This window comes from Caldimonas thermodepolymerans, from assembly GCF_015476235.1.
Taxonomy (GTDB): Bacteria; Pseudomonadota; Gammaproteobacteria; order Burkholderiales; family Burkholderiaceae_C; genus Caldimonas; species Caldimonas thermodepolymerans.
In genome coordinates, this window is the sequence record NZ_CP064338.1 from 3,359,032 (window position 1) to 3,472,192 (window position 113,161).

104 protein-coding genes and 4 tRNA genes (2 of these 108 running past the window's edge) are annotated in these 113,161 nt (G+C 69.5%); 31 read left to right on the forward strand and 77 right to left on the reverse strand.

From position 1 onward, the window contains the following. The 7 genes from rplD to rpsL form a co-directional block, all read right to left on the reverse strand. Positions 1-51, reverse strand: the 5' end (the start) of a protein-coding gene (gene rplD, locus IS481_RS15895; protein WP_104357072.1) for a 50S ribosomal protein L4. Its footprint begins 570 nt before the window's first position; the window shows 51 of its 621 coding nt (coding positions 1-51); it begins with the start codon at positions 49-51; its stop codon lies beyond the left edge, outside the window. Beyond that, on the reverse strand, positions 51-722 hold the full coding sequence (gene rplC, locus IS481_RS15900) for a 50S ribosomal protein L3 (protein WP_104357073.1): 672 nt from the start codon (positions 720-722) through the stop codon (positions 51-53). Before rplC ends, rplD begins: the two co-directional genes overlap by 1 nt. 182 nt (positions 723-904) lie before the next feature. Continuing rightward, positions 905-1,216 (reverse strand): 30S ribosomal protein S10, encoded by a 312-nt coding sequence (rpsJ, locus tag IS481_RS15905; protein WP_104357074.1) that lies wholly within the window; start codon positions 1,214-1,216, stop codon positions 905-907. A gap of 93 nt (positions 1,217-1,309) precedes the next feature. Beyond that, the gene (gene tuf / locus IS481_RS15910; protein ID WP_104357075.1) at positions 1,310-2,500 is read right to left on the reverse strand and encodes an elongation factor Tu; all 1,191 of its coding nucleotides are present in this window, start codon (positions 2,498-2,500) and stop codon (positions 1,310-1,312) included. 166 nt (positions 2,501-2,666) lie between these two features. Further along, a complete protein-coding gene (fusA, locus tag IS481_RS15915; protein ID WP_104359038.1) occupies positions 2,667-4,772 on the reverse strand; it encodes an elongation factor G in 2,106 nt (701 codons plus the stop codon). 78 nt (positions 4,773-4,850) lie between these two features. Continuing rightward, a complete protein-coding gene (gene rpsG, locus IS481_RS15920; RefSeq protein ID WP_104359039.1) occupies positions 4,851-5,321 on the reverse strand; it encodes a 30S ribosomal protein S7 in 471 nt (156 codons plus the stop codon). Between the two features lie 153 nt (positions 5,322-5,474). Further along, positions 5,475-5,852 carry a 30S ribosomal protein S12 gene (gene rpsL, locus IS481_RS15925; protein ID WP_104359040.1) on the reverse strand — a complete coding sequence of 126 codons (378 nt, stop codon included), beginning with the start codon at positions 5,850-5,852 and terminating at the stop codon, positions 5,475-5,477. A 266-nt stretch (positions 5,853-6,118) separates the two neighbouring features. On the opposite strand from rpsL, the gene IS481_RS15930 reads away from it, so the two are divergent. Continuing rightward, positions 6,119-6,577: a putative toxin-antitoxin system toxin component, PIN family gene (locus IS481_RS15930; RefSeq protein ID WP_170067493.1), complete on the forward strand. Its 459-nt coding sequence runs from the start codon at positions 6,119-6,121 to the stop codon at positions 6,575-6,577. Here IS481_RS15930 and IS481_RS15935 read toward each other — a convergent pair. The 35 genes from IS481_RS15935 to IS481_RS16105 form a co-directional block, all read right to left on the reverse strand. Next, a complete protein-coding gene (locus IS481_RS15935) occupies positions 6,551-6,931 on the reverse strand; it encodes a methylglyoxal synthase (protein WP_104359042.1) in 381 nt (126 codons plus the stop codon). The genes IS481_RS15930 and IS481_RS15935 overlap by 27 nt on opposite strands. Before the next feature lie 183 nt (positions 6,932-7,114). Further along, entirely contained in the window at positions 7,115-11,344 is a 4,230-nt protein-coding gene (gene rpoC, locus IS481_RS15940; RefSeq protein ID WP_104359043.1) for a DNA-directed RNA polymerase subunit beta', read from the reverse strand. 11 nt (positions 11,345-11,355) lie between these two features. After that, on the reverse strand, positions 11,356-15,465 hold the full coding sequence (rpoB, locus tag IS481_RS15945; RefSeq protein WP_104359044.1) for a DNA-directed RNA polymerase subunit beta: 4,110 nt from the start codon (positions 15,463-15,465) through the stop codon (positions 11,356-11,358). 323 nt (positions 15,466-15,788) lie between these two features. Continuing rightward, positions 15,789-16,166: a 50S ribosomal protein L7/L12 gene (gene rplL, locus IS481_RS15950; protein ID WP_104359045.1), complete on the reverse strand. Its 378-nt coding sequence runs from the start codon at positions 16,164-16,166 to the stop codon at positions 15,789-15,791. A gap of 37 nt (positions 16,167-16,203) precedes the next feature. Continuing rightward, positions 16,204-16,707 (reverse strand): 50S ribosomal protein L10, encoded by a 504-nt coding sequence (gene rplJ, locus IS481_RS15955; protein ID WP_104359046.1) that lies wholly within the window; start codon positions 16,705-16,707, stop codon positions 16,204-16,206. Positions 16,708-16,995: 288 nt separating this feature from the next. Continuing rightward, complete coding sequence (gene rplA / locus IS481_RS15960; protein WP_104359047.1) at positions 16,996-17,703, reverse strand: 50S ribosomal protein L1; 708 nt, start codon at positions 17,701-17,703, stop codon at positions 16,996-16,998. A 1-nt stretch (position 17,704) separates the two neighbouring features. Continuing rightward, complete coding sequence (gene rplK, locus IS481_RS15965; RefSeq protein ID WP_104359048.1) at positions 17,705-18,136, reverse strand: 50S ribosomal protein L11; 432 nt, start codon at positions 18,134-18,136, stop codon at positions 17,705-17,707. 182 nt (positions 18,137-18,318) lie between these two features. Next, positions 18,319-18,888 carry a transcription termination/antitermination protein NusG gene (gene nusG / locus IS481_RS15970; protein WP_104359049.1) on the reverse strand — a complete coding sequence of 190 codons (570 nt, stop codon included), beginning with the start codon at positions 18,886-18,888 and terminating at the stop codon, positions 18,319-18,321. Between the two features lie 16 nt (positions 18,889-18,904). Beyond that, the gene (gene secE, locus IS481_RS15975; protein ID WP_104359050.1) at positions 18,905-19,285 is read right to left on the reverse strand and encodes a preprotein translocase subunit SecE; all 381 of its coding nucleotides are present in this window, start codon (positions 19,283-19,285) and stop codon (positions 18,905-18,907) included. Between the two features lie 150 nt (positions 19,286-19,435). Beyond that, a tRNA-Trp gene (locus tag IS481_RS15980) sits at positions 19,436-19,511 on the reverse strand. A 14-nt stretch (positions 19,512-19,525) separates the two neighbouring features. Further along, positions 19,526-20,716, reverse strand: coding sequence for an elongation factor Tu (gene tuf, locus IS481_RS15985; RefSeq protein WP_104357075.1), 1,191 nt, complete (start codon positions 20,714-20,716; stop codon positions 19,526-19,528). Between the two features lie 52 nt (positions 20,717-20,768). Next, positions 20,769-20,843: transfer RNA gene (locus tag IS481_RS15990), tRNA-Thr, on the reverse strand. A gap of 255 nt (positions 20,844-21,098) precedes the next feature. Then, positions 21,099-21,172 (reverse strand) — tRNA-Gly (locus IS481_RS15995). A gap of 80 nt (positions 21,173-21,252) precedes the next feature. Further along, positions 21,253-21,338: transfer RNA gene (locus IS481_RS16000), tRNA-Tyr, on the reverse strand. Between the two features lie 69 nt (positions 21,339-21,407). Further along, positions 21,408-22,148 (reverse strand): uracil-DNA glycosylase, encoded by a 741-nt coding sequence (locus IS481_RS16005; RefSeq protein WP_104359023.1) that lies wholly within the window; start codon positions 22,146-22,148, stop codon positions 21,408-21,410. Further along, entirely contained in the window at positions 22,145-22,936 is a 792-nt protein-coding gene (gene trpC, locus IS481_RS16010) for an indole-3-glycerol phosphate synthase TrpC (protein ID WP_104359022.1), read from the reverse strand. The genes IS481_RS16005 and trpC overlap by 4 nt, the downstream gene beginning before the upstream one ends. Next, positions 22,933-23,970 (reverse strand): anthranilate phosphoribosyltransferase, encoded by a 1,038-nt coding sequence (gene trpD, locus IS481_RS16015; RefSeq protein ID WP_104359021.1) that lies wholly within the window; start codon positions 23,968-23,970, stop codon positions 22,933-22,935. The genes trpC and trpD overlap by 4 nt, the downstream gene beginning before the upstream one ends. A gap of 20 nt (positions 23,971-23,990) precedes the next feature. Then, the gene (locus tag IS481_RS16020; protein WP_104359020.1) at positions 23,991-24,563 is read right to left on the reverse strand and encodes an anthranilate synthase component II; all 573 of its coding nucleotides are present in this window, start codon (positions 24,561-24,563) and stop codon (positions 23,991-23,993) included. A 499-nt stretch (positions 24,564-25,062) separates the two neighbouring features. Continuing rightward, positions 25,063-25,716, reverse strand: a complete 654-nt coding sequence (gene maiA / locus IS481_RS16025; protein ID WP_104359019.1) for a maleylacetoacetate isomerase — start codon at positions 25,714-25,716, stop codon at positions 25,063-25,065. Next, positions 25,713-26,414, reverse strand: a complete 702-nt coding sequence (locus IS481_RS16030) for a fumarylacetoacetate hydrolase family protein (protein ID WP_104359018.1) — start codon at positions 26,412-26,414, stop codon at positions 25,713-25,715. Before IS481_RS16030 ends, maiA begins: the two co-directional genes overlap by 4 nt. A 21-nt stretch (positions 26,415-26,435) precedes the next feature. After that, entirely contained in the window at positions 26,436-27,506 is a 1,071-nt protein-coding gene (locus IS481_RS16035) for a cupin domain-containing protein (protein WP_104359017.1), read from the reverse strand. A gap of 21 nt (positions 27,507-27,527) precedes the next feature. After that, entirely contained in the window at positions 27,528-28,730 is a 1,203-nt protein-coding gene (locus IS481_RS16040; protein WP_104359016.1) for a 3-hydroxybenzoate 6-monooxygenase, read from the reverse strand. A gap of 137 nt (positions 28,731-28,867) precedes the next feature. Next, on the reverse strand, positions 28,868-29,761 hold the full coding sequence (locus tag IS481_RS16045; RefSeq protein ID WP_104359015.1) for a LysR family transcriptional regulator: 894 nt from the start codon (positions 29,759-29,761) through the stop codon (positions 28,868-28,870). 130 nt (positions 29,762-29,891) lie between these two features. Continuing rightward, positions 29,892-30,521 (reverse strand): glutathione S-transferase family protein, encoded by a 630-nt coding sequence (locus tag IS481_RS16050; protein WP_104359014.1) that lies wholly within the window; start codon positions 30,519-30,521, stop codon positions 29,892-29,894. Between the two features lie 83 nt (positions 30,522-30,604). Next, positions 30,605-31,798: a porin gene (locus tag IS481_RS16055; protein WP_104359013.1), complete on the reverse strand. Its 1,194-nt coding sequence runs from the start codon at positions 31,796-31,798 to the stop codon at positions 30,605-30,607. Positions 31,799-32,260: 462 nt separating this feature from the next. After that, a complete protein-coding gene (locus IS481_RS16060; protein WP_104359012.1) occupies positions 32,261-33,250 on the reverse strand; it encodes a tripartite tricarboxylate transporter substrate-binding protein in 990 nt (329 codons plus the stop codon). 17 nt (positions 33,251-33,267) lie between these two features. Continuing rightward, positions 33,268-34,263 (reverse strand): Bug family tripartite tricarboxylate transporter substrate binding protein, encoded by a 996-nt coding sequence (locus IS481_RS16065; protein WP_104359011.1) that lies wholly within the window; start codon positions 34,261-34,263, stop codon positions 33,268-33,270. Positions 34,264-34,415: 152 nt separating this feature from the next. Beyond that, the gene (locus IS481_RS16070; RefSeq protein WP_104359010.1) at positions 34,416-35,276 is read right to left on the reverse strand and encodes a fumarylacetoacetate hydrolase family protein; all 861 of its coding nucleotides are present in this window, start codon (positions 35,274-35,276) and stop codon (positions 34,416-34,418) included. A gap of 28 nt (positions 35,277-35,304) precedes the next feature. Continuing rightward, complete coding sequence (locus tag IS481_RS16075; protein WP_165908739.1) at positions 35,305-37,281, reverse strand: oxidoreductase; 1,977 nt, start codon at positions 37,279-37,281, stop codon at positions 35,305-35,307. Positions 37,282-37,337: 56 nt separating this feature from the next. Further along, complete coding sequence (locus tag IS481_RS16080; RefSeq protein WP_104359008.1) at positions 37,338-38,348, reverse strand: cupin domain-containing protein; 1,011 nt, start codon at positions 38,346-38,348, stop codon at positions 37,338-37,340. Positions 38,349-38,361: 13 nt separating this feature from the next. Then, positions 38,362-39,348, reverse strand: a complete 987-nt coding sequence (locus IS481_RS16085) for an ABC transporter substrate-binding protein (protein WP_194963310.1) — start codon at positions 39,346-39,348, stop codon at positions 38,362-38,364. A 15-nt stretch (positions 39,349-39,363) separates the two neighbouring features. After that, complete coding sequence (locus IS481_RS16090; protein ID WP_165908664.1) at positions 39,364-40,206, reverse strand: phytanoyl-CoA dioxygenase family protein; 843 nt, start codon at positions 40,204-40,206, stop codon at positions 39,364-39,366. 79 nt (positions 40,207-40,285) lie between these two features. After that, positions 40,286-41,041, reverse strand: a complete 756-nt coding sequence (locus tag IS481_RS16095; protein WP_104359079.1) for an SDR family NAD(P)-dependent oxidoreductase — start codon at positions 41,039-41,041, stop codon at positions 40,286-40,288. 10 nt (positions 41,042-41,051) lie between these two features. Further along, positions 41,052-42,311: a flavin-dependent oxidoreductase gene (locus tag IS481_RS16100; RefSeq protein WP_104359078.1), complete on the reverse strand. Its 1,260-nt coding sequence runs from the start codon at positions 42,309-42,311 to the stop codon at positions 41,052-41,054. Between the two features lie 285 nt (positions 42,312-42,596). Further along, positions 42,597-43,223 carry a MarR family winged helix-turn-helix transcriptional regulator gene (locus tag IS481_RS16105; RefSeq protein ID WP_104359077.1) on the reverse strand — a complete coding sequence of 209 codons (627 nt, stop codon included), beginning with the start codon at positions 43,221-43,223 and terminating at the stop codon, positions 42,597-42,599. 271 nt (positions 43,224-43,494) lie between these two features. On the opposite strand from IS481_RS16105, the gene IS481_RS16110 reads away from it, so the two are divergent. After that, positions 43,495-45,156, forward strand: a complete 1,662-nt coding sequence (locus tag IS481_RS16110) for an MFS transporter (protein WP_232529331.1) — start codon at positions 43,495-43,497, stop codon at positions 45,154-45,156. 54 nt (positions 45,157-45,210) lie between these two features. Here the strand turns inward: IS481_RS16110 and IS481_RS16115 are convergent, their stop codons facing one another. The 4 genes from IS481_RS16115 to trpE all read right to left on the reverse strand — a co-directional run bounded on the left by IS481_RS16115 (position 45,211) and on the right by trpE (position 50,184). Next, positions 45,211-45,645, reverse strand: coding sequence for a bacteriohemerythrin (locus tag IS481_RS16115; RefSeq protein ID WP_132764604.1), 435 nt, complete (start codon positions 45,643-45,645; stop codon positions 45,211-45,213). A gap of 165 nt (positions 45,646-45,810) precedes the next feature. After that, positions 45,811-47,010 carry a Rieske 2Fe-2S domain-containing protein gene (locus IS481_RS16120; protein WP_114699323.1) on the reverse strand — a complete coding sequence of 400 codons (1,200 nt, stop codon included), beginning with the start codon at positions 47,008-47,010 and terminating at the stop codon, positions 45,811-45,813. Positions 47,011-47,531: 521 nt separating this feature from the next. Next, positions 47,532-48,503: a Bug family tripartite tricarboxylate transporter substrate binding protein gene (locus tag IS481_RS16125; RefSeq protein WP_104359074.1), complete on the reverse strand. Its 972-nt coding sequence runs from the start codon at positions 48,501-48,503 to the stop codon at positions 47,532-47,534. Between the two features lie 178 nt (positions 48,504-48,681). Then, entirely contained in the window at positions 48,682-50,184 is a 1,503-nt protein-coding gene (trpE, locus tag IS481_RS16130; protein WP_104359073.1) for an anthranilate synthase component I, read from the reverse strand. Between the two features lie 410 nt (positions 50,185-50,594). Between trpE and IS481_RS16135 the strand changes: the two genes are divergently transcribed. Then, complete coding sequence (locus IS481_RS16135) at positions 50,595-51,203, forward strand: chalcone isomerase family protein (RefSeq protein ID WP_104359072.1); 609 nt, start codon at positions 50,595-50,597, stop codon at positions 51,201-51,203. Here IS481_RS16135 and gph read toward each other — a convergent pair whose 3' ends face one another. Together gph and rpe are read right to left on the reverse strand one after the other, a co-directional pair. Next, positions 51,204-51,875 (reverse strand): phosphoglycolate phosphatase, encoded by a 672-nt coding sequence (gene gph, locus IS481_RS16140; RefSeq protein WP_104359071.1) that lies wholly within the window; start codon positions 51,873-51,875, stop codon positions 51,204-51,206. Beyond that, the gene (gene rpe / locus IS481_RS16145) at positions 51,872-52,552 is read right to left on the reverse strand and encodes a ribulose-phosphate 3-epimerase (protein WP_104359070.1); all 681 of its coding nucleotides are present in this window, start codon (positions 52,550-52,552) and stop codon (positions 51,872-51,874) included. Before rpe ends, gph begins: the two co-directional genes overlap by 4 nt. A 93-nt stretch (positions 52,553-52,645) precedes the next feature. Between rpe and apaG the strand changes: the two genes are divergently transcribed. Together apaG and IS481_RS16155 are read left to right on the forward strand one after the other, a co-directional pair. Continuing rightward, positions 52,646-53,023 (forward strand): Co2+/Mg2+ efflux protein ApaG, encoded by a 378-nt coding sequence (gene apaG / locus IS481_RS16150; RefSeq protein ID WP_104359069.1) that lies wholly within the window; start codon positions 52,646-52,648, stop codon positions 53,021-53,023. Then, positions 53,023-55,086, forward strand: coding sequence for a site-specific recombinase (locus IS481_RS16155; RefSeq protein WP_104359068.1), 2,064 nt, complete (start codon positions 53,023-53,025; stop codon positions 55,084-55,086). The genes apaG and IS481_RS16155 overlap by 1 nt, the downstream gene beginning before the upstream one ends. 31 nt (positions 55,087-55,117) lie before the next feature. On the opposite strand, the gene IS481_RS16160 is transcribed toward IS481_RS16155, so the two are convergent. After that, positions 55,118-55,255 (reverse strand): hypothetical protein, encoded by a 138-nt coding sequence (locus IS481_RS16160; protein WP_165908663.1) that lies wholly within the window; start codon positions 55,253-55,255, stop codon positions 55,118-55,120. On the opposite strand from IS481_RS16160, the gene mltA reads away from it, so the two are divergent. After that, positions 55,254-56,417, forward strand: a complete 1,164-nt coding sequence (gene mltA / locus IS481_RS16165) for a murein transglycosylase A (protein ID WP_232529333.1) — start codon at positions 55,254-55,256, stop codon at positions 56,415-56,417. The two genes, IS481_RS16160 and mltA, sit on opposite strands and share 2 nt — an antisense overlap. Before the next feature lie 12 nt (positions 56,418-56,429). Here mltA and IS481_RS16170 read toward each other — a convergent pair whose 3' ends face one another. After that, a complete protein-coding gene (locus IS481_RS16170; RefSeq protein WP_132764613.1) occupies positions 56,430-57,101 on the reverse strand; it encodes a hypothetical protein in 672 nt (223 codons plus the stop codon). Positions 57,102-57,248: 147 nt separating this feature from the next. Here IS481_RS16170 and IS481_RS16175 point away from each other — a divergent pair, with 147 nt between their 5' ends. Together IS481_RS16175 and IS481_RS16180 are read left to right on the forward strand one after the other, a co-directional pair. Next, on the forward strand, positions 57,249-57,830 hold the full coding sequence (locus IS481_RS16175; RefSeq protein WP_104359065.1) for a glycine zipper 2TM domain-containing protein: 582 nt from the start codon (positions 57,249-57,251) through the stop codon (positions 57,828-57,830). A gap of 24 nt (positions 57,831-57,854) precedes the next feature. After that, the gene (locus IS481_RS16180; protein ID WP_114699322.1) at positions 57,855-58,754 is read left to right on the forward strand and encodes a DUF6515 family protein; all 900 of its coding nucleotides are present in this window, start codon (positions 57,855-57,857) and stop codon (positions 58,752-58,754) included. A gap of 177 nt (positions 58,755-58,931) precedes the next feature. Here IS481_RS16180 and IS481_RS16185 read toward each other — a convergent pair whose 3' ends face one another. Continuing rightward, a complete protein-coding gene (locus IS481_RS16185; protein WP_232529335.1) occupies positions 58,932-59,492 on the reverse strand; it encodes an Lrp/AsnC family transcriptional regulator in 561 nt (186 codons plus the stop codon). Between the two features lie 73 nt (positions 59,493-59,565). Then, positions 59,566-60,918 carry a tetratricopeptide repeat protein gene (locus tag IS481_RS16190; RefSeq protein ID WP_194963311.1) on the reverse strand — a complete coding sequence of 451 codons (1,353 nt, stop codon included), beginning with the start codon at positions 60,916-60,918 and terminating at the stop codon, positions 59,566-59,568. A 131-nt stretch (positions 60,919-61,049) separates the two neighbouring features. Between IS481_RS16190 and IS481_RS16195 the strand changes: the two genes are divergently transcribed. Next, positions 61,050-62,120 (forward strand): AraC family transcriptional regulator, encoded by a 1,071-nt coding sequence (locus IS481_RS16195; protein ID WP_104359033.1) that lies wholly within the window; start codon positions 61,050-61,052, stop codon positions 62,118-62,120. A 144-nt stretch (positions 62,121-62,264) separates the two neighbouring features. Next, positions 62,265-65,849 (forward strand): indolepyruvate ferredoxin oxidoreductase family protein, encoded by a 3,585-nt coding sequence (locus IS481_RS16200; protein ID WP_104359032.1) that lies wholly within the window; start codon positions 62,265-62,267, stop codon positions 65,847-65,849. 54 nt (positions 65,850-65,903) lie between these two features. On the opposite strand, the gene IS481_RS16205 is transcribed toward IS481_RS16200, so the two are convergent. The 6 genes from IS481_RS16205 to IS481_RS16230 all read right to left on the reverse strand — a co-directional run bounded on the left by IS481_RS16205 (position 65,904) and on the right by IS481_RS16230 (position 71,553). Continuing rightward, positions 65,904-66,860 (reverse strand): branched-chain amino acid ABC transporter permease, encoded by a 957-nt coding sequence (locus IS481_RS16205; RefSeq protein WP_194963312.1) that lies wholly within the window; start codon positions 66,858-66,860, stop codon positions 65,904-65,906. 1 nt (position 66,861) lies between these two features. Further along, complete coding sequence (locus IS481_RS16210) at positions 66,862-67,749, reverse strand: branched-chain amino acid ABC transporter permease (RefSeq protein ID WP_104359031.1); 888 nt, start codon at positions 67,747-67,749, stop codon at positions 66,862-66,864. 139 nt (positions 67,750-67,888) lie between these two features. Continuing rightward, positions 67,889-69,100: an ABC transporter substrate-binding protein gene (locus IS481_RS16215; protein ID WP_104359030.1), complete on the reverse strand. Its 1,212-nt coding sequence runs from the start codon at positions 69,098-69,100 to the stop codon at positions 67,889-67,891. A gap of 43 nt (positions 69,101-69,143) precedes the next feature. Beyond that, the gene (locus IS481_RS16220; RefSeq protein ID WP_104359029.1) at positions 69,144-69,854 is read right to left on the reverse strand and encodes an ABC transporter ATP-binding protein; all 711 of its coding nucleotides are present in this window, start codon (positions 69,852-69,854) and stop codon (positions 69,144-69,146) included. Between the two features lie 46 nt (positions 69,855-69,900). Next, positions 69,901-70,668 carry an ABC transporter ATP-binding protein gene (locus tag IS481_RS16225; protein WP_104359028.1) on the reverse strand — a complete coding sequence of 256 codons (768 nt, stop codon included), beginning with the start codon at positions 70,666-70,668 and terminating at the stop codon, positions 69,901-69,903. Positions 70,669-70,683: 15 nt separating this feature from the next. After that, entirely contained in the window at positions 70,684-71,553 is an 870-nt protein-coding gene (locus tag IS481_RS16230; RefSeq protein ID WP_232529337.1) for an IclR family transcriptional regulator, read from the reverse strand. Positions 71,554-71,827: 274 nt separating this feature from the next. Here IS481_RS16230 and IS481_RS16235 point away from each other — a divergent pair, with 274 nt between their 5' ends. The 3 genes from IS481_RS16235 (at position 71,828) to IS481_RS16245 (ending at position 74,646) form a co-directional block, all read left to right on the forward strand. Continuing rightward, positions 71,828-72,814 (forward strand): hypothetical protein, encoded by a 987-nt coding sequence (locus IS481_RS16235; RefSeq protein ID WP_104359027.1) that lies wholly within the window; start codon positions 71,828-71,830, stop codon positions 72,812-72,814. A 207-nt stretch (positions 72,815-73,021) separates the two neighbouring features. After that, complete coding sequence (locus IS481_RS16240) at positions 73,022-73,783, forward strand: DUF4397 domain-containing protein (RefSeq protein WP_104359026.1); 762 nt, start codon at positions 73,022-73,024, stop codon at positions 73,781-73,783. Between the two features lie 38 nt (positions 73,784-73,821). After that, the gene (locus IS481_RS16245) at positions 73,822-74,646 is read left to right on the forward strand and encodes an NUDIX hydrolase (RefSeq protein WP_104359025.1); all 825 of its coding nucleotides are present in this window, start codon (positions 73,822-73,824) and stop codon (positions 74,644-74,646) included. Between the two features lie 9 nt (positions 74,647-74,655). Here the strand turns inward: IS481_RS16245 and IS481_RS16250 are convergent, their stop codons facing one another. After that, positions 74,656-75,762, reverse strand: a complete 1,107-nt coding sequence (locus tag IS481_RS16250) for a phospholipase A (RefSeq protein ID WP_232529338.1) — start codon at positions 75,760-75,762, stop codon at positions 74,656-74,658. 247 nt (positions 75,763-76,009) lie between these two features. Here IS481_RS16250 and IS481_RS16255 point away from each other — a divergent pair, with 247 nt between their 5' ends. The 7 genes from IS481_RS16255 to IS481_RS16285 all read left to right on the forward strand — a co-directional run bounded on the left by IS481_RS16255 (position 76,010) and on the right by IS481_RS16285 (position 82,631). After that, the gene (locus IS481_RS16255; protein WP_104356214.1) at positions 76,010-76,567 is read left to right on the forward strand and encodes a cytochrome b; all 558 of its coding nucleotides are present in this window, start codon (positions 76,010-76,012) and stop codon (positions 76,565-76,567) included. Between the two features lie 46 nt (positions 76,568-76,613). Further along, complete coding sequence (locus IS481_RS16260; RefSeq protein WP_104356215.1) at positions 76,614-77,174, forward strand: YceI family protein; 561 nt, start codon at positions 76,614-76,616, stop codon at positions 77,172-77,174. 50 nt (positions 77,175-77,224) lie between these two features. Continuing rightward, positions 77,225-77,794 (forward strand): YceI family protein, encoded by a 570-nt coding sequence (locus IS481_RS16265; protein ID WP_104356216.1) that lies wholly within the window; start codon positions 77,225-77,227, stop codon positions 77,792-77,794. A gap of 152 nt (positions 77,795-77,946) precedes the next feature. Further along, positions 77,947-78,279, forward strand: coding sequence for a hypothetical protein (locus IS481_RS16270; protein WP_104356217.1), 333 nt, complete (start codon positions 77,947-77,949; stop codon positions 78,277-78,279). Positions 78,280-78,319: 40 nt separating this feature from the next. Beyond that, positions 78,320-79,033 carry a CRISPR-associated endonuclease Cas3'' gene (locus tag IS481_RS16275; protein WP_104356218.1) on the forward strand — a complete coding sequence of 238 codons (714 nt, stop codon included), beginning with the start codon at positions 78,320-78,322 and terminating at the stop codon, positions 79,031-79,033. 582 nt (positions 79,034-79,615) lie between these two features. Further along, positions 79,616-81,166, forward strand: a complete 1,551-nt coding sequence (locus IS481_RS16280; protein WP_232529340.1) for a DUF1800 domain-containing protein — start codon at positions 79,616-79,618, stop codon at positions 81,164-81,166. 10 nt (positions 81,167-81,176) lie between these two features. Beyond that, positions 81,177-82,631: a DUF1501 domain-containing protein gene (locus tag IS481_RS16285; RefSeq protein WP_232529342.1), complete on the forward strand. Its 1,455-nt coding sequence runs from the start codon at positions 81,177-81,179 to the stop codon at positions 82,629-82,631. A 12-nt stretch (positions 82,632-82,643) separates the two neighbouring features. Here IS481_RS16285 and IS481_RS16290 read toward each other — a convergent pair whose 3' ends face one another. Together IS481_RS16290 and IS481_RS16295 are read right to left on the reverse strand one after the other, a co-directional pair. After that, entirely contained in the window at positions 82,644-83,330 is a 687-nt protein-coding gene (locus IS481_RS16290; RefSeq protein ID WP_170067436.1) for a lysoplasmalogenase, read from the reverse strand. A gap of 90 nt (positions 83,331-83,420) precedes the next feature. Further along, a complete protein-coding gene (locus IS481_RS16295) occupies positions 83,421-85,472 on the reverse strand; it encodes an ATP-dependent helicase (RefSeq protein ID WP_104356222.1) in 2,052 nt (683 codons plus the stop codon). A gap of 266 nt (positions 85,473-85,738) precedes the next feature. On the opposite strand from IS481_RS16295, the gene IS481_RS16300 reads away from it, so the two are divergent. The 4 genes from IS481_RS16300 (at position 85,739) to IS481_RS16315 (ending at position 91,784) form a co-directional block, all read left to right on the forward strand. Further along, positions 85,739-86,698 (forward strand): AEC family transporter, encoded by a 960-nt coding sequence (locus IS481_RS16300; RefSeq protein WP_104356223.1) that lies wholly within the window; start codon positions 85,739-85,741, stop codon positions 86,696-86,698. Between the two features lie 250 nt (positions 86,699-86,948). Continuing rightward, positions 86,949-89,174: a catalase/peroxidase HPI gene (gene katG / locus IS481_RS16305; protein WP_104356224.1), complete on the forward strand. Its 2,226-nt coding sequence runs from the start codon at positions 86,949-86,951 to the stop codon at positions 89,172-89,174. 457 nt (positions 89,175-89,631) lie between these two features. After that, complete coding sequence (gene leuA, locus IS481_RS16310; RefSeq protein ID WP_104356225.1) at positions 89,632-91,338, forward strand: 2-isopropylmalate synthase; 1,707 nt, start codon at positions 89,632-89,634, stop codon at positions 91,336-91,338. Between the two features lie 11 nt (positions 91,339-91,349). After that, a complete protein-coding gene (locus tag IS481_RS16315) occupies positions 91,350-91,784 on the forward strand; it encodes a transposase family protein (RefSeq protein ID WP_165908666.1) in 435 nt (144 codons plus the stop codon). Positions 91,785-91,815: 31 nt separating this feature from the next. Here the strand turns inward: IS481_RS16315 and IS481_RS16320 are convergent, their stop codons facing one another. From IS481_RS16320 to hemE, 3 genes are all read right to left on the reverse strand, one after another. Next, on the reverse strand, positions 91,816-93,078 hold the full coding sequence (locus IS481_RS16320; protein ID WP_132764674.1) for a zinc ribbon domain-containing protein: 1,263 nt from the start codon (positions 93,076-93,078) through the stop codon (positions 91,816-91,818). 81 nt (positions 93,079-93,159) lie between these two features. Further along, positions 93,160-95,190: a primosomal protein N' gene (locus IS481_RS16325; RefSeq protein ID WP_104356228.1), complete on the reverse strand. Its 2,031-nt coding sequence runs from the start codon at positions 95,188-95,190 to the stop codon at positions 93,160-93,162. Between the two features lie 445 nt (positions 95,191-95,635). Continuing rightward, on the reverse strand, positions 95,636-96,724 hold the full coding sequence (gene hemE / locus IS481_RS16330; RefSeq protein WP_104356229.1) for a uroporphyrinogen decarboxylase: 1,089 nt from the start codon (positions 96,722-96,724) through the stop codon (positions 95,636-95,638). Positions 96,725-96,764: 40 nt separating this feature from the next. Here hemE and creB point away from each other — a divergent pair, with 40 nt between their 5' ends. From creB to IS481_RS16365, 7 genes are all read left to right on the forward strand, one after another. Beyond that, complete coding sequence (gene creB, locus IS481_RS16335; RefSeq protein WP_132764679.1) at positions 96,765-97,484, forward strand: two-component system response regulator CreB; 720 nt, start codon at positions 96,765-96,767, stop codon at positions 97,482-97,484. Further along, positions 97,481-98,914: a two-component system sensor histidine kinase CreC gene (gene creC, locus IS481_RS16340; protein ID WP_104356230.1), complete on the forward strand. Its 1,434-nt coding sequence runs from the start codon at positions 97,481-97,483 to the stop codon at positions 98,912-98,914. Before creB ends, creC begins: the two co-directional genes overlap by 4 nt. Positions 98,915-99,045: 131 nt before the next feature. Beyond that, the gene (locus IS481_RS16345; protein WP_104356231.1) at positions 99,046-99,267 is read left to right on the forward strand and encodes a hypothetical protein; all 222 of its coding nucleotides are present in this window, start codon (positions 99,046-99,048) and stop codon (positions 99,265-99,267) included. Further along, on the forward strand, positions 99,264-100,559 hold the full coding sequence (locus tag IS481_RS16350) for a biosynthetic peptidoglycan transglycosylase (protein ID WP_104356232.1): 1,296 nt from the start codon (positions 99,264-99,266) through the stop codon (positions 100,557-100,559). The genes IS481_RS16345 and IS481_RS16350 overlap by 4 nt, the downstream gene beginning before the upstream one ends. A gap of 126 nt (positions 100,560-100,685) precedes the next feature. Further along, positions 100,686-101,291, forward strand: a complete 606-nt coding sequence (locus IS481_RS16355; protein ID WP_104356422.1) for a LemA family protein — start codon at positions 100,686-100,688, stop codon at positions 101,289-101,291. A gap of 10 nt (positions 101,292-101,301) precedes the next feature. Then, on the forward strand, positions 101,302-102,225 hold the full coding sequence (locus IS481_RS16360; RefSeq protein WP_104356233.1) for a TPM domain-containing protein: 924 nt from the start codon (positions 101,302-101,304) through the stop codon (positions 102,223-102,225). 4 nt (positions 102,226-102,229) lie between these two features. Then, positions 102,230-102,736, forward strand: coding sequence for a TPM domain-containing protein (locus tag IS481_RS16365; protein ID WP_104356234.1), 507 nt, complete (start codon positions 102,230-102,232; stop codon positions 102,734-102,736). Between the two features lie 126 nt (positions 102,737-102,862). Here IS481_RS16365 and IS481_RS16370 read toward each other — a convergent pair whose 3' ends face one another. The 13 genes from IS481_RS16370 to IS481_RS16430 form a co-directional block, all read right to left on the reverse strand. Next, the gene (locus IS481_RS16370) at positions 102,863-103,282 is read right to left on the reverse strand and encodes a F0F1 ATP synthase subunit epsilon (RefSeq protein ID WP_104356235.1); all 420 of its coding nucleotides are present in this window, start codon (positions 103,280-103,282) and stop codon (positions 102,863-102,865) included. Positions 103,283-103,407: 125 nt separating this feature from the next. Then, positions 103,408-104,808 (reverse strand): F0F1 ATP synthase subunit beta, encoded by a 1,401-nt coding sequence (atpD, locus tag IS481_RS16375; RefSeq protein WP_104356236.1) that lies wholly within the window; start codon positions 104,806-104,808, stop codon positions 103,408-103,410. Between the two features lie 51 nt (positions 104,809-104,859). Continuing rightward, positions 104,860-105,729 (reverse strand): F0F1 ATP synthase subunit gamma, encoded by an 870-nt coding sequence (gene atpG, locus IS481_RS16380; RefSeq protein WP_104356237.1) that lies wholly within the window; start codon positions 105,727-105,729, stop codon positions 104,860-104,862. 71 nt (positions 105,730-105,800) lie between these two features. After that, complete coding sequence (atpA, locus tag IS481_RS16385) at positions 105,801-107,339, reverse strand: F0F1 ATP synthase subunit alpha (protein WP_104356238.1); 1,539 nt, start codon at positions 107,337-107,339, stop codon at positions 105,801-105,803. 122 nt (positions 107,340-107,461) lie between these two features. Continuing rightward, complete coding sequence (locus tag IS481_RS16390; RefSeq protein ID WP_104356239.1) at positions 107,462-107,995, reverse strand: F0F1 ATP synthase subunit delta; 534 nt, start codon at positions 107,993-107,995, stop codon at positions 107,462-107,464. A gap of 2 nt (positions 107,996-107,997) precedes the next feature. Further along, a complete protein-coding gene (locus IS481_RS16395) occupies positions 107,998-108,468 on the reverse strand; it encodes a F0F1 ATP synthase subunit B (protein ID WP_104356240.1) in 471 nt (156 codons plus the stop codon). Between the two features lie 55 nt (positions 108,469-108,523). Next, positions 108,524-108,769 (reverse strand): F0F1 ATP synthase subunit C, encoded by a 246-nt coding sequence (gene atpE, locus IS481_RS16400; protein WP_104356241.1) that lies wholly within the window; start codon positions 108,767-108,769, stop codon positions 108,524-108,526. A 74-nt stretch (positions 108,770-108,843) separates the two neighbouring features. Continuing rightward, positions 108,844-109,728: a F0F1 ATP synthase subunit A gene (atpB, locus tag IS481_RS16405; RefSeq protein ID WP_104356242.1), complete on the reverse strand. Its 885-nt coding sequence runs from the start codon at positions 109,726-109,728 to the stop codon at positions 108,844-108,846. A gap of 22 nt (positions 109,729-109,750) precedes the next feature. After that, positions 109,751-110,245 carry an ATP synthase subunit I gene (locus IS481_RS16410; protein WP_104356243.1) on the reverse strand — a complete coding sequence of 165 codons (495 nt, stop codon included), beginning with the start codon at positions 110,243-110,245 and terminating at the stop codon, positions 109,751-109,753. Between the two features lie 150 nt (positions 110,246-110,395). Next, on the reverse strand, positions 110,396-111,310 hold the full coding sequence (locus IS481_RS16415; protein ID WP_104356244.1) for an SMP-30/gluconolactonase/LRE family protein: 915 nt from the start codon (positions 111,308-111,310) through the stop codon (positions 110,396-110,398). A 102-nt stretch (positions 111,311-111,412) separates the two neighbouring features. Continuing rightward, the gene (locus IS481_RS16420; RefSeq protein ID WP_104356245.1) at positions 111,413-111,904 is read right to left on the reverse strand and encodes a GNAT family N-acetyltransferase; all 492 of its coding nucleotides are present in this window, start codon (positions 111,902-111,904) and stop codon (positions 111,413-111,415) included. A gap of 332 nt (positions 111,905-112,236) precedes the next feature. Next, positions 112,237-112,968, reverse strand: coding sequence for an alanyl-tRNA editing protein (locus tag IS481_RS16425; RefSeq protein ID WP_104356246.1), 732 nt, complete (start codon positions 112,966-112,968; stop codon positions 112,237-112,239). 34 nt (positions 112,969-113,002) lie between these two features. Continuing rightward, positions 113,003-113,161, reverse strand: partial view of a LysE family translocator gene (locus tag IS481_RS16430; protein WP_104356247.1) — the end only. Its footprint extends 471 nt past the window's final position; only the last 159 of its 630 coding nucleotides appear in the window; the start codon falls outside the window, past its right edge — the gene reads right to left on this strand; its stop codon occupies positions 113,003-113,005.

Genomic DNA, 113,161 nt, shown 5'->3' on the forward strand with positions numbered 1-113,161 from the left:
CTCAACCTTGGCGGCGGGCTGGCCCTGTTCGTTCAGGAGCTCGAGTTGCATCACTGGGCTCCTTTCTTGGCCTTGACCTTGACGGCGGGACGGACGACGACATGACCGCCCTTGGCACCCGGCACCGCGCCCTTGACCAGCAGCAGCTGGCGGGCCTCGTCGATGCGGACGATGTCGAGGTTCTGAATGCTCACGGTTTCATCACCCAGGTGGCCGGACATCTTCTTGCCCGGGAACACGCGGCCCGGGTCCTGCGCCATCGAGATCGAGCCGGGCACGTTGTGCGAACGGCTGTTACCGTGGGAGGCGCGCTGCGAGCCGAAGTTGTGACGCTTGATGGTGCCGGCAAAGCCCTTGCCGATCGAGGTGCCCTGCACGTCGACCTTCTGGCCCACCGAGAAGAGCGTGACGGGGAGCTGGGCGCCGGGCTTGTACTCGGCGGCCACTTCGGCCGGCACGCGGAATTCCTTGAGGACTTCGCCCGCCTCCACGCCCGCCTTGGCGTAGTGGCCAGCTTCCGGCTTGTTGACACGGCTTGCCTTGCGCACGCCGAATGCCACCTGCAGGGCGCAGTAGCCGTCGGTCTCGACGGTCTTGACCTGGGTCACGCGGTTGTTCGACACGTCCAGCACCGTCACAGGCACGGCGTCGCCGTCGTCCGTGAAGATGCGCATCATGCCCACCTTGCGGCCCAGCAATCCGAGACGATTGCTAAGACTCATTGTTTTCTCCAATGCCCGACAACGATTGGCCGGGCTGACTGTTTCTGCGGCGCGCCGAAGGCCCGCCACCTGGAAACCACAAAGGCCCACCGAGGTGGGCGCTTCGCGGAAAAGCGAAGGATTGTAGCACCTGCGGCCACCGCCGCAATGCGAACAACCCTTTGCCTTGCTAGGTCAGCCGCTTACTGCAGCTTGATCTCGACGTCGACGCCGGCCGGCAGGTCCAGCTTCATCAGCGCGTCGACCGTCTTGTCGGTCGGGTCGACGATGTCCATCAGGCGCTGGTGCGTGCGGATCTCGAACTGGTCGCGCGAGGTCTTGTTCACGTGCGGCGAACGCAGGATGTCGAAGCGCTGCAGACGGGTCGGCAGCGGCACGGGACCCTTGACGATCGCGCCAGTGCGCTTGGCGGTATCCACGATCTCGAGCGCCGACTGGTCGATCAGCTTGTAGTCGAACGCCTTGAGACGGATACGGATCTTTTGCTTTTGCATGACGATGTCCTAAAGAGCGAGGCCGCCGAAGCGGCGATGTTTGAGGCTGCACGCGGGAGGAGGGCTCCTCCCGCGCCAAGTCACGCAAACGGCTTACTCGATGATCTTGGCCACGACGCCGGCGCCGACGGTGCGGCCGCCTTCACGGATGGCAAAGCGCAGGCCTTCTTCCATGGCGATCGGCGCGATCAGCTTGACCGTGATGGTCACGTTGTCGCCCGGCATCACCATCTCCTTGTCCTTGGGCAGCTCCACCGCGCCGGTCACGTCCGTCGTGCGGAAGTAGAACTGCGGACGGTAGTTGTTGAAGAACGGCGTGTGACGGCCGCCTTCTTCCTTGCTCAGCACGTACACCTCGGCCGTGAAGTGCGTGTGCGGCGTGATCGTGCCCGGCTTGGCCAGCACCTGGCCGCGCTCGACTTCCTCGCGCTTGGTACCACGCAGCAGGATACCCACGTTGTCGCCCGCCTGGCCCTGGTCCAGCAGCTTGCGGAACATCTCCACGCCCGTGCAGGTGGTCTTCTGCGTGGCACGCAGGCCCACGATCTCGATTTCGTCGCCCACCTTGATCACGCCGCGCTCCACGCGCCCGGTCACCACCGTGCCGCGACCCGAGATCGAGAACACGTCTTCCACCGGCATCAGGAACGTGCCGTCCACCGCGCGCTCGGGCGTCGGGATGTACGTGTCCAGCGCCTCGGCCAGCTTCATGATGGCCTGCTCGCCCAGCTCGCCCTTGTCGCCTTCCAGCGCCAGCTTCGCCGAACCCTTGATGATCGGCGTGTCGTCGCCCGGGAAGTCGTACTTGCTCAGCAGCTCGCGCACTTCCATTTCCACCAGCTCGAGCAGCTCGGCGTCGTCCACCATGTCGCACTTGTTCAGGAACACGATGATGTACGGCACACCGACCTGACGCGCCAGCAGGATGTGCTCACGCGTTTGCGGCATCGGGCCGTCGGCCGCCGACACCACCAGGATCGCACCGTCCATCTGCGCCGCACCCGTGATCATGTTCTTCACGTAGTCGGCGTGCCCCGGGCAGTCCACGTGGGCATAGTGGCGGCTCGCCGTCTCGTACTCCACGTGCGCCGTGTTGATCGTGATGCCGCGCGCCTTCTCCTCCGGCGCCGCGTCAATCTGGTCGTAACCCTTGGCCTCGCCGCCGAACTTCGTCGACAGCACCGTCGTGATCGCCGCCGTCAGCGTCGTCTTGCCATGGTCCACGTGACCAATCGTGCCCACGTTCACGTGCGGCTTGGTCCGCTCAAACTTGCCTTTTGCCATTTCTGCTCTCCAGGGAAAGAACGGTAGCCCGTGTCTGTTTTACGTCTCCAGCCCTGACCTGCCACGGGCAGCCGGCCAACCGCAAGGCGGCGCCGAAGACAAAACGAAAACCCCGCGGAGGGCAGCGGCCCCGTTCCGGGCCCGCTGCCGCCGCAGGGACAACCAATTACTTGCTGTTGCGCGCGGTGATGATCGCGTCGGCGACGTTCTTCGGAGCCTCGGCGTAGTGCTTGAACTCCATCGTGTACGTCGCACGGCCTTGGGACATCGAACGCAGCGCGGTGGCGTAGCCGAACATCTCGGACAGCGGCACCTCGGCGCGGATCGTCTTGCCGCCGCCGGGCAGGTCGTCCATGCCCTGCACCATGCCGCGACGGGACGACAGGTCGCCCATCACGTTGCCAGCGTACTCTTCCGGCGTCTCCACTTCAACGGCCATCATCGGCTCGAGGATCACCGGGTTGGCACGCTTGCAGGCTTCCTTGAAGGCGATCGAGGCCGCCATCTTGAACGCCTGTTCGGACGAGTCCACTTCGTGGTACGAACCGAAGGTCAGCGTGACCTTGACGTCGACCACCGGGTAGCCGGCCAGCACGCCGTTCGGCAGGGTTTCTTCCACACCCTTCTGGACCGCCGGGATGTACTCGCGCGGCACCACGCCACCCTTGATCGCGTCGACGAACTCGAAGCCCTTGCCCGGCTCGTTCGGCTCGACCGTGAACACGACGTGGCCGTACTGGCCCTTGCCGCCCGACTGGCGCACGAACTTGCCTTCGACGTCCATGGCGGTCTTGCGAATGGTTTCGCGGTAGGCCACCTGCGGCTTGCCGACGTTGGCGTCCACGCCGAACTCGCGCTTCATGCGGTCGACGATGATCTCCAGGTGCAGCTCGCCCATGCCGGCGATGATGGTCTGGCCCGATTCCTCGTCGGTGTAGACGCGGAACGAGGGGTCTTCCGAGGCCAGGCGCGACAGGGCCACGCCCATCTTCTCCTGGTCAGCCTTGGTCTTGGGCTCGACGGCCTGGCGGATCACCGGCTCGGGGAACTCCATCTTCTCGAGCGTGATGACCGCATCGGGGTCGCACAGCGTCTCGCCGGTGGTCACGTCCTTCAGGCCCACGCAGGCAGCGATGTCGCCGGCCAGGATCTCCTTGATTTCCTCACGCTGGTTGGCGTGCATCTGCAGGATACGGCCGATGCGCTCCTTCTTGCCCTTGATCGGGTTGTAGACGGTGTCGCCGGACTTCAGCACGCCGGAGTACACGCGCACGAAGGTCAGCTGGCCGACGTACGGGTCGGTCATCAGCTTGAATGCCAGCGCGGAGAACTTCTCGTTGTCGTCCGCCTTGCGGGTGACTTCGTTGTCGTTCTCGTCGGTACCGGCCACCGGAGGGATGTCCACCGGCGAGGGCAGGAAGTCGATCACCGCGTCCAGCATGCGCTGCACGCCCTTGTTCTTGAAGGCGGTGCCGCACAGCATCGGCTGGATCTCGGTCGCGATGGTCCGCATGCGCAGACCCTTCTTGATCTCTTCCTCGGTCAGCTCGCCGGTCTCGAGGTACTTGTTCATCAGTTCCTCGGACGCCTCGGCGGCGGCCTCGACCATGTTCTCGCGCCACTTCTTGGCGTCCTCGACCATGTCGGCCGGGATGTCGTGGTACTCGAACTTCATCCCCTGGGACGCGTCGTCCCAGATGATGGCCTTCATCTTGAGCAGGTCGACCACGCCCTTGAAGTTGTCCTCGGCACCGATCGGCAGCACGATGGGCACGGGGTTGGCCTTCAGGCGCGTCTTCATCTGATCGTAGACCTTGAAGAAGTTCGCGCCGGTGCGGTCCATCTTGTTGACGAACGCCAGGCGGGGCACCTTGTACTTGTTGGCCTGGCGCCAGACGGTCTCGGACTGGGGCTGCACGCCACCCACGGCGCAGTACACCATGCAGGCACCGTCGAGCACGCGCATCGAGCGCTCCACCTCGATGGTGAAGTCCACGTGCCCCGGGGTGTCGATGATGTTGAAGCGGTGCTCCGGATAGGACAGGTCCATGCCCTTCCAGAAGCAGGTGGTCGCAGCGGAGGTGATGGTGATGCCCCGCTCCTGCTCCTGCTCCATCCAGTCCATCGTGGCGGCACCGTCGTGCACTTCGCCAAGCTTGTGGCTCACACCGGTGTAGAACAGGATGCGCTCGGTGGTGGTCGTCTTACCGGCATCGATGTGAGCGGAAATACCAATGTTGCGGTAACGCTCAATCGGGGTCTTGCGGGACATGATGTCACTCCAAAAACAAGGCCGCCCCGCTCGTCTCGTGGACCGGAGGGGGCAGCCGCAGGACTAGTTGACAGGGCTTCAGAAGCGGAAGTGGGAGAAGGCCTTGTTGGCCTCGGCCATGCGGTGCACTTCGTCGCGCTTCTTCATGGCGCCGCCACGACCCTCGGCCGCCTCGAGCAGCTCGTTGGCCAGGCGCTGGGCCATGGACTTCTCACCGCGCTTGCGAGCCGCCTCCTTCAGCCAGCGCATGGCCAGCGCCACGCGGCGGACGGGACGAACTTCCACGGGAACTTGGTAGTTCGCACCACCCACGCGGCGGGACTTCACTTCGACCAGCGGCTTCACGTTGTTCAGGGCGGTCATGAAGACTTCCAGCGGATCCTTCCCGGACTTCTTCTCGACCTGATCCAGCGCGCCATAGATGATGCGCTCGGCCACGGCCTTCTTGCCGGACTCCATGATCACGTTCATGAACTTGGACAGATCGACGTTGCCGTACTTGGGATCCGGCAGGACTTCTCGCTTCGGTACTTCGCGACGACGAGGCATGATTCACCTTCCTTCTGCTTCAGTTGGCGCGGGCTTCCTGCCCACACCGCGGGCGCCATCCAGGCCACCCACTTACTCGGCCTGCCCGCAGGCGGCCGTCACATTCTTCTGCGGCCCGCACGCGGCGCGTGCCGACCACCACGACTGGTTGCCTTAGGCCTTCTTGGGCCGCTTCGCACCGTACTTGGAGCGGGCCTGCTTGCGATCCTTCACGCCTTGCAGGTCCAGCGAACCGCGGACGATGTGGTAGCGCACGCCCGGCAGGTCCTTCACCCGGCCGCCGCGCACGAGCACGACGCTGTGCTCCTGCAGGTTGTGGCCTTCACCGCCGATGTACGAGATGACCTCGAAACCGTTGGTCAGGCGCACCTTGGCGACCTTACGCAGGGCGGAGTTCGGCTTCTTGGGGGTGGTCGTGTACACGCGGGTGCACACGCCGCGGCGCTGCGGGCAATTCTCCATTGCCGGCGACTTGGACTTCGTGACCTCGGCCTTGCGACCATGGCGCACGAGCTGGTTGATGGTTGGCATGTAACTTGTTCCCGTTTGAAGTTACTTGGATACGAAACTTTCCCGGAAGATGCCGAGCACTCTGCACCCAAAAGCGCAAGCCCGAAGCCGCAAGCATGGAACCTGGCCCGGTCGCCGATCCCGGCGTCCGAGGCGGTTCTTGCGGTGAGCCGCCCAGCAAAGAGCGCAGCAAAATCTGCCGAAAAGCCCTCGATTATATTCAGCGGTCTGTGCCGCCGCAAGCAAGTGCGGCGCAACGACCCTGCAGCCTCCGTGAGTACCGCCGCTTGAACGCCCTGCCGTCCACCGCCCCGCTGATTGTCCTCGACACCAATGTCCTGCTCGACTGGCTGGTGTTTCTCGACCCCCAGGTGCGCCCCGTGGTCCAGGCGGTGCAGTCCGGGCAGGTCACCTGGCTCGCCACCCGCTCCATGCAGGAAGAGATGGAGCGAGCGCTCACATATCAATGGATCTCCGCCCGCTCGCCCGACCTGTCCGCGATTCGGCAGGCCTGGGCGGCACACGCGCGGTTCGTGGACGGCGAGGCCGGGCGCGCGCCGATCCGCTGCAAGGACCCGGACGACCAGAAGTTCATCGACCTGGCGGTGGCCGCCGGCGCCCGCTGGCTGCTGAGCAAGGACCGCGAGCTGCTCAAGCTCGCCCGGCGCGCGGCACGCCTGGGCGTCGTCGTGCAAAGGCCACAGGAGTGGCAGCCGGCGTCAGCCCTGCCGCTGGAGCTGGCGTAGCAGCAGGCGCGCCGACGCGAGGTTGGTGGCGCAGGGGATGTCGTGCACGTCGCAAGCGCGCACCAGGGCGTTGATGTCCGGCTCGTGCGGCTGGGGCGTCATCGGGTCGCGCAGGAAGATCACCGCGTCGACCCCGCCTTCGGCCAGCCGGGCGCCGATCTGCAGGTCGCCGCCCAGGGGCCCGCTCATCAGCGCCTCGACCGGCAGGCCGGCCTCGCGCTGCAGGCGGCTGCCGGTGGTGCCGGTCGCGCACAGCCGGCAGCCCGCGAGGAAGTCGCGGAACTCGCGGGCCAAGGCGACCATGTCGTCCTTCTTGCGGTCATGGGCGATCAGGGCGATGCGAGGCGGCGTCATGGCAGGTCGGGCAACGGGTTGCGGCGAACCGGCCGATGATAGGCCGGCGCGGTGACCCGCGGGTTACGGGTTCCCGCCCGCCCCCCGCCCGCGGCGCGGGATCCGGCACCGGCCCCGCACGGGCAAAAGAAAAGGCGGCCGAAGCCGCCTTCCCGGTCAGGGCTGCAGGAGGCAGCCGCCGGATCACTCGCCCGCAGGCGGGTTGGACTCGTCGTCGCTGTCGGCCTGGGCCAGCTGCAGGGCCGCCATTTCCTCGGCTTCCTGCATCGCGATGGCACGGCGCTCCTGCTCGTCCATTTCCTCCTTGGCCTTGCGGGCCTGGTGGTAGGCGAGACCGGTACCGGCCGGGATCAGGCGCCCCACGATGACGTTCTCCTTCAGGCCGCGCAGCTCGTCGCGCTTGCCCATGATGGCCGCCTCGGTGAGCACCCGGGTCGTCTCCTGGAAGGACGCGGCCGAGATGAACGAGTCGGTCGACAGCGAGGCCTTGGTGATGCCCAGCAGCACGTCGGAGTAGGTCGCGGGCACCTTGCCCTCGGCACGCAGCTTGTCGTTGGTGTCGAAGAGCTCGGAGCGCTCGACCTGCTCGCCGGCGATGTAGTGGCTGTCGCCCGGGTTGACGATCTGCACGCGACGCAGCATCTGGCGAACGATCACCTCGATGTGCTTGTCGTTGATCTTCACGCCCTGCAGGCGGTAGACGTCCTGCACCTCGTCGACGATGTAGCGGGCCAGTTCCTCGATGCCCAGCAGGCGCAGGATGTCCTGCGGATCGGCCGGACCGTCGACGATCAGCTCGCCCTTGTTCACCACCTGGCCCTCGTGCACCAGGATGTTCTTTTCCTTCGGCACGAGTTCTTCCCAGACCTTGCCGTCCGGGTCGGTGATTTGCAGGCGCACCTTGCCCTTGGTCTCCTTGCCGAACGACACCGTGCCGGTGACTTCCGCCAGGATGCCCTTGTCCTTCGGCGAACGGGCTTCGAACAGCTCCGCCACGCGCGGCAGACCGCCCGTGATGTCGCGGGTCTTCTGGCCTTCGACCGGGATGCGGGCCAGCACCTCGCCCGGGGCCAGCTCCTGGCCGTCGCGCACCTGGATCAGGGCGCCGACCGGGAAACCGATGGTCACCGAGTGGTCGGTGCCGGGGATCTTGACCTCGTTGCCCTGCGCGTCGACCAGCTTGACCTGCGGACGCACCACCTTGGCGGCACCGCGGCGCTTCGGGTCGATGACCACCAGCGTCGACAGGCCGGTGACCTCGTCGACCTGCTTGGCCACGGTCACGCCTTCCTCGACGTTCTCGAACTTCGCGCGGCCGGCGAATTCCGTGATGATCGGGCGGGTCAGCGGGTCCCAGTTGGCCAGGATGGTGCCGGCCTTGACCTGCTGGTCGGCCTTGACGTTCAGCGTCGCACCGTACGGCACCTTGTGGCGCTCGCGCTCGCGGCCGTGCGGGTCGGAGATGATGATCTCGCCGGAGCGGGCAATCACCACCAGCTCGCCCTTGCCGTTGGTCACGTAGCGCATCGTGGCGTTGAAGCCGATGATGCCGTCGGACTTGGCCTCGACGCTCGAGGCCACCGCCGCACGCGTGGCCGCGCCGCCGATGTGGAAGGTCCGCATCGTCAGCTGCGTGCCCGGCTCGCCGATCGACTGGGCGGCGATCACGCCCACCGCCTCGCCGACGTTGACCAGGCCGCCGCGGCCCAGGTCACGGCCGTAGCACTTGGCGCACAGGCCGAAGCGCGTGTTGCAGGTCAGCGGCGTGCGCACCTTGACCTCGTCGACGCCGGCCTGCTCGATCAGGTCCAGCGCATCCTCGTCCAGCATGGTGCCGGCCGGGATGATGACTTCCTGCGTCTCGGGGTGCAGCACCTCGGTGGCGGCCACGCGGCCCAGGATGCGGTCGCGCAGCGATTCGATGACTTCACCGCCCTCGACCAGCGCGCGCATCGCGAAGCCGTGTTCGGTGCCGCAATCCTCCTCGGTGACGACCAGGTCCTGCGTCACGTCGACCAGGCGGCGCGTCAGGTAACCCGAGTTCGCCGTCTTCAGCGCCGTGTCGGCCAGGCCCTTGCGGGCGCCGTGCGTGGAGTTGAAGTACTGCAGCACGTTCAGGCCTTCGCGGAAGTTCGCCGTGATCGGCGTCTCGATGATCGAGCCGTCCGGCTTGGCCATCAGGCCGCGCATGCCGGCCAGCTGGCGGATCTGCGCCGCGCTACCACGGGCGCCGGAGTCGGCCATCATGTAGATGGAGTTGAACGACTCCTGCTCGACTTCCTTGCCGTGGCGGTCGACGACCTTCTCCTTGGCGAGCTGGGCCATCATGACCTTGCCCACCTCGTCACTGGTCTTGCCCCAGATGTCGACGACCTTGTTGTAGCGCTCGCCGGCGGTCACGAGACCCGAGACGTACTGCTGCTGGATCTCCTTGACCTCCTGCTCGGCGCGCTCGATCAGGACCTGCTTCTCCCTCGGCACCAGCATGTCGTCGATGGCGATCGAGATGCCGGCGCGGGTGGCCAGGCGGAAGCCCGACTGCAGCAGCTTGTCGGCGAACACCACCGTTTCCTTCAGGCCGCAACGGCGGAAGGAGGCGTTGATCAGCTTGGAGATCTCCTTCTTCTTCAGCGCCTTGTTGATCAGCGCGAAGGGCAGCCCCTTGGGCAGGATCTCCGACAGCAGCGCCCGGCCGGCGGTGGTCTCGACCAGCTTGGTCTCGGGGATGAACTGGCCGGTGGCCTTGTCCTTGGCGTACTCGGTCAGGCGCACGCTGATCTTGGCGGTCAGCTCGACCACTCCGTTGTCCAGCGCACGCTGCACCTCGGCCACGTCGGCAAAGACCATGCCTTCACCCTTGCCGTTGATGCGCTCGCGGGTGGCGTAGTACAGGCCCAGCACCACGTCCTGCGACGGCACGATGGAGGGCTCGCCGTTGGCCGGGAACAGCACGTTGTTGGAGGCCAGCATCAGCGCGCGGGCTTCCATCTGGGCCTCGAGCGACAGCGGCACGTGGACGGCCATCTGGTCGCCGTCGAAGTCGGCGTTGAACGCCGCGCACACCAGCGGGTGCAGCTGGATGGCCTTGCCTTCGATCAGCACCGGCTCGAACGCCTGGATGCCCAGGCGGTGCAGCGTCGGGGCGCGGTTCAGCAGGACGGGGTGCTCCTTGATCACCTCTTCCAGGATGTCCCACACCACCGGCGTCTGGGCCTCGACTTCCTTCTTGGCCGCCTTGATCGTGGTGGCGATGCCCATCTGCTCGAGCTTCGAGAAGATGAACGGCTTGAACAGCTCCAGCGCCATCAGCTTGGGCAGGCCGCACTGGTGCAGCTTGAGCGTCGGGCCCACCGTGATGACCGAACGGCCCGAGTAGTCGACGCGCTTGCCCAGCAGGTTCTGGCGGAAGCGGCCGCTCTTGCCCTTGATCATGTCGGCCAGCGACTTCAGCGCACGCTTGTTGGCACCGGTCATCGCCTTGCCGCGACGGCCGTTGTCCAGCAGCGAGTCCACCGCCTCCTGCAGCATGCGCTTCTCGTTGCGCACGATGATCTCGGGCGCCTTCAGCTCGAGCAGCCGCGCCAGGCGGTTGTTGCGGTTGATGACGCGGCGGTACAGGTCGTTGAGGTCGGAGGTCGCGAAGCGGCCACCGTCCAGCGGGACCAGCGGGCGCAGGTCCGGCGGCAGCACCGGCAGCACCTCCATGATCATCCACTGCGGCTTGATGCCCGACTTCTTGAAGGCTTCCAGCACCTTCAGACGCTTGGAGTTCTTCTTGATCTTCAGCTCGGAGCCGGTCATGTCGTTGCGGAGCTTCTCGATCTCCGCATCGATGTCCATGTCCTCCAGCAGCTTCTTGATGCCTTCGGCGCCCATCATCGCGACGAACTCGTCGCCGTACTCGGCACGCTTGGACTCGTAGTCGTCCTCGGACATGATCGAGTACTTCTTCAGCGGCGTCATGCCGGGGTCGACCACGACATAGGCCTCGAAGTACAGCACGCGCTCGATGTCGCGCAGCGTCATGTCGAGCACCAGGCCCAGGCGCGACGGCAGCGACTTCAGGAACCAGATGTGCGCGCACGGCGCGGCCAGCTCGATGTGGCCCATGCGCTCACGGCGCACCTTGGTCTGGGTGACCTCGACGCCGCACTTCTCGCAGATCACGCCGCGGTGCTTCAGGCGCTTGTACTTGCCGCACAGGCACTCGTAGTCCTTGATCGGGCCGAAGATCTTGGCGCAGAACAGGCCATCGCGCTCCGGCTTGAACGTGCGGTAGTTGATCGTCTCGGGCTTCTTCACTTCACCGAACGACCACGAGCGGATCTTCTCGGGCGAAGCCAGCCCGATGCGGATCGCATCGAAGTGCTCATCCGGCGTGAACTGCTTGAAAAGGTCCAGCAAGCCTTTCATGCATCTGCTCCTTAGTTGCGCTCGAGCTCGATATCGATACCGAGGGAGCGGATTTCCTTGACCAGCACGTTGAAGGACTCCGGCATGCCGGCGTCAATGGCGTGCTCGCCCTTGACGATGTTCTCGTACACCTTGGTACGGCCGTTCACGTCGTCGGACTTCACGGTCAGCATTTCCTGCAGCACGTAGGCCGCGCCGTAGGCTTCCAGCGCCCAGACTTCCATCTCGCCGAAGCGCTGGCCACCGAACTGGGCCTTGCCGCCCAGCGGCTGCTGCGTCACCAGCGAGTACGGGCCGGTCGAGCGCGCGTGCATCTTGTCGTCCACCAGGTGGTGCAGCTTCAGCACGTGCATGTAGCCCACGGTCACCGGACGCTCGAACGGGTCGCCGGTGCGTCCGTCGTGCAGGATGGCTTGCGTGCGGGTTTCGTTCAGGCCCTTGGCCTTCGCGATCTCGTCCGGATAGGCCAGCTTCAGCATGGCCCGGATCTCCTCTTCGGAGGCACCGTCGAACACCGGGGTCGCGAACGGCACGCCCTTGGACAGGTTGCGCGCCATGTCGACGATCTCGTCGTCGGACAGCTCGTCGAGGTTTTCCTTGGTCCCACCGGACTTGTTGTACAGCTCGTCGAGGAACTGGCGCAGCTCGGCCGCGCGGGCCTCGCGCTGCAGCATGTCGCCGATGCGCTCGCCGATGCCCTTGGCCGCCCAGCCCAGGTGCACTTCCAGCACCTGGCCGACGTTCATCCGCGAGGGCACGCCCAGCGGGTTCAGCACGATGTCGCACGGCGTACCGTCTGCCATGTAGGGCATGTCCTCGACCGGAACGATCTTGGACACCACGCCCTTGTTCCCGTGGCGGCCGGCCATCTTGTCGCCAGGCTGCAGGCGGCGCTTGACGGCGAGGTACACCTTCACCATCTTCAGCACGCCGGCGGGCAGCTCGTCGCCCTGGGTCAGCTTCTTGCGCTTTTCCTCGAAGGCCAGGTCGAAGCTGTGGCGGGTCTGCTCCAGCGAGTTCTTGATCGACTCGAGCTGGTTGGCCACTTCCTCGTCGGCCGGACGGATGTCGAACCAGTGGTACTTCTCGACGTCGGCGAGGTACGCCTTGTCGATCACGGTGCCCTTGGCCAGCTTCTTCGGACCGCCGTTGGCGACCTTGCCGACCAGCAGCTTCTCGATCCGGTCGAACGCGTCGGCTTCCACGATGCGCAGCTGGTCGTTCAGGTCCAGGCGGAAGCGCTTCAGCTCGTCGTCGATGATCTGCTGTGCACGCTTGTCGCGCTGGATGCCTTCACGGGTGAACACCTGCACGTCGATGACCGTGCCGCTGGTGCCCTGGTCCACGCGCAGCGAGGTGTCCTTCACGTCGGAAGCCTTCTCGCCGAAGATCGCGCGCAGCAGCTTCTCTTCCGGCGTCAGCGTGGTCTCGCCCTTGGGCGTGACCTTGCCGACCAGCACGTCGCCGGCCTGCACCTCGGCACCGATGTAGACGATGCCGGATTCGTCCAGGCGCGACAGCTGGTGCTCGGACAGGTTCGGGATGTCGCGGGTGATTTCCTCCGGGCCCAGCTTGGTGTCGCGGGCCATGACCACCAGCTCCTCGATGTGGATCGAGGTGTAGCGGTCGTCGGCCACGACCTTCTCGCTGATCAGGATCGAGTCCTCGAAGTTGTAGCCGTTCCAGGGCATGAACGCGACCAGCATGTTCTGGCCGAGCGCCAGTTCGCCCAGGTCGGTCGAGGCACCGTCGGCGATCACGTCGCCCCGGGCCACCACGTCGCCGCGCTTGACGATCGGTCGCTGGTGGATGTTGGTGTTCTGGTTGGAACGCTGGTACTTGATCAGGTTGTAGATGTCGACGCCGACTTCACCGGCCGCCGTCTCCTCGTCGTTGACGCGGATCACGATGCGGTTGGTGTCGACGTAGTCCACCACGCCGCCACGCTTGGCAGCGACCACGGTGCCCGAGTCGACCGCGGCCACGCGCTCGACGCCCGTGCCGACGAAGGCCTTCTCGGGACGCAGCACCGGCACCGCCTGGCGCTGCATGTTGGCGCCCATCAGCGCGCGGTTCGCGTCGTCGTGCTCCAGGAACGGCACCAGCGAGGCGGCCACCGAGACGATCTGCGTCGGCGCCACGTCCATGTACTGGATGCGGTCCGGCGAGGTCAGCACCGATTCGCCCTTCTCGCGCGCGGAGACCAGCTCGTCGACCAGGCGGCCTTCCTCGTCCAGCGTCGCGTTCGCCTGGGCGATCACGTACTTGCCTTCCTCGATGGCCGACAGGTAGTCGATCTGGTCGGTCACCTTGCCGTCCACCACGCGGCGGTACGGTGTCTCCAGGAAGCCGTACTCGTTCAGGCGGGCGTACAGGGCCAGCGAGTTGATCAGGCCGATGTTCGGGCCTTCAGGGGTTTCGATCGGGCACACGCGGCCGTAGTGGGTCGGGTGCACGTCGCGGACCTCGAAGCCGGCGCGCTCGCGGGTCAGACCGCCCGGGCCCAGGGCCGAGACACGACGCTTGTGCGTGATCTCGGACAGCGGGTTGGTCTGGTCCATGAACTGCGACAGCTGCGACGCCCCGAAGAACTCCTTCAGCGCCGCGGAGATCGGCTTGGAGTTGATCAGGTCGTGCGGCATCAGCGACTCGGTCTCGGCCTGGCCGAGGCGCTCCTTGACGGCCTTCTCGATGCGGGCCAGGCCCGAGCGGTACTGGTTCTCGGCCAGTTCGCCCACGCAGCGCACGCGACGGTTGCCCAGGTGGTCGATGTCGTCCACCTCGCCGCGGCCGTTGCGCAGCTCGACCAGGATCTTGACCACGTCGAGGATGTCCTCGTTGGTCAGGGTCATCGGGCCTTCGGGCGACTCGCGGCCGACGCGGGCGTTAAACTTCATGCGCCCGACGCGCGACAGGTCATAGGTGTCGGCGCTGTAGAACAGGCGCTGGAACAGGGCTTCCACCGCGTCTTCCGTCGGCGGCTCGCCAGGGCGCATCATGCGGTAGATCGCCACGCGCGCGGCCAGCTGGTCGGCGGTCTCGTCCATCGCCAGCGTCTGCGAGATGTACGGGCCCTGGTCCAGTTCGTTCGTGTAGATGCACTGGATGTCCTTGATGCCCGCGCCGCGCAGCTTCTTCAGCAGCGTCTCGGTCAGCTCGTCGTTGGCCTTGGCGATGATCTCGCCCGTCTCCGGATCGACCATGTTGCGAGCCAGCACGCGGCCGATCAGGAAGTCTTCCGGCACCGTGATGAACTGCGTGCCCGACTGCTCCAGCAGGCGGGTGTGGCGGGCCGTGATGCGCTTGTCCTTCTCGACGACGACGTTGCCGGACTTGTCGGTGATGTCGAAGCGGGCCACCTCACCGCGCAGGCGTTCGGGCACGAACTCCATCTGCGCGCCCGAGTCCATCAGGCGGAAGTTGTCGAAGACGTAGAAGTGAGCCAGGATCTGCTCGGGGGTCAGGCCGATGGCCTTGAGCAGGATCGTGACCGGCATCTTGCGGCGACGGTCGACGCGGAAGTACAGGATGTCCTTCGGGTCGAACTCGAAGTCGAGCCAGGAACCACGGTAGGGGATGATGCGGGCAGAGAACAGCAGCTTGCCCGACGAATGGGTCTTGCCCTTGTCGTGCTCGAAGAACACGCCGGGCGAGCGGTGCAGCTGCGAGACGATGACGCGCTCGGTCCCGTTGATGATGAAGGAGCCGTAGTCCGTCATGAGCGGCACTTCGCCCATGTAGACCTCCTGCTCCTTGATCTCCTTGACCGTCTTCGGCTGGGCCGCTTCACGGTCGTAGATGATCATCTGCAGCTTGGCACGCACCGCCGCAGCGTAGGTCAGGCCCCGCTGCTGGCATTCGCGCACGTCGAACGGAGGCTTGGCGATGTTGTATTCGATGAACTTCATCTCCACCATCCCGTTGTGCGAGACGATCGGGAAGGCGGAGAGGAAGGCTGCCTGCAGCCCTTCGGGCTTGCGTTGTTGCGGCGGGACGTCCTTCTGCAGGAAGGCGACGTAGGAATCCCGCTGCATGCTCAGCAAGTAGGGGACGTTGAGGACGCTCTTGCGCTTGCCGAAGCTCTTGCGAATGCGCTTGCGCTCGGTGTAGGTATACGCCATAAACACTCCGTGCGTTGAAGACGCCTGCCTGGCCGTGGCAGGCGCTCAATCGGACGACTGGCGATCAGATCCGCGACGCACCCCGGCACCGGGGGACGGCTCTGAAGCTTGGTGGCTGGCCACTACCAGCCGCTGGCGGACGACCCTGGCGTTGCACCAGGGTCCGACCAAACCGGTCCTCTGCAGTCGGATCAGAGAACACTCGTAAGGGGACTCGAAGCTTGCCTCGAAATCCGCTTGCGGGTGCGCTCTGGCTTCAATTCCATGAAGCGCAAAAGGCTGGGAGCCCGCAAAAAGCCCCCAGCCCCGTGTCGGGAACCCGATTACTTGAGCTCCACCTTCGCGCCGGCTTCTTCCAGCTTCTTCTTGGCGGCTTCGGCGTCGGCCTTGGCGATGCCTTCCTTGACGGGCTTCGGAGCGCCGTCGACCAGGTCCTTGGCTTCCTTCAGGCCCAGGCCGGTGATTTCGCGCACGGCCTTGATGACGGCCACCTTGTTGGAGCCGGCGTCGGCCAGCACCACGGTGAACTCGGTCTTCTCTTCAGCAGCCGGGGCAGCAGCGCCAGCGCCGCCGGCAGCCGGGGCAGCCATGGCAGCGGCGGACACGCCGAACTTCTCTTCGATGGCCTTGACCAGCTCGTTGAGCTCCATCACGGACATGCTGTCCAGGGCGGTCAGGAAAGCGTCTTTATCGAATGCCATTTTGGATTCCTAAACAGAAAAATACGGGGAATACGGATCAAGCAGCGGGGGCGGCTTCGCCACGCTTTTCGGACAGGGCAGCCAGCACGCGAGCCAGGCGAGACACCGGCGACTGCATGAGACCCAGCAGCTGGGACAGCAGCACTTCCTTGCTCGGGATCGCGGCCAGGGCCTTCACGCCTTCGGCGTCCAGCACCTTGCCGTTGTAGGCGCCGGCCTTGACGACCAGCTTGTCGTTGCCCTTGGCGAAGTCGGCGATGACTTTCGCGGCGGCAACGGCGTCTTCCGAAAAGCCGTAGATCAGCGGGCCGACCATGGACTCGGCCGCCACTTCAAACGGGGTGCCAGCGACGGCGCGACGGGCGAGCGTGTTCTTCAGGACGTGCAGGTACACGCCCTTCTCACGCGCCTGCCGGCGCAGCTGGTCCATTTGAGCGACGGTGAGGCCACGATACTCCGCCAGTGCGAGCGTCTGCGACTTGGCCGCCTGGGCCGCCACTTCCGCCACAACGGCTTGTTTCTCGTTGCGATTCAGACTCAAGGTCCACTCCTCACATACACACCGCGGTCGCCCGCGGTGCACCAGTTACAGCGACCTTCTGTTCAGGAAATCCGGCCCTTCTTGCGAACGACCTCGAATCCATTCCAGCGGGTGCGCCATCTGCGTTGGCTTCGGCGTCCGGGCCTCGCGGCCCGTGCCTCCATTAAGCCGTCCGGGAAGCGGACTCCCCGGGCCTGCACCAACGGTCTTTGATAGCCCGGAACCCCTTGCAGGGCCCCGGCCCACCAATTCGGTGCGCCGCGGCTTGCCGCGGCGCGAACTTCAGTTTCAGGCAGCCGACGCGACGTTGATCGACGCCGCATCGACGCGCACGCCGACCCCCATGGTCGACGACACGGCCACCTTGCGCAGGTACACGCCCTTGCTCGAGGCCGGCTTGGCCTTGTTCAGGGCCTCCAGCAGCGCGCTCAGGTTGCCCTTGAGCTTGTCCGCCTCGAACGAGCGGCGGCCGATCGTCGCGTGCACGATACCGGCCTTGTCGACGCGGAACTGCACCTGGCCGGCCTTGGCGTTCTTCACCGCGGTGGCCACGTCGGGCGTCACGGTGCCGACCTTCGGGTTCGGCATCAGGCCGCGCGGACCCAGGATCTGGCCCAGGGTACCGACGATGCGCATCGTGTCCGGCGAGGCGATCACCACGTCGAAGTTGATGTTGCCGGCCTTGATCTGCTCGGCCAGGTCTTCCATGCCGACGATGTCCGCGCCGGCGGCCTTGGCTTCCTCGGCCTTGGCGCCCTGGGCGAACACGGCCACGCGCTTGGTCTTGCCGGTGCCGTTGGGCATCACGACGGCGCCGCGGACGACCTGGTCCGACTTGCGGGCGTCGATGCCCAGCTGCACGGCCACGTCGATGGATTCATCGAACTTGGCGGTGGCGCATTCCTTGACGATGGCGAGGGCTTCGTCGATCGGGTACAGCTTGGTGCTGTCGACCTTGCCGGCAAAAGCCTTCTGGCGCTTGGTCAGTTTGGCCATGTCAGACACCCTCCACGATCACGCCCATCGAGCGGGCAGAACCGGCAATCGTCTTGACGGCGGCGTCCAGGTCGGCGGCCGTCAGGTCCTTCATCTTGGTCTTGGCGATTTCCTCGAGCTGGGCGCGGGTGATCTTTCCGACCTTGTCGAGGTGGGCGCGGCTGGAGCCCTTCTCGAGCTTGAGCGCCTTCTTGATCAGCACGGTCGCCGGCGGCGTCTTGATGACGAAGCTGAACGACTTGTCCGCATAGGCGGTGATCACCACCGGCAGCATCAGACCGGGCTCCATGCCCTGGGTCTGGGCGTTGAACGCCTTGCAGAACTCCATGATGTTCAGGCCGCGCTGACCCAGCGCCGGACCCACCGGGGGCGAGGGGTTCGCCTTGCCCGCCGGAATTTGCAGCTTGATGAAGCCGACAATCTTCTTGGCCATGATTTCTCCTGGTGCAGGCCCCGCGGCCACGCGGGATACCTGCCGAGTACAAACGCCGGCGACATCGGGATGGCCCCGGGGCCGCTGGCTCCTCACGCCGGCATCTCGTCGCCGGCCGTCACGGGCTGGTTCGGCTCGCCGTCGCGGACCGGCCCCAGCCGGGGCCTTGAAACTTCAGGACGTCAGATCTTTTCGACCTGGTGGAAGTCCAGCTCCACCGGCGTGGCACGGCCGAAGATGGTGACCGACACGCGCAGCTTGGACTTGTCGTAGTTGACCTCTTCGATCGCGCCGTTGAAGTCGGTGAAGGGGCCTTCCTTGACGCGCACCACCTCGCCGACTTCCCACTCCACCTTGGGCCGCGGCTTCTCGGTGCCTTCCTGCATCTGGTTGACGATCTTCATGACCTCGTCTTCCGAGATGGGCACCGGGCGGTTCTTCGCGCCGCCGACGAACCCCGTCACCTTGGAGGTGTGCTTGACCAGGTGCCAGGTGTCGTCGTCCATCACCATCTCGACCAGCACGTAGCCGGGGAAGAAGCGGCGCTCGGTCACGGCCTTCTTGCCGTTCTTGACCTCGATCACTTCCTCGGTCGGCACCAGGATGCGGCCGAACTTGTGCTGCATGCCGGCGCGCTCGATGCGCTCGCGCAGGTTGCGCTCGACGGCCTTTTCCATGCCCGAATAGGCGTGGACCACGTACCAGCGCTTGACTGGACCCGCGGCGGCCTGGTTCTCGATTTCGCTGCTCATCGTTCGTGCCTCGTCTTCAGCGCCAGCCCAGGATCAGGTCGTACAGCACCCACTCCAGCGTCTTGTCGGTCAGCCACAGGAACAGGGCCATGACGACGACGAAGGCAAACACGTACCCCGTCATCTGAATGGCTTCCTTGCGGGTCGGCCAGACGACCTTCTTGACCTCGCGGACCGATTCGCGGCCGAAGGCGACCAGCTGCTTGCCCGGCTCGGAGGTGAAGAAGACGGCAACCGCCGCGATCAGCGCCACGATCAGCGCGGCCACGCGGACCCACAGGTCCTGCTGGTTCAGCAGGTAGAAGGCCGCCACGGCGCCGACCACCAGCACGCCGGCCAGGGCCAGCTTGGCCTTGTCCGCGCCGGAGGTGACGGTTTCGACTTGAGGTTGGGTCATGTGCATCACTTCGAACGTGGCCGCCGGAGCCGCCACCATCAGCAGCAAAGCCCGCCGGGCTTGTCGGGCCCTTCCGGGCCCCGCCTGCGGGCTGCTGAACTCGCCGATCCAGGTCAGGTTGCCTTGGAAATCACCCCGACGTCCGGGATCTGGCAGGGGCAGAGGGAATCGAACCCCCAACCTTCGGTTTTGGAGACCGACGCTCTGCCAATTGAGCTATACCCCTATCGATCGCCTCGATTACTCGATGATCTTGGCCACGACGCCGGCGCCGACGGTGCGGCCGCCTTCACGGATGGCAAAGCGCAGGCCTTCTTCCATGGCGATCGGCGCGATCAGCTTGACCGTGATGGTCACGTTGTCGCCCGGCATCACCATCTCCTTGTCCTTGGGCAGCTCCACCGCGCCGGTCACGTCCGTCGTGCGGAAGTAGAACTGCGGACGGTAGTTGTTGAAGAACGGCGTGTGACGGCCGCCTTCTTCCTTGCTCAGCACGTACACCTCGGCCGTGAAGTGCGTGTGCGGCGTGATCGTGCCCGGCTTGGCCAGCACCTGGCCGCGCTCGACTTCCTCGCGCTTGGTACCACGCAGCAGGATACCCACGTTGTCGCCCGCCTGGCCCTGGTCCAGCAGCTTGCGGAACATCTCCACGCCCGTGCAGGTGGTCTTCTGCGTGGCACGCAGGCCCACGATCTCGATTTCGTCGCCCACCTTGATCACGCCGCGCTCCACGCGCCCGGTCACCACCGTGCCGCGACCCGAGATCGAGAACACGTCTTCCACCGGCATCAGGAACGTGCCGTCCACCGCGCGCTCGGGCGTCGGGATGTACGTGTCCAGCGCCTCGGCCAGCTTCATGATGGCCTGCTCGCCCAGCTCGCCCTTGTCGCCTTCCAGCGCCAGCTTCGCCGAACCCTTGATGATCGGCGTGTCGTCGCCCGGGAAGTCGTACTTGCTCAGCAGCTCGCGCACTTCCATTTCCACCAGCTCGAGCAGCTCGGCGTCGTCCACCATGTCGCACTTGTTCAGGAACACGATGATGTACGGCACACCGACCTGACGCGCCAGCAGGATGTGCTCACGCGTTTGCGGCATCGGGCCGTCGGCCGCCGACACCACCAGGATCGCACCGTCCATCTGCGCCGCACCCGTGATCATGTTCTTCACGTAGTCGGCGTGCCCCGGGCAGTCCACGTGGGCATAGTGGCGGCTCGCCGTCTCGTACTCCACGTGCGCCGTGTTGATCGTGATGCCGCGCGCCTTCTCCTCCGGCGCCGCGTCAATCTGGTCGTAACCCTTGGCCTCGCCGCCGAACTTCGTCGACAGCACCGTCGTGATCGCCGCCGTCAGCGTCGTCTTGCCATGGTCCACGTGACCAATCGTGCCCACGTTCACGTGCGGCTTGGTCCGCTCAAACTTGCCTTTTGCCATTTTTCCGATCTCCTGACGGTGGAATGCCGGTGTTGACGGTTTGCAGAGGTGGTGGTGCCCATGACGCGGATCGAACGCGTGACCTCTCCCTTACCAAGGGAGTGCTCTACCACTGAGCCACATGGGCAGTCGACACTGGTTTGCTGAGCCGTCCGGCTGGCGGCAAACCGCTGGCGACTGAACGCCCCACACACCCGAAGGCGCCGCCGCGGTGCGGACGCCCCCCCGAATTCCGGGCAGGACCGGCCTGCCCCCGCACCCGCACCCGACAACCGGGCACCGGCGCCGCCCCGGGACCTGCACCACCGCAGCACCGCCCGAGGCCTGTCGCGAACCCCACTTCCGTCACCGGACCAGCACCCAGGCCAACCGGCCCGCCAGCTGGAGCGGGAGACGGGAATCGAACCCGCGTCATTAGCTTGGAAGGCTAAGGTTCTACCATTGAACTACTCCCGCCCGGGAGCACCTTCGGACCCGAAGGCCGTCCAGTGAGGTATCGCTTCACCGCAAGCCAAGCCGAACAAATTGTTTCGCCTTGGTGGAGGGGGTTGGATTCGAACCAACGTAGGCGTAAGCCAACAGATTTACAGTCTGCCCCCTTTAGCCACTCGGGCACCCCTCCGCGGCGAACCACAGATTCTAGCAGTGTATTTCTGCGTTGTGCAATCCCTGCGCGGCACAGGGCCACGCATCACCATGCGATCGGCGCGACATCCGGACGGTGCGCCGCCAGCCAGGCGTTCACGGCCGAGAAATGCCGGCAGCCGATGAAGGGCTGGGGCGGGCGCGTCGCGGCCAGCGGCGACGGGTGGTTGGCGGTGAACACCGCATGGCGGGTGGTGTCGACCAGCGGCCGCTTGCGCTGCGCGGGCGCACCCCACAGCAGGAACACGCAGGGGCCGGCCTCGCGCGAGACCTGCCGGATCAGTGCGTCGGTCAGCGCCTCCCAGCCGCGCTGCGCGTGGCTTTGGGGCTGGCCGTCCTCCACCGTCAGGGCGGTGTTGAGCAGCAGCACGCCCTGGCGCGCCCAGCGGGTCAGGTCGCCGTCCTTCGGGACGGCCGCGCCGGTGTCGGCGGCGACCTCCTTGTAGATGTTGCGCAGGCTGGGCGGCAGCCTCACCCCGGCAGGCACGGAAAACGCGAGCCCCTGGGCCTGCCCCGGGCCGTGGTACGGGTCCTGGCCCAGGATCACGACCTTGACCGACTCCAGCGGGGTCAGCTCCAGGGCGCGGAACACCTGGGCCGGGTAGACCACGGCGCCGGCCGCGACGCGGGCGTCGACGAAGTCGATCAGCGCCTGGCCGACCGGCGAGGCACGGAACGCCTCGGTGGTGTCGCGCCAGCGGCCGCCGACGCGGTCGAAGCAGGCCGCCAGCGGCTCGCGCAGCCGGTTGTCGGCCTCGGCCGCAAACAGCCCCGCCTGGGTGCTCATGTGCCGAACAGGGCCGCCAACGCCACCCCGGGATCGTCGGCGCGCATGAAGGCCTCGCCGACCAGGAAGGCGTGCACGCCGGCGTCGCGCATGCGGCGCACGTCGCCGGGGCCCAGGATGCCGGACTCGGTGACCAGCAGCCGGTCGGCCGGCACCTCGGGCAGCATGCCCAGCGTGGTGTCCAGCGAGACCTCGAAGGTGCGCAGGTTGCGGTTGTTGATGCCCAGCAGCGGGGTCTTCAGGCGCAGCGCGCGTTCCAGCTCGGCGCGGCCGTGCACCTCGACCAGCACCGCCAGGCCATGCGCCTGCGCCACCGCCTCGAGGTCGGCCATCTGCGCGTCGTCCAGGCAGGCGGCGATCAGCAGGATGCAGTCCGCCCCCATCGCGCACGCCTCGTGGACCTGGTATTCGTCGACGATGAAGTCCTTGCGCAGCACCGGCAGCGGGCAGGCCTCGCGGGCCTGCCGCAGGTACTCGGGCGCGCCCAGGAAGAACTGGCGGTCGGTCAGCACCGACAGGCAGGCCGCTCCGTGGCGGGCGTAGCTGTCGGCGATCTCGGCCGGCACGAAGCGCTCGCGCAGCACGCCCTTGCTGGGGCTGGCCTTCTTGACCTCGGCGATCACCGCGGCGCGGCCGGCCTCGACCTTGGCCCGCAGGGCGGCGGCGAAGTCGCGCAGGTCGCGGCGCGCCTCGGCCTCGTCGCGCAGCGAGGCGGCGCTGCGGCGCGCGCGGGCGGCAGCGACCTCCTCGCGCTTGACCGCGACGATCTTCTGCAGGATGTCGCTCATGCGTTGCCCTTCAGCTTCTGCGTGACCGCGACGAACTGGCTCAGCTTGGCCAGCGCCTTGCCGGAAGCGACCGCCTCGCGCGCCATCCTGACGCCGTCGGCCACGGAATCGGCCACGTTGGCGCAGTACAGCGCCGCGCCCGCGTTGAGCAGCACGATGTCGCGCACCGGGCCGTCCTCGTTGGCCAGCGTGCGCTGGATGCACTGCACCGATTCCTCCTTGTTGGCCACGCGCAGCACGCGAGTGTCGTAGACCGGCAGGCCGAAGTCGGCCGGGTGGACGACGTACTCCTGCACCGTGCCGTTCTTCAGCTCGCCGATCAGGGTCTCGCCGGACAGCGAGATCTCGTCCATGCCGTTCATGCCGTAGACCACCATCACGTGCTCGGAGCCCAGGCGCTGCAGCACGCGCACCTGGATGCCGACCAGGTCGGGGTGGAACACGCCCAGCAGCTGGTTGGGCGCGCTGGCCGGGTTGGTCAGCGGGCCCAGGATGTTGAAGATGGTGCGCACGCTCAGCTCCTTGCGCACCGGCGCGGCGTGCTTCATCGAGGCGTGGTGGTTGGGCGCGAACATGAAGCCGATGCCGGTTTCCTCCAGGCACAGCGCGACCTGCTCGGGCGTGAGGTTGATGTGCACGCCCAGCGCCTCCAGCACGTCGGCGCTGCCCGAGCTGGACGAGACGCTGCGCCCGCCGTGCTTGGCCACGCGCGCGCCGGCCGCGGCGGCGACGATCATCGCCGCGGTCGAGATGTTGAAGGTGTGCGCCGCGTCGCCGCCGGTGCCGCACAGGTCGACCAGGTGCGTCTTGTCGGCCACGTGCACCGGGGTCGCGAACTCGCGCATGACCTGGGCCGCGGCGGCGATCTCGCCGATGGTCTCCTTCTTGACGCGCAGGCCGATGGCCAGCGCCGCGATCATCACCGGCGACATCTCGCCGCTCATGATGCGGCGCATCAGCTCCAGCATCTCGTCATGGAAGATCTCGCGGTGCTCGATCACGCGCACCAGCGCGTCGGTGTTGGTGATGGGCATGGCCAGTCGTCCTCCTCGGCTCAGTGGATGGTCAGGAAATTCTTCAGCATCGCGTGACCGTGCTCGGTCAGGATGGATTCGGGGTGGAACTGCACGCCCTCGATCGGCAGCTCCTTGTGGCGCACGCCCATGATCTCGCCGTCCTCGGCGGTGGACGTGACCTCCAGGCAGTCGGGCAGCGACTCGCGCTCCAGCGCCAGCGAGTGGTAGCGGATCACGGTGAACTCCCGGGGCAGGCCGCGGTAGACGCCCTGCTGGTCGGTGGTGATGACGCTGGTCTTGCCATGCATCAGGCGCTGCGCACGCACCACGTTGGCGCCCAGGGCCGCGCCGATGCTCTGGTGGCCCAGGCACACGCCCAGGATGGGCAGCCTGCCGGCGAAGTGGCGCACCGCGCTCACGCAGATGCCGGCCTCGGCGGGCGAGCAGGGCCCGGGCGACAGCACCAGGCGGTCGGGCCTCAGCTCGGCGATGCCCTCGAGCGTGATCTCGTCGTTGCGGTAGACCAGCACCTCGGCCCCGAGCTCGGCGAAGTACTGCACGAGGTTGAAGGTGAACGAGTCGTAGTTGTCGATCATCAGCAGCTTGGCCATCGGACCTCCGGGCATCACAGGTGTCGTTGTTCGGGCAGACGGCCGCGCAGGCGCGCGCCGGCAGGCCGGCCGGCGGCGCCGGTCGGCGCGGAAGCGGGGGACAGGGGCGTCGCACGCCAGGCGCCGCAAGCCGTCCCGGCGGCGCGCAGGCGCCAGCGAGCCGGGCCGGGCAGCGGCCCGACGGGCAGGGATTCTGGGGAGGACTTGAGGGGCATCCGGCAACACTCCTGGGTTCTGGAGCCGCCGTGCCGGGGAGCTATCTGCTGAACCTTGCCCACCGAGACGGCGGCAAGGCGCGGTTCTGAACCGCAACGACGTGCCGCTTCCTCAACGGAAGCGCCACCACTGGGCAACGTGAATCGAGACGAAGCGGTTCATCAGCACAGGACGTTCAGCAGGCTGGGACAGGCGCGGGATGCCGCCCGGCAGCCGTGGCGCATGTTAGCACGTTCGCACGCGCGCGGCGGCGACCGCCGCGCGCGTGCGGGACGCCCGGCGCTTACGCCGCGGCGTCGGGCTGGGCGGACGGAGCCGCGCGGCGGAACGCCTCGAGCTCCATGCAGGCCGCCTCGACCTGGGCGATCAGCGGCCAGCGTGACAGGTCCACCTTGAAGCGACGCGCGCTCTCGATCTGCGGAATCAGGTAGACGTCGGCCAGCGTCGGGCTGTCGCCGTAGCTGAAGCGGCCGCGCCTGGTGTCGGCGGCCAGGAACGCCTCGTAGGCATCGAAGCCCGCCGAGATCCAGTTGCCGGCCCAGGCATTGATCGCCGCGTCGTCGGCCCCGAACTGCTTGCGCAGGTACTCGAGGATGCGACGGTTGTTGATCGGGTGCACGTCGCAGCCGACGATGGCCGCCAGCGCACGCACCTTGGCGCGGCCGTCGGCGTCGGCCGGCAGCAGCGCGGGCGTCGGGTACTTCTCCTCCAGCCACTCGATGATGGCCGGCGACTGGATCAGCACCTGCTCGCCGGTGTCGAGCGCGGGCACCAGCTGCTGCGGGTTGATCGCCTTGAAGTCGGCCGACAGGTGCGCTTCCTTGCCCAGGTGCACCGCGATGTACTCGTAGCTCAGCCCCTTGAGGTTGAGCGCGATGCGGGTGCGGTGCGAGGTGCCGCTGCGCCAGAAGTTGTACAGGCGGAAAGCCGCGCTCATGCCGCGGCTCCGACGGTCAGGGTGACCTCGCCCACGCCTTCGACGCGGCCGACCAGGCGGTCGCCCGGCACCACCGGGCCGACGCCCTCGGGCGTGCCGGTGTAGATCAGGTCGCCCGGCTCCAGGTGATAGAACTGCGACAGGTCGGCGATGATCTCGCGGATGTTCCAGATCAGCTTGTCCAGGTCGGACGACTGCTTGGTCTGGCCGTTGACTTCCAGCGTGATCGCGCCCTTCTCGATCACCACGCCTTCCATCGGGACGATCTCGCTGCAGATCGCGCCCTGCTCGATGTCCTTGCCGAGGTCCCAGGGGCGGCCCTTGTCGCGCGCGGCCAGCTGCAGGTCACGGCGCGTCATGTCCAGGCCCGCGGCGTAGCCGTAGATGATCCCGTGGGCCTGCTCGGCGCTGACCTGGAAGCCAGGCTTGCCGACGGCCAGCACCAGCTCCATCTCGTAGTGGTAGTTCTGCGTGCCCGCCGGGTACGGCACGGTGGCGCCGCTGTCGACCAGGGTCTGCGGCGACTTGGTGAAGTAGAACGGGCGCTCGACGGACTTGTCGACCGGGCGGCCCATCTCGACGGCGTGCGCGTGGTAGTTGCGGCCGACGCAGAAGATGCGGTTGACCGGGAAGCGGACGCTCTGGCCGCGGATCGGCAGGGTCGGGACGGCGCGCGGGGGGAACAGGTATTGGGTCATGGATCGTGGAATGGAAACGGTTCAGGACATCGAGGGCATCGCCGGCGCGTCGCCGTCGCGGACCTCGTAGACGCCGAGCTTGCGGTGCAGCGGCGATTCGTCGGCCACGAACACGAAGGCCGGCTCCTTCGCGGAGTCGTTCTTCAGCGTGGTGGGGGTGTAGCCCGGAATGCAGCAGGTGTCGGACTTGCTCAGGTCGAACGAGCGGCCGCCGCCCTCGACACGCACCGCACCCTCGATGACGTGGTAGACCGCCGCCGGCGAGCGCGCCGGCAGGTTCAGGGTCTGGCCCGGGCGCAGCATCATGGCGTGGAAGCCGAGGATGTTCTCGGCATCGTCGCCGGTTTCCGGGTTGACGTAGGTGACCTGCACGTGCTGCAGGTCGGGCTGGTCGGCTGCCAGCGACTGCAGCGCCGCCTTGGTCTCGGCCCAGGGGTAGCGCATCATCGGATAACGCCGGCCGCTGCGGCCGAACACCGGGGTCGGCACCACGCCGGCGCGGGCGTAGGCGCGCTCGCCGCGGCCGGGCTTGACCTGCTGGCGGTCGCCGTTGAGGTGGTAGCTGGCCTCGATGTAGTAGACCAGCGGCAGGTCCAGCACGTCCAGCCAGATCACCGGGTCGGTGCCGTCATGGCCGTGCTCGTGCCACAGGCCGGTCGGCGTGAGGATCAGGTCGCCCGGGCTCATCGGGCACTTCTCGCCCTCGACGGTGGTCCAGGCGCCCTCGCCCTCGACGACCATGCGGATCGCGTTGGGCGTGTGGCGGTGGCTCGGCGCCCACTCGCCCGGCAGCAGCAGCTGCATGCCGAGGTAGATCGCGGCGCTGGCCTGCATCTTCTCCAGCGTGTGGCCGGGGTTGGCCAGCACCAGCACGCGGCGCTCGGCCTTCTCGATCGGGGTCAGGTCGCCCGCGCGCAGCAGCAGCGGGCGGATCTCCTGGTACTTCCAGTGCGTCGGCACGGTCTGGCGCGCCGGCACCTTGGGCGGCAGCACGCTGCGCAGGCTGGGCCACAGGGGCACCAGGTTGCGCTCGCGCAGGGCGTCGACGTAGTCCTTGGGCAGGTCTTCCAGGCGGCCCAGTTCAAGGCTCATGACGGTCTCCTCGTGGATGGATCAGTGGTCCGCGGCCAGGCAGTTGTCGACGTTCCAGCCGTACAGCCACTCGAGCGCGTCGTAGAAGCGCTCGGGCGAACGGCCGCGCCACAGGTCGTTGCGGACCAGGCGCTCGACGCCCTTGGCGTGGTAGATGCGACCCATCTCGCGGCTGGACAGCACGATGCGCGCGGTGCGCGCGACGCGCGAGCGCTGGTACAGGTCCAGCGCCTTGGCCCAGTCGTTGCCGTGCACGCGCAGTGCCTCGCCCAGCGTCACGGCGTCTTCCATCGCCATGCAGGCGCCCTGCGCCATGTACTGGGTGGTCGGGTGGGCGGCGTCGCCCAGCAGGGTCACGCGGCCGAAGGTCCAGGTGTCGATCGGGTCGCGGTCGGCGGTGGCCCAGCGCTTCCAGCTCTTGGGCAGGTCGATCAGCTGGCGCGCCTGCGGCACGATGCCCTGGAAGTAGCTCTGCACTTCCTCCTTGCTCCCCTCGGTGACGCCCCACTGCTCCTGCTGGCGGCTGTGGAAGGTCACGACCACGTTGTACTGCTCGCCGCCGCGCAGCGGGTAGTGCACCAGGTGGCAGTGCGGGCCGGCCCACAGGCTGGCGGCGTTCCACTGCAAGTCCTTGGGGAACTCGGACTTGTCGACCACGGCGCGGTAGACCACGTGGCCGGTCACGCGCGCGGGGTCGCCCACGTACTGCTCGCGCACCACGCTCTTGACGCCGTCGGCGCCGATCAGGGCCTGGCCCTTGTAGGCGTTGCCGTGCTGGTCATAGATGGTGACGGTGTCGGCGTCCTGCTCGACGCGCACGATGCGGGTGCTGGTGTGGAAGCTGGCGCGGTCGGATTCCTCCACGCCTTCCAGCAGCGACTTGTGCACGTCGACGCGGTGGATCACCGCGTAGGGGTTGTTGAAGCGCTTGCGGAAGGCCTCGCCGGTCGGGATGCGGCCGATCTCCTTGCCGTCCACCGCATCGTGCATGACCATGTAGTCGGTGTAGACGGCGCGGCCGCGGGCACGCTCGCCCACGCCCAGCGCGTCGAAGGCATGGAAGGCGTTCGGGCCGAGCTGGATGCCGGCACCGATCTCGCCGATCTCGTCGGCCTGTTCGAACACCTTCACCTCGAAGCCGCGGCGCACCAGCGCCAGCGCGGCTGCCAGGCCGCCGATGCCGCCGCCGGCAATCAGCACGGGAAGTTTCTGAGCAGCAGTCATGGGGTCTCCTCTGAATCGGGTCGCCGAAGGTTAGGAAGCTGCTGCTATCAAGTAAATGCGTGGCCCGATATACCTGCTATCGAGATTCTTGATAACACGGTCCCGCGGGGCCGCCGGGGCCGCTGACGTACGGTTGGTTACTTGCCATGCAGGGCGGCCAGCGTGGCGCGCAGCCAGGTGTGGCCGGCGTCGAGGTGGAAGCGCTCGTGCCAGTGCTGCTTGACGTCGAAGGGCGGCAGCTCGACCGGCGGGTCGAGCACGGCGATGCGCTCCTGGTGCGACAGCGCCTCGCCGAGCCGGCGCGGCACGATCACCAGCAGCTCGGTGGTGGCCACCAGGCGCGCGACGCCCAGGAAGCTGGGCACCTTGAGCACGATGCGACGCTCCCAGCCGTGGGCCTGGAACACCTTGTCGACGATGGCGTGGCCGGTGCCCGAGGTGGTGACGACGATGTGCCCCTCGGCGAGGAACTGCTCGCGCGTGGGCCGCGCGTGGATGCGGGGGTGGTTGCGCGCGGCCAGGCACACGAAGTCCTGCCGGAACAGGGTCTGCTGGTAGAAGCCGGCCTCCAGGTGCGGCATGAAGCCCACCGCGAGGTCGACCTCGCCGGACTCCAGGCGCCGGCCGGTGTCCAGGCTGGTGCGCTCGGTCTCGACCGTGACGCCGGGCGCGACGCGCCGCAGGTGGTTGATCAGCGTGGGCAGCACCACGATCTCGCTGATGTCGGTCATCGCGATGCGGAACTGGCGCGTCGCGGTGGCGGGATCGAAGGTGGCGCGCGCGCCCGAGAGCTCGTCCAGCGTCTGCAGCGCGGAGACCACCGCCGGGTAGATCTGCTTCGCGTACGGCGTGGGCTCCATGCCGCGCGAGGTGCGGCAGAACAGCGGGTCGCCGAAGTGGCGCCTCAGCTTGGCAAGCGCGGTACTGACGTTGGCCTGCGCGACGCCGAGTCGCTCGGCCGCCCGCGAGACGTTCTGCAGGCGGTACACCTCGACGAAGACGTGCAGCCAGTCGATGTTGAGTCGGGTCATCGGTGGGGACGGGGCAGCGCGCGGCAGCGGCACCGCGCGCGCCGACGGCTAGTGTGCCCGCGAATCGCGCCGGGCGTGCGCGCCAGGCGCACGCCGGCCACCCCGGCCGGCCCCGAAGGCAGGCCCCGGCTCAGGCCTGCTTGAGCAGCGGGCTGTCGATCTGCTCCAGCACGCGGCGCACGGCCGGGCGCTGCAGCAGCCGGTCGCGCAGCTGGCGGAAGTTCGGCCACGGGTCCAGCGCCAGGCCGTCCAGCGCGCACCAGTTGGCGTAGACCATCAGCTGGTAGTCGCACGAGCTCGGCCGGTCGCCGCCCAGCACCCAGTCCTTGCCCGCCAGCAGGCCGTCGATGCGCTGCAGGCAGCGCTCGAACAGCTCGCGGCCGGTGGCCTGGATCTGCGCATGGCAGGCGGCCTCGGACGTGAAGCGCGCCGGCATGCGGACCTGGCGGCGTGCCGGCTGCGCGGAGGCGGCCAGCCACGCCAGCAGCGACACGCCTTGAGCGAACCCGAACGGGTCCTTGGGCAGCAGCCCGGCCTCGGGATAGGCCTGGGCCAGCCAGGCGTGGATCGCGGTGGTCTCCGTCAACACCCCTGCCTCGGTGCGGATCGCCGGCACCGTGCCGAGCGGGTTGATCTGCCGGTAGGCGCTGCGGTCGCCGGCGAGGTCGACGTACACCGCCTCGTGCGGGATGCCCGCGTCCGCGAGCGCCAGTTGCGCGCCCAGGGAACACGCCAGGGGGTGGTAATACAGGGTCAGCATCGTCCAGGTCTTCTGCGGGCGCCGCCCGGTGGAGGCGGCGCCCGTCGATGGTGGTTGCAACAGGCCGCGAATCTACACGTTCGTCAGAACGAGTGCCGCAGGCCGACGACGGCGCCCTTCATGCGCGGGTTGCCGTCGGCCAGGCCGTTGACACGCGGCGCGGTCGTGCCCGCCCCGAGCGCGTAGTTCGAGCCGTTGCGGTTGTCGACCGTGCCCAGCGTGACGTAGACCATGGTGCGCTTGGACAGCGGGTACTGTCCGCCGATGGCCAGCCAGGTGGCGTCGCGGCTGCCCGGGTCGACGTCGTAGTCCGAGCGGTCCTGCACGCGCACCACCTGCGCGTAGGTGGTCCAGGCACCGATCGGCACGCGCACGCCGACGTTGATCAGGCGGAACTCCGCCGCGTTGGTGCCCGACACCCCGGCCATGCGGGTCAGCGCGCCGGTGCAGGTCACGCAGGAGTTCTTCTCGTTGGAGAAGCCGACGTACAGGCGCGCCGGACCGAAGTCGTAGCTGCCGCCCAGGGTGTAGCCCTGCGCATCGCCGTTGGCGCTCTTGTTGTTGGCGCCGTTGATGCGCGCGCCGGCCAGCACCACGTCCAGCGGGCCCTTGGTGTAGCGCAGCGAGGCGCTGACGGTGCGGCCCTGGGTGGGAGACTTCTCGCCGAAGGCACCCAGCACGCGGAACTCGAAGCCGTCGAAGTTGGGCGAGACGTACAGCACCGCATTGTCGGCGCGCGCCGACAGGCCCACGCCCAGCAGCGGGCGGTTGGCCACGCCGCTGCGGTTGATCGACAGCACCCCGCCGTGGCCGACCCAGCCGAACGCGTCGATCGGGTTGAGCGCCTGGTAGTACGGCATCAGCAGGCGGCCCATCGTGACCGCGCCCCAGCTCTTGGAGGCCAGGCCCACCGAGGCCTCGCGGCCGAAGGCCCGGCCGCCTTGCGCCAGCACGCCGTCGTCGGGGGTGAAGCCCTGCTCGAGGCGGAAGGTGGCCTTCAGGCCGCCGCCGAGGTCTTCGGAACCGGTGAAGCCCAGGCGGCTGCCGGCCGAGCCGCCCGCGATCATGCGCGAATGCGTGCTGCCGCCGCCGTTGGTGGCTTCCAGCCCCAGGTCCACCAGGCCGTACATCGTCACGCTGCTTTGCGCGCCGGCCACGCCGGCGGCGAGGCCGACGCCCAGGCCCAGCGCGATGCGGGCCGCACGGCCCAGCGGCGTCCGACGCGTCGCGCCGTGGCGCGCCGCACGATCCTGACGGGTGTGGTGTCGAGAGTTCACTCAGAGTCTCCTGGTCGTTGTGGTGTGGGTCTGCCGGAGGCCGGCCGCGGCCTGGACCGCCTGCATGGCGGCCTGTGCCCCGGACGGTTGCGCACGGCACGGGCGGGTCGGATCACGGCCGACCCATGGGAGCCGGCGCCCTCCTGCAGTATGTTTTACGTATGCTGATTGTCAGCACACTGATGTTAAAGGCGCGAAAACGGGAGCGTCAATTTGCAAAGCCTGCGATCGAGGCCGATTCGCCGCGTTCTATGGGTTTTTCCTAGTAATGACAGGCCACATCGGCCGGATCCATGTGCGCGTGTCGCATGATCCGATGCAGAAAACGAAATCCAGTCGCCCGCTTCTCGCATAACTGTCCGTATGCTGAATTTGTGCCGGAAGGGCGACGGCGCACGCGCCGGCGCGCCGCCGCGGCGGGCGCGGCGGCGGCTCGGGCCGCGGAAGGGGAAGGCCGCAGCGTCAGTCGACGCTGATGCCGAAGGCGCGGACGATGCGCCCGAACTGGTCGAAGTCGGCGCGCACGCGGGTGGCGAAGTCCTGCGGCGAGCCGCCGACCACCACCTCGCCCAGTGCGGCGAAGCGGCGTCGGGTCTCGGGCTGCGCGAGCACCTGGTTGATGGCCTGGCCGACCTTCGCGACGGTGGCGGCGGGCGTGCCGGCCGGGGCGAACACGCCGAACCAGGTCTCGAACGCCACGTCGCGGAAACCCTGCTCGGCGAGCGTCGGCACCTCGGGCAGCAGCGGCGAGCGCTGCGCCTGGGTCACCCCGATGGCGACCAGCTGCCCGGACTGCAGGTAGCTGCTCGCCGAGGCCAGGTCGCTGAACACCACCGTCACGTGGTCGCCCAGCAGGTCGCTGAGCGCCGGGGCGACGCCCTTGTAGGGCACGTGGGTCAGCGGCACGTCGGCGGCCTGGCGGAACAGCTCGCCGGCAATGTGCATCGGGGAGCCGGCGCCCGGCGTGCCGTAGCTCACCGGCTGCTCCTTCGCTCGCGCGGCCAGCGCCCGCGCATCGCGCAGGCCCTGCGCAGGCCGTGTGACCGGCAACAGCGTGCCGCGGCTGAGCTGCACCACCGGGGCGAGGTCGGTCATCACGTCGACGGCGCCGCCGGCCGCCTTGGGCAGCACGTGCGGCGTGGTCACCAGCGTGATCGGCGTGACCAGCAGGGTCTGGCCGTCGGCCGGCGAGCGTGCGGTCAGCGCCGCAGCCAGCATGCCGCTCGCCCCCGGCTTGTTCTCGACCACCACCGGCCGCTGCAGCACGCCCTGCAGGCGCTCGGCCAGCACGCGGGCGATCACGTCGGTGCCACCGCCGGCAGCGTTGCCGACCACCAGCATGACCGGCTTGCCCGGCGCGGGCCAGTCCTGCACGGGCGCAGCCTGCGCGACGCCCAGGCCCAGCAGGGCGGCCAGCCCGAGCCGGCACAGCCATGCGAACGTCATGCGCATGGAAAGGCTCCTTCGGCTCACTCGGCGGTGATGCCGAATTCCTTCACGATGCGGCCGAAGCGGGTGTACTCGTCGCGCATCAGCTGGGCGAAGGTCTGGGTCGAGCCACCCACCGGCACCTCGCCTTGCGCCTTGAACTTCTCCTGGATGTCGGGCATCTCGAGGATGGCGTTGATCTCCTTGTTGATGCGCTCGACCTGGGCGGCCGGCGTGCCGCGCGGTGCGAACAGGCCGAACCAGCCGGTCACCTCGACGCCCTTGATGCCCTGCTCGGTCAGCGTGGGGACGTCGGGCAGCAGCGGGGTGCGGTTCGGCTCCGGCACGGCCACCGGCACCAGCCGGCCCGACTGGATGTGCGGCAGCGCCGCGCCCAGCGAGCTGATCGCCAGGGGCAGCTGGCCGCCCATCAGGTCCACCAGCGCCGGACTGGTGCCGCGGTAGGGCACGTGGATCAGGTCGACGCCGGTCGCGCGGGCGTAGAGCATGCCGACGATGTGCTGCGGCGAGCCGTTGCCGGCCGAACCGAACGGCAGGCCGGGCTTGCTGCGGGCGAGTTTCGTCAGCTCCTGCGCGTCCTTCACGCCCTGCGACGGGGTCGTGACGATGATCAGCGTGCTGCGCGTGACCTGCACCACCGGCACCAGGTCGTTGAGCACGTTGACGTCGCTGGCCGCCCCCGGCTGCACGTGCGGGGCGATCACCAGCGTGTTGGGCGCGAACAGCAGCGTGTGGCCGTCCGCCGGCGACTTGGCGACCAGGTTGACCGCCATCGTGCCGCCGGCCCCCGGCTTGTTCTCGACGATCACCGGCTGCTTCAGGCGCCGCTGCAGCTGCTCGGCCAGCGCGCGCGCCAGCGTGTCGGTGCCGGCACCCGGCGCGAAGCCGACGACGATGGTGATCGGGCGGTCCGATCCGCTGGACTGGGCCGATGCGGGGGCGACCAGCGCGAGCGCCGCGCAGGCCGCGCCGATCCAGCGCATGGGGCGGGAAGCGAAGATGGAGCGGAAGTTCATCGGTTGTCTCCTCGTCGATGTGGTCTCTGTGTGTGTCCTGCCGTTGAACGCTCCGGTTCAATCGCCAGGGGAGAAGGAAATGGCAAAGCGCAGCCGGTCCGCACACCGGCTGCGGGGGGAACAAGCAAAGGGGGAAAGGCGGCGTCGCTGCATCAGGCCGCCGTCACGGGCACGTCCATCGCGCCGATGCGGTCGATCTCGCAATGCATGCGGTCGCCCGGCAGCACCGGACCGACGCCCTCGCAAGTGCCGGTCATGATGATGTCGCCCGGCCACAGCGTGTAGAAGCTGGAGGCCCAGGCGATCTGCGTCGCGATGTCCATGATCATGTGCGCGGTGTTGGAGCGCTGGCGCGGCTCGCCGTTGACCGCCAGGCTCAGGTCCAGCGCCTGCGGGTCCGGGATCTCGTCGGCCGTCACCAGCCACGGGCCGCACACCGCGTAGCTGTCGATGGACTTGCGCAGCGAGCGGTCCTCCGGGCCACGCACCACCATGTCCAGCGCGATGCAGTAGCCGGCCACGTACGACAGTGCGTCCTCGCGCGTGACGTTGGCCGCGGGGCGGCCGATCACCACGCCCAGCTCCATCTCGTGGTGCGTCGAGCGTTCCGGGAAGCGCACCCGCACGCCCTCGCCCGGGCCCACCAGCGCGCTGGTGGCCTTGAGGAACAGGCCCTGCTCCTCGATGCCGCCGCGGTAGCGGTCGGTGAAGGTGGCGCGGTCGGCCTCGGCTTCCTCGACGTGCTTGAGGTAGTTCACCGGCACGCCGATGATCTTGGTCGGCGCCTGCACGGGGCTGAGCAGCTTCACCTGCGACACCGGCAGCGCCGCGGCGTGCGGCAGCAGCCGGTCGATCTCGGCACGCACGGCATCCAGGTGGGCGACGAGGGCGTCGCCCTTCGGTCCCGCCGGGTAGGTCGGCGCGGGCAGCACGCGCATCGCCTCGCTGACGTCATGCACCCGGTCGCCGACGACGACCCCGAGGCGGTGGTTGTCGAACCAGCACAGCTTCATCGCATCGCGCTCCTGTCCGGCCCGCCGCTCACAGCCGCACGCCGATGCGCGCGCCGTCGAGCGTCGCGTGCAGCAGGCGGCGCGGCGCGAGGCAGTCGCCGATGCGGTAGACCTCGCCCTCGATCTGCGGGAAGCTGCGCGGCGCGCTGCCGCAGGCGAACACGATGCTGTCGATCTCCTCGCCCTCGCTCACCTGTTTGGTGAACACGTTGCGCAGGCGCGGCACGCGGCCGGCCTCGATCAGCTCGGTCAGCGGCATCAGGCGCACGTTCTTCTCGAGCAGGCGCTTGAGCACGAAGTGCTGGATCGACCACTCCAGGCCCTGGCCGATGCCGACGTTCTCGGACAGCAGCGTCACTTCCTTGCCCTGCTCGGCCAGGTACAGCGCGGCAAGCACCGGCGGCTGGCCGTCCATCAGCCCGCCGACCACCAGGACGCGGCGGCCCAGCTGCGCCGGGTTGTCCAGGATCTCCAGCGCGTTGAACACCGGCACGGTGTCCACGCCCGGCACGTCCGGGATCACCGGGGTCGATCCGATGGCCAGCACCGTGGCGTCGGGCTTGTGCTTCGCGACGAACTCGGGCGTGGCCTCGGTGTTGAGCAGCACCTCGACGCCCTGCTCGCGGATCTCGCGCTTGAGCGTGTCGATCAGCGTGATCATCTCGCGGCGCGAGGGGTCGCGCGCCAGCGTCGCGACGGTACCGCCCAGCTGGTCGCTCTTCTCGACCAGCGTGACCTGGTGGCCGCGGGCCGAGGCGATGCGCGCGGCCTCCAGCCCGGCGGGGCCGCCGCCGACGATCAGCACGCGCTTGGGCTTGTCGATCAGCTGCACCTTCAGGTCCAGCTCGCGGCCGGCCATCGGGTTGACCGGGCAGGACGAGACGCGGTCCGGGAAGTGGCACTCGTTGAGGCCGGCGCACTTGCGCACCTCCTGCGCGCGGCCCTCGGCCAGCTTGCGCGGCAGGTGCGGGTCGGCGATCAGCGCGCGGGTCAGGCCGATCATGTCGGCATGGCCGTTGGCGATGATGCCCTCCATCTGCCACGGGTCGTTGATGCGGCCGGTGACGATCAGCGGCACCGTGCAGACCTCCTTGATGCGCGAGGCCGCCGGCACGTTGAAGCCCGAGGGGATGAAGCTGGAGGCGACGTACGGCGTCACCACGCCCTTCTGCAGCGCGCCGATCGTGCCGGCCGTGACGTTGACGTAGGCCAGCGAGTTCGTGATGCGCTTGACCACCGCCTTGATGTCCTCGGTGGTCATGCCGCCCTCGACATCCTGGTAGCCGCTGATGCGCACGCCGATCGGGAAGTCGTCGCCGCAGCGGGTCTTGATCTCGTCGATGATCTCGAGCAGGAAGCGCATGCGGTTTTCCGCGCTGCCGCCGTAGCGGTCGGTGCGGCGGTTGGTCGCCGGCGACAGGAACTGCTCGACCAGGTAGCCGTGCGTGCAGTGGATCTCGGCGCCGTCCAGCCCGGCCTTCTTGATGCGCTCGGCCGAGCGCGCGAACAGCTTGACGATGCGGCGCACCTCGTCGGTGGTCAGCTCGTGCGAGGCCATGCGCACGTGGTCGTCCGCGAGGCCCGAGGGCGAGACCATCGGCTGGAAGGTGTCGGGCAGGCGGATCGAGCCGCGGTTGGCGATCTGACCGAAGCAGTACGCGCCGTGCCGGTGCACGATGTCGGCGCGCGCGCGCAGGCGCGGGATCAGCGTCTCGTCGAAGTACGCGGCGCCTTCCTCGCTCTCGGGATCGGGCGTGCCGTCGCCGTCGCCCGCGTAGGCGGGCACCACCTTGCCGGTGTTGATGAAGTTGATGCTCGAGACCGTCTCGTGGAGGATGGGGATGCCGACCAGGCCGACGCCGCCCTTGACGCGCTCCTCCAGGTAGGCGAGGTAGCGCTCGTCGTTCATCTTCGGGTTGTGCGTGGTCAGCATGAAGCGGTTGCGCACCTGCTTGCCGCCGATCTGGATCGGGCTGAGGAGTCGGCTGAATTCCTGTGTCGTCATCTCGGTTCCTTGTGTGATGTGGTCGCGGGGCGTTCTGTTCGTCGGCGGGGCCGGGCTCAGGCCGACTGGGTACGGGTCTCCTCGGTCAGCAGGCCGAGGCGGCGCAGCACGTCGCCGTCGGACACCATGAACAGGCGGGCGTCGCCGTCCAGGCTGCGGTGCGTGACCCACTGGTGCTGCGGGATCGTGAAGATGTCGCGCGGCCCCCAGGCCACGACGTGCTCGCCGATGCGCGATTCGCCGTGGCCTTCGGTGACGCAGCACACGACGTTGGCATTGGTGCGCGAAGGCAGCGTGGGGCTGCCGGCATCCACCTGCACCAGGCGGGTGTCGAGGAAGGCCATCGCGTTGCCGCCGGTCAGCGGGTTGGCGTAGCGCACCCGGCGCGCGCCGTCGGGCGAGCGCGGCGCCTGCGCGAGCGCACGCACCGCATCGGCGTAGGGATAGCGGAACAGCGGCGAGTGGTCCTGCCGGCCGAGCACCTCCTCGGGCACGATGGCCGGCGCGCAGAACGCGGCGTCGGGCATGGTCTGCGGCTTCTGCGCAATCGGGCCGGGCTGGAACTGCACGGTGCCCAGGTACAGGTGCAGCGGCACGTCCAGCACGTCCAGCCACATCACCGGCTCCTGCCCGTCGTGGCGGTGTTCGTGCCAGCACCAGGCGGGCGTGAGCACCAGGTCGCCGAAGTGCATCGGGCATTCCTTGCCGTCGACCAGCGTCACCGCACCCTCGCCCTCGAGCAGGAAGCGCAGCGCGTTCATCGAATGGCGGTGCGGCCGCGCGGTCTCGCCGGGCAGCAGGCACTGGATCGCGGCCAGCACGTTGCCGCAGGTGAACTCGTCGGCCAGCGACTGCGACTGCGGGCTCATCAGCTGCAGCACGCGGCGCTCGACCGCCGCCGGGGAGGTCTCCTGGAAGGCGCGCTCGATCAGCGGGCGCAGCTCGCTCCAGCGCCACTGGTGCGGTGGCAGCGGCGCGGGCGGCGGCTTGTGCGCGTTCGGGCTTTCCCACAGCGGCGCCAGGTGCGCCGCATGCCAGACGCTGGAGCGGGATTCGTTCGTGCTCATGGTCGGATCCCCGTCAGAGCTTGAAGGCTTCGAAGGTGCCGGGATGGAACAGGTCTTCCGGGGTCACCAGTCGCGAGGACAGGCCCTGGCTGTGGTGGGTGCGGAAGAAGGTCTCCAGCACGTGGCGGTTGGCGTCGATGCCGTAGGACCAGTAGTCCTCGCCCATGAGCGCACGCGCCTCGGCCATGCGCACCTCGAAGAACGGCAGCAGCACCTTGGTGGCCGAGGTGTCGGCCAGGTGCTCGTAGGCCTGCTGCTTGGCACGCTCGAACGCCTTGCAGATCGCCCCGGGCAGCCACGGGTGCTGCTCGGCCAGCTCGCGGCGCACCCCCAGGATGTGCATGATCGGGAAGATGCGCGTGCGCCGGTAGTACGCCATCGACTCGGCCACCGGGTCCGGGAACAGCCAGCCGATGTTGGGCGTGCCCGGCGGCACGTCGGGCGGGCGCGGCGCGACGAACGCGTCGATCTCGCCCTTGGCCAGCAGGCTGGAGATGGTCTCGCCCTCGGGGGCGTCTTCCAGGCGCACGTCCGCGGGCAGGTTCAGCTTGATCTTCTCGGGACGCCCGGCGTGCGAGATGCCCCCGCGCACCCAGGTCACGTCCGAGGGCTTGATGCCGTAGTCGTCCTCGAGGAACTGGCGCACCCAGACGTTGGCGGTGAGCTGGTACTCGGGCAGGCCGATGCGCTTGCCGCGCAGGTCCTCGGGGGACTTGATGCGGTCGGTGCGCACGTACACGGCCGTCTGGCGGAACGCGCGCGACAGGAAGATCGGCAGCCCGACGTAGGGGAAGTTGCCGTTGGCGGTCTGCACGGTGGAGCTCGACAGCGACAGCTCGCAGATGTCGAACTCGCGGCCGCGGAAGGCGCGGAAGAAGATCTCCTCCGGCGGCAGCGTCATGAACACGGGGTTCACCCCGTCGATCTGCACGTCGCCGTCGAGCAGCGGACGGCAACGGTCGTAGTTGCCGATCGCCACGGACAGGGTCAGCTTGGCCATGCCCCGGGACCCCGCTCAGTTCTTCGCCGGCGCGTCGACGCCACGACGGTAGCGGCTGCCGAACTTCTTGATCAGCACGCTGTCGAGGTAGGCCACCGCTTCAGGATCCATGTCGGCACGCGGCACCGGGTCCTGGATGAAGGTGTCGTACGGGTCGCTGCCGCGCACCAGCGTGGCGTGGTCGATGGTGTTGGGCGTCTTGCGCTGGAACGGTGCCATGTAGCGCACCGCGATGCCCACGCGGCGGTTGTCGCTCGTGTTGGGGGCCGAGCCGTGCACGATCTTCTCGTGGTGGAACGAGAACTGGCCCGGCGCCAGCACCAGCTTGGTGGCCTGGCTTTCGTCGACCTCGACGGCGATTTCCTGGCTCAGCGACAGCAGGTTGGCCGTGCCTTCCTTGTAGACGTGCTCGTACAGCGTCTTGTGCGAGCCCGCGACCACCTTCAGGCAGCCGTTGGCCTCGTTGCTCTCGGTCAGCGCGATCCAGGCGGTGACGATGTCGCCGGCGCCCTCGGGCGTGCCCGAGTACGGGCCGTCCTGGTGCCAGGCCACGAAGCCCGGGTCGCGCGGCTTCTTCATGAAGAAGGACGTGGACCAGCAGTAGATGTTCGGGCCGATCAGGCTCTCGACCGCATCGAGCACCGGCTCCAGGCGGATCAGTTCGTTGACCCAGGTCAGCACCAGGTGGGATTTCGCTCGCAGGATCTCGGCCGCGCGGGCACCATACTGCTCCTGCAGCGCATCCAGCTTGGCGAGATAGGAAGCTGCCCGCTCCGGCGACATCGCGGTCAGCGGGTAGAGGTAGCCGTCGCGCTCGTACGCCTGGACCTGCTGCGGGGTCAGGGAGTTCTTGGTCACTGGGATACTCCTTCGGGAAGTTGGGGGATGCGGCCCGGCCGTCGCCCGGCCGCCGTTACTCTGGAATGCCTGTCGCCCTTCAGCGTGCGGCGTAGCCGCCGTCGATCGGCAGCGTCACGCCGGTGATGTAGGAGGCCGCGTCCGAGGCGAGGAAGGCGATCGCGTTGGCGATCTCGTGCGGCTCGGCAAAGCGCCCTTCCAGCACGCGCTCGCGCAGGCGCTCCTCGGCCGGGCCGATGCCGCGCGCGGCGATGCGCTCGGTCAGCACCAGCCCCGGGCACACCGCGTTGACGCGCAGCCCGCGGTCGCCGTACTCGGCGGCGAGCTGGCGCGTGAAGCCCAGCAGGCCCGCCTTGGTGGTCGAATAGCTCGGCGTGCTGGGGCTGCCGATCAGCCCGCGCGCCGACGAGACGTTGACGATGGTCCCGCCGCGCGGCGCGGCCAGCAGGCGCGGCAGCAGCGCGCGCGTCACCAGGAAGGCGCTGGTCAGGTTCAATCCCAGGTACTTGTTCCAGTCGGCCAGCTGCAGCTCGTGCGCCGGGCTGCGGAAGTTCGCGCCGACGTTGTTGACCAGCGACTTGAGCACCACGCCGCTGCCGGCCACCTGGTCGGCGATGCGCTGCACCTCGTCCTCGCGCGTGACGTCGGCGGCGATCGCGGTGCAGGCGGCCTCGCCCAGTTCGCGGGCCAGCGACTCCAGCCCTGCAGCGTCGAGGTCGATCGCGAACACGTGGGCTCCGAGCCCGGCCAGGGTTTGCGCTGTGGCTCGGCCGAGGCCGGCGGCGGCGCCGGTCACGACGGCGCCCAGACCATGGAATTGAAGCTGGTTCAGCACGACGGATCCTTCAGGCGGTCACGGGACGGCGCAGGTCATCCAGCGAGAAGCCGGCGATCTTCTTGTAGCGGGCCTGCCACTCGATGATCTCCTGCTCGGTGATGACGTCCTCGAGGCGTTCGAACGGCTTGCCGCCGGTGCGCTCGTTGACGACTTCCAGCAGGCCGTCCGGCGAGATCTTGCGGTTGGCCAGCACCACGTCGCTGGTGGCCTTCAGGCGCAGCTGCTCGTACTCCTTCAGCGCCGCACGCGGGTCCTCGTGCTGCACCAGCAGGCGCGACAGCGTGGTCGCGTCGATGATGGCCTGGGCGGCGCCGTTGGAGCCGCGCGGCATCATCGGGTGGGCCGCGTCGCCCAGCAACGTGACCCGGCCCTCGGTCCAGAACGGCAACGGGTCCTGGTCGATCATCGGGTACTCGTAAACCGCCTCGGCAGCGCGCATCATCGCCGGGATGTCCATCCAGTCGAACTTCGCATGCTCGAAGTGGTGGATGAAGTCGCTGATCTCGGCGCGGCGGTTCCAGTCGCGCTTGAGGTCCTCGGTCGGGCGCTTCACTTCGATGACCCAGTTGATCAGCTGCGTGCCCTCTCCGTCGATGTTGTCGCGGATCGGGTACATGACCAGCTTGCCGGTCTCGTTGGCGCCCAGGTAGACGTGCGTCGCGCCGGTCAGGTAGGGCTTCCAGCGCGTCGTGCCGCGGTACTGCAGCGTGCCCTCGTAGCGCGGCACCGCCTCCTTCGGGTGCATCTGCACGCGCACCACCGAGTTCACGCCGTCGCAGGCGACCGCCACGGGGCCGCGCACCGGCGGCAGCGGCTGGCCCTTGGGGTCGATGAAGTGCACGGTCGCGCCGTCCTCGTCCTGCTCGACCTTGACGCAGCGGTGGCCCTGCACCACCACGTCCGGGCCGGCGCGCTCGATCAGCGCCTCCAGCAGCGTGAACTGCAGGTCGCCGCGGTGGATCGCGATCTGCGGCCATTCGTAGCCGGCGTACTGGCCGCGCGGCTCGCGCAGCACCAGTTGCCCGTGACGCGTGTAGAAGCGGTACTCCTGGGTGGCGATGCCCTTGCGTCGCAGCACCGGCTCCAGGCCCAGGCCGGCGAGCTCGCGCATCGCGTGCGGCAGCAGGTTCAGCCCGACGCCCAGCGGCTTGATCTCCGGCACCGCCTCGTAGACACGGAACGGCACGCCATCCCGGTGCAGCGCCAGCGCCAGCGTCAGGCCGCCAATCCCGCCGCCAATGATCACGACTTCATCTTGAGATTTCATCCTTCTCGTCCTGTCCGTTGACTTCAACTCACATGCTCACGGGTGCGACGTCGTTATGATCAGTATACTGATAATCATCATGCTGAGAGCCTGCACGGACTCAGTGATTTCCCTAGGGCGCAGCGCCGCGCCGGGGCGGCAGCCGACGGCCCGCGGCCGGGCGCCGCGAACGCACGGACGTGGCACGACGGCGCGTCAGGACGAGGGGAACGCAGCGGGAAGAAGGCCGGCGAAGGGCGGCCGGGGCCGGCCCCGGCGCATCGCCCGCCAGGGCGTGAGGCGCGCTCAGGCGCGGCCGCTCGCAGCGCGCGCGGCCCGTGGCGCGGCGGCCTTGCGGCCCGGGGCGCGCGCCGTCTTCTGAGGCACGGCCTCGCCGGTCGCCTGCGCGCGCACCTGGGGCAGCACGTCGGCCTCGAGCGGCGCGCGGCTCAGTTCGTTGTTGGAGTTGACCAGCTTCTGCAGCAGGCTCATCAGGGTCTGGCGCTCGTCAGGAGAGAGCGGCCCGAGGATCACCTCGTCGATCTCGGCGATGCGCGGCTGCATCACCTCGATCAGCGCCCGCCCCGGCCCGGTGATGTGCAGCGCGTAGGTGCGCTTGTCCTTGCGGGTGCGCTCGATCAGGCCGTTCTGCTGCAGGCGGGTCACGACGTTGCTGGTGGTCTGGCGATCCAGCGCGACCAGCTTGCCCACCCGCGTCTGGTCGACGCCGGGGAAGCGCTCGATGGCCTTCAGCGTGGCGTACTGGACGTGGGTGATGTTGTAGTCCTTCGCGGCATCCAGGAACACGGCCACGCAGATCTGGTGCAGGCGCCGCACCAGGTGGCCCGGGTGGTTCATGGGCTCGAAGTGCAGCTCGGTGGCCTCGCCGGCCGGCACGGCCGCGGGAGTCGCTCGACGGGAACCAGTGGTCATGGTGTGTGCTGGGTGTGACGCAGGGCATGCCGCCCGGAGGTCAGGCGCCCCGGTCCGCGACCCTTGGCTGCAGGCGCCAGGTGTCGTGCAAGGCGTCCATCCGCGTGGCTGCCATGCTACTGCCTCCTGGCTGACGCATCGCTGTCGTTTGCGCGGGCAGCCAGGGCGCCCGGATCGAGACGCCTGCCGCTTGAAAACATTCAGTACAATGAATTTAACGCATTCTGCCACGGGCGCCGTGCCTGCCGCCGGCACCGGGCACCATGAGCCGATGACCCTGCCCTTCTCCGGCCTGCTGCGCTCGCCGGCCCTCGCTCCCCTGCGGCGCCCCGCCTACCGCGGGCTGTGGACGGCCTGGCTCATGGCCAACCTGACGATGTGGATCCACGAGGTCTCGGCCGCGTGGCTGATGACGCAGCTGAGCACCAGCGCGGTGATGGTGTCGCTGGTGCAGACCGCCGCGACGCTGCCCATCTTCGTGCTGGGCGTGGCCAGCGGCGCGCTGGCCGACATCGTCGACCGGCGCCGCTACTTCGCGTTCACGCAGTTGTGGGTGTGCCTGACCGCCCTCGTGCTCGCGGCGTTGCAGCTGTCAGGACGGCTGAGCGCCGAGCTGCTGCTGGTGCTGACCTTTGCCAACGGCATCGGCCTGGCGCTGCGCTGGCCGGTGTTCTCGGCGATCGTGCCCGACGTGGTCGCGCGCGACGAGCTGCCCGCGGCATTGGCGTTGGGCAGCATCTCGATGAACCTGTCGCGCATCGTCGGCCCCGTCGTCGCCGGCGCCCTGCTCGCCAGCACCGCGCCCGGGCTGGTGTTCGCGCTCAATGCGGTGCTGGCCGCCGTGGCCCTGGTGCTGATCCTGCGCTGGCGCTCGCGGCAGCGCAGCAGCGCCCTGCCCGGCGAGCGCTTCCTCGGCGCGGTGCGCGTGGGCGTGCAGCACGTGCTGCACTCGCCGCACCTGCGGGCCGTGATCCTGCGCGTGTTCATGTTCTTCCTGCAGTCGAGCGCGCTGCTGGCGCTGCTGCCGCTGGTGGCCCTGCAGCTCGGCGGCACGGGCGCCGGCATGTACACCTCGATGATGGCCTGCATGGGCGCCGGCGCGATCGCCGCCGCGCTGCAGTTCCCGCGCTGGCGCGAACGCCACGGGCGTGACGCCTTCACGCGCCGGGGCACGGTCCTGCATGCGCTGGCCTCCCTCGCGGTGGTGCTGATGCCCACCCCCTGGGTGGTGCTGCCGGCCACCGTGCTGGCCGGCGCCGCCTGGATGGCGGTGGCCAATACGCTGGCGGTCGCCGCGCAGCTGACCCTGCCCGACTGGGTGCGCGCGCGCGGCATGTCGATCTACCAGATGGCCCTGATGGGCGGCACGGCCGCCGGCGCCTGGCTGTGGGGTCAGGTGGCCGAGGTGGCCGGCGTGGCCGTCGCGGTCAGCGTCGCGTCGCTGCTCGGCGTGCTGCTGCTGGCGCTGACCTGGCGGCTGTCGGTCGAAGGCGGCGACGAGGACCGGCGCGACCCGGGGCAGGCCCGGCCCGAGCCGGACGTGCGCATCGCCGTGAAGCCCGAGGACGGGCCGGTGATGGTGCTGGTCGAGTACCGGATCGACCCGCAGCGCGAGGCGGCCTTCCTGGACGTGATGCAGGCCACGCGGCGCGCGCGGCTGAGCCAGGGCGTGCTGTCCTGGGGGCTGTTCCGCGACACCGCGCAGCCCGGGCGCTTCGTCGAGCACTTCGTCGACGAGAACTGGGCCGCGCACCAGCGCTGGCTGGAACGCTACACCGCCGCCGACGAGGAACTGCGCGCGCAGCGCCTCGCCTTCCATGTCGACCCGGCGCCGCCGCGCATCCAGCGCTACGTCGGTGCGACGCTGCCGCACGAGGCGCTGCTCTTTCCTGCCCCTGCACCGCACGGGCCAAGCCGCCCGGGGCCCGTGTGACGTGACGGAGAACACGGGCTGACCCGCCCCGGGCCCGGCCAGGGCGTGCGCCCCTCAGGCTGCGCTGCGCGACGGGCGCGTCAGCACCACGGGGGCGCCCCCCAGGCGCCGCTTGGCGCGGAAGTGCGCCACCGCGGCGTCCATCGCCTCGACGTGGTGGGGCAGCCAGCGCATCAGCTCGGCCACCAGGGCCTCCTTCAACTCGTCGGAAGATTCGGCCTCGGGGGCCTGCTCGAGGATCTCGTCGACCTCGGCCAGCGAGCGCAGCACTGCGGCGTGCTCGTCGATGTGGCAGGCGGCGTTGCCGTCCTTCATCTGGCGCAGTTCCACGTCCTCGACCGCGAAATGCTCGGCGACGTGCGCACGCAGCGCGCGCAGCGCGTCCAGGGCCTCGCGGCCGCGCGCCGCGCCCAGGGCATCGATGTGCCGGGCAAATTCGTCATGGTCGGCGTCCAGCTTGGGATCGCCCAGCACGCGCAGGGGAGTCATGGTCTACGGCGAAAAGGGGGGTTCGGGAGTCGAGAACGGCACGGGCGCCCGAGGCGCCCGTGCTGCCCGCCATCATAGTGCCGATGGCGACCCGGCCCACGGGGCCGGGTCTTGCATCCTGCTGCACGGCGTGCGCTGCGCCACAGGATCGGGCTGGCGGCGCGCTCAGGCCGCCTTGGCCTGGCCTTCCTCGCCCGGCTGGGTCGGCAGCGTCAGCGGCTCTTCCAGGCGCGACCACTGCTTGGTGGGCTTGCCTTCGCGGATCAGGTCCAGCTCGCGCCAGAAGATCTTGCGCAGCGTGACGATGCCCAGGTCCGAGCGGCCCAGGATCTCGTCCTCGCGCTTGGTCAGGCGTTCCTGGCCGCGGATCGACAGGTAGTCCTGCGCGGCAGTCAGGCCCACGTAGGTGTCCTCGGGGTTGTCCCAGACCTTCATCGAGAACAGCTTGTCGTGGTGCTTGGCCGGGTCGTACTTGCCGTACTTGGCGAAGTACTGGCGGAAGCGCATCTTCGAGACCTCGCTCGCCTCGGGCGGCAGGCAGTAGATCATGAAGCGCGTGGTGTTCAGCTCGTCGTTGGGGGTCATCCAGACGAAGGTGTCCAGCCACGGGTCTTCCGGCGTCAGGCCCGGCACCGTGATGTGGTTGTTGTTCGGGAAGGTCCAGTCGCTCACGCGCACGTTGTTGTTCGAGCGGCGCGCGGTCTGGCGGATGCCCGCGCTGGTTTCCTCGTACGACAGCTCGGGGATCGCGGCGGTCACGGCCTTGCCGAACGGGCCGACGGTCAGCGCCATGTGCACGAAGCTGACGTGCACTGCGTCCATCGAGTTCTCGATCTGCTGGAACCAGTTGTTGTCCCAGCGCTCCATGCCGTTGGCGATCACCGCGCCTTCGCGCTCGGCCTGCAGCTTGCGCGGCAGCTCGAACGGAGGCGCCTCGTCGTCACCCAGGTAGGCGAACACCAGGCCCATGTACTCCTTGACCGGGTAGCCGGGGATCTTGGTGCGCGGCATGCCGGTGTCGGTTTCGGCCGGACGGTTGGTGCAGGCGCCGGTCGCGTCGAACTGCCAGCCGTGGTAGATGCAGCGGATCTCCTCGCCGACCACCCAGCCGGTGTGCAGCAGCGTGCGGCGGTGCGAGCAGCGGCCGCCGACCAGGTGCAGTGCGCCGCTGGCCCCGCGGTACAGCGTCAGCTCTTCGCCCAGCACCTTCACCGGGATCGCGGTGTTGAGCGGAACGTTCTCCGACAGCTCGATCGGATGCCAGAACTTGCGCAGCAGGGTGCCCATCTCGGTGCCCTTGGCGCATTCGGTCAGGCGCAGGAACTGTTTGGCGCGCTCCTGGCGCCGCTCGTCGAGGTAGGTCATCGTGGTCTCCTAATTGCCAACGGGAATGCCCTCCCGCCTCCTTGGGGGCAGCGAGGACCGTTCAAAGTCGCGCGCAGCTGGTCCACCGGACATGACGCACCACCCGGCCTGCAGCCGGGTCGTGCCGCTCAGGGACCACGCCGGATCCGGGTGACGCCCGCCGGGTCACGCGGGACCTATTCATTCTGTGCAACAGTCAGTCATCAACAAGCATCAAAGGCGCTAATCCTGCTATTCGGAAACCAAAAACGCATGAGACGATCGCATCAATGGCTTCACGCCGCAAAAATATGCGCCACCAAGTCGATCGAGCGCAAACGCGCCACCCGCCATCGCCGCTAGACTGGGAAAGATTTGGCCGAGGAAAAGCCCGGCTGCGCACGGCACGTGCGGCAGCCGCGGAAGGCCGACGCGTCCCGGCCGGGCGCACTGAAGGAAGGGGCGGCCCCCCGAACGGGGCCGCCACGGCGTGTCGGTGAAAAGGCGTCGCACCCCGCCGGGGCGCGACGCCCACGCCGTCGTCAGTCGGCGCTGGCGCCGACGGCCTTGACCAGGCGGCCCAGGCGTTCGGTGTCGGCCTTGATCAGCGCGGCGAACTCCGCCGGCGTGGCCGAGACGGCCTCGACACCCTGCTCGTTCATGCGCTGCACGATGGCCGGGTCGCGCAGCACCTCGGCGAACTGCGCATGCAGCGCGGCGACCACGTCGGCCGGCGTGTTGGCCGGGGCCGACAGGCCGAACCACTGGTCCATCACGATCTGCTCGCTCAGGCCCGCCTCCTTCATCGTCGGCACGTTGGGCAGCGCCGGCAGGCGCTTGGACGTGGCCGCGGCCAGCACGCGCAGCTGGCCGGCCTCGACCAGCTTCTGCACCGACGAGTAGGACGAGAACATGAAGTCGATGCGCCCGGCCACCAGGTCCACCACCCCCGGCGCGACGCCGCGGTACGGCACGTGCGTGGCCGGCATCTGGGTCATCGACTTCATCAGCTCGGCGAGCAGGTGCGCCCCCGAGCCCGAGCCGGCCGAGCCGTACAGCAGGCCCTGCGGCGACCGCTTGGCCAGCGCCACCAGCTCCTGCGCAGTGCGCGCGGGACTGGCCGCGGGCACCACCAGCAGGCTGGGCAGGCGGAACAGCAGCGTCACCGGCGTGAAGTCACGCTCGCTGTACGGCAGCTTCGAATAGAGCGAATAGTTGACCGCGTTGCTGCCGAAGTTCGACAGCAGCAGCGTGCGACCATCCGGCGCGACGCGCTTGACGGCGTCGGCAGCGATGATGCCGTTGCTGCCCGGCCGGTTCTCGACGATGACCATGCGCCCGGTCTTGTTCGTCCATTGCTGGCTGATCAGGCGGGTCAGGGCGTCGGTGGCCGCTCCGGGCACGAAGGGCACGACGATGGTCAGGGGGGAAGCGTCCGCGGGGGCGGCATGGGCGAACTGCAACGGAGCGATGCCTGCCGAAAGCAGCACCGCCAGTGCATGTCTCCTCTTCATGGCTTGTGCTCTCAGTAGTGGGTGAGGGCCCGGATGATCGGCGCATCCCCGCGTCCCGTTCAACGACGCATACGAGATTGCTGTTCATTGAACGACGCATACGTGTGCGCCTGCCGCACTCCGGCGTCGCGACAGGCCAGCGCCGCCCGGACGCCCGGGCAGGCAGGAGCGACGGGGTTCAGTCGAGGCCTTCTTCGACCAGCTCGGCCGCGCGCAGCAGCGCACGCGCCTTGGCCTCGGTCTCGCGCCATTCCATCTCGGGGATGGAGTCGGCCACCACGCCGGCGGCGGCCTGCACGTGCAGCATCTGGTCCTTGACGATGCCGGTGCGGATCGCGATCGCCAGATCCATGTCGCCCGCGTAGCTGATGTAGCCGCAGGCGCCGCCGTACAGCCCGCGCTTGGTCGGCTCGAGCTGGTCGATCAGCTCCATCGCGTGGATCTTGGGCGCACCGGTCAGCGTGCCGGCCGGGAACGTGGCCTTGAACACGTCGATCGCCGTCATGCCGTCCTGGAGGATGCCCTCGACGTTGCTGACGATGTGCATCACGTGGCTGTAGCGCTCGACCGCGAACGCCTCGGTGACCTTGACGCTGCCGGTCTTGGCGATGCGGCCGATGTCGTTGCGCGCCAGGTCGATCAGCATCACGTGCTCGGCGCGCTCCTTCGGGTCGTTGACCAGCTCCACCTCGGTGGCCTTGTCCTGCTCGGGCGTGGCCCCGCGCGGACGCGTGCCGGCCAGCGGCCGGATGGTGATCTTCTGCTGCCCGTCGACCAGGCGCTCCTGGCGCACCAGGATCTCGGGAGAGGCGCCCACGACATGGTGGTCGCCCATGTCGTAGTAGTACATGTAGGGGCTGGGATTGAGCGAGCGCAGCGCGCGGTACAGCGACAGCGGCGACTCGGTGTAGCGCTTGCTGATGCGCTGGCCCACCTGCACCTGCATGAAGTCACCCGCGGCAATCAGCTCCTTGGCGCGTTCGACCGCCTTCAGGTAGTCGGCCTTGGCGAACGGACGCTCGGGATGGAAGCCCTGGCTGGGCTTCACCTGCGGCGCGCTCACCGAGTAGCGCAGCTTGTCCTTGAGCTCGCGCAGGCGCCGCTTGGCCTTCGGATAGGCCTCGGGCTGCTTGGGATCGGCGTAGACGATCAGGTACAGCTTGCCCGAGAGGTTGTCGATGACCGCCAGCTCCTCGCACTGCAGCAGCAGGATGTCCGGGCAGCCGATGGTGTCGGGCGGGCAGGTGGACTCGAGCTTCTTCTCGATGTAGCGCACCGCGTCGTAGCCGAAGTAGCCGGCCAGCCCGCCGCAGAAGCGCGGCAGCCCCGGCGACAGCGCCACCTTGAAGCGCTTCTGGTACGCGTCGATGAAGTCCAGCGGGTTGCCCTCGTGCACCTCGACCACCTCGCCGTCGGTGACGACCTCGGTGCGTGCCTCGGCGCCGAAGCCGCGCGCGCGCAGCAGCGTGCGCGCCGGCAGGCCGATGAACGAGTAGCGGCCGAAGCGCTCGCCGCCGACGACGGACTCCAGCAGGAAGGAATAGCGGCCGTTGCCTTCGGCATGGGCCAGCTTGAGGTACAGCGACAGCGGGGTTTCCAGGTCCGCGAATGCCTCGAGCATCAGCGGGATGCGGTTGTAGCCCTGCTGGCTGAGGCTCTTGAATTCGAGTTCGGTGATCACGCGTGGGGCCCTCCAAGCCCTGCGAGGCCTGCGGCCGGTGCCCGCAGGTGCTCGCGGCAGTCAAGACGGTGGGAGGAATCGGAGATTCCGGGCGTGCCGGGAAGGCGCATGGGGCTCGTGCACAGGGGCACCGCCCACGGCCGGCGGCAAATCAAACCAGTGCGTGCGGGCGACGCCAGGGCCAGGCTCCCCGGTCGTGCGGACCTTTGGTTTGTTTGCGCGAGATGAACATGGTCCCGGAGTGTAGCAGCGCCTGCCGACGGAATCGACCCGCCGCCCGGGCCCGGGCGGGGACAAGCCGCCGGGCCGGGCGTGACAATTTTCCGAACGGTCGTGCGTTTTTACCGATGGACGCCCCGGGCCCGGCCGCCAACACTGGCGACACCGCAACATCACTCGAGGAGGCCTCCATGCTGCGTACATGGCTCTGCGCCACGGCGTTCCTGCTGGCCGTCATCGGCCCGGCCCGGGCGCAGTCCCCCGACACCGCGGGCGTGCGCTACGACCCGCAGATCCAGTTGCACGGCGCCACCTTGCAGCTCAACGGCGCCGGCGTGCGCTACAAGGCCATCTTCAAGGTCTACGCCGCCGGGCTGTACCTGACGCAGAAGGCGGCCACGCCCGAGGCGGTGTTCCGCGCCGCCGGGCCGCGCCGCATGCACATCGTGATGCTGCGCGAGATCGACGCCAACGAACTGGGCAAGCTGTTCACCCGCGGCATCGAGCAGAACGCCTCGCGCGAGGACTTCGTCAAGTCCATCCCCGGCACGATCCGCCTGGGCGAGATCTTCGCCGCGAAGAAGAAGCTGGCCGCAGGCGAATCGTTCCAGGTCGACTGGATCCCCGGCACCGGCACGCAGATCCTGGTCAACGGCCAGCCGATGGGCGAACCGATCAAGGAACCGGAGTTCTACAACGCGCTGCTGAAGATCTGGCTCGGCGCGCACCCGGCCGACGCCGCGCTGAAGGAGGCCCTGCTCGGCAAGGCACGCCCCTCGGCGAGCGCGCACGAGGGCTGATCAGCCCGCCGGCTGCAGCTGGTCGAGCCGGTCGACGTAGCCGTCGGCCGGCACCTCGTGCACCGGGCGGCCGTGGTTGTAGCCGTAGGTCACCAGCACCACCGGGCAGCCGGCCGCACGCGCGGCCTGTGCGTCGTTGAGCGAGTCGCCCACCATCAGCGTGCGTGCCGGCACGCTGCCCAGCGCCTCGCAGGCCTTGAGCAGCGGCAGCGGATCGGGCTTCTTGCGCTCGAACGCGTCGCCGCCGAACACGTGCCGGAAGTGGCCGACCAGCCCCTTGCGCTCCAGCAGCGGCCGCGCGAAGGCGGTCGGCTTGTTGGTCAGGCAGGCCAGCGGCAGCCCGAGCGCCGCCAGCCGCGCCAACCCCTCGGCCACGCCCGGGTAGACCGCAGCATGTTCGCCGTTGATCGCGAGGTAATGGTGCTGGTAGCGCGCCCAGGCCTGGTCGTACAGGCGCGCGACGCCGGCCTCGTCCTGGCTTTGCGCAAGCGTCTGGCGGATCAGGTGCTCCGAGCCCTTGCCCACCGTGCGCGCGACGAAGCCGTGGTCGATCGCGGGCAGGCCCAGGTCGTGCAGCATCAGGTTGAGCGCGACGACGAAGTCGCCGGCGGTGTCGACCAGCGTGCCGTCGAGGTCGAGGATGACCGCCTGCAGTCCGGCCGGCAGCCTCATGCCGCGAGCCGCTCGCGCATCGCGCCGATCACCGCCTTGTAGTCGGGCTTGCCGAAGATCGCGCTGCCGGCCACGAAGGTGTCGGCGCCGGCGTCGGCCACCTGGCGGATGTTGTCGACCTTGATGCCGCCGTCGACCTCCAGGCGGATGTCGCGGCCGCTGGCGTCGATCAGCTTGCGCACGCGCTCGATCTTCTTCAGCGCGCTCGGGATGAAGCTCTGCCCGCCGAAGCCGGGGTTGACGCTCATGATCAGCACCAGGTCGACCTTGTCGATCACCCATTCGAGGATGTCGACCGGCGCGGCCGGGTTGAACACCAGCCCGGCCTGGCAGCCCTCGGCCTTGATCAGCTGCAGCGTGCGGTCGACGTGGGTGCTGGCGTCCGGGTGGAAGCTGATCAGGTCGGCGCCGGCCTTGGCGAAGGCCTGGGCCAGCGCGTCGACCGGCTGCACCATCAGGTGCACGTCGATCGGCACCGGCGTGCCGTCGGCCCGGCGCGCATGCGGGCGCAGCGCCTCGCAGATCATCGGGCCGAAGGTCAGGTTGGGGACGTAATGGTTGTCCATCACGTCGAAGTGGATCCAGTCTGCCCCGGCGTCGATCACGTTGCGGACCTCCTCGCCCAGGCGGGCGAAGTCGGCCGAGAGGATGCTGGGGGCGATGCGGTAGGTGGTCATGACGGGCAGTCCAAAGGCGATCCGCCATTGTAGGAAGAGACGCCTTGCTACCATCGCCACCGGAAAACGCCGCTCGCCAACAACAGCACGTCCATGAGCACCTACGAATTCACCTGCAGCGTCGAGCCGCAGCACCTGCCGGAACAGTCGGACCCGGCGCGGGGCATCTACGCCTTCGCCTACACCGTCACGATCGAGAACACCGGCGACGTGGCCGCGCAGCTGATCTCGCGCCACTGGGTGATCACCGATGCCAACGGCAAGGTGGAGGAAGTCAAGGGCCTGGGCGTGGTCGGCCAGCAGCCCTTCCTGCGGCCCGGCGAAGGCTTCGAGTACACCAGCTGGACCCGCATCGCCACGCCGCGCGGCACGATGAGCGGCAGCTACTTCTGCGTCGCCGAGGACGGCGAGCGCTTCGAAGCGGTGGTGCCGGCCTTCTCGCTGGCCGTGCAGCGCAGCGGGCTGCATTGATGCGCTGGCTCCGCTCGGCCCTGGTCCCGGCGGCGTGGGACCTCAGTGCCCTGCTGTCGGTCCTCAGACCGCGCGCCGAGCTGGCCGAGCGCAACCTGTGGTGGGTGCGCCTGGCCGAATGGCTGCGTCACGCGCCGCTGCGCAAGGAGGGTGTCGAGGCGGCCGAATCCACGGCCGGCACGCCGCTGCCGGTGCTGCGCCTGCGCCACCTGCTCAACGTGCTGGACCGCCAGCCGGAGTACCGCGCGCAGGTGATCGAGCTGCTCGCGCGCACGCTGGAGGACATGGATGCCACGCTGCTGCTGGCCGACTTCGGCTTCGCGCAGCGCATGGCCTTCTTCAGCGAGCTGGCCGAGCGCATCCAGCGCAAGCTGCTGCCCGGCACCGCCGAGACGCACGACCTGGCCGAGTTCTTCCAGCTGGTGTTCTCGGACGCCGGCGACCGGCACTGGCTGGAGGCGATCGACGATGCGACCCTGCAACGCATCGCCGCGCTGCTGCGCGAAGCGGTGGCCAGCTCGCGCCATCCCCAGGCGGCGGCGCGCTGGCGCTCGGCGCTGCTGGACGCGATGATGTTCTGCGTCAGCCAGGTGCGCGCCACCGCCTTCTCCGCCGAGATCCGCACCCGCATGTCCGAGCCGGCGCGCTCGCTGTCGTCGTTCCGCCAGCTGGCGCGCGCCTTCGAGGACCTGCGCACGCTGCTGGAGGCCGATCCGCCGCAGCCCGCCCGGCTCGCGCCGGCGCTGGGCCATGCCCACGCCCTGCTCGACGCCTGCCGGCGCGACGCCCGTACGGTCTACGACCACCTGGAGGAATACGGGGTCTCGGTCGACATCGTGTTCTCGCTGCAGCAGCTGCAGGCGCGCCTGACACGCATCCGGCTGCTGCTGGACTGCCTGCTCAGCCGCGAGCCGGCACGCGCGGTGCGCGAGCTGATGGTGCAGTTCGCCGACACCGCGCAGGGCCGGCGCAGCGTGCGCGCGCTGCTGGCGCGCAACTACTCCCTGCTGGCGCGCAAGATGGTCGAGCGCAGCGCCGAGACCGGCGAGCACTACATCACCCGCAACCGCGCCGAGTACCTGCAGATGGTCTGGCGTGCCGCCGGCGGCGGGGCGCTGACCGCGATCACGGTGTTCGTCAAGTTCATGCTGACCAGCCTCGGGCTGTCGCCGTTCTTCACCGGCTTCGCCGCCGGGCTGAACTATGCGGTCAGCTTCGTCGCGATCCAGCTCGCGCATTTCACGCTGGCGACCAAGCAGCCGGCGATGACGGCCCCGGCGATGGCCGCCAAGCTGCACGACGTGGCCTCCGACGAGGCGGTGGAGCGCTTCGTCGACGAGGTCGCGCACCTGATCCGCAGCCAGGTGGCCGGCATCCTCGGCAACGTCGCGGTGGTGCTGCCCTGCGTGCTGCTGGTGCAGCTGGCCTGGCAGGCCGCCTTCGGCGCGCCGCTGGTCGGCGTCGGGAAGGCCGAATACACGGTCGCCTCGCTCAGCCTGCTCGGCTGGACGCCGCTGTACGCCGCGGCCACCGGGGTGCTGCTGTTTGCCTCCAGCATCGTCGCCGGCTGGGCCGAGAACTGGTTCGTGCTGCACCGCCTGGGCAGCGCGCTGCGCTGGAACCCGCGCATCCTGGCGCGCCTGGGCGAGGCCCGCGCGCAGCGCTGGTCGGCCTACCTGCAGGCCAACGTCTCGGGCTTTGCCGGCAACATCTCGCTCGGCTTCATGCTGGGGCTGGTGCCGGCGGTGGCGGCGTTCTTCGGCATCCACTTCGACGTGCGCCACGTGACCCTGGCCAGCGGCCAGCTGGGGGCCGCACTCGGCGCGCTGGGCTGGGAGCTGGTGTCCACGCCCGGGTTCTGGCTCGCCGTGGCCGGCATCGCGCTGACCGGGGTGCTCAACGTGACGGTGAGCTTCGTGCTCGCGTTCCGGCTCGCGCTGCGCTCGCGCAACATCCGCCTCAAGGACCGCGCCCGCGTCTACGCCGCGGTGCGCCGTCGCCTGCGCCGCCAGCCGTTCAGCTTCCTGTGGCCGGTCGGCACGCCCAGGCCGCAGGCGGCATGAGCGGGCGTGAACTTTCGCCCGCGCAGCCGGCTCAAGGGCGGGGCGTCCCGTCGTCCTGCGACGGGGCGTCGGTGGGCTTGCGGTCCTTGCGGCCGGAGAACATGGTCCACCAGACGATGAAGATCAGGATCAGGAGGGCGGCCAGCGCCTCCAGCAGAATCAACCACATGTCCTTTCCTTTGCGTAGCCTGCAACGCCTGTCCCGCGCGGGACGGGCGCTCATTCTAGGAACCTTGGTCGCTTGCGCCGGCCAGCCGCCTGCGCCAGGTCCGGCGGCCACCCCGTCCGAGCCCCCGCCGGCGACCGCGGCGCGGGTGATCGAGCAGCCGCGCTCGCGCTGGGTGCCGGTCGGCTGGGACGCCCTGCCCGGCTGGGGCGAGGACCAGCTCGCGCTGGCCTGGCCCGCGCTGCTGCGCAGCTGCCTGAAGCCCGCCCCCGGCTGGGAACGCCTGTGCGCCGAGGCCGCGGCGATCCCCGAACCCGACGAAACCACGGTGCGCACCTGGCTGCAGCGGCGCCTGCAACCTTACCGCGTCGAGGCGCACGACGGCAGCGCCGAAGGCCTGATCACCGGCTACTTCGAACCGCTGATCGAGGCACGCCGGCAGCCGGACGCCACCTTCCGCGTGCCGCTGTACCGCCCGCCGGCGGACTTCGGCAAGCGCAAGCCCTACTGGTCGCGCGCCCAGCTCGAGACCCTGCCGGCCGCGCGCGCCGCGCTCAAGGGCCGCGAACTGGCCTACGTGGCCGACCCGCTGGACGCCCTGGTGCTGCACATCCAGGGGTCGGGCCGGCTGCTGGTGACCGAGCCCGACGGCAGCCAGCGCCTGGTGCGCGCGGCCTTCGCCGGCCACAACGACCACCCCTACCGTTCGGTCGGCCGCTGGCTGGTCGACCAGGGCGCATTCTCCCTGGACCAGGCGTCCTGGCCGGCCATCAAGGCCTGGGCGCGCGCGAACCCGGGACGCGTGCAGGAGATGCTGCGCGTCAACCCGCGCTACGTGTTCTTTCGCGAGGAACCGCTGCCCGACCCGGCGGTGGGCCCGCTGGGGGCGCAGGGCGTGCCGCTGACGCCGGGGCGCTCGATCGCGGTCGACCGCGAATCCATCCCCTACGGCACGCCGGTGTGGATCGACACCACCGAGCCCACGCCCGCCCCGGTGCCGCAGCCGCGCCCGCTGCGGCGCCTGGTGATGGCGCAGGACACGGGTGGCGCGATCGTCGGCGCGGTGCGCGCCGACTACTTCTGGGGCTGGACCGAAGGCGCGGAGGAATACGCCGGCCGCATGAAGCAGCCGCTGCGCATGTGGGTGCTGTGGCCGCGCTCGTGAGCGCGGCGCCGCTCAGGGCAGGCTGACGCGCACCTGCAGCACCGAGCGCCCGGCTGACCGTGCCTCGACGCTGGACCAGCCACGGCGCTCGCGCACCTGCTGCGCATCGGCCGTGCTCGCGACCGTCACCCATTCGCCCAGCGGCACCTGCAGCGTGGTCAGCAGCGTTCCGTCCTCGCGCGCCGCAGGCGGCATCGCGCCGTGCCGGTCGGCCGGCAGCGGCCCGGTCTCGGCGGCGATCTCCAGCGTCACCGGAGCCGCGCCGCCCGGCCAGCGCGGCTGCACCGTGAAGCCGCGGCCGGCCTCCAGCAGCACGGTGGTCGGCACCAGCGTCGCGCCGTCGCGCGCGTTCCAGGCCACCTCGTACCACTGCAGCGGCTCGGTGCGCGCCAGCCGCACGCTGGCGCGCCCGCCGTTGAGCACCAGCACCTGCTGCGACAGCCCGCCGGAGGAAACGCTCTCGCGGCGCGTGGCCTGCACCGTCACGCCGCCGTGCACGCCGCGCGAGCTGGACACCACCACCGAGCCGCCCGCGGCCGTGCCCTGGCGCGCCAGCGCCGCCTCGTCGCCCTGGCGCCACTCGATGCGCAGGTTGCGCTGCGGCAGGCCCGGCTGCGCCAGCGCTGCGGGGGCCCCGGTGGCCAGCACCACCAGGGACAGACAGCGACGACGTGTGACATCCATTGCAAACTCCTGCGACGGCCGGCACCGGCGGCCCTGCCTGCCACTCTAGCGAGTGTGGCGCCGTCGCGCAGCGACGCCGGGGACCAGCTTTACACAGCTTCACGTGCCGGACGCATCGGCGAAGCAGAACCGCAGGACGATGCGGGCATGAAGACCCTGCCGTTGCGCGTGACTTCGGGCGCCCGCACGCCCGCCGAGAGGATCTCCACGTCGCCCGTGGCCCGCTGGGGCGCGCTGGGCCTGGCCGCCTTGCTGGCCGCCTGCGCCGCGACGCCCTCGCATCCGCCGCCGGCGCGCCACGCGCGCCCGGCCGCACAGCCGATGTACTTCTACCCCCAGCACGGGCAAAGCGAACGCCGGCAGGATCGCGACCGCTACGAGTGCTATCAATGGGCCGCCCGCCAGACGCGCAGCGACCCGGGCATGACGCCGCTGCGCAGCGTGCGGTCCGCCCCCGACCCCGACCCGGCCCCGGGGCGCGACACCGCGATCGGCGCAGCCACCGGCGCAGCGATCGGCGCGATGGTCGCCTCGCCGCACCACGCCGGCGAAGGCGCGGTGGCGGGGCTGATCCTCGGTGCGCTGATCGGCGCGTCCTCGGACCAGGCCCGCGCGGAACAATGGCAGGCGCAGGCGGCAGCTCGCGACCGCGGCCGCGCCGGACCCTGGCACGACTTTCGCCGCGCGATGTCGGCCTGCATGACCGGCCGCGGCTACACCGTCGGCTGACACCCTGGGAGCGACACGATGGGGATGAACTGGAACATCGGCTGGCGCTGCGCCCCGCTGGCGCTGGCTGCCGCGCTGGCCGCGGCGACGCTGGCCGTCCATGCGGAGCCGCCGGGCGGGCGCGAGTCGATCGGCCGCATGAAGCAGGAGGCGCGGCAACGCCAGCCCGCGCCGCCGCGCGACGGCCGCGAGCGCCCGCCGCGTCCGGCCGACCCGCCCCGGCTGCGCGCGCCGCGCGAACGTCCCGCCCCCGACGTGCACCGCCCGCCGCGGCCACGCGAGGACGGCCTGCCCCCGCACTGGAAGCCCGACGACCGCCGCCCGTCCAGTGCCCGACCGCCGCAGCGCTGGCATGACGACCGCCGCTGGGACCCGCCCAAGCCGCGCCCTCCGGTGCACCGCCATCACCCGCCGCGTTACCGGCCGGGCCATCACGTGCACACGCTGGGACCGAGCGCCTTCGTGTCGCTGCATTTCGGGCAGCGCTATTGGTTCGACAACGGCTACTGGTACCAGCCCGCTTCCACCGGCTACGTGGTCGTGCAGCCGCCTCCCGGCGTCTACGTGCAGGCGCTGCCGGGCAGCTACACGCTGGTGCGCGTCGGCCCGCACGTCTACTACGAGGTCAACGGCATCTATTACGCGCCGGTCGCAGGCGGCGGTTACCAAGTGGTGGAGGTGCCGGAAGACGAGGCCGTCGCGGCCTACTACGAACCGCCGATGGTCTACCCGGCGCGCGGCCAGCCCCCCGAGCAGCAAGGCAACGACGAGTACGAATGCCATGCCTGGGCGGTGGACCGCGCCGGCTTCGACCCGACGCTGGCCCCGCTGGGCCAGGGTCCGGAAGGCGACGAGATCCTGCGCGGCAACTACCGGCGCGCGCTGGTCGCCTGCCTGGAAGGCCGCGGCTACACGGTGAAGTGAGGCCACGGCGCCCCCATCAGCTGCCGCCCTTGCGCGGCGACTTGCCGGGGTGCTTCTTGCGGGTGTGCGGGCCGCGTTCGCGGCTGATCCGGTGGTCCATCATGCGGGCTCCTCGGTGCGGCGCGGGCAGGACGCCCGCCGCCACAAAGGGCAAGCCGCATGCCCGCCGTCCGAGCGTCAGCGGCCGCCGTGGCCCGGCAGCAGGTGGCCCAGCGGCAGCGCGCCGCCGGCCTTGACCTCGCCAAGCGAAAAGCTGGTGTGCAGGTCCTTCACGTTGGGCAGCTTGAACAGCATGTCCATGGCCCAGCGCGAATAGGCCTCCAGGTCGGTGGCCATGACCTGCAGCTCGAAGGTCCCCTCGCCCGAGATGTAGTGGCAGGAGATCACCTCGGGCAGCGCGCGGATCGCGTCTTCCAGCTCGCGCGTGGCCTGCGCGTTGTTGCGCTCGGCGTCGACTCGCACGAAGGCCAGCACGCCCAGGCCGATCTTGTGTCGGTCGATCTCGGCGCGGTAGCCCTTGATGTAGCCCTGCTCCTCCAGCCACTTGACGCGCCGCCAGCACGGCGTCGGCGACAGCCCGATGCGCGCGGCGAGCTCCGCGTTGGACAGGCGGGCGTCGCGCTGGAGCTCGGCCAGGATGGCGATGTCGTAGCGGTCCAGGCCTTCGCGCGCGGCACGGCCGGCAGGCGCCGGCTCATCGGCGTCGGGACGGGAGTGGGCGGCGGTCCGGGTGGTCATGCGTGGCTCGCGGTCGGCGCAGGGCGAGTCATTATTCCCGAACGCCCTGCCCGCGGCCACACCGGCGTCCCCCTCAGGCCGCGGCCGGCACCCGGCAGCCGCGCGCGGCCTGGGTGGCGCGCTCGAGCAGCCGGCGCGGCAGCTGCCCGTGCGGGCGGCGCGCCAGGCGCTCCTGGGCCAGCGCCATGGCCAGCGGGCCGTCGCCGGCACGCACCGCGGCTTCCAGCAGCGTCAGGTCGATCAGGTCGCGCTGCGCGTGGCTGCCGCCGAAGCGGTTCGCCTCGTGGCGGATGCCGCGCAGCAGCCGCACCGCGTCGCGGTAGCGCCCCTGGCCGAAGGCCAGCATGGCCTCGGCCGCGGGCAGCCCCACCTCGCGGGCGAACCGGGCGATGTCCCCGGCCCCGCCGGCGGCCTGGCGGCGCAGCGACTCCAGCACCGCCTGCTGCGCGTCCCGGCGGCCGGCACCGATGAAGGCCATCAGCGCATGCCAGTCGTTGAACGCGTAGTTGCCTGCGGTGGCCAGCGGGGCCCAACGGTCGGCGAGGGCCTGCCAGCGGTCGCCGACGTCCGTGCCCAGCAGCGCCAGCCGCCACAGCAGCGCGCTCGCGTCGATCATGTCCAGCACCACGCCCGACTGCCCGCCGCGCACCGCGCCGTCGTACAGCGCAAGCACCTGGTCGGTGTCGCCGCGGTCGAGGTGGAACAGCGCCAGGTGCCACCAGTTGTGCACCGCGAAGAAGCTGTCCTCGGACCAGGCCGCGCAGTCCTGCGTCAGCCAGGCGATGCCCTCGTCGGCGCGGTTGCGCATCTCGCAGACATGCGCCACCGCGTGCCAGCCCCAGCCGTCGCGGCGCTCCAGCGCGACGCTGCGCCGGCCGCAAGCCTCGGCGGCGTCGTACTCGCCGCACTCCTCCAGCCCGAAGGCGTACATGCCGAGCACCGCGTGGTAGCCCGGCAGCGGCTCGCTCCAGGCCGGCAGCACCCGCGCGATGCGGTCGCGCAGCATGCGGCTGTCGCCGGTGAAGAAGTCGATCTGGTGCCCGGCCTGCAGGGCCAGCGCGTCGCGCGGGTACCGGGCGCTCAGGTCTTCCAGGATGCGGCCGGCCTCGCGCCAGCGGCCTTCGTACAGCCGGCGCGCGGCCAGCAGGTGCGCGCGCTCGCGGACGTCGCCGCCGCAGCGTTCGCCCTGTTCGATGCAGGCGCGCGCCACCGGCAGGCCGTCCGGCTCGGTGCCCAGCAGGTACAGCCAGGCTTTCAGCGCGTGGGCCATGGTCATCCCGGGCGCGGCCTCGATCGCGCGGTCGATGGTCGCGACCGGGTCGCCGATGAAGCAGCGCAGCTGGTGGCCGGCGTGCTCGAACGCGTCCAGGGCCACGCCGGTTGCGCCCGTCAGGGCATGACCCGCAGAATCCTTCAGTGGTGCCATCGTGTGCTCCTTCCTCTTGCCAGTGGGGTTGAACGATGGCGCCCACTGTAGGCACCGGGGTCCGGACGGACCATGGCCGCGACGCCGCGCGGTTGTGCCCGGACGCCGGAGCCGGTTTCCGGGAGGGCCGCATGGATGCACTGTCCGACCTGCTGCGCGTGCTGCATTTCGCCGGCGGCGTGTTCCTCGAGGCGTGCTTTCGCCAGCCCTGGTGCGTCACCTCCCGCCTCACGGCCGAGGACTGCGGTCCGGACCTGGCCGCCCCGGGCGGCCTCGTGGCCTTCCATTTCGTGCTGGACGGCAAGATGGAGGTGGCGCTGCCGGACGGGCAGCGATGCACGGCCCGCACCGGCGACCTGGTGCTGCTGCCCGGCAACGACCCGCACCTGCTCGCCAGCGACCTGCGCCTGCCGCCGGTGTCGGCCGACGCGCTGATCGAGCAGGCCGACGCGCAGGCCATGGCACGCATCGACCACGGCGACGGCCCCGAGGTGCTGACGCGCCTGGTGTGCGGCTACCTGGCCACGCCCGTCGTCCACCACCCGCAGCTTGCGATGCTGCCGCCGCTGATGGTGGAGCCGATGGCCGGCCGCCCCTGCGCCGACTGGGTGGCCAGCTCGTTCCGTTATGCCTCGCAGGAACGGGCCAGCCTGCGCCCGGGCGCACAGGCGGTGATCGGCCGGCTGTCGGAGCTGCTGTTCGTCGAGGCGGTGCGCAGCCACGTCGAGCGGCTGCCGGCGCAGGAGCGCGGCTGGCTGGCCGCGCTGCGGGATCCCCCGCTGGCACGGGCACTGGCTGCCCTGCACGCGCGCGTCGCCCATCCCTGGACCACCGAGTCGCTGGCACGCGAAGCCTTGCTGTCGCGCTCGGCCTTCGCCGACCGCTTCACCCGCGTGCTGGGCATGCCGCCGATGACCTACCTGACGCGCTGGCGCATGTGCGTCGCGGCACGGCGCTTGCGTGAGTCGTCGCAGCCGATCGCGCGCATCGCCGCCGAGGTGGGCTACGAGTCGGAATCGACCTTCTCGCGCGCCTTCACCCGCGAGATGGGCACGGCCCCCGGCGCGTTCAGGCGCGAGGACCGGATGCGGGACCTGCAGGGCCTGCAGACCGCCGCAGCAGCGCCGGCGCATGATGAGGGTTTTCCCTTATATCGCACAAAAAGAGAACAAACATTTCGATATCCGCCTACCCGTGAGTGATTCGTTTCCCTCAATCCCCTTCCGGAGGCACACATAGGAAAGACTTGTCGGCCCCGACTTCCTACACTGTCGGAACAGGTGTCGGCCCGCCGGCGCGTCACAAGCGCGCCTGTGGCATCAGCCCCCCACAAGGAGTTGTCCACGATGAATGCCCCCCTTCCCGAGTCGATTCGCCGCGCCCTGGAAACCGTCTCCCTGGACGACAAGTACGCGCTCGATCGCGGCCGCGTGTTCATGAGCGGCGTGCAGGCGCTGGTACGCCTGCCGATGCTGCAACGCCAGCGCGACGCGCTGGCCGGCCTCAACACCGCCGGCTTCATCAGCGGCTACCGCGGCTCGCCGCTGGGCGGCTACGACCAGGCGCTGTGGCAGGCCAAGAAGCACCTCGAGGCCCACCACATCGTGTTCCAGCCCGGCGTCAACGAGGAGCTGGGCGCCACCGCGGTGTGGGGCACGCAGCAGCTGGACCTGTACCCGGAGCACAAGAAGTACGACGGCGTGTTCGGCATCTGGTACGGCAAGGGCCCCGGCGTGGACCGCTGCCTGGATGTCTTCAAGCACGCCAACATGGCCGGCACCGCCCGGCACGGCGGCGTGATCGCGCTGGCCGGCGACGACCATGTCGCCAAGAGTTCCACCGCCGCGCACCAGAGCGACCACGTGTTCAAGGCGGTGGGCTTCCCGGTGTTCTTCCCCGCCAACGTGCAGGAGATCCTGGACCTGGGCCTGCACGCCTTCGCGATGAGCCGCTTCGCCGGCGTGTGGACCGCGATGAAGACGATCCAGGAGATCGTCGAGTCCTCGTCCAGCGTCTGGGTCGACCCCGACCGGGTGCACGTCGCGCTGCCCGAGGACTTCGAGATGCCGCCCGGCGGCCTGCACATCCGCTGGCCCGACCCGCCGCTGGAGCAGGAAGCGCGGCTGATGAACTACAAGTGGTACGCGGCGCTTGCCTACGTGCGCGCGAACCGGCTCAACCACAACGTCATCAGCGGGCCCGATGACCGCTTCGGCCTGATCGCCAGCGGCAAGGCCTACAACGACACCCGCCAGGCACTGCACGACCTGGGGCTGGACGACGAGACCTGCCGCCGCATCGGCATCCGCCTGCACAAGGTGAGCGTCGTGTGGCCGCTGGAGGCGAGCATCACGCGCGAGTTCGCCACCGGCCTGCAGGAGATCCTGGTCGTCGAGGAAAAGCGCCAGATGATCGAGTACCAGCTCAAGGAGGAACTCTACAACTGGCGCGAGGACGTACGCCCCAACGTGCTGGGCAAGTTCAACGAGCCCGAGGGCGACTACTCCGGCGGCGAATGGTCGCACCCCAACCCGGCGTCGAACTGGCTGCTGCGCGCCCATGCCGACCTGAACCCGACGCTGATCGCCAAGGCCATCGCGCAGCGGCTGGACAAGCTGGGCATCATGCAGCAGCTGGGCAGCGACCTGCGCGGGCGCATCGCCGCACGACTGGCGATCATCGAGGCCAAGGAGCGCAGCGAGCAGACGCTCAAGGTCGAGGCCGACCGCGTCCCCTGGTTCTGCAGCGGCTGCCCGCACAACACCAGCACCCGCGTGCCCGAAGGCTCGCGCGCGGTGGCCGGCATCGGCTGCCACTACATGACGGTGTGGATGGACCGCAGCACCAGCACCTTCACGCAGATGGGGGGCGAAGGCGTGCCCTGGGTCGGCCAGGCGCCGTTCACCCACGAAAAGCACATCTTCGCCAACCTGGGCGACGGCACGTACTTCCACAGCGGGCTGCTGGCGATCCGCCAGAGCATCGCCGCGGGCGTCAACATCACCTACAAGATCCTCTACAACGACGCGGTGGCGATGACCGGCGGGCAGAAGGTCGGCGAGCGCCCCGAGGGCCATTCGGTGCTGCAGATCATGCAGAGCCTGGTGGCCGAGGGCGTCGCGAAGCTGGTGATCGTCAGCGACGACCCCGACAAGTACCGCGGCGTGGCGCTCGCGCCCGGCGTGACGGTGCACCACCGCGACGAGCTGGACCGCATCCAGCGCGAGTTCCGCGAGATCCCCGGCACCACCGCGATCATCTACGACCAGACCTGCGCCACCGAGAAGCGCCGCCGCCGCAAGCGCGGCACCCTGGTCGACCCGGCCAAGCGGGTGGTGATCAACGAGCTGGTCTGCGAAGGCTGCGGCGACTGCTCGGTGCAGAGCAACTGCCTGAGCGTGGAGCCGGTCGAGACCGAGTTCGGCCGCAAGCGCCGCATCAACCAGAGCACCTGCAACAAGGACTATTCCTGCGTGAAGGGCTTCTGCCCGAGCTTCGTGACCGTCGAGGGGGGTGAACTGCGCACCGCGAAGAAGGCCGCCAGCGAACGGCCCGACCCGTTCCGCCTGCCGGCGCTGCCCGAGCCGGTGCTGCCCGGCGCCGAACAGCCCTACGGCATCGTCGTCGCCGGCATCGGCGGCACCGGCGTCATCACGATCGGCCAGCTGCTCGGCATGGCCGCGCACATCGAGGGCAAGGGCATCGTCACGCAGGACGCGGCCGGCCTGGCGCAGAAAGGCGGCAGCACCTGGAGCCACATCCAGATCGCCGAGCGTGCCGAGGTGATCCGCACCACGCGCGTGGGCACCGGCGAGGCCGACCTCGTGATCGGCTGCGACCCCATCGTCACCGCGAGCAAGACGACGCTCGCGACCATGCTCGAAGGCCGCACCCGCATCGCGCTCAACGCGCACGGCACGCCCACCGCCGCCTTCGTCCACAACCCCGACTGGCAGTTCCCGGCCGGCAGCTGCGAGGCGCTGCTGGAGCGCACCGTCGGCGCGGACCGCATCGGCCGCTTCGACGCCGAGCAGCTGTCGGTACGCCTGCTGGGCGACTCGATCTACGCCAACCCGATGATGCTGGGCTACGCCTGGCAGAAGGGCTGGGTGCCGCTGACTCGCGCCGCGCTGCTGCGCGCGATCGAGCTCAACGGCGTGCAGGTCGAGAACAACAAGGCCGCCTTCGAATGGGGCCGGCGCGTCGCGCACGACCCGGCCGAGGTCGAGGCGCTGGCCAGGCCCCAGGGCCAGGTGGTGCAGTTCGTGCGCAAGCCGGCGCAGACGCTGGACGAGATCGTCGCCCGCCGCGTCGAGTACCTGACCGGCTACCAGAACGCCGCCTACGCCGCGCAGTACCGCGAGTTCGTCGAGCGGGTGCGCGCGGCCGAGGCGCCGCTCGGCTCGACCCGGCTCACCGAGACGGTGGCACGCTACCTGTTCAAGCTGATGGCCTACAAGGACGAGTACGAGGTCGCGCGCCTGCACACCGACCCGGCCTTCCTCGCGCAGATCCGCCAGCAGTTCGACGGCGACTACAAGCTGGTCTACCACCTTGCGCCGCCGCTGCTGGCACGCCGCAACGAGCGCGGCGAGCTGGTCAAGCGCCCCTACGGCCCGTGGATGCTCAAGGCCTTCGGCCTGCTGGCCAGGCTCAAGGGCCTGCGCGGCACCGCGTTCGACCCGTTCGGCCGCACCGCCGAGCGCCGCACCGAGCGCGCACTGATCGGCGAGTACAAGGACTGCATCGAGGAGCTGCTGGCCGGGCTCGACGCCGGGCGGCTGGCGCTGGCCGTGGAGATCGCGCGCATTCCCGAGGAGATCCGCGGCTACGGCCACGTGAAGGAACGCCACCTGGCGCGTGCCCGCGAGAAGTGGGCGCAGCTGATGGCGCGCTGGCGCGCGGGCGCCAGCGAAGCGCGCGCGGCCTGAGGCACAAGGAGACGTGACGGCGGCGGGAGGGCGCGGGGCCCTCCCGTCCCGCCTTCAGGACGACGGGGCGCTGCGGTCGGCGCGGCGCTTCTGCCAGGCGATCAGCTCGCCGACGATGCCGCGCCGGAACGCCAGCACGCAGACCACGAAGGTCGCGCCGATGATGACCGTGACCCAGGAGCCGACCCGGTCGGCCAGGTAGTTCTGCAGGCCCACGATCGTGAAGGCGCCCACCACCGGCCCGGCGAACGTGCCCATGCCGCCCAGCAGGGTCATCAGCACCACCTCGCCCGACAGGCTCCAGTGCACGTCCGACAGCGTCGTGAAGCCCAGCACCAGGGTCTTGAGCGAGCCGGCCAGCCCGGCGATGGCGGTGGACAACACGAAGGCGAGCAGCTTGTAGCGGTCGACGTCGTAGCCCAGCGAGATCGTGCGCGGCTCGTTCTCGCGGATCGCCTTGAGCACCTGCCCGTACGGCGAGTGCACGATGCGCACGATGAACAGGAACACCGCGACGAAGACCGCCAGCACGACGAAGTACATCACCAGGTCGTTCTGCAGCGGCAGCAGCCCGAACAGCTTGCCGCGCGGCACGCCCTGCAGCCCGTCCTCGCCGCCGGTGAACGGCGCCTGCAGGCAGATGAAGTAGACCATCTGCGCCATCGCCAGCGTGATCATCGCGAAGTAGATGCCCTGGCGGCGGATCGCCACCAGCCCGACCACGAGCCCCAGCAGGGCCGCGATCGCGGTGCCGGCCACGACGCCCAGCTCCGGCGGCCAGCCGGCGCTGCGCACCAGCCAGCCGGTGGCGTAGCCGGCCGAGCCGAGGAAGGCCGCGTGGCCGAACGACAGCAGCCCGGTGTAGCCCAGCAGCAGGTTGAAGGCGCAGGCGAACATCGCGAAGCACAGCGCCTTCATCATGAAGACGGGGTACAGCCCGATGAACGGTGCGGCCACCAGCACGGCCAGCACCACCAGCCAGGCAACGCGTTGGGAAGTCTGCGGGTTCAACTCACTTCTCCTTGCCGAACAGACCGGCCGGCCGCAGCATCAGCACGATGGCCATGATGACGAACACGACGATGTTCGACGCCTCGGGGTAGAAGACCTTGGTCAACCCCTCGATCACCCCCAGCGCCAGGCCCGTGAGGATGGAGCCCAGGATCGAGCCCATGCCGCCGATCACCACCACCGCGAAGACGACGATGATCAGGTTCGAGCCCATCAGCGGCGTGATCTGGATCACCGGCGCCGCCAGCACGCCCGCCAGCGCTGCCAGGCCGGCCCCTGCGGCGTAGGTCAGCGTGACCATCATCGGCACGTTGATGCCGAAGGCCTGCACCAGCTGCGGGTTCTCGGTGCCGGCACGCAGGTAGGCCCCCAGCCGGGTCTTCTCGATCACGAACCACACGCCCAGGCACACCAGCAGCGACGCGAATACCACCCAGGCCCGGTAGTTGGGCAGGATCATGAAGCCCAGGTCGGTGGCGCCCTGCAGCTGCTCGGGCACCGAGTAGGACTGTCCCGAGACGCCGAACTGGTCGCGGAAGATCCCTTCCAGGATCAGCGCCAGGCCGAAGGTCAGCAGCAGGCCGTACAGCGGGTCGAGCCGGTACAGCTGCTTGAGCATGGTTCGCTCGATCACCACGCCGAGCGCGCCGACCACGATGGGCGCGACCAGCAGCGACAGCCAGTAGTTGATGCCCAGCTTCTCCAGGCCGAGCCAGGCCACGTAGGCGCCGACCATGTACAGCGCGCCGTGGGCGAAGTTGACGATGCCCAGCAGGCCGAAGATCACCGCCAGCCCGAGGCTCAGCATCGCGTAGAACGATCCGTTGACCAGCCCGAGCAGCAGCTGCCCGAGCAGGGCCTGCAGCGGAATGCCGAAGATCTCGCTCATGTCCTCTCCCGTCGCGCCCCGGCCGCGAGCGGGCCGGGGGCAGCCCTCGGGGCGGCCTCAGGCCGCCCGAGGGGGCATCGGCCCGCCGGGAGGGCGGCGCGCGCCGCCTCCCGCGGGCCTGCGCCGCACCGCGGCGCCGTCACTTCCACAACGCGCACTTGGACTCGGCCTTGGTCGTGAAGGCGTCCTCGCCCTTGATCACCGAGACCACGTCGAAGTAGTCCCAGGGCTCCTTGGACTTGTCGGGCGACTTCACCTGCAGCAGGTACATGTCGTGCACCATGCGGCCGTCCGGGCGCACGTAGCCGTCCTTGGCGTACATGTCGTTGATCTTGACCTTGCGGAACTCGGCCATGACCTTGTCCGCGTCGTCGGTCTTGATCGACTTGACGATGTTCAGGTACTGCCATGCGGCGGAGTAGTCGGCCGCCTGGATCGACGAGGGCATGCGCTTGATCTTGTCGAAGAACTTGCGGCTCCAGGCACGCGTCTCGTCGTCGCGGTTCCAGTACCAGCTGTCGGTCATGTACATGCCCTGCGTGGCCTTCAGGCCCAGCGCGTGGATGTCGTTGATGAACATCAGCAGGCCGGCGAGCTTCATCGACTTGGTGATGCCGAACTCGTTGGCGGCCTTGATGCTGTTGATCGTGTCGCCGCCGGCGTTGGCCAGGCCGAGGATCTGCGCCTTGCTGGCCTGGGCCTGCAGCAGGAAGGACGAGAAGTCGCTGGCCGACAGCGGGTGGCGCACCGAGCCGGCCACCGTGCCACCCGAGGCCTTCACGATCGCGGCGGTGTCGTTCTGCAGCGCGGCGCCGAACGCGTAGTCGGCGGTCAGGAAGTACCAGCTCTTGCCGCCTGCCTTCACCACCGCGCTGCCGGTTCCCTTGGCCATCGCCACCGTGTCATACGCGTAGTGGATGGTGTAGGGCGAGCACTGTTCGTTGGTCAGCGCCGAGGTGCCCGCGCCGATGGCGATGAAGGGCTTCTTCTTCTCGGCCGCCACGCCGGCCATCGACAGGCCGGTGGCCGAGTTGGTGCCGCCGATCAGCAGGTCCAGGCCCTGCTGGTCGAACCATTCGCGCGCCTTGGCCGCGGCCACGTCGGGCTTGTTCTGGTGGTCGGCGGTGAGCAGCTCGATCTTCTTGCCCTCGATCTGGCCACCGATGTCGGCAATCGCCATCCGGATGGCTTCGGCGCCGGCCGGACCGTCGATGTCCGCGTACAGGCCGGACATGTCGGTGATGAAGCCGATGCGGATGACATCGCCGGAGATCTGGGCCTGGGCGGGCGTGCCCATGGCCAGGGCGGCGCAAGCCAAGGTGCAGGCAGCAGCAAGTTTCCTGGGTGTCATCGATGTCTCCTTCATTGGTTGGGGAGGTGGAAAAGTCCTCTGGTCAGACGCCGAGGTATTCGTGCAGGTCGTGCATGCGCTCGGGCAGCTCGGCCTGTGTGAACGACTGGATGATCCGGCCGTGCTCCATCACCAGGAAGCGGTCGGCCAGCGGTGCGGCAAAGCGGAAGTTCTGCTCCACCATCACGATGGTGTAGCCCTGCTGGCGCAGGGTGCGCACCACCTCGGCGAGCTTCTGCACGATCACCGGGGCCAGGCCCTCGGAGATCTCGTCGAGCAGCAGCAGGCGCGCACCCGTGCGCAGGATGCGCGCCACCGCGAGCATCTGCTGCTCGCCGCCGGACAGCCGCGTGCCCTGGCTGGCGGCGCGCTCCTTGAGGTTGGGGAACATCTGGTACAGCGCGTCCAGGCCCATGCCGCCCGGCGCGATCGCCGGCGGCAGCATCAGGTTCTCCTCGGCCGACAGGCTGGAGAAGATGCCGCGTTCCTCGGGGCAGTAGCCCACGCCCAGCCGCGCGATGCGGTGCGGCGGCAGCTGGATGGACTCCTGGCCCATGATCTTCACCGAGCCCTTGCGCGAGCCGATCAGGCCCATGATCGCGCGCAGCGTGCTGGTGCGCCCGGCGCCGTTGCGCCCGAGCAGCGTCACCACCTCGCCCTCGTCGACGTGGAAGTCCACGCCGTGCAGCACGTGCGACTCCCCGTACCAGCCGTGCAGGCCCTGGACTTCGAGCATGCGCTTCTTGTCGCTCATCGGTCGGCTCCACGAAGGTTGTGCGTGCATGCGCTGGCGACGCCCATCAATGCGCTCCTTGCAGTTCGGTGCTGGCGCTGCCCATGTAGGCCTCGATCACGTCCGGGTTGCGCGAGACCTCGGCGTAGGGGCCCTCGGCGAGCTTGGCGCCGCGTTGCAGCACGGTGATGGTGTCGGCGATGCTGGAGACCACGCTCATGTTGTGCTCCACCATCAGGATGGTGCGGTTGGCCGACACCTTCTTGATCAGGTGCTGCACGCGCTCGACGTCCTCCAGGCCCATGCCCTGCGTCGGCTCGTCCAGCAGCATCAGTTCCGGCTCCATCGCCAGCGTGGTGGCGATCTCGAGCGCGCGCTTGCGCCCGTAGCTCAGCTCGTGCGTGGCGAGGTCGGCGTAGCGGTCCAGGTCGACCTCGCGCAGCAGCTCCATCGCCCGGTCGTTGAGCCCGTACAGCGAGCGCTCGGGCTTCCAGAAGTGGAACGAGGTGCCCAGCTTGCGCTGCAGCGCGACGCGCACGTTCTCCAGCACCGTCAGGTGCGGGAACACCGCCGAGATCTGGAACGAGCGGATGATGCCGCGCCGCGCGATGTGCGCCGGCTTCTCGTGCGTGATGTCGGTGCCGTTGAACAGGATCTGGCCCGACGTCGGCGTGATGAACTTGGTCAGCAGGTTGAAGCAGGTGGTCTTGCCCGCACCGTTCGGGCCGATCAGCGCATGGATCGTGCCGCGGCGGACCTGCAGGTCCACCTTGTTGACCGCGACGAAGCCCTTGAACTCCTTCGTCAGGGCGCGTGTCTCGAGGATGATGTCCATCGGGTTGCAGCCTCGTCAGCTCGTGGATCCGGGAAACGCGGCCGGCGCGACGCGCCCGCCGATGCGTTCCGACAACTGGCGCGCGACGCGCATCACCACGCCGCGCAGCCGCTCGCCGCTGGAGGGCAGCAGCGCCTTGGGGATGCACACCCCGACGCCGGCCACCGGCAGGCCGGCCGCGCCGAACACCGGCGCGCCGTAGCAGTAGATGCCTTCGCGCACCCCCTCGTCGTCGATGCTGTAGCCGCGCGCCCGCGTCTCGGCCATCTCCTGCAGGAAGACGTCGATCGGGACCGGCTGGCGTCCCTGCACCATCGGGTGCAGCAGGGCCGGCAGGCGCTCGCGCACCGCGGCCGGCTCGTGGAAGGCCAGCATCGACTTGCCGGTGGCAGCCAGGTGCGCGGGCAGGCGCATGCCCACGTGGAAGGCCAGCCCCAGCGGGTGGCTGCCGGGCCGCGCGGCGACGTAGACGATGTCCGCGCCGTCCAGCACCGAGAGGATGATGGTCTCCTCCGGGCGCTGGCCCAGCTCGCTCCAGATGCGGTGGAATTCGTCGACCACCTGGGTGTGCGCGCTGAAGGCATGCGCCAGCCCGAGCACCCGGGCGCCGATGAAGTAGCTGCCGTCCTCGTAGCGGCGCAGGTAGCCCAGCTGGGCCATCGTGCGGCACAGGGCGTGCACGCTGCTCTTGGGCAGGGCCAGCGACGAGGCGATGCGCGACAGCCCGATGGGTTCGCGCTCGCCGGCCAGCAGGTCCAGCACCGCGAAGGCGCGCACCACCGCAGGCACCAGGCCGGCCGGAGGGTGCCGGTCGCGGCCGGCATCGCCCGAGGGCATCGACGACACCGGCGAGGCAGGCATGGCAGTGACGGTCGATTGGCTCATCAGACTCCGTGCGACGAACACGCGGTTCGATATGTCGGACACGCGTTCCGTATGCGGAACGGCTGCCCAGTCTAGGCATGGCGTTTTCCGCTTCCTACGGGGGGAAACACGAGCTTCGGGGTTAGTCCTCACAGGGATGTCCCCGGACCTCGCCGGACCGCACCGCCCGGCGCCGCGACCGTCCCGGCCGGCTGCATGCGCAAGGCGACGCGCCAGTGCCTCCATCCGGGCGCTGCTATCCTCGCGCCCCACCCACTGCTCAAGGAAATCCTGCATGCTCCCTTCGCTTCCCACGCTCACCCGGACGCCGGCACGCCGGCTCGCACGCCTGGCGACGGTCGCGCTGGCAGCGGCCTGCGCCTTGCCCGCGGGGGCCGACCCGGTTGCCCAGGAGCGCGGGCAAGCGGCCGAGGAAGCCGAGCGGGTCGAACGCGAGCTGGGCGTGCGGCCGATGCGCTTCGAGGACCTGCAGCCCTACGACCGCAGGGTGTCGGCCAGCGAGCTGGCGGCGGCGACGCAGGCGCCCGTGAACCTCCAGCCCTTCCCGGCCCTGTTCGACGACGCCGCGCGCTACGACGAGGCCTCGCTGTGGCGGGAAGGCGGCGTGATCCAGCTGATCGTCACCTCCCCCCTCTCGAGTCACGACGGGTACGGGGCGCGCCGCATCTTCATGACCTGCGGCGGGAACCGGCACGCCATCCTCCAGGCGGCGGGCCGGTTCGCCCGCACCGCGACCGAAGCGGCCCTGCTGGCGCGCAACCCCTCCGAGCAGGCCACCACGGGCCCCTCGCCCTCGGTCGAGATGGTCGAGGCCTGGTGGACCCCGCCGGGCAAACCGAACGCGGCGATCCAGGACCTGTGCGATCGCGCCAAGCCAGCACCGTATGCGCTCGCGGTCCCGATCTCGTTCCGCAACGGCGAGGTGCTCTCGGTCCCGGTGCGCTCGATCCGGAAGACCCGGGACGGCCAGGGCGTCGGCTGGGTGCAGCTGCGCCACCTCCCGGAGGCCGCCCCGCATCCCGCCTGGGACGCACCGGACGCCCCCACCGAGCAGCTGCTGCACCTGGCGCAGATGCTCAGCCCCGCGATGTATGCGGTGAACTGCGCCACCGGGGACGTCCGCGGCGCGTCGCTCCAGTACTCGCGGTCGCTGAAGCTGGTGATCCCCGGCCTGTGGCCGGACGACGGCAAGCACGTGCGCGACCTGGTCAAGCCCCTGGCCATCGGCAGCATGTTCTCGTGTTCGGCGGTGGGGCTGTAGCCCCCTCCTTCCATCCAGGGAGCACCGCTCGCGCGGCCCGGGCCGGCATGCCGTGCCGCGCGCTGTCGCGTGCGGCAGACAGGCGGTCGTCTCCGTTACCGAAACGGCGCACACGACATGCGCGGCTCGGCAACAATCTGCGCTTTCGTGTGCAACGCTCACCGGGCGTCGCGGCGCCCGGCGACCTGACCGGGAGGAACCCTTTCAATGTCCGAAAAGCAACGCTCCGGTGTCCGATGCGGCATCACCCGCCGCCAGTGGACGCTGTCCGCGCTCGGCCTGGCCGGCGCCGCCGTGCTGCCCGCCTGCGGCGGCGGCTCCGGCGACGACGATGACGACCTGCCGCGCCTGCGCTTCGTCAACGGCACGCTGAACTACCGTGCGGTGAACGTCTACCTGGGCTCGACCCGGGTGCTCTCGGGACTGGAGAACGGCGGCCGGATCAGCCAGATCCGCACGCTCGACCAGGGACGCCGCACCGTCCGCATGGTGAACACCAACGCCATGGGCGAGGTTTCGGCCACGTACGACTTCGAGCCCGGGACCTGGACCACGGCGCTGGCCTACGGTCCCAGCACGGCCAAGATGCTGTTCATCGAGGAGAACAGCGACGAGGCCCCGTCGGGCCGCTCGCACCTGCGCGTGTTCCATGCCGATTCGAGCCTCGGCGCCGTGGACGTCTACGTGACCGCCTCCGGCGTCACCGACCTGCGCGACGAGGACCCGATCGTCAGCGGGCTTGGCTACGACAGCGACGCAGCGATGGACGACCCGGTGGTCGTGAATTCCGGGGCCTGCCGCATCCAGTTCACGCTGGCCGACGACAAGACCGTGCGCTACCGCTCGGAGCCGATCACGCTGCCCAGCCGCTCCAACGTCACGCTGGTGATCGTGCCGGACAACGGCGACCACACCGTCGTCGCCCTGCCGGAACGCCACAACGGCAACCGGCTGACCAACGAGCTGTAAGCCGGGCAGGCCGCGACGTCGCCTCTACACTGCAGGGCATGTCCAGCCTTCCCTTCGACTGCCCTGCCCTGCACGCCGCGCGCCGCCTGCAGCGCGACCGCCTGCTGCCCTTCCACATCGCCGGCAAGCCGGTCGGCACCGTCGCGCGCGAGCACCTCGACGCGCTGGCCGCACATGCCCCCTGGCTGCAGGTCGAGGCCGACCGCGCGCACATGGACGACGCGCTGGCCACCCCGGCGCAGCGCAGCGCGGCGCTGGCCGCCACCAACGCGGCGCTGCGCGAACTGGGCCTGATCCGCGCCTGGCGCGACGAGACCTACGCCATCGTCGAGGACGAAGGCGCCGCCCCGCTGGCGCTGATCGAGCGCGCCTCGGCGCGCTTCTGGGGCACGCTGACCTTCGGCGCCCACCTCAACGGCTACGTCTGCGACGAGCACGGCCGCCCCAGCCACCTGTGGATCTCGCGGCGCGCCCTGACCAAGTCGGTCGACCCCGGCCGTCTGGACAACCTGGTCGCCGGCGGCGTGCCGCACGACCAGACGCCGTACGAGACGATGGTGCGCGAGTGCTGGGAGGAGTCCGGCATCCCCGAGCCGCTGGCGCGCCAGGCCCGGCACTGCGGCCGCGTGAAGCTGCACTGCGACATCCTCGAAGGGGTGCAGCTCGAGGTGGTGCACGTCTTCGATTTGGAGCTGCCGCGCGACTTCCGCCCGCGCGCCACCGACGGCGAGGTGATGGAACACCGCCTGCTGCCGCTGGACGAGGTGGTCGAGCTGCTGCGCGGCGAGGAGTTCACCACCGACGCGGCGCTGGCGACGCTGGACTTCCTGCGCCGGCACCAGCGCGTGACGCTGCCGGCCTGAGCCCGCGGCTCAGAACTGGAACAGCGTGATGCCGACGCCCAGGCTGTGCTGCTGGCGGTTGTAGTCCAGCAGCGTCTCGCCGTAGCCGGAGAACAGCTGCACGTACCAGCGCAGGCCCTCGGGGTGGTCACTGTCGACCGGGTAGGTCCAGTCCAGCTGCCACGAGCCGTGCTTGACGTCGCGCAGGTTGCTGCGCCAGCGCAGCGACGCGGTCGCGCGCCCCGGCAGCCAGGCCACGGTGACCTCGCCGCGGCCGAGGTAGTGGGTCAGGTCCGGGTTGTCGTCATCGTCGCCGTCTTCCGGCAGGCGCTTGTGCAGGCGCGCCAGGATGCTGACCTCGCCCTTTTCCAGGCCGGCAGCGACGTAGACCCGGTTCCAGCTGCGCGACAGCGGCTCGGACTGCCCGTTGGACTGGTGCGCCAGCCCCGCATGCACCATGCGGAACTCCCAGCCGTGCGGCAGCAGGCGCAGCGGCTTGGGCACCGGCACCACGTAGATCAGCTCGGGCTCGAAGTCGGTGCTGCGAAACGGCGACGACTCCTTGCGGTTCCACACCTGCCACATCGACTGCTGCGTGTAGCCGAACCAGATGTCCGCATCGGGCAGCAGCACGCTCTGCGCGATCTTGGTGCGCAGCGAGATCTGCAGCTTGGTCTCGATCTGCTTGTAGTCGTTCGGCTCGCCGTCGGACGGCCGCGTCGGGCTTTGCGGGTCGCGGTTGATGTGGCTGGTGTAGTGCACCGGCAGGATGAAGTTGGGCCGGTACGACTTGAACCGGAAGGTGCCGTGCTTGTCGGCGCGGTCCAGCTCCCAGAACGCCGACCAGAAACTCTGCGCGCTGCGCGGCCGCAGCCCCGAGCCGGCGCTGGCGGCCTGCGGCGCCTCGTCGGCCGGCGCGGCTTCGGCCGGCAGCGGCGCGGGCATCGTCACGCGGGCAGGCGGCTCGGCGGCCGGAGCCTGGGCGGCTGCCGGCGCCGGCACCGGCGCGCTGCGGCCGGCCACGCGGTCGTAGCAGGCCAGCCGCTCGGCGTCGGCCTCGATCGCGGCGCAGTCGGCCAGCCCGGCTGGCGCCTGGGCGCCGGCCGACCAGGCGGCCACCCACAGACCGAGTCCCACGCACGCCGGCCGCAGCCGCATTTCGCACTTCATCACCGATTCCTGATCCTGCCGCAAGTCAAAACGCCGCAGTGTGCCGCAAAGCCGGGGCCGGCCCAAGGTCCGGTTTCAAAGCCTTCGAACGATCCGGTCAAGGGACGTGAACCAAATCGCCGAGGCACACTCTTATGCTTGCGGCTCACGCTGGCGGCGTGCGCCCTGCGAACCGGCCACCGCCGCCCGCGAGCCTTCAGAGATTTTCAACGACATGACCCAACCCGCTGCTGCCCGCTATTCCGGCCCGGCGATCGCCCTGCACTGGCTGCTGGCCCTCGCCATCATCGGCACCTTCTGCCTGGGGGTGTACATGACCAGCCTGCCGATGTCCCCGGCGCGGCTGAAGTACTACAACTGGCACAAGTGGGCGGGCGTGACCATCCTGGCGCTGTCGGCGCTGCGCCTGCTGTGGCGCCTGTGGCGCCGCCCGCCGCCGCTGCCCGAGCAGGTGCTGCGCAGCATGCCCGGCTGGCAGCGCATCGCGCACCACGCCACCCACCACGGCATGTACCTGCTGTTCTTCGCCGTGCCGCTGGTCGGCTGGGCCTACAGCTCGGCGGCGGGCTTCCCGATCGTGTGGTTCGGCGTGCTGCAGCTGCCGGACTTCGTCTCGCCCGACCGCGCCCTGGCGCAGGCCATCAAGCCCTGGCACGGCGCGCTGGCCTATGCGCTGGCCACGCTGGTCGTGCTGCACGTGGCCGCCGTGATCAAGCACCAGCTGATCGACCGCGACGGCCTGCTCGCGCGCATGCTGCCCGGCCGCGCTTGAGGGGGCACCGCAGAACCGGGCCCATGCCAGACCTTCCGGAGTTCCGATGAAAAAGCTCTTCCTTGCCTTTGCCGCTTCCGCCGTGATCGCGGCCCCCGCCTGGGCCCAGCAGAAGCTCGTGCCCGCCCAGAGCGAGATCGTCTTCGTCAGCACGCAGATGGGCGTGCCGGTGGAAGGCCATTTCAGGACGTTCGACGCGCAGGTGCAGTTCGACCCGAAGAAGCCCGAGACCTCGTCGATCGCCTTCACCGTCGACCTGGGCAGCGCGGCGCTGGGCGTGCCCGAGACCGAAGCCGAGCTGGCCAAGCCCGAGTGGTTCGACACCAAGCGCTTCCCGCAGGCGCGCTTCCAGTCGACCTCGATCAAGGCCACCGGCCCGCAGCGCTTCGACGTGGCCGGCAAGCTCACCATCAAGGGCCAGACGCGCGACCTGGTGGTGCCCGTGACGCTGGCGCAGGCCGGCGGCACCACCACCGCCACCGGCGCCTTCACGCTCAAGCGGCTGGAGTTCAAGATCGGCGATGGCGACTGGGCCGACACCTCCATGGTCGCCAACGACGTGCAGGTCAAGTTCAAGCTCGCGCTCACCGGCGTCGCGCCGCTGTGATGCGCCTTCGTCTTCATCCACACACCCAACCACCCGAGGAACCGAGACTCATGAAGCACACCCTCATCGCCGCCGCCGTCCTGGCCGCCGCAGCCGCTGCGCACGCCGAGCCCGCCACCTACGGCATCGACCCCAACCACACCTTCGTGAGCTTCGAGGTGCGGCACCTGGGCATGTCCACCATCCGGGCGCGCTTCGACAAGAAGGAAGGCACGATCCAGCTCGACCGCGCCGCCAAGACCGGCCGTGCCGAGTTCACGATCGACATGACCTCGGTCAACAGCGGCGTGCCGCGCTTCGACGGTCACCTCAAGAGCGACGACCTGTTCAAGACCGGCGCCTTCCCGACCGCCAAGTTCGTCGCCGACAAGTTCGTCTTCAACGGCGACCAACTGACCGAAGTCACCGGCAACCTGACGCTGCTGGACAAGACCCACCCGGTCACGTTCAAGGCCACCAACTTCGCCTGCATCGAACACCCAATGCTCAAGCGCGAGGCCTGCGGCGGCGACTTCGAGGCCACCATCCAGCGCAGCCAGTGGGGCATCAACTACGGCTTGCCCGCCGTCGCCCCGGACAACGTGCGCGTGCTGATCCAGATCGAAGCGATCAAGCAGTAAGCGCACCACGCCTGCCCTTGCCCGCCCCCGCGGACGCGAGTCCCCGAGGGCTTTTTTCACGCTGGCGATCACTCCCAAGGGGGATAGCCGCTGGCCCCCCGCTCGCAGTAAGGTCTTTGTGACAAAAAGATTCCGGACGGTGAGAGACGGGGATGGGCCAGACCGAGCGCCTGTACAAGCTCAAGACGTGGCTCGACAGCGGACGCTGCGTGAAGCGCGACGCCGTGCTGCGGGCGCTCGAGATCTCGCCGGCCACCCTCAAGCGCGACCTGGCCCTGCTGCGCGACCGGCTTGAGGTCCCCATCGTCTGGGACAAGGAGGGGGGCGGCTGGCGTCTTGACAAGAGTCAATCGTCTTCCGGTATGCGCCACGAACTGCCCGGGCTGTGGTTCAGCGCGCAGGAGCTGCAGGCACCCGACGGGGAAAGCGACCGCTCTGGCAAGAACTGGGTGCGGCTGGAGTCTTGCTGTAGACCTCGGTCATGAAATGAGGCCCGAAACCCGGCAGTCATCTGAACCACCGACCATGGACTTCTACGCCCATTCAACCAACCGCCGCGATAAGGCCGACTGGCAGCGGCTAGCGGACCACCTGCTGGGAACAGCACTGGGCGCATCGAAGCGAGCAGGCACTTTCGGCGCCGATGCTGCAGCCTACGTGGCGGGCCTGCTTCACGACATAGGCAAGTACACCCGTGACTTCCAGAACCTGTTGAGCGGGGACCTTCGTCGCGTGGACCATGCCACCTGGGGTGCCCGTATCGCGCAAGAACGGTATGGGCCTGTTGGCACGCTCGTGGCCTACGGGATCGCGGGACATCACGCGGGACTTGCCAACGGCAGAACCGGAGAAGCTCGCTCGTCGCTGAGCGAGAGGCTGTCGCAAGACTATGTCGACAGACACCTGCCCCCGTTGCTGCCTGGCTGGGAAAAAGAACTGCAGCTTCCCGGGCAGGTAAGCCTGCCCCGAGGATTCACCGCACATCCCGATCCTCGATACAGAGCTTTCCAGTTGTCTCTTCTGCTGCGGATGGTCTTCTCCTGTCTTGTCGATGCTGATTTCGTCGACACCGACAACTTCTACCGCCGCGTTCGCGGTGAGCCTCCGAGAGACGAAGCAGCAGGCCCGAGCCTGGATGCGCTGCGGAATCGCCTCGACAGCCATCTCGCCGCCAAGCCCTGCACAAGCTGGATCAATGAGGAACGTCAACGCATCCTCGCCCACGGGCGCGTGGGTTGAAACATCCAGTGGGCCGGCCAGGCCGACTCCGAGGCCGGTCGCGCCCTCACGGGCGCGTGGGTTGAAACGTCCGGGAGTTCGGCACCATCATCGACATCGAGCAGGTCGCGCCCTCACGAGTGCGACGATTGAAACGTTCTCTGCCTGCTGATCACGCGGGGTGGCAAGGTCGCTCACTCACGCTCGAAAGCACTCGCGCTGGGACCGATTTACCCACTCTCCGGGTCCCGTTCTTGCGTTCATCCCTGGCCATCCTTGTCCAACCGTAACCCCGCGCGCCTGAACACCCCGCGCCGGAAACACCCGGTTGCGCAGTGGACTGCATTTGTCAGTGGCAGTTGACGAATTGAGGCAGGACCGACGCATTCCTGCCGGAGGGTCACACTTGGAACGCACGCATATCGCGCACAACGACATCTGGCGCTGGGGCTCGCCGCGCTGCTGGCCGCCTGCGGCGGCGGGGGAAGCGGCAGCGGAAGTGACACTGCGCCTCCGCAGCAAGGCGGCAGTGGCGGCGGCGGTGGAGGCACCGGCTCGGGCAGCGGGCTGCCGCAAGCGCAGCCGACCACGCTGCGCGACGCGGTGCGGCTGGCCGACCAGGCCAGCTTCGGGCCGACCGAGGCACTGATCGAGGAGATCCGCACCCAGGGCCCGGCGCGCTGGATCGCGCTGCAGATGTCCGCGCCCAGGTCGCGCTACACCAGCGGCGGCAACGGCGCGGTGCACCAGTACACCGGCTCGGGCAGCTTCTGCGACGGGCGGGGCCCCAACTGCTGGCGCGACTGGTCGTCCAGCATCCCGCTGGTGTGGGACTTCTACCGCAACGCGGTCGAGAAGCCGGACCAGCTGCGCCAGCGCGTGGCGTTCGCGCTGCAGCAGATCGTGGTGGTGTCGAACCTCGAGGTGGAAGGCACCTACGGGCTGCGCAACTACCACAACATGCTGCTCGACGAGGCGTTCGGCAACTACCGCAACGTGCTGCGCAAGGTGGCGCTGTCGCCGGTGATGGGCGACTACCTGGACAACGTCAACAACGACAAGGCCGCGCCGAACGAGAACTTCGCGCGCGAGCTGCTGCAGCTGTTCTCGATCGGCACCTGCCAGCTCAACGCCGACGGCACGCTCAAGGGCGGCAGCTGCCAGCCCACCTACGACAACGAGACGGTGCGCGCCTACGCCTACGCGCTGACCGGCTGGACCTACCCGCCCGGCGGCGCCACGCCTTGGGGCTGCTGGCCGCGCGGCACCAACTGCCGCTACTACGAGGGCGACATGGTGCCGGTGGAGGCGTTCCACGACACGCAGCCGCGCACGCTGCTGTCCGGCGTCTCGCTGCCGGCCGGGCACACTGCCCCGCAGGCGCTCGAGGCGGTGCTCGACAGCCTGATGCAGCACCCCAACATCGCGCCCTTCATCGGCAAGCAGCTGATCCAGCACCTGGTGACCAGCAACCCCTCGCCCGCCTACGTGCAGCGCGTGGCCAGCGCCTTCGCGAGCGGCCGCTTCCAGGGCTTCGGCAACGGCCAGCGCGGCGACCTGCGCGCCACGGTGGCGGCCATCCTGCTTGACCCTGAAGCACGCAACGAGTCGCCGGGCAACGACTTCGGGCGCCTGCGCGAGCCGGCGCAGGTGATGGCCGGCGTGCTGCGCGCGCTCAACGGCCGCACCGACGGCGACGCGCTCGGCTGGTGGTGGGGCGACACGCTGCGCCAGCACGTGTTCCGCGCCCCGTCGGTGTTCAACTTCTACCCGCCGGACTACCCCGTGCCGGGCACCGGGCTGGTCGGTCCGGCCTTCGGCATCCACAACGCCAACGGCGCCCTGCAGCGCATCAACTACGTGAACTACCTCGTCAACTGGGGCGGCTCGCAGCCCAACGGCAGCGTGCCCGACGCGATCGGCACCAAGGTGGACCTGTCGCCCTTCGATGCCGACGCGGAGGATCCGGCCCGGCTGGTCGACCGGCTCTCGCGGCTGGCGCTGGGCCAGGCGCTGCCGCCGCAGGCGCGCAGCCAGGTGATCAATGCGGTGGCGGCGTTCAACCCCACGCGCGACAACAGCCACCTGCGCAACCGCGTCAAGACCGCCGCCTACCTGGTGTTCAGCGCCCCGCAGTACCACGTGATCCGGTGAGGCCCAGACGATGAGCAAGCCCCTGTCTTCCCCCGCCCCCGGGCTGGCGATGAACCGGCGCCGCTGGCTGCAGTGCGCCGGCAGCACGCTGGCCTCGGCCTTCGGCGTGACCAGCCTGACGAGCCTGATGATCGCGCCCAGCGCCGCGCAGACCGCGGACTACCGCGCGCTGGTGTGCGTGTTCCTGTACGGAGGCAACGACGGCATGAACACCATCGTGCCGCTCGACACCACGCGCTACAACCAGTACGCCGGCGTGCGCGGCGCGCTGGCCCTGCCGCAGTCGGCCCTGCTGCGCCTGAGCGGCACCGACTACGGCCTGCACCCGGCACTGTCGGCGCTGGCCGACGCCTGGAACGAAGGCGCGCTGGCGCCGGTGTTCAACGTCGGCCCGCTGTACCGGCCGCTGACCAAGAGCGAGTACCGGTCCGCGCCCGCCTCCTCGCCGCTGATCCCGGACAACCTGTTCTCGCATTCGGACCAGCAGGTGCTGTGGGAAAGCGCCACCACACACGCGCACACCCGCACCGGCTGGGGCGGACGTGCGGCGGCGGTGCTGGGCACCACCAACCCGGTGATCTCGGTGGGCGGCAACAGCCGCTTCGGGCTGTCGGAGCTGCAGGCGCCGCTGGTGCTGCCGGGCCCCGGCGCCACCTTCGGCATCGAGGGGCTGGGCGACCTGAGCTGGGCGCCGATCGCGGCGCGCAAGACGGCGCTCGAGGCGCTGTACGCCGATGGCCACCAGAACAAGCTGCTCGATGCCTACGCGCGCCAGCAGCGCGACGCCTTCGCGACCGCGAACCGCCTGGGCGCGCTGGTCAAGACCCAGCCGGGCGACGTCAACGCCCCGGCGGCGCTCACGCAGGCGTTTGCCCCGCTGATCGCCGACGGCAAGGTCAGCACCGGCATTGGCCAGCAGCTGTACCAGATCGCCAAGCTGATCCACGGCAACGCCACCGTGCAGGGCAGCCGACAGATCTTCTTCGCGCAGCTGGGCGGCTTCGACACCCACGGCAACCAGGTCAGCAGCGGCAACCCGCAGCAGGGCCAGCATGCCGCGCTGCTGCAGCAACTGGGCGACGCGCTGGCGTGCTTCCACAACGCGATGAAGGCGATCGGCCGCGCCGACCAGGTGACGCTGTTCACGCAGAGCGATTTCGGCCGCACCTTCAAGCCCAACAACAGCACCGGCACCGACCACGCCTGGGGCAACCACCACCTGGTGCTGGGCGGCGCGGTCAAGGGCCGCACCACCTACGGCACCTACCCGACGCTGGTGCTGGGCGGGCCGGACGACGTGGGCCTGCACGAATGGGAGCAGCACGGCCGCTGGATCCCGACCACCAGCGTGGACCAGTACGCCGCGACGCTGCTGCGCTGGTTCGGCGCCAGCGACGCCCAGCTCGACGCGATCCTGCCCAACCTCGTCAACTTCGGCAGCCAGCGGGTGCTGGGCTTCCTGTAGCGGCAGTGCGCCTCAGCCGGCCGCGCGGGGGCGCAGCGCCGAGGCGATGCACCACTGCGCGCTCCAGTAGGTCGACAGCACCCACAGCGAGGCCAGCGGCAGCGGCTCGGCGAACTTGTTGAACGCCAGCAGCGTGTCCGATGCAAGGAACAGCGCGCCGCCGACCGCGGCCAGCCCCGCCCCGCGGCGGCCGCTGCCGGGCGGGCAGGTCCACCACCAGGCGGCCGCCTGCGCGGCCATCGCCGCCAGGCACACGACGTAGGCCAGCACCGGCAGCCGCAGTCCCGCCGGCACGTGCGGCCACAGCTGCGACAGGATCGCCGCCGACACCACCGCGTAGGTGGCGAACGCCGACGGGGAAGCGCCAAACCGCGTCGTGGCCGTGAACGCGGCGACGTAGCACAGGTGCGCGATCAGGAAGGACACCAGCCCGAAGATGAAGCCGGACTGCGGCCACAGCAGCGCCACGTCGCCGGCCAGCGACCATGCCAGCCCGGCCAGCACCCAGCGCCGGCGCCGCGGCACGTCCCCCGCTCGGGTCGCGGCGTAGGCGATCACCAGCAGCGTGGTCAGCGGCTTGAAGACCCACGGCAGCCACCCGGGCCCCGGCCCGCCGCTGCCGCCGGCGATGGTCAGCGCGGCGCTGACGACGACGGCAAGGAGCAACCAGCGGGGGTCGGGCGAGAGGGTCCGGGGCATGCGGCACGAGCGACGGTGGTGAAGCTGCCCGCGTTCTAGCATCTTCGAGCCCGGCCCGGCAGGGCAGGAACCCGGAGCCCGCCTTGCGCGCTACGCCGCCTTGGACTGCGCCGCGCGCCGTGCGAACTCGGCGCGCAGCGCCTTGAGCTTCTCGCGCGGGTCTTCCTTCATGGTCTTCTCGTCGAGCTTCATCTCGGCGATGAAGCGGCTCGGGATGCCCTGCACGTACTCGCGGCCCTTCTTGCGGCGCCGCAGCGTGCTGACCACGAGGGTCTGGCGCGCGCGGGTGATGCCCACGTACATCAGGCGACGCTCCTCCTCCAGGCGCTGCGGCGTCATCTCCTCGTCCTCGCTCTTGAAGGGCAGCAGCCCCTCGTTGACGCCGACCAGCACCACGTGCGGCCACTCCAGCCCCTTGGAGGCGTGCAGCGTCGACAGCGTCACGACGTTGCTGTCGCCGCCGCGCTCGGCCAGGCTCAGGATCACCGAGATCGACTGCGCGACCTCGAGGATGCTCTTGCGCTCGGTCTCCTCGGTGATGCCGCCCTCGGTCTCGAGCTGCCCGCCGCAGCGGCGCGCGACCCAGTCGATGAAGTCCAGCACGTTCTGCCAGCGGTTGGCGGCGATCTTCTCGTTGTCCTCGCCGTCGTAGAGGTGCTGCTCGTAGCCGATCTCCTTGAGCCACTCGAGCAGCACCGGCTTGGCCGCCTCGGCACCCAGGGTGTGGCGGAAGCGGTACTCGAGGTCGTTCACGTAGCGGCCGAACTCGTGCAGCGAGCCGATCGCGCGCGCGCTCACCGCGGTGGACAGCGAATCGGCGAACAGCGCCTCGAACAGGCTGACCTTCCACTTCGCGGCGAACTCGCCCAGGTTGGCCAGCGTCTGGTGCCCGATGCCGCGCTTGGGCGTGGTCACCGCGCGCAGGAACGCCGGGTCGTCGTCGTTGTTGACCAGCAGCCGCAGCCAGGCGCACAGGTCCTTGATCTCGGCGCGGTCGAAGAAGCTCTGCCCGCCCGACACCTTGTACGGGATCTGCGCCTTGCGCAGCGCCTGCTCCAGCACGCGGGCCTGGTGGTTGGCGCGGTAGAGGATCGCGAAGTCGCTCCACTCGGCCGGCGCCTGCGTGGTCGCGCCGGCGCGGATCGACTGGATGCGCGCCACCGCGCGCTCGGCCTCGTGCTCCTCGTTGTCGCACTCCATCACGCGCACCGGCTCGCCGTCGCCGTACTCGCTCCACAGCTTCTTCTCGAACAGCTTGGGATTGGCGGCGATGACGTTGTTGGCCGCGCGCAGGATGTTGCCGGTGGAGCGGTAGTTCTGCTCCAGCGGGATGATCTTGAGCTGCGGGAAGTCCTGCGGCAGGCGCTTGAGGTTCTCGATGGTCGCGCCGCGCCAGCCGTAGATCGACTGGTCGTCGTCGCCCACCGCGGTGAACATGCCGCGCTCGCCGACCAGCGCCTTGAGCAGCTCGTACTGCACCGCGTTGGTGTCCTGGTACTCGTCGACGAGGACGTAGCGCAGCGTGTCCTGCCACTTCGCGCGCGCCTCGGCGTCGCGCTGCAGCAGCTTCAGCGGCAGGCCGATCAGGTCGTCGAAGTCCACCGCCTGGTAGGCCAGCAGCCGTTCCTCGTACAGCTTCATCACCCGCGCGGCGACGCGCTCGTCGTCGTCCCGCGCCGCGGCCTCGGCCTGCTCGCTGGTCAGGCCCTGGTTCTTCCACAGGCTGATGGCCCATTGCCAGCGCCGCGCCAGCGCGGCGTCGGTGGTGCCGCCCGCATCGCGCAGGATGGACAGCACGTCGTCGCTGTCGAGGATGGAGAACTGCGGCTTCAGCCCCAGCCGCTGGCCGTCCTCGCGCAGCAGGCGCACGCCCAGCGAGTGGAAGGTGCTGATGACCAGGTGCTTGGCCGCACGCGGGCCGACCAGGTCCTTGGCGCGCTCGCGCATTTCCTCGGCGGCCTTGTTCGTGAAAGTGATGGCCGCGATCTGCCCCGGCGCGTAGCCGGCCTGCAGCAGCCGCGCGATCTTGTGCGTGATCACGCGGGTCTTGCCCGAGCCCGCGCCGGCCAGGACGAGGCAGGGCCCCTGCAGGTAGTGGACGGCTTCGAGCTGGGCAGGATTGAGCGTGGCTGGTGCGGACACGGAAGCGGGAACGGAAAGCTCAGGGAACGGCAACGCGGGCCGGCGGCGAGGCCGCCGGTTGCGGTTCGGTCAGGGAAGGCCGGCCGCGCGGTGCCTCACGCACCGGCGGCCGGCAAGCGCGCCATCATAGCCAAGCCGCCCGCACCCGCTGGCGGGCGGGGCGTGACGCGCTGCACGGCCGGGCCATGCCGGGCGTGGCGCGCGCGTGACATGTTCAGCCTTCGTTCAGGCAGGCCCGGCGCGCGCCTTGCGATACTCGCGCCCGCATGCAGGCGATTTTCCAGGTCACCTTCCCCTTCTTCGCGCTGGTCCTGTGCGGCTACCTCGCCGCGCAACGGCGCGTGCTGCCGAAAGCGGCCATCCCCGGGCTGAACGCCTACGTGCTGTTCTTCGCGCTGCCGTGCATGCTGTTTCGCTTCGGCGCCAACACGCCGATCGCCGAGCTGCTCAACCCGGTGTGGCTGGCGCTGTACGGCGGCTGCGCGGTGCTGGTCGTCGCACTGACCATCTGGCAGTCGCGCGCGCTGGGGCTGGGCCTGAAGGACGCGTCCTTCGGCGCGCTGGTGGCGGCCTTCCCGAACACCGGCTTCATGGGCGTGCCGCTGCTGGTGGCGCTGATGGGCGAGCGCGCGGCCGGCGCGGTGATCATGACGATGCTGGTCGACATGGTGCTCACCAGCTCGCTGTGCCTGGCGCTGGCGCAAAGCGAGGGCGCGGGCAACGGGCGCCAGGGCCTGCGGCAGGCCCTGCGCGGCGCGCTGGCCAACCCGCTGCCTTGGTCGATCGGGCTGGGTGCGCTGTTCTCCGAGATGCAGTGGACGCTGCCCGGCCCGCTGGACGAGATCGTGCGGATGCTCGCCTCCTCGGCCACGCCGGTGGCGCTGTTCACGATCGGTGCCGTGCTGTGGCGTTCCAACCAGGCCGGCAGCCGGCGCACGCCGCTCAGGCATTTCGCGCCGGTGGTGGCGATCAAGCTGCTGGTGCACCCGCTGCTGGTGTTCGGCATGGGCTGGCTGTTCATCCAGGCCGGCGCCCCGCTGGAACGCTTCGCGCTGGCCGTGCTGGTGCTGGCCGCTGCCCTGCCCTCGGCGAGCAACGTCTCGCTGCTGGCGGAACGCTACGGCGCCGACAACGGGCGCGTCGCCCGCATCATCCTCTGGACCACCGCGCTGGCCTTCCTCAGCTTCTCGTTCGCGGTGCGCCTGTTCCACGCCCAGCCGGCCTGAGCCGGCGTTCGCGCCTGGCCCGCCGGCCGCGTCGGGCCACACGATAAATCCTATCGACAGGATAAATGTAATTGCCTTTACGTAAACGACGGAAGCTCCTAACCTGCTGACACCGGCCGCCGTGGTCATTCGCAACAGGAGCAACGCCGTGATCGACACCCTGCTCGACATCCTGGCGCATCTCGCTGCCACGCACTGATCCGACGCCCGCAACGCAGCCCCCTCGACCCACCGACGAAGAGAGCCCCGCATGTCGAACGAATCCAAATGCCCCTTCCATCACGGCGCCGCCACCCGTGGCACCACGAACCGGGACTGGTGGCCCCACCAGCTGCGCCTGGAGCTGCTGCGCCAGCATTCCGAGAAGTCCAATCCGCTAGGCCGTGACTTCAACTACCGCGAGGAGTTCCGGAAGCTGGACTACTACGCGCTGAAGAAGGACCTGCTGGACCTGATGACCGATTCGCAGGACTGGTGGCCGGCCGACTTCGGCAGCTACGTGGGCCTGATGATCCGCATGGCCTGGCACAGCGCCGGCACCTACCGCGTCGGTGACGGCCGCGGCGGCGGCGGCCGTGGCCAGCAGCGCTTCGCCCCGCTCAACTCCTGGCCCGACAACGTCAGCCTGGACAAGGCCCGCCGCCTGCTGTGGCCGGTCAAGCAGAAGTACGGGCAGAAGATCTCCTGGGCCGACCTGATGATCCTGACCGGCAACGTCGCCCTGGAGCACGCCGGCTTCCGCACCTTCGGCTTCGGCGCCGGCCGCGAGGACACCTGGGAACCCGACGAGGACGTGTACTGGGGCCGCGAGCGCACCTGGCTGGGCGGCGACGAGCGCTACGCCCGCGGATCGGAGGGCGTGCCCAAGCCCGAGGGCGAGAGCGTGCTGGTGTCCGAGGACGACGCCGACGGCAAGGTCCACAGCCGCAAGCTGGAGAACCCGCTGGCCGCAGTGCAGATGGGCCTGATCTACGTCAATCCGGAAGGCCCGGACGGCAACCCCGACCCGGTGCTGGCCGCGCACGACATCCGCGAGACGTTCAAGCGCATGGGCATGGACGACGAGGAGACCGTGGCCCTGATCGCCGGCGGCCACACCCTCGGCAAGACCCACGGCGCCGGCCCTGCCGGCCACGTCGGCCCCGACCCGGAAGCCGCGGACCTGGAGATGCAGGGCCTGGGCTGGGCCAACAGCTTCGGCACCGGCAAGGGCGCCGACACCATCACCTCCGGCCTGGAGGTGACCTGGACCAGCACGCCGGCGCAGTGGAGCAACGACTTCTTCAAGCACCTGTTCGACTTCGAGTGGGAGCTGACCAGGTCGCCGGCCGGTGCGCACCAGTGGGTGGCCAAGGACGCCGAGGCGTTCATCCCCGGCCCGACACCGGATTCCCCCAGGCGCCGCCCGACCATGCTCACCACCGACCTGGCGCTGCGCTTCGACCCGGTCTACGGGAAGATCTCGCGCCGCTTCCGCGACGATCCGCAGGCCTTCGCCAACGCCTTCGCCCGCGCCTGGTTCAAGCTGACCCACCGCGACATGGGCCCGAAGTCGCGCTACCTCGGTCCCGAGGTGCCGGCCGAGGACCTGATCTGGCAGGACCCGCTGCCGAAGCCGGTGCACAACCCCACCGCGGCCGACATCGCCGACGCCAGGGCGAAGATCCAGGCCCTGGGCCTGCCGGTGGGCGACCTGGTGACCCTGGCCTGGGCCTCGGCCTCCACCTTCCGCGGCGGCGACAAGCGCGGCGGCGCCAACGGCGCGCGCATCCGCCTGCAGCCGCAGCGCGGCTGGCAGGTCAACCAGCGCGCGGTCAAGGCGCTGGAGGCGCTGGAGCGGCTGCAGCCGGACACCGCCCTGTCGCTGGCCGACCTGATCGTGCTGGCCGGCGGCGTGGCGATCGAGCAGGCGGCCAGGGACGCCGGCTTCCACGTCGAGGTGCCGTTCGCGCCGGGCCGTGTGGACGCCCTCCAGGAGCAGACCGACGTGGAATCCTTCGGCTACCTGGAGCCGTTCGCCGACGGCTTCCGCAACTACCTCAAGGCGCCTTCGGCGGTGCCGGCCGAGCACCTGCTGGTAGACAAGGCCCAGCTGCTGACCCTGACCGCGCCGGAGATGACCGTGCTCGTCGGCGGCATGCGCGCCCTGGACGCCAGCTGGGACGGCAGCCGCCACGGCGTGTTCACCGACCGCCCGGGCGTGCTGACCACCGACTACTTCGTCAACCTGCTGGACATGGCCTACGAGTGGAAGGCCACCTCGGAGGAGCGCCAGCTGTACGAGGTGCGCGAGCGCCGGGGCGGCGCGGTGAAGTGGACCGCCACGCGCGTGGACCTGGTGTTCGGCTCCAACTCGGTGCTGCGCGCCCTGTCCGAGGTCTACGCCAGCACCGACGGCGCGGAGAAGTTCGTCCGGGACTTCGTCGCCGCCTGGACCAAGGTGATGAACCTGGACCGCTTCGACCTGCGCGCCTGAGTGCGGAGGGCGCACCGCATCGCGACCTTGGCACGTGCGGTGCGCCATCCTGCATTGACAAACCCGCCGAAGAGGCGAACACTGGAGCCCATGATGACCGTCCTGACCCTCAGCCTCCTGCTAGGCCTGCTAGCCACCTCCGTGCTGGCCGGCATGGGTCGCCTGCGGTCGTCCGCCCAACTTCGCCCCGTCCGGGTGCGTCGTTAACCGAACCGAAGCGAATTCCCCCTGAAACGGCCAGCGCCTCCCCGCTGGCCGTTTTGCTTTGCGGCCCCGGTTCTTCTCCCGACCTCCGACACCATGACTGCGACGGACGTGTGCTTGCTGCGACTACCGATCCATGGCCCGGCCCTGAACCCGTGGCCGCCGGGCCATGCCTGCGAGGCCGCCGCCGCGCCTGCATCGCGCGTGCGTTCCTGAACCGCATCGACACCGACAGAACCAGCAACACACGACCATGTTGAAAGATCCCAGCCGCAAGTACCGCGCCTTCCCTCCCGTCGGCCTGAAGGACCGCACCTGGCCCGACCGCGTCATCACCCGCCCGCCGGTCTGGATGAGCACCGACCTGCGCGACGGCAACCAGGCGCTGTTCGAGCCGATGAACGTGGCCACCAAGATGCGCCTGTTCGAGACCATCGTGCGCGTGGGCGTCAAGGAGATCGAGGTCGGCTTCCCCTCGGCCTCGCAGATCGACTACGACTTCGTGCGCAAGCTGATCGAGGAAGACCGCATCCCCGAGGACGTCACGATCGAGGTGCTGACCCAGGCACGCGAGGACCTGATCGCGCGCACCTTCGAGTCGCTGCGCGGCGCGCGGCGCGCGATCGTGCACATGTACAACGCCACCGCGCCGGCCTTTCGCCGCATCGTCTTCAACATGACGCCCGACCAGGTGCGCGAGCTCGCGGTGCGCAACGCCCGCCTGATCAAGGAACATGCGGCGCGCCAGCCCGAGACCGAGTGGGTGTTCCAGTACAGCCCCGAGGTGTTCAGCGGCACCGAGCTGCCGGTGGCCAAGGACGTGGTCGACGCGGTGATGGACGTGTGGCAGCCCACGCCCGAGCGCAAGGCCATCGTGAACCTGCCGGCCACGGTGGAGATGAGCACGCCCAACATCTACGCCGACCAGGTCGAGTGGATGCACCGCCACCTCAAGCGCCGCGACAGCATCGTGCTGAGCGTGCACCCGCACAACGACCGCGGCACGGCCGTGGCGGCTGCGGAACTCGCGGTGATGGCCGGCGCCGACCGCGTCGAGGGCTGCCTGTTCGGCAACGGCGAGCGCACCGGCAACGTGGACCTGGTGACGCTGGCGCTCAACCTCTACAGCCAGGGCGTGCACCCGGGGCTGGACTTCTCCGACATCAACGCGGTCGCGCGCACCGTCGAGGAATGCACCCAGCTGCCCATCCACCCGCGCCATCCGTACGTCGGCGACCTGGTGTTCACCGCCTTCTCGGGCTCGCACCAGGACGCGATCAGGAAGGGCATGGCGGCGCAGCGGGCGGATGCGTACTGGGAAGTGCCCTACCTGCCGATCGACCCGGCGGACGTGGGCCGCACCTACGACTCCATCGTGCGGGTCAACAGCCAGTCCGGCAAGGGCGGCATCGCCTTCCTGCTCGAGACCGGCTACGGGCTGGTGATGCCGCGCCGCCTGCAGGTGGAATTCAGCGCCGCGGTCCAGCGGGTGGCCGATGCCACCGGCACCGAGCTGAGCGCGCAGGCGCTGTGGGAGCTGTTCAGCGAGGAATACCTCGTGCCGCGCGAGCCGCTGCGCTACGTCGCGCACGACAGCCGCGAGCGCGACGGGCATGTGGACGTGCAGCTGACCGTGGAGCTGCGCGGCCAGCGCATGCAGCTGCATGGCCGCGGCAACGGCCCGCTGGATGCGGCGGCGCAGGCGCTGGGCCTGCCGGTGCGCATCGACAGCTACGAGGAGCGCGGGCTGCAGGGCGGCTCCGACGCGAGCGCGGTGGCCTTCGTCGAACTGGCCTGGCCGGGCGAGGCTGGCAGCGCCTACGGCGTCGGCGTGCACACCAGCATCCTGAGCGCGTCGATCCTCGCGCTCGTCAGCGGCCTCAACCGTTGGCATGCCCGTGCGCCGCAGGTCGTCGACGCCGCCTTCGCGGCCTGGACGCAGCGGCCCGCGGCCGCCTGAGGGCGATGGCGATGAACGCCTCGACGACGCCCGCGCCCGGCGCGCTGCCGATCATCGTCGAGACGGTGCACGAGCGCGGCCGGTCGCTGCGCATCGCCGGGCGCGCCGAGGACTGCGCGCCGTCCTGCGGACACTGCGGCCCCGGCACGCGCATGGTGCGCCACGGCCTGTTCACGCGCCAGGTGCGCGACCTGCCGCAGGACGGCCGCCCGACCTGGCTGGCGGTGCGCGTCACGCGCTGGCGCTGCGCGCGCTGCGGGCACACGGCGATGCCCGCCCTGACCGGCATCCCGGGCCGCCGCCGCATGACGCAGCGGCTGATGGCCTGGCTGGTCGACGCCGCTGCAACGCGTTGCGCCGCACAGCTGGCGCGCGAGACCGGGTTGGACGAGAAGACGGTGCGCGAGGTGCTGGGCACGGCCCGGCGCCCCGCCGCGGGCGCCTGAACGGCGACGATCCTCGCGCGGGGGCCGGCGCTCAGCCCTTGAGCTTGTGGCCGCAGCCGCCGCAGAACACGTCGTCCGCCGCCACCGGTGCGTGGCACACCGGGCAGGCCGGTGCGGCCAGCGGGGTGTCGGTGGGCGCCGTCCCGGCCGGCGCCGCGGTGTCGGCCGCGGCCGGCGGCGCGCTGACGATGACCGTGCGGTCCTGCGCAGCCGGCTCGGCCGGTGCGGCCGCCGGCGCCTGCGCCTCGGACGCCCCCGTGCCGGCCGCCGCCGACGACGAGGCGTCGCCGGCCTGGCGGGCCTGCTCGGCACGCTGCCGCGCGGCTTCCTGCAGCTCCTGGGCACGGCGGCGCGCTTCCTCGGCCGCCTGCTGCGCCTTCTCGCGGGTGCGCGCCAGTGCCGACTCGAACGCAGCCTCGGCCGCCTCGACGTTCAGCCCGTCGGTGAGCTTCAGGTAGGTCAGGCACAGGCCGTACAGCATCAGCGCCCCGAACACCACGCCGACCACGGCCCAGACGATGCCGCTGCCGATGAACATGCCGTACACCCGCCCGCCGGACATCAGCTGGCCGTAGTCGCCCATCATGTCCCTCATCCCCATGCCCATCGGCACCTCGCCCAGGATGCCCGTGGCCATCCCCACGGTGGTGAAGAAGGCCATGCCGATGAAGCCGCCCAGCAGCGTCACGACCAGGCCGACGACGAGGCACAGCAGCAGCAGTTGCAGGAAGGCCTCGAGCGGGCGCTGCGAGATCACCGCCCACAGCTGCGCCAGGGCGCGCTTGAGCGTGTGCCCTTCGAACAGCGCCGGCGCCGACAGGCACCACGTCACGTAGATGCCCAGGAAGACGATCACGCCGCTGAAGGTGAGCACGGGCATCACGACGATCAGCAGCAGGCCGCCCAGGCCGGGGATGCGGCACAGGTAGAGCAGCAAGCCGGCGACGAGGGCCCAGGCCAGCCCCACCGCGCCCAGGATCAGCAGCAGCCCCAGCATGCGCAGCACCACCAGCGGGCTGGCCTGGAAGGCCGGCAGCGTGGCCGACACCGGCCGGCCCTGCGCCTGGTCCATGAACTGGCGCCCGGCGGTCACGGCGCCGAGCAGCAGCACCACGTAGCCGGCCAGCATGAACAGCGCGGCCAGCACCGGCACGCCGGACGCGACGCCGATGCCCGACAGCACCGCCGCGCCGACGCAGGAGCACAGCAGCGTCAGCAGCGCGGCACGGTTGCGCAAGGCGTCGCCGATGTGCATCAGGCTGTGCGCCGCGTTCGAGGGGAATTGGAATGACATGGAGGACTCCCGTGATCCGACGCGGGCAACGATACCGTGTCGGGCCTGCCGGTCAAGTCGGCCCGGCCGGCGGCCGCCGCCTCAGATCGCCAGCGGATCGACGTCGATCGCCCAGCGCAGCAGGCCCTTGTGCGCGCCGCGCAGCCCATGCAGCTCGGGCAGCCAGGCCGACAGCAGGCGCTGCAAGGCCGGGCGCGACGCCGCCTCGAGCAGCATCTGCGCGCGCTCGACGTTGGCCACGCGCGCGATGCTCATCGGCACCGGCGGATACAGCGTGACCCCGGCCGCGGCCGCGCCGAGCTCGTCGGCCACCCGGGCCGCGTCCTGCAGCCAGGCCTGCGCCGCCTCCTGGGTGCGCGCCTCGGCGCGCAGCAGCGCCAGGTGCGCATGCGGCGGCAGGCCCGCCATCTCGCGCTCGCCCAGGGTCTCGGCGGCGAAGGCCTCGTAGTCGTGCGCGCGCAGCGCCGCATACAGCGGGTGGGTCGGGTGCCAGGTCTGGATCAGCATCTCGCTGCGCCCGGCCTGGGCCGCGTCGCGCCCGGCACGGCCCGCGGCCTGCATCAGCAGCGCGAACAGGCGCTCGCCGGCACGGAAGTCGCTGCTGAACAGCGCGGCGTCCGGGTTGACCGCGGCGACCAGCGTGACGCGCCGGAAGTCGTGCCCCTTGGCCACCATCTGCGTGCCGACCAGCACGTCGACCTCGCCGGCATGCACGCTGGCGAGCTGGCTCTCCAGCGTGCCCTTGAGCCGCGTGGTGTCGGCGTCGATGCGCGCCACCCGCGCACCGGGCAGGCTGACCGCGAGCTGCTCCTCCAGCCGCTCGGTGCCGCGGCCCAGCGGCTGGATGTCCGGGTTGCCGCATTCCGGGCAGGCGCGCGGCACGCGCTCGGTGTAGCCGCAGTGGTGGCAGCGCAGCGTGCGGTCGCTGCGGTGGAACACCCGCCAGGCGCTGCAGTGCGGGCAGCCGCTCTTCCAGGCGCATTCCAGGCACTGCAGCACCGGCGCATAGCCGCGCCGGTTGAGCAGCACCAGGCTCTGCTCGCCGCGCGCCAGGCGCTGCTGCAGTGCCTCCATCAGCGGCGGCGACAGCGCATGGCTGAACGCGGCCTCCTTGGGCACGTGGTTCATGTCGACCAGCCGCACGCGCGGCAGCGCGCCGCCGCCGATGCGCGTGGGCATCGACAGCTTCAGGTAGCGCCCGCGCTGGGCCTGGTACCAGCTCTCCAGCGAGGGCGTGGCCGAGCCGAGCAGCACCGTGGCACCTTCGAGCTTGCCGCGGTAGACGGCCAGGTCACGCGCCGAGTAGCGCGCGCCTTCCTGGCTCTTGTAGGACGGGTCGTGCTCCTCGTCGACCACCACCAGCCCCAGCCGCGGCAGCGAGGCGAACACCGCCATGCGGGTGCCCAGCACGATGTCGGCGCGCCCCAGGTGCGCGGCCAGCCAGTGGCGCAGTCGCTGCGCCGGCGTCAGGCCGCTGTGCAGCGAGACGATCAGGCGGTCCGGGAAGCGCTCGGCAAAGCGCGCCTCCAGCTGCGGCGTCAGGTTGATCTCGGGCACCAGCACCAGCGCCTGGCGCCCGGCCTGCAGCGCCTGCGCGACCGCGCGCAGGTAGACCTCGGTCTTGCCGCTGCCGGTGCTGCCATGCAGCAGCGCGGTCGGCGCCCCGCCCTGCGCCAGCGCCTCCAGCGCGCGCACCTGCTCCTCGGTGAGTTCAGGCAGCTGCGGCGCCGGCCCGCCGGCCGGGGCCAGCTTGGCCAGCTTCTTCAGGCGCTGCGCCAGCTGCGCGTCGTCGAGCTTGCGCAGCTCGGCCGGCAGCGCGGCGTGCGCCACCTCGCCGACGCTGCGCTGGTAGTAGCCGGCGGCGAACTCGACCAGGCGGCACCAGGACGCCGGCAGCGGCGGCAGCGAGCGCAGCACGCCGGCCACGGGCTTGAGCTCGACGCCGGGCTCCTCCTCCGCGCCGGCCGGCCAGACGATGCCGCACACCGTGCGCCGGCCCAGCGGCACCTGCACCAGCGCGCCGGCCGGCAGCGCCTCGTCGGCCGCGTAGCTCAGCGGCCCGCGCACCGTGCTGTGCTGGGGGGTGTCGACGACGACGGCAACGGTCGGCATGTCCGCTCAGCGGGGGGCCGTGGTGCACCGCAGCGTGGCGGCCCGGGAGGGAGGAGTTAGCACTGTCATTTCTCCCAGTCTCTCAACTTTGCGGCGTAAGCGGTTGATTCGGAAAGGCTTTTGGAGCTATCCACGGAACCTGTGGAAAACTTTGTGGGCAAGCTGCGCAAACGCGCGCTAAATGCTTGTGGCATCAACCTTTGGGTTGGATTGCCGCACCACGACGCAATCCGCGACCCTCAATAAAATCAACAACTTAGCGCACACACCTCGGCTCGTCATGTTGCTTTGCGTCAAGACGGGCGGTGTGAGCCTCCAACGCCGGTTTTGGGGATAAGTCAAGCGGAACAGCGCAGATTTTCGGGTTATCCCCGCTTGCGGAAGCGGTCTGGATACCCCCGCAACACCAGGTTGCGTGCCCGCCCTTGATAGGGCGAGCGGGTGCTCACCGGGCCCGGATCCGGCGCGAGTGCTCGTGCACCGCGTCGACCAGCACCGCGACGTGCTCCGGCGGGGTGAACTGGTTGATCCCGTGCCCCAGGTTGAACACGTGGCCCGCGTGGCTGCCGTCGGGGTTGGCGGGCGCGCCGAAGCTGTCCAGCGTGCGCTCCACCTCGGCGCGGATCTGCTCCGGCGAGGCGAACAGCACCGCCGGGTCCAGGTTGCCCTGCAGCGCCACCCGGTGGCCGACGCGCGCGCGCGCCTGGCCGAGGTTGACGGTCCAGTCCACCCCCACCGCGTCGGTGTCGATCGCGGCAATCGCCTCCAGCCACGGCCCGCCGCCCTTGGTGAACACGATGCGCGGGATGCGCTGGCCGGCATGTTCCTTCTTCAGCTGCTGCAGCACCCGCTGGGTGTAGGCCAGGCTGAAGGTCTGGAACGCGCCATCGGCCAGCACGCCGCCCCAGGAGTCGAAGATCATCACCGCCTGGGCGCCGGCGTCGATCTGGGCGTTCAGGTAGGCCGCCACCGCGTCGGCGTTGACCTGGAGGATGCGGTGCATCAGGTCGGGCCGCTGGTACAACATGGTCTTGACCAGGCGGTAGTCGCTCGAGCTGCCGCCTTCGACCATGTAGCAGGCCAGCGTCCAGGGACTGCCCGAGAAGCCGATCAGCGGCACCCGGCCGCCGAGCGCGCGGCGGATGCTGGTCACCGCGTCGAACACGTACTGCAGCTTCGCCATGTCGGGCACGGCCAGCTGCGCCACCGCCTGCTCGTCGCGCACCGGGTGCGCGAAGCGCGGGCCTTCGCCGGCCGCGAAGCTCAGCCCCAGGCCCATCGCGTCGGGCACCGTGAGGATGTCGCTGAACAGGATGGCCGCATCCAGCGCGTAGCGCTCCAGCGGCTGCAGCGTGACCTCGGTGGCGAAGTCCGGATTCGTCGCCAGCCCCATGAAGCTGCCCGCGCGGGCCCGGGTGGCGTTGTATTCGGGGAGGTAGCGGCCGGCCTGCCGCATCAGCCACACCGGCGTGTACTCGGTCGGCTGGCGCAGCAGCGCGCGCAGGAAAGTGTCGTTCTGGAGCGGGGCAAACATCAGCGGATTATCGCCGGGCGGCCGTATCATCCTGGCAGCCATGCTGCCCGCCAAACCCCGCATCCTGATCGTCGAGGACGAGCCTGGCATCGCCGACACGCTGTCCTACGCGCTGCGCACCGACGGTTTCGAGCCGCTGTGGTGCGCCACCGGCGCTGCCGCGCTGGAGCAGCTGCAGCAGCCGCCGCTGCCGGCGCTGATGCTGCTGGACGTCGGCCTGCCGGACCACAACGGCTTCGAGATCTTCAAGCGCGTGCGCGCGCAGTGGGACCTGCCCATCGTCTTCCTGACCGCACGCAGCGACGAGATCGACCGCGTGGTGGGCCTGGAGCTGGGCGCCGACGACTACGTGGCCAAGCCGTTCTCGCCGCGCGAGCTGGTCGCGCGGGTGCGCACCATCCTGCGCCGCGCCGGCCGCCAGGAACAGCCGCGCGCCCCGGATGCGCCGCCCCCGCCGTTCCAGGTCGACGAGGGGCGCCGGCAGATCCGCTACTACGGCCATGCGCTCGAGCTGTCGCGCTACGAGTACGGGCTGCTCAAGACGCTGGTGGCGCGCCCCGGCCATGTCTACACGCGCGACGCGCTGCTCGAGCTGGTCTGGGACGACCCCGGCGAGAGCCTGGACCGCACCGTCGACGCGCACGTGAAGACGCTGCGCGCCAAGCTGCGCGCGGTCGCCCCGCACCTGGACCCGATACGCACCCACCGCGGCGCCGGCTACGCGCTGGCCGAGGACCTGCCGGCGACGCTGGCCCCGTGAGCAAGCGCAATCGCATCTTCATCGGCATCCTGCTCGTCTACGTGCTGGGCGTCGGCATGCTGATGCTGCGCCTGCTGGAGGACATCGACCCGCGCTACCGCGAGTCGGCCGAGGAATCGCTGGTCGAGACCGCCCACCTGCTCGCCACGCTCGTCGAGCAGTCCGAGCAGGACGGCACGCTGGACGTCTCCGGGCTGGCACCGCTGTTCCGCGAGCTGCAGGCCAGGCGCTTCGAGGCCAGCATCTACGGGTTCCTCAAGACCCGCGTCGAGCTGCGCGCCTACGTGACCGACCGCACCGGGCGCGTGATCTACGACTCGACCGGCCGGCACGAGAACGCCAACTTCCTGCACCTGCGCGACGTGAAGCTGACGCTGGAAGGCCGCTACGGCGCGCGCACCACGCCGGACGTGCCCCGCGACCCGCGCACCGCGGTGATGTACGTGGCCGCGCCGATCCGACTGCACGACGAGATCGTCGGCGTGGTCACGGTCGGCAAGCCGGTGCAGAGCCTGGGCCAGTTCATCGAGGCGGCGCGCCGCAAGACCATCCTCGTGGGCGCGACCTCGGTGGCCGCGGTGCTGGTGCTGGCGGTGATCCTGTCGGTGTGGCTGGTGCGCCCGTTCGGGCTGATCGCCGACTACGCGCGCTACGTGCGCGCCCAGCGCGGCTTCCACCCGCTGCGGCTGGCGCGGCGCGCGGCCGGCATGCTGCGCGCCGCCTACGACGAGATGCGCGACGCGCTGGCCGGGCGCAGCTACGTGGCCGACTACGTGCAGACGCTCACCCACGAGGTCAAGAGCCCGCTGTCGGCGATCCGCGGTGCCTCCGAGCTGCTGCAGGAGCCGATGCCCGAGGCCGACCGCCAGCGCTTCCTCGCCAACATCACGCGCGAGACGCAGCGCGTCCAGGAGCTGGTCGACCGCATGCTCGAGCTCGCCTCGCTGGAGACGCGGCGCCGGCTCGACCAGGTCGCGCCGGTGGCCCTCAAGCCGCTGCTCGAGGAGATCGCGGCCAGCGCGCAGGCCGCCGCCGCCCCGCGCCAGGTGACGGTCGAGCTCGACGGCACGCTGCCGCACGCCGTCGTCGAAGGCGACGCCTTCCTGCTGCGCCGCGCGATCACCAACCTGGTCGACAACGCGATCGACTTCTCCTCGCCCGGGCAGGTGGTGCGGCTCGCGCTGCGCCCGGGGCGCCGCCAGGTGGACGTGGTCGTCACCGACCAGGGCCCGGGCATCCCCGCCTACGCCGAGGGCCGCGTGTTCGAGAAGTTCTATTCGCTGGCGCGCCCACACGGCCGCAAGAAGAGCACCGGGCTGGGCCTGGCCTTCGTCAAGGAAGTGGCCGAGCTGCACGACGGCCGCGCCAGCCTGCACAACGCACCGGAAGGCGGCGCGGTGGCCACGCTGTCGCTGCCGCTCGCGCGCTGAGCCGGCCCGCGCGATTTCACGCCGACTTCACGATCCGTTCGCCCGTGCTTCGAACGGCCTTCGAGCACGAGGGCCATCCTCGTGACCGTCGCGCCCCCACCGCCGGGGCACGCCGCACGAGGAGCCACCGCATGCACGATCGCCAAGCCGCCGCGCGCCAGGGGAACCTGTGGCCCGCGCTCGTCATCGCCACCCTCGCCACGCTCGCATTGGCCACCTGGAACCCGCCGCGCGCCGATGGCCACGCCGCAGCGCCCGTGCGCCCCGGCCTCCCCCCGGTCGGCGACGCGGGCACCGACCGCTTGCCGCTCGCATCCCGCGGCCCGGGCCCTGCCGGGGCGTCCCTGCGATGACGGCGACACGCACGCGACGCTGGCTGCTTCGCATCGGCGCGATGCTGCTGACGCTGGTCGGGCTCACGGTCGCCGCTGCCGCGCTGCTGCTGCGTGCCTGGCAGGCCGGGCCCGACGACTGGGCGGTGACGGTGCGCCTCGGCCCCGTCGAGCGCGCGCTCAGCGTGCCGGCACTGGTCCGCGCGGCCACCCACCCGGTCGGCATGTGGCTGCTCGACGGGCGCCGCTGGCGGACGCGGTTCGGCGAGCTGAGCTGGCAGCGCTACGCCGACGGGCACACCCTCTACGGGCGCTGCGAGCCCTGCACGCTGCACCTGCCGGCGCTGGGCGACACGCCGGTGGCGCTGGAGCGGGTGGCCTGGACGCTGCGCCGCGAGGGCCAGAACCGGTTCCACGGCACGGTGGGCCTGGGCCAGGGCGACCGGATGATCCGCGGCACCTGGCGCGGCGAGCTGTCCGACGCGGCGCTGGCGGTGCAGCTGCACCTGCAGCAGGCGCCAATCGCGCAGTACTACGCGCTGTTCGGCCCCGGCATCCCGGAGCTGCAGCGCGCGCGCATCGACGGCCGCGCGATCGTGCAGCTGCGCGCGCGGCTGCCGGACGGCACGGTGCAGCTATCCACGCAGGTCGACGGCTTCGAGGTCGCCGGGCTGGGCACCGAGGCCCTGCGCACCGCCACCCCGGCATCGCACTGCACCCGCCCCCAACCCGCCGGCGACCCCGGCCCCTGGCTGCCGCAGGCGGTGATCGCCGCCGAGGACCAGCGCTTCCACGAACATCGCGGCTACGACCCGGTCGAGATGGCGGCCGCCTGGCGGCGCAACCAGCGCGACGGCGCACCGACGCGCGGGGCCAGCACGCTGACGCAGCAGCTGGCCAAGCTGGCCTACACCGGCAGCGACCGCAGCCACGTGCGCAAGCTGCGCGAGCTGCTCTACGCGGTCGAGATGGAGCGCACGCTCGGCAAGGCGCGCATCCTGGAGCTGTACCTGTCGCTCGCCCCCTGGGGCGAGGGCACCTGCGGCGCCGAGGCGGCAGCACGCCACCTGCTCGGCAAGCCGGCGCGGCAGCTCACGCCGCTGGAAGCCGCGTGGCTCGCGAGCCTGCTGCGCAGCCCCGATGCGCAGCTGGCGCGCTGGCGTGCCGCAGGCGAGGTCGACCGTGCCGCGCTCGCCCGGATCGTGGGCGGCATGCGCGGGCTGACGTCCGCGCAGCGACGCCCGCTGAAGGACCGCCTGGCGCACTGGCAGCCGGCGGCGCCGGCCGCCTCCGGCACCCCGGCCGGGATGTAGCCGCCGCCCCGTCCTTTTGCGTTTTCTCCGGTCGAAGCCGGCGGGTGCCGGCACAATGGGGCCCAACCATTGAACCCGGCCGGGGTGCCCCTCATCTCGGCCTCGATCGACTTTCAGGAGGTGACGATGAGCGTGCAACGCATGACCCGCTGGCTGGTGACCCTGGGCTTGGTTCTGGGGCTGACCGGCTGCGGCTACAACGAGTTCCAGCGCCTGGACGAGCAGGTCAACGCGTCCTGGTCCGAAGTGCTCAACCAGTACCAGCGCCGGGCCGACCTGATCCCCAACATCGTCGCCACCGTCAAGGGCGAGGCCAACTTCGAGCAGGAGACGCTCACGCGCGTGATCGAGGCGCGCGCCAAGGCCACCTCGATCCAGGTCACGCCGGAAACCCTGCAGAACCCGGAAGCCTTCAACCGCTTCCAGCAGGCCCAGGGCGAGCTGTCGAGCGCGCTGTCGCGGCTGATGGCGGTCAGCGAGGCCTACCCCAACCTGAAGGCCAACCAGGCCTTCCAGGACCTGCGCGTGCAGCTGGAAGGCACGGAAAACCGCATCACGGTGGCGCGCAACAACTACATCAAGGCGGTGCAGCAGTACAACACCCTGGCGCGCAGCTTCCCGACCAACCTGACCGCGATGGTGTTCAGCTACCAGCCCAAGCCCAACTTCAGCGTGGCCAACGAGGCGGCGATCTCCGTGCCCCCGACGGTGGACTTCGGCCCCTCCCGCTGAGGACGGCGTGATGAAGGGCGTGCTGCGGGCCCTGTGGGGCCGCCTGCTGCCGGCGCTCGGGCTGGCGCTGTGGCTGGGCACGGCCGGCGCGCAGGACGTGCTGCCGGTGCCCGAGCTGACCGCGCGCGTGATCGACCAGACCGGCACGCTGTCGCAGGCCGACCGCGCCCGGCTGGAAGCGCAGCTGGAGGCGGTCGAGACCACCCACGGCAGCCAGATCGTCGTGCTGATGGTGCCCACCACCCAGCCCGAGGACATCGCCGCCTACGCCTGGCGCGTGGCCGACACCTGGAAGATCGGCCGCAAGGAGGTCGGCGACGGCGTGCTGCTGGTGATCGCCAAGAACGACCGGCGCATCCGCATCGAGGTGGCGCGCGCGCTCGAAGGCGCGATCCCCGACCTGGCGGCGCGGCGCATCATCGACCGCGCGATGACGCCCGCGTTCCGGCGCGACGACTTCGCCGGCGGCATCTCCGCCGCGATCGACCAGCTCGCCGCGCTGATCGCGGGCGAAGGCCTGCCCGAGCCCGGCAAGCGTGGCGCGCGCGGCGACGACGGCATCCAGGTCGAGGACCTGGTGGTGCTGCTGTTCGTCGGCACCCCGATCATCGGCACGATGCTGACCGGCATCTTCGGCCGGCGCCTGGGCGCGGTCGCCACCGGCGGAGCGCTGGGCGCACTCGGCTGGTTCTCCACCGCCAGCCTCGCCTTCGGCCTGGTCACCGCGGTGCTCGTCGTGATCCTGGTGCTGGTGCTGGGCATCGGCGTGCGCCCGCGGCCCGGCCAGGGCCTGGGCACGCGCCACCGCACGCCCATCATCTGGGGTGGCGGCGGTGGAGGCGGCTTCGGCGGCGGGTTCGGGGGCGGAGGCGGCGGCTTCTCGTCCGGCGGGGGCGGGGGCTTCGGCGGCGGCGGCGCGTCCGGAGGATGGTGAGACCATGAACAAGCTGATGCGCATCCTCAGGCACCGCTGGTGGGACGAGGCCGACACGCGCAGGCTGCTCGGCGAGGACGCCCTGCAGCGGCTCGAGCAGCGCGTGCAGGCCAGCGAGGCGCGGCACACCGGCGAGATCCGTCTGTGCATCGAGGGCAGCCTGCCGATGAGCTACCTGTGGCGCAATGCCGACGCGCGCGAACGGGCGCTGACGATGTTCGGCAAGCTGCAGGTCTGGGACACAGAGGACAACAACGGCGTGCTGATCTACCTGCTGCTGGTCGAGCACCGCATCGAGATCGTCGCCGACCGGGCGCTGGCGCGGCGCGTCGACCAGGGGCAGTGGGACGCGATCGTGCACGGCATGTGCGACACCTTCCGCGCCGGGCGCATCGAGGAAGGCCTGAACCGGGCCATCGACGCGGTCACCGAACTGCTGGTGCAGCACTTCCCGCTGCCGGCCGGCCAGGCCGGCGTCAACGAGCTGGCCGACCGGCCGCACGTGCGCTGACGTCGCTGCGCGCACCCGCGCCCCTCACGTGGCGCGCCCCGAAAACGACGACGCCCGCGAGCCTGGCGGCTGGCGGGCGTCCTCTGGCTGAAAGGCTGGCGCGGCGCCAGCCGCGCACGACGAGGCTTACTTCTTGCGGCGGAAGCGGCGCAGCGCCGCGATCTGCGCGGCCATGGTCGCGAACTCGCTTTGCGCCTTGGCGAAGTCGATGTCGCTCTTGGCGTTCTTCATCGCCTCCTCGGCCAGGCGCTGGGCCTCGGCGGCCTTGGCCTCGTCGAGGTCCTTGCCGCGGATGGCGGTGTCGGCCAGCACGGTCACCGCGTTCGGCTGCACCTCGAGGATGCCGCCGGCGACGAACACGAACTCTTCTTCGCCGTTGTCCGCACGCTCGATGCGCACCGCACCCGGTTTGATGCGGGTGATCAGCGGCGTGTGCTGCGGCAGGATGCCCAGTTCGCCCGCCTCGCCCGGCAGCGCGACGAATTTCGCCTCACCCGAGAAGATGGACTCTTCCGCGGAGACGACGTCGACATGAATGGTTGCCATAGCTGAGTGTCCTTAAGCGGGTAAGAAAGCCTGGAAGCCGGCAGCCGGCCTGCCGTCCAGGTGCCGCACGGGCCATACCGGGGTACGGCCGGCGCGGCAGCCCGGGTGGCTGCCGGCGGCGCGGATTACTGCAGCTTCTTGGCTTTCTCGAAGGCCTCGTCGATCGTGCCGACCATGTAGAAGGCCTGCTCGGGGAGGCTGTCGCACTCGCCGTTGACGATCATCTTGAAGCCGCGGATGGTTTCCTTCAGCGGCACGTACTTGCCGGGCTGGCCCGTGAACACTTCGGCCACGTGGAACGGCTGCGACAGGAAGCGCTGGATCTTCCGGGCGCGCGCCACGGCCAGCTTGTCTTCCGGCGACAGTTCGTCCATGCCCAGGATTGCGATGATGTCGCGCAGTTCCTTGTAGCGCTGCAGCACGGCCTGCACGGCGCGGGTCGTGTTGTAGTGCTCTTCGCCGACGACGTTCGGGTCGACCTGGCGGCTGGTGGAGTCCAGCGGGTCCACGGCAGGGTAGATACCCAGCGCGGCGATGTCACGCGACAGCACGACGGTGGCGTCCAGGTGGGCGAAGGTCGTGGCCGGCGACGGGTCGGTCAGGTCGTCCGCGGGCACGTACACGGCCTGGATCGAGGTGATCGAGCCGACCTTGGTCGACGTGATCCGCTCCTGCAGCTTGCCCATTTCCTCGGCCAGCGTCGGCTGGTAGCCCACCGCCGACGGCATCCGGCCCAGCAGCGCCGACACTTCGGTACCGGCCAGCGTGTAGCGGTAGATGTTGTCGACGAAGAACAGCACGTCACGGCCTTCGTCACGGAACGATTCGGCGATCGTCAGGCCGGTCAGCGCCACGCGCAGACGGTTGCCCGGCGGCTCGTTCATCTGGCCGTAGACCATGGCCACCTTGGACTCGCCCAGGTTGTCCGGCACCACGACCTTGGAGTCGATCATCTCGTGGTAGAAGTCGTTGCCCTCACGGGTACGCTCGCCCACGCCCGCGAACACCGACAGACCCGAGTGGGCCTTGGCGATGTTGTTGATGAGCTCCATCATGTTCACGGTCTTGCCCACGCCGGCACCGCCGAACAGGCCCACCTTGCCGCCCTTGGCGAACGGGCAGATCAGGTCGATCACCTTGATGCCGGTTTCGAGCAGTTCCGTCGACGGCGACAGCTCGTCGTATGCCGGGGCCTTGCGGTGGATCGACGCCGTCAGTTCCTGGCTCACCGGACCGCGCTCGTCGATCGGGTTGCCCAGCACGTCCATGATGCGGCCCAGGGTCGCCTTGCCGACCGGCACCGTGATCGGGGCACCGGTGTTGCGCACGACCAGACCGCGGCGCAGGCCGTCGGTCGAGCCCAGCGCAATCGTGCGGACCACGCCGTCGCCCAGCTGCTGCTGCACTTCCAGGGTCAGGTCGCCGCCGTCCATCTTCAGGGCGTCGTACACCTTGGGCATCGCGTCGCGCGGGAACTCCACGTCCACCACGGCGCCGATGCACTGAACGATCTTGCCTTCAGCCATTTTTCGTTCCTTCAATCAATATTCCGTTGGATGCCTTCGACAGCCGTGCCGTCAGACGGCGGCCGCACCGCTGACGATCTCTGCCAGTTCCGTGGTGATCGCCGCCTGACGCGTCTTGTTGTACTCGAGCTTGAGCTCGTTGATCAGGTTGCCGGCGTTGTCGGTCGCAGCCTTCATCGCCACCATGCGCGCCGACTGCTCCGAGGCCATGTTCTCGGCGACGGCCTGGTAGACCAGCGCCTCGACATAGCGCACCAGCAGGTCGTCGATGACGGTCTGCGCATCCGGCTCGTAGATGTAGTCCCAGGCATGCGCGGACTTGTCGACGTCCAGCGTGTCGGCCGCCAGCGGCAGCAGCTGCATGACCACCGGCTCCTGCTTCATCGTGTTGATGAACTTCGTGTAGCACAGGTAGACGGCGTCCAGCTTGCCCTCGGCGTACTGGTCGAGCAGCGTCTTGACCGGACCGATCAGGCGATCCAGGTGCGGCTTGTCGCCCAGCTGGGTGACCTGGGCCACCACCTTGGCACCGATGCGGTTCAGGAAGGCCACACCCTTGCTGCCGATGCCCACGGCCTGCGTCTTCAGGCCCTGGTCTTCCAGCTCCTTCAGCTTGGCCGTGGTGGCGCGCAGGATGTTGGTATTCAGGCCCCCGCACAGGCCCTTGTCGGTGGTGACGATGATCATCCCGACCTGGCCGGTGCCGCTGTTCTTCTGCAGCAGCGGCGGACGGTATTCGGGGTTGGCCTGCGCCAGGTTGGCCGCGATGCTGCGCACCTTCTCGGCGTAAGGCCGGGCCGCACGCATGCGGTCCTGCGCCTTGCGCATCTTGGACGCGGCGACCATCTCCATGGCCTTGGTGATCTTCTTGGTGTTTTCCACCGATTTGATCTTGCCGCGTATTTCTTTTCCTGCTGCCATTCGTCAGCTCCTTCACATGCCCGCGTGGCGGCCGGGACGGGTCCCGGCCACGGCACGGGCAGGCTTGTTCATCAGGCGAAGCTCTTCTTGAACGCCTCGATCGCGCTCTGCAGCTCGGCTTCGGCGTCCTTGTCCATCGCCTTTTCCGTCTCGAGCTTCTCGAGCAGCTTGGCGTGGCTGGTCTTCAGGAACTGATGCAGGCCGTGTTCGAAGGCAAGCACCTTCTTCACGTCGATGTCGTCCATGTAGCCCTTGTTGACGGCGTACAGCGACGCGGCCATCAGGCTGATCGGCAGCGGCGAGTACTGCGGCTGCTTCAGCAGCTCGGTCACGCGGGCACCGCGGTCCAGCTGCTTGCGGGTCGCTTCGTCCAGGTCGGAGGCGAACTGCGCGAAGGCGGCCAGCTCACGGTACTGCGCCAGGTCGGTACGGATACCGCCGGACAGGCCCTTGATCAGCTTGGTCTGGGCGGCACCACCGACGCGCGACACCGAGATACCCGCGTTGATGGCGGGACGGATGCCGGCGTTGAACAGGTTGGTTTCCAGGAAGATCTGGCCGTCGGTGATCGAGATCACGTTGGTCGGCACGAACGCCGACACGTCACCGGCCTGCGTCTCGATGATCGGCAGCGCGGTCAGCGAGCCGGTCTTGCCCTTGACCTCGCCGTTGGTGAACTTCTCGACGTAGTCGGCGTTCACGCGCGCGGCACGCTCGAGCAGGCGCGAGTGCAGGTAGAAGATGTCGCCAGGGAAGGCTTCGCGGCCCGGCGGACGGCGCAGCAGCAGCGAGACCTGGCGGTAGGCGACGGCCTGCTTGGACAGGTCGTCGTAGACGATCAGGGCGTCCTGGCCGCGGTCGCGGAAGTATTCGCCCATCGTGCAGCCCGAGTAGGCCGAGATGTACTGCATCGCGGCGGATTCGGACGCCGAGGCGGCCACGACGATGGTGTACTCCATCGCGCCGTGCTGTTCCAGCGCGCGCACCACGTTCTTGATCGACGAGGCCTTCTGGCCGATCGCGACGTAGATACAGATGACGCCCTGGCCCTTCTGGTTGATGATGGTGTCGATCGCCACCGCGGTCTTGCCGGTCTGGCGGTCGCCAATGATCAGCTCGCGCTGGCCGCGGCCGATCGGCACCATCGAGTCGATGGCCTTCAGGCCGGTCTGCAGCGGCTGCGACACCGACTGGCGCGCGATCACGCCGGGAGCGACCTTCTCGATCACGTCCGTCAGCTTGGCGTTGATCGGGCCCTTGCCGTCGATCGGGCGGCCCAGGGCGTCCACGACGCGGCCGATCAGCTCGGGGCCGACCGGCACTTCCAGGATGCGGCCCGTGCACTTGACGGTGTCGCCTTCGGAGATGTGGGCGTACTCGCCCAGAATCACCGCACCGACCGAGTCGCGCTCGAGGTTCAGCGCCAGACCGAAGGTGTTGCCCGGGAATTCGAGCATTTCACCCGCCATCACGTCCGACAGGCCGTGGATGCGGCAGATGCCGTCCGTCACCGACACCACGGTGCCTTGATTGCGGATGTCCGCAGCCGTATCGAGGCCCTCGATACGGCTCTTGATCAGTTCAGAAATTTCAGCGGGATTCAGTTGCATTGCTTGCTCCCAGTCTCGTCCTCGGCCCTGCGGCCGCAACGGCTGTCCGGGCTCGCGCCCGGATGTCCCTGGGGCGCCCGTGCGCGGCACCCAGGTCCTACGGTCCTTCGGCTGCGCAGACCTCAGGCGGTCAGCGCGGCCTTCATGCGTTCCAGGCGGGCCTTGACCGAGGTGTCGAGCACCTCGTCGCCGACCACCACGCGCACCCCTCCGATCAGATCGGGATCGATCTCCACGGTGGGCTGCAGCTTGCGGCCGAAGCGCTTCTCGAGCGTCGCCGCCAGTTCCGCCAGCTGCGCCGGCTCGATCGGGAAGGCGCTGTACACCTTCGCGTCAGCCACGCCCGAACGGGCGTTCTTCAGCGCATGGAACTGCGCGGCGATCTCGGGCAGGGCAACCAGCCGGCCGTTGTCGATCAGCGTGCGAAGGAAGTTCTTCGCAGCGTCGCTCAGCGGCGTCTTGACGACCGAGACGATCACGTCGAACACCTGCTGCGCCGTCACCTTGGGGTGCTCGGCAAACTGCAGCAGCTGCTCGTTGGACGCCACGGCCGCCAGCTGGTCGACCTGGTCTGCCCACTGGTTCAAATCCCCCTTGCTGGCCACTTCGAACAGGGCCTCGGCATAGGGACGCGCGATGGTTGCGAGCTCAGCCATGATCAAAGCTCGGTTTTCAAGCGGTTCAACAGGTCAGCGTGAACGCTGGCGTTGACTTCGCGCCTCAGGATCTGCTCGGCCCCCTTGACCGCCAGCGTGGCAACCTGCTCGCGCAGGGCTTCGCGCGCCTGGATCATCTGCTGCTCGGCTTCCGCCTTGGCTTGGGCGATGATCTTGGCAGCCTCTTCGTCGGCCCGCTTCTTGGCTTCCTCGACGATGGACTGCGCACGCTTTTCGGCGTCCGCAATGCGCTTGGTGGCCTCTTCGCGGGTCTGGGCGAGCTGTTCCTCGACGCGCTTGTTGGCGGCAGACAGCTCCAGCTTGGCCTTGTCGGCCGCGGCCAGGCCGTCGGCGATCTTCTTGGCGCGCTCATCGAGCGCCTTCGTGATCGGCGGCCACACGAACTTCATCGTGAACCACCAGAGGATCAGGAAGACGACGATCTGCGCCAACAGCGTTGCGTTCAGATTCACGGCTTCGACCTCTCTCGGTTAGAACTTGGGAAAGTTGCTGTAGAGAAAGGAGCGCTTAGGCAACGAACGGATTGGCGAAGGCGAACAGCATCGCGATACCGACACCGATCAGGAACGCAGCGTCGATCAGGCCGGCCAGCAGGAACATCTTGGTTTGCAGTTCGTTCATCAGCTCGGGCTGGCGGGCCGAAGCTTCCAGGTACTTGCCGCCCATCAGCGCGATACCGATACAGGCACCGATGGCGCCCAGGCCGATGATCAGACCGCAAGCCAGAGCGACGAGACCCAACACGTTTTCCATGATTGCTCCTATGAGTAAGAGAAGTAGTTGACGGACGGAAAGAAGGGAAAAGAAACCGGTACTGCAGCGATGCGTCAGTGCTTGTCGTGCGCCTGACCCAGGTAGACCAGGGTCAGCATCATGAAGATGAAGGCCTGCAGCGTGATGATCAGGATGTGGAAGATGGCCCAGATGGTGCCGGCGATCACGTGACCGGCGAACAGCAGCGCACCGCCCAGCGACAGCGCCGCGGCACCGCCCAGCAGCGCGATCAGCATGAACACCAGCTCGCCGGCGAACATGTTGCCGAACAGCCGCATGCCGTGGGAGATGGTGTTGGCCGTGAACTCGATGATCTGCATGATCAGGTTCACCGGGGCCAGCACGACGGCCATGAAGCCGTGGGCGTGGAACGGGGCGGAGAACAGTTCCTTGATCCAGCCGCCCAGGCCCTTGATCTTGATGTTGTAGTAGATGCGCGCCAGCAGCACGGTGATGGCCAGGCCCAGCGTGACCGACAGGTCCGCGGTCGGCACGACGCGCATGTAGGCGTGGTGCGGGTCACCGCCGTTGGCGGCATAGATGCCTTCCCAGATGCGCGGGATCAGGTCCACCGGCAGCAGGTCCATCGCGTTCATCAGGAAGATCCAGACGAAGGCGGTCAGCGCCAGCGGGGCGATCGCGCGGCGCGAGGCCTCGTTGTGGATGATGCCCTTGGCCTGGGTGTCGACCAGCTCGACCATCATCTCGACGAAGGCCTGGGCACGGCCCGGCACGCCGGAAGTGGCGGCCTTGGCGATGCGCCACAGGAAGAAGCAGCCGATCACGCCCAGCACGATGGCCCAGAACAGCGAGTCGAGCTTGAGCACCGGCTCGCTGAGCGAGAAGTTCGCCAGCCCCTCCTGCGCACGGTTCTGGAAGTGCTGGAGGTGGTGCTGGATGTATTCACCGGGGGTCGGTCCGTGTCCTTCGGCAGCCATCGGTTCTTCTCTCGAACGGTCTTTACGACGTTTGCTTTGCCTGTCCCCGCCGCAGCAGCAGGGCCAGCCAACTGACTTTCATGCACACGACCATCGTGACCAGCAATGCAGGCCAGCTCAGGTCGGGCACCACCTTGGCGGCCGCCACCAGCATGGCGACGGCCAGCGCGATCTTCAGCGACTCCCAGAACATGAACCCGAGCACCGCGGCGCCGGGACTGGCCCTGGAAATCCTGCTGGTCAACCCGCGCGCCATCAAGGCACCCGGGAGCACCACGGCGGCAGCGCCATACAGCGCCGACCATGCCGCCCCACCCTTGCGCGTGACGGCGTACCACAGGGCCGCCACCACCACGCCCGCCACGGCTTGCACCGCGACCACCCGCCAGGGTGAGAGCGGCGGGTGCTGCGCCATCAAGGCCTGCGCCTCTTCACGGCTCAGGGGCTTGAAAGTCGCCTCGTCGGCCGCATCTGGAACCGTATCGGGTCCACCATGGTCGGCATGTTTCGCGGTCATGGCGCTCGATCTCGGCTTGGTTGCGGCAAATCCGCGGGATTATACGTGGAAACCCCGAACACTCCGCCACCCCGCCTGTCGGATGTCAAAGAACCCGCCCGGCTGCCTGTGCTAGGCCGGCCTCGCAAGGCCTGCGAGCACGGTGCCGCTTCAGCCGATGTAGCCCGCTGCCGACAGTCCCGGCACCTCGACGCGCAGCTGCAGCACGCACCCGGCCCAGGGCTGCGCGGCCAGCTCCTCGGGCGGGCGCTTCTCGCGCGCGGTGGTCACGTACAGCGTCCTGAGGTCCGCGCCGCCGAAGCAGGGCATGGTCGGGCAACGCACCGGCAGCCGCACCTCGCGCAGCACCTGCCCCTGCGGCGACAGCTGCAGCAGCCGCGCCCCTTCGTACATCGCGACCCAGTAGTTGCCCTCGGCATCGACCGCGGCGCCGTCCGGGCGCCCGCCGTAGGCGTCGAGCGGCTGGTCCGGCCGCTTCGGCTCGAAGCGCGCGAACACGCGCCGCGCGCCCGCGCGACCGGCGGCCGGGTCGAAGTCCAGCGCGTAGATGGTGTGCGCGCGCGTGTCGCTCCAGTACATGGTGCGGCCGTCCGGACTCCAGGCCAGCCCGTTGGAGACCGTGATGCCGTCGCCCTCGCGGCTCAGCCGCCCGTGTTCGTCCAGCCGGTACAGCGCGGCCAGCGCCGGTTCGCGCGGCTCGTAGAGCGTGCCGCACCACAGTCGCCCGCCCGGGTCGCACTTGCCGTCGTTGAAGCGCTCCTGCGCCGGGTCGTAGGGCGGCGGCACGATCAGCGTGCGTTCGCCGCGCCGCGGATCGAAGCGCCAGATGCCGTCGCGCATGGCCAGCACCAGCTGCCCCTGGGTCGCTGGCGCGCAGCAGCACACCTCGCTGGGCAGCGTCCACGTGTGCAGCCGGCGCCCGCGCGGGTCGAAGCGGTGCAGGCGGCGGCCGGCGATGTCGCAGAAATAGAGCACCTGCTCGACGGGGTGCCACAGCGGCGACTCCCCCAGCACGGCGGGGTGGTCGACCGCCAGCGAGACCTGGTAGGGCTCGACGGCATGCATGGGCGGACCTCCTGAAGGAATCGGGACGCAGCCCCGGATGCTAAGCCGGTACCTGCGCGTAACCCGTGCCGCAGCAGGAGGCGCACCCGCCCGGCCCGCGGCTCAGTCCAGGTCCACCTTGAGGTAGTGGGCGCCGGGCAGCGGGTTGTAGTAGTACGGCGGGATTTCCTCGAAGCCGAGCGAGGCGTAGAGCGAGCGCGCAGCCTCCATCTCGTCGAGGGTGTCCAGCAGCATCACCGAGTAGCCGCTGCGCTGCGCCTCGTCGATCAGGTGCTGGGCCAGCATGCGCCCCAGCCCGAAGCGGCGGAACGGCTTGCGCACGTACAGGCGCTTCATCTCGCAGGCGTTGGCGTAGTCGACGTCGGCGATCGGCCGGTAGCCGCCGCAGCCGGCCAGCTCGTCGTCGACGAAGGCCAGCAGCAGCCGGCCGCCGGGCGGGGCATATTCGCCCGGCAGCGTCGCCAGCTCATGCTCGAAATCCTGAAAGGCGAGGTCGACGTTCAGGCTGTCGGCGTACTCGCGGAAGATCTCGCGGGTGGCGTCGTAGAGGTCGGGCGTGTCGGGACTGACGATGCGTATCTGAGGCGATTCCATCACGCGGAACGAAGCGGCAAGGCCGCAGGCAGCAACCCCGAGTCTAACCACCCCGGCGCGCCCGGCCCAGCGGGATCTGCCCCCGGCCAGCGCAGCGCTGGACCTGGGCCGACGCCCCGCCCCCGGCTCGCACGGCGGGCCAGGCACGCCCGAAGCGGGGCGCATAGTCATCGCTCACTTGCCTGACGGCACGGGAGCACTCCCCGGAAGAGCGCCTTCAGCCTTCGGCCGGCTCGGCAAAGCCGAGCACGACCGAAGCGGGTCCTGGCTGAGGGATTCTGGTGATCGCCCACCTGCCCGACGGTAGGTGAGCGATCCCCGAAAGAGCGCCTTCAGCCTTCGGCCGGCTCGGCAAAGCCGAGCACGACCCGGCGGGTCCTGGCGCTCTTCTTCTCCACCTTGGTGACGATGACGGCGCCGACCTCGGACGTGTTGCGCACGTGGGTGCCGCCGCAGGGCTGCAGGTCCACGCCCTCGATGTTCAGCACGCGCACGCGGCCGGTGCCGCGCGGGGGCTGCACGCTCATGCTGCGCACCAGGTGCGGGTTGGCGTCGAGCTCCTCGTCGGTGATCCAGCTGTGGCTGACCGGATGCGCCTCGCGCACCAGGCGGGCGATGCCGGCACTGAGCTCGTCCTTGTCCAGCGGCTCGGTCATGTGGAAGTCGAGCCGCGCGTAGCCTGCGGTGATCGAGCAGCCGTCGACCGGGTGCGGCACCAGCGCGCACAGCAGGTGCGTCGCGGTGTGGAAGCGCATGTGGCGCTCGCGGCGCGCCCAGTCGATGCGCGCGGTGACCTCCATGCCCGGTCGCAGGTCGGCCAGCAGCGCGTCCTGGTCGGGCGCCGGCAGGTGCACGATGGTGCCCGGCTCGGGTCCCTTGCGGGTGTCGGCGATGCGCAGCACGCGGCCGTCGCCCAGCAGCAGTTCGCCGGCGTCGCCGGCCTGCCCGCCGCCCAGGGGATAGAACACGGTGCGGTCCAGCTGCACGCCGGCCGCATCGACGGCCGTGATGCGGGCCGTGCATTCGCGCAGGTAGCTGTCTTCGCGGAACAGTTCTTCGGTCATGTCTCCAGACTCCTTGCCAGGTGGGCGGCTCAGCTTACCGGCGTTCGGCCATCAGCCGCGCGGCCAGCAGCCCGAGCACGGTGCCCATCACCCAGCGCTGCACGCGCATCCAGCCGGGACTGCGCTGCAGGAAGCGCGCGATGCCCGCTGCCCCCAGCACGAAGCCGAGGTTGACGACCGCGCTCACCGCGAT

Coding starts and splice junctions, on each gene's coding strand:
- rplC (WP_104357073.1), bottom strand. CDS start 722: ATGAGTCTTAGCAATCGTCTCGGATTGCTGGGCCGCAAGGTGGGCATG.
- rpsJ (WP_104357074.1), bottom strand. CDS start 1,216: ATGCAAAAGCAAAAGATCCGTATCCGTCTCAAGGCGTTCGACTACAAG.
- tuf (WP_104357075.1), bottom strand. CDS start 2,500: ATGGCAAAAGGCAAGTTTGAGCGGACCAAGCCGCACGTGAACGTGGGC.
- fusA (WP_104359038.1), bottom strand. CDS start 4,772: ATGTCCCGCAAGACCCCGATTGAGCGTTACCGCAACATTGGTATTTCC.
- rpsG (WP_104359039.1), bottom strand. CDS start 5,321: ATGCCTCGTCGTCGCGAAGTACCGAAGCGAGAAGTCCTGCCGGATCCC.
- rpsL (WP_104359040.1), bottom strand. CDS start 5,852: ATGCCAACCATCAACCAGCTCGTGCGCCATGGTCGCAAGGCCGAGGTC.
- IS481_RS15935 (WP_104359042.1), bottom strand. CDS start 6,931: ATGACGCCGCCTCGCATCGCCCTGATCGCCCATGACCGCAAGAAGGAC.
- rpoC (WP_104359043.1), bottom strand. CDS start 11,344: ATGAAAGGCTTGCTGGACCTTTTCAAGCAGTTCACGCCGGATGAGCAC.
- rpoB (WP_104359044.1), bottom strand. CDS start 15,465: ATGGCGTATACCTACACCGAGCGCAAGCGCATTCGCAAGAGCTTCGGC.
- rplL (WP_104359045.1), bottom strand. CDS start 16,166: ATGGCATTCGATAAAGACGCTTTCCTGACCGCCCTGGACAGCATGTCC.
- rplA (WP_104359047.1), bottom strand. CDS start 17,703: ATGGCCAAACTGACCAAGCGCCAGAAGGCTTTTGCCGGCAAGGTCGAC.
- rplK (WP_104359048.1), bottom strand. CDS start 18,136: ATGGCCAAGAAGATTGTCGGCTTCATCAAGCTGCAAATTCCGGCGGGC.
- nusG (WP_104359049.1), bottom strand. CDS start 18,888: ATGAGCAGCGAAATCGAGAACCAGGCCGCCGCGGGTCCAGTCAAGCGC.
- secE (WP_104359050.1), bottom strand. CDS start 19,285: ATGACCCAACCTCAAGTCGAAACCGTCACCTCCGGCGCGGACAAGGCC.
- tuf (WP_104357075.1), bottom strand. CDS start 20,716: ATGGCAAAAGGCAAGTTTGAGCGGACCAAGCCGCACGTGAACGTGGGC.
- IS481_RS16005 (WP_104359023.1), bottom strand. CDS start 22,148: ATGAGCACCCAGGCGGGGCTGTTTGCGGCCGAGGCCGACAACCGGCTG.
- trpC (WP_104359022.1), bottom strand. CDS start 22,936: ATGAGCGACATCCTGCAGAAGATCGTCGCGGTCAAGCGCGAGGAGGTC.
- trpD (WP_104359021.1), bottom strand. CDS start 23,970: ATGCCCATCACCAACACCGACGCGCTGGTGCGCGTGATCGAGCACCGC.
- IS481_RS16020 (WP_104359020.1), bottom strand. CDS start 24,563: ATGGCCAAGCTGCTGATGATCGACAACTACGACTCGTTCACCTTCAAC.
- maiA (WP_104359019.1), bottom strand. CDS start 25,716: ATGAGCGCGGCTTTCCGCCTGTACAACTTCTGGCGCAGCGGCACCTCG.
- IS481_RS16030 (WP_104359018.1), bottom strand. CDS start 26,414: ATGACCCAATACCTGTTCCCCCCGCGCGCCGTCCCGACCCTGCCGATC.
- IS481_RS16035 (WP_104359017.1), bottom strand. CDS start 27,506: ATGAGCCTTGAACTGGGCCGCCTGGAAGACCTGCCCAAGGACTACGTC.
- IS481_RS16040 (WP_104359016.1), bottom strand. CDS start 28,730: ATGACTGCTGCTCAGAAACTTCCCGTGCTGATTGCCGGCGGCGGCATC.
- IS481_RS16045 (WP_104359015.1), bottom strand. CDS start 29,761: ATGACCCGACTCAACATCGACTGGCTGCACGTCTTCGTCGAGGTGTAC.
- IS481_RS16050 (WP_104359014.1), bottom strand. CDS start 30,521: ATGCTGACCCTGTATTACCACCCCCTGGCGTGTTCCCTGGGCGCGCAA.
- IS481_RS16060 (WP_104359012.1), bottom strand. CDS start 33,250: ATGCGCATGACGTTCGCATGGCTGTGCCGGCTCGGGCTGGCCGCCCTG.
- IS481_RS16065 (WP_104359011.1), bottom strand. CDS start 34,263: ATGAACTTCCGCTCCATCTTCGCTTCCCGCCCCATGCGCTGGATCGGC.
- IS481_RS16070 (WP_104359010.1), bottom strand. CDS start 35,276: ATGAAGCTGTGCTGGTTCGACAACCACCGCCTCGGGGTCGTCGTCGGC.
- IS481_RS16075 (WP_165908739.1), bottom strand. CDS start 37,281: ATGACGACACAGGAATTCAGCCGACTCCTCAGCCCGATCCAGATCGGC.
- IS481_RS16080 (WP_104359008.1), bottom strand. CDS start 38,348: ATGAGCACGAACGAATCCCGCTCCAGCGTCTGGCATGCGGCGCACCTG.
- IS481_RS16085 (WP_194963310.1), bottom strand. CDS start 39,348: ATGGCCAAGCTGACCCTGTCCGTGGCGATCGGCAACTACGACCGTTGC.
- IS481_RS16100 (WP_104359078.1), bottom strand. CDS start 42,311: ATGAAATCTCAAGATGAAGTCGTGATCATTGGCGGCGGGATTGGCGGC.
- IS481_RS16105 (WP_104359077.1), bottom strand. CDS start 43,223: ATGACCACTGGTTCCCGTCGAGCGACTCCCGCGGCCGTGCCGGCCGGC.
- IS481_RS16110 (WP_232529331.1), top strand. CDS start 43,495: ATGACCCTGCCCTTCTCCGGCCTGCTGCGCTCGCCGGCCCTCGCTCCC.
- IS481_RS16115 (WP_132764604.1), bottom strand. CDS start 45,645: ATGACTCCCCTGCGCGTGCTGGGCGATCCCAAGCTGGACGCCGACCAT.
- IS481_RS16120 (WP_114699323.1), bottom strand. CDS start 47,010: ATGACCTACCTCGACGAGCGGCGCCAGGAGCGCGCCAAACAGTTCCTG.
- IS481_RS16125 (WP_104359074.1), bottom strand. CDS start 48,503: ATGAAGAGGAGACATGCACTGGCGGTGCTGCTTTCGGCAGGCATCGCT.
- IS481_RS16135 (WP_104359072.1), top strand. CDS start 50,595: ATGCTGCGTACATGGCTCTGCGCCACGGCGTTCCTGCTGGCCGTCATC.
- gph (WP_104359071.1), bottom strand. CDS start 51,875: ATGAGGCTGCCGGCCGGACTGCAGGCGGTCATCCTCGACCTCGACGGC.
- rpe (WP_104359070.1), bottom strand. CDS start 52,552: ATGACCACCTACCGCATCGCCCCCAGCATCCTCTCGGCCGACTTCGCC.
- apaG (WP_104359069.1), top strand. CDS start 52,646: ATGAGCACCTACGAATTCACCTGCAGCGTCGAGCCGCAGCACCTGCCG.
- IS481_RS16155 (WP_104359068.1), top strand. CDS start 53,023: ATGCGCTGGCTCCGCTCGGCCCTGGTCCCGGCGGCGTGGGACCTCAGT.
- mltA (WP_232529333.1), top strand. CDS start 55,254: ATGTCCTTTCCTTTGCGTAGCCTGCAACGCCTGTCCCGCGCGGGACGG.
- IS481_RS16160 (WP_165908663.1), bottom strand. CDS start 55,255: ATGTGGTTGATTCTGCTGGAGGCGCTGGCCGCCCTCCTGATCCTGATC.
- IS481_RS16170 (WP_132764613.1), bottom strand. CDS start 57,101: ATGGATGTCACACGTCGTCGCTGTCTGTCCCTGGTGGTGCTGGCCACC.
- IS481_RS16175 (WP_104359065.1), top strand. CDS start 57,249: ATGAAGACCCTGCCGTTGCGCGTGACTTCGGGCGCCCGCACGCCCGCC.
- IS481_RS16180 (WP_114699322.1), top strand. CDS start 57,855: ATGAACTGGAACATCGGCTGGCGCTGCGCCCCGCTGGCGCTGGCTGCC.
- IS481_RS16185 (WP_232529335.1), bottom strand. CDS start 59,492: ATGACCACCCGGACCGCCGCCCACTCCCGTCCCGACGCCGATGAGCCG.
- IS481_RS16190 (WP_194963311.1), bottom strand. CDS start 60,918: ATGGCACCACTGAAGGATTCTGCGGGTCATGCCCTGACGGGCGCAACC.
- IS481_RS16195 (WP_104359033.1), top strand. CDS start 61,050: ATGGATGCACTGTCCGACCTGCTGCGCGTGCTGCATTTCGCCGGCGGC.
- IS481_RS16200 (WP_104359032.1), top strand. CDS start 62,265: ATGAATGCCCCCCTTCCCGAGTCGATTCGCCGCGCCCTGGAAACCGTC.
- IS481_RS16210 (WP_104359031.1), bottom strand. CDS start 67,749: ATGAGCGAGATCTTCGGCATTCCGCTGCAGGCCCTGCTCGGGCAGCTG.
- IS481_RS16215 (WP_104359030.1), bottom strand. CDS start 69,100: ATGACACCCAGGAAACTTGCTGCTGCCTGCACCTTGGCTTGCGCCGCC.
- IS481_RS16220 (WP_104359029.1), bottom strand. CDS start 69,854: ATGAGCGACAAGAAGCGCATGCTCGAAGTCCAGGGCCTGCACGGCTGG.
- IS481_RS16225 (WP_104359028.1), bottom strand. CDS start 70,668: ATGGACATCATCCTCGAGACACGCGCCCTGACGAAGGAGTTCAAGGGC.
- IS481_RS16230 (WP_232529337.1), bottom strand. CDS start 71,553: ATGAGCCAATCGACCGTCACTGCCATGCCTGCCTCGCCGGTGTCGTCG.
- IS481_RS16235 (WP_104359027.1), top strand. CDS start 71,828: ATGCTCCCTTCGCTTCCCACGCTCACCCGGACGCCGGCACGCCGGCTC.
- IS481_RS16240 (WP_104359026.1), top strand. CDS start 73,022: ATGTCCGAAAAGCAACGCTCCGGTGTCCGATGCGGCATCACCCGCCGC.
- IS481_RS16245 (WP_104359025.1), top strand. CDS start 73,822: ATGTCCAGCCTTCCCTTCGACTGCCCTGCCCTGCACGCCGCGCGCCGC.
- IS481_RS16255 (WP_104356214.1), top strand. CDS start 76,010: ATGACCCAACCCGCTGCTGCCCGCTATTCCGGCCCGGCGATCGCCCTG.
- IS481_RS16260 (WP_104356215.1), top strand. CDS start 76,614: ATGAAAAAGCTCTTCCTTGCCTTTGCCGCTTCCGCCGTGATCGCGGCC.
- IS481_RS16265 (WP_104356216.1), top strand. CDS start 77,225: ATGAAGCACACCCTCATCGCCGCCGCCGTCCTGGCCGCCGCAGCCGCT.
- IS481_RS16270 (WP_104356217.1), top strand. CDS start 77,947: ATGGGCCAGACCGAGCGCCTGTACAAGCTCAAGACGTGGCTCGACAGC.
- IS481_RS16275 (WP_104356218.1), top strand. CDS start 78,320: ATGGACTTCTACGCCCATTCAACCAACCGCCGCGATAAGGCCGACTGG.
- IS481_RS16285 (WP_232529342.1), top strand. CDS start 81,177: ATGAGCAAGCCCCTGTCTTCCCCCGCCCCCGGGCTGGCGATGAACCGG.
- IS481_RS16290 (WP_170067436.1), bottom strand. CDS start 83,330: ATGCCCCGGACCCTCTCGCCCGACCCCCGCTGGTTGCTCCTTGCCGTC.
- IS481_RS16300 (WP_104356223.1), top strand. CDS start 85,739: ATGCAGGCGATTTTCCAGGTCACCTTCCCCTTCTTCGCGCTGGTCCTG.
- katG (WP_104356224.1), top strand. CDS start 86,949: ATGTCGAACGAATCCAAATGCCCCTTCCATCACGGCGCCGCCACCCGT.
- leuA (WP_104356225.1), top strand. CDS start 89,632: ATGTTGAAAGATCCCAGCCGCAAGTACCGCGCCTTCCCTCCCGTCGGC.
- IS481_RS16315 (WP_165908666.1), top strand. CDS start 91,350: ATGAACGCCTCGACGACGCCCGCGCCCGGCGCGCTGCCGATCATCGTC.
- IS481_RS16320 (WP_132764674.1), bottom strand. CDS start 93,078: ATGTCATTCCAATTCCCCTCGAACGCGGCGCACAGCCTGATGCACATC.
- IS481_RS16325 (WP_104356228.1), bottom strand. CDS start 95,190: ATGCCGACCGTTGCCGTCGTCGTCGACACCCCCCAGCACAGCACGGTG.
- hemE (WP_104356229.1), bottom strand. CDS start 96,724: ATGTTTGCCCCGCTCCAGAACGACACTTTCCTGCGCGCGCTGCTGCGC.
- creB (WP_132764679.1), top strand. CDS start 96,765: ATGCTGCCCGCCAAACCCCGCATCCTGATCGTCGAGGACGAGCCTGGC.
- IS481_RS16345 (WP_104356231.1), top strand. CDS start 99,046: ATGCACGATCGCCAAGCCGCCGCGCGCCAGGGGAACCTGTGGCCCGCG.
- IS481_RS16350 (WP_104356232.1), top strand. CDS start 99,264: ATGACGGCGACACGCACGCGACGCTGGCTGCTTCGCATCGGCGCGATG.
- IS481_RS16355 (WP_104356422.1), top strand. CDS start 100,686: ATGAGCGTGCAACGCATGACCCGCTGGCTGGTGACCCTGGGCTTGGTT.
- IS481_RS16360 (WP_104356233.1), top strand. CDS start 101,302: ATGAAGGGCGTGCTGCGGGCCCTGTGGGGCCGCCTGCTGCCGGCGCTC.
- IS481_RS16365 (WP_104356234.1), top strand. CDS start 102,230: ATGAACAAGCTGATGCGCATCCTCAGGCACCGCTGGTGGGACGAGGCC.
- IS481_RS16370 (WP_104356235.1), bottom strand. CDS start 103,282: ATGGCAACCATTCATGTCGACGTCGTCTCCGCGGAAGAGTCCATCTTC.
- atpD (WP_104356236.1), bottom strand. CDS start 104,808: ATGGCTGAAGGCAAGATCGTTCAGTGCATCGGCGCCGTGGTGGACGTG.
- atpG (WP_104356237.1), bottom strand. CDS start 105,729: ATGGCAGCAGGAAAAGAAATACGCGGCAAGATCAAATCGGTGGAAAAC.
- atpA (WP_104356238.1), bottom strand. CDS start 107,339: ATGCAACTGAATCCCGCTGAAATTTCTGAACTGATCAAGAGCCGTATC.
- IS481_RS16390 (WP_104356239.1), bottom strand. CDS start 107,995: ATGGCTGAGCTCGCAACCATCGCGCGTCCCTATGCCGAGGCCCTGTTC.
- atpE (WP_104356241.1), bottom strand. CDS start 108,769: ATGGAAAACGTGTTGGGTCTCGTCGCTCTGGCTTGCGGTCTGATCATC.
- atpB (WP_104356242.1), bottom strand. CDS start 109,728: ATGGCTGCCGAAGGACACGGACCGACCCCCGGTGAATACATCCAGCAC.
- IS481_RS16410 (WP_104356243.1), bottom strand. CDS start 110,245: ATGACCGCGAAACATGCCGACCATGGTGGACCCGATACGGTTCCAGAT.
- IS481_RS16415 (WP_104356244.1), bottom strand. CDS start 111,310: ATGCATGCCGTCGAGCCCTACCAGGTCTCGCTGGCGGTCGACCACCCC.
- IS481_RS16420 (WP_104356245.1), bottom strand. CDS start 111,904: ATGGAATCGCCTCAGATACGCATCGTCAGTCCCGACACGCCCGACCTC.
- IS481_RS16425 (WP_104356246.1), bottom strand. CDS start 112,968: ATGACCGAAGAACTGTTCCGCGAAGACAGCTACCTGCGCGAATGCACG.